Below are 115,343 nucleotides of genomic sequence, written 5' to 3'. Positions count from 1 at the left end.
CTATGTCGAGATCACTCCGCGCGAGCATCAGGCGCTGTGGTACGAATATCAGCAGGTTTGTGATGCGTTTGCTGACACCTTTGCTCAGCAGCAGTTGGTGACTGCCGGTGACATCTACCCGGTATTCCGCGAACTTTTCCAGCGCAGGCTTACAGCATGACAGCTCATGACCAGGCCACATCCGAAAGAAAGCGCCAGCCAATCTCAACCGGCTCAGAGTGGACCTTCGAGCTGATTCGTACCTATGACCGTGAAATCAGCAGGCTTGCCGAGCGCTATGCACTCGACACCTACCCCAACCAGATTGAAGTCATTACCGCCGAGCAAATGATGGACGCCTATGCGTCAGTCGGCATGCCACTGGGTTACCACCACTGGTCTTATGGCAAACAGTTCCTGTCCACCGAAAAAAACTACAGCCGCGGGCAAATGGGGCTTGCCTACGAAATTGTCATCAATTCCGACCCATGCATCGCCTACCTCATGGAAGAAAACACCATGTGCATGCAGGCGCTGGTGATCGCCCATGCATGCTATGGCCATAACAGCTTTTTCAAGGGCAACTACCTGTTCCGCACCTGGACCGATGCCAGTTCGATCATCGACTACCTGGTGTTCGCCAAGCAGTACATCATGCAGTGCGAGGAGCGCCACGGCATTGATGCAGTTGAAGACCTGATGGACTCCTGCCACGCCCTGATGAACTACGGCGTTGACCGCTACAAACGCCCCTACCCCATCTCTGCCGAGGAAGAGCGCCGCCGCCAGAAAGAGCGCGAGGAGCACCTGCAAAAACAGATCAACGACCTCTGGCGCACCATTCCCAAGGGAGCGAGCAAAGACAGCGACAAGGATGACAATCGCTTTCCCTCCGAGCCACAGGAAAACATCCTGTACTTCCTGGAAAAACATGCGCCACTGCTTGAGCCTTGGCAGCGCGAAGTGATTCGCATCGTCCGTAAAATCGCCCAGTATTTTTACCCACAGCGCCAAACCCAGGTCATGAACGAAGGCTGGGCGACCTTCTGGCATTACACGCTGATGAACGACCTCTATGACGAAGGCCTGGTCACAGAGGGCTTCATGCTCGAGTTCCTACAGTCCCACACCAGCGTGATCTACCAACCCGCCTTTGACAGCCCCTACTACAGCGGCATCAACCCTTACACCCTGGGATTCGCCATGTATTGCGACATTCGGCGAATCTGTGAACACCCAACAGAGGAAGATCAACGCTGGTTTCCGGAAATTGCTGGCAGTGACTGGCTGAGCACCCTTAAGTTCGCCATGCACAGCTTCAAGGATGAAAGCTTTATCCTGCAGTACCTATCCCCCAAGGTGATTCGCGATCTAAAGCTATTCAGCGTACTTGACGATGACCAGAAAGATGAATTGCTGGTCCCGGCCATCCATGACGAACATGGCTACCGGATGATTCGCGAAATACTGGCTGCGCAGTACAACCTGGGTAATCGCGAGCCCAACGTACAGATCTGGAGTATCGACCGGCGCGGCGACCGCTCCCTGACCTTGCGCCATCAGCAACACGACCGCAAACCGCTGGGCAGTTCCACTGAAGAAGTGCTCAAGCACCTGCATCGCCTATGGGGCTTCGACATCCATCTCGAGGTCATGCAGGGCGACAAACTCATTAACAGCCAGCATGTGCCTCCAAAGAATGACACTGCGCGAGAGGGTGACTACCCGCGACTCGACCTGATAATCCCACCCATTTGACCGGTTGCGCTTTACCTACTTGCTACAGAGCATCAGGCTGTACTTGTTGAGGTGTCCCTGATGCGTTTATTACTGTTTGTCCTGACCTGCGCAGCCTTGGCTAGCTGCGCAACTCCCCATATCCCCCAGACGCAGGTATCTCATGCGAGCCCGCAAGCGCTTGCGCGTCTACAGCGCTTCAAACTGATCGCACCCGCTTCCATACTCAAGGCTCCAACGGCATTTCCAGGCGCTTATCCGCAGTTGGCTTCACGACTTAGCGAGCAACTCCAGCAGCGTGGCTACCGACAGGCTGAACCCGCCCAAATCAACGTGTATTACTGGCTCGCCGTGCAAGAGCGCCCTGTCGAATTCAAAGTCGACCAGGCGCCTCCCAGCCAGCTTGGCGCCTACCTGGCCATCCACCGACTGCAGGATGAGACCGGAACTCTGCGTTTACGCCTGACCGACCAGGCCAACAATCTGTTGTGGGAAGGCACCAGCAAAACCGGCCTGAGCCCTGCCAGCTACAGTGCTGAATTGCTCAAGCAAGCGACGCAGGCCCTTACTGCACAAATACCCGCCAGCGCCGCACCTTAGCCAATGCCGTGCAAGCCCAGGCAGGCGCTTCGGCAAAGCAAGCATTGCTCAAGCCAAACTCCCCAGCAGCGCTTACAACCGCTATCCTCTGCAACAACGGAGGCAGGCATGCAAATTTACAAAGTTGGCGGTGCGGTACGTGACCGCTTGTTGGGCCGAGAAGTGACAGAAAGTGACTGGGTTGTGGTGGGCGCCACGGCTGAACAGATGGTCGAACTTGGTTATCGCCCGGTTGGAGCTGATTTTCCGGTTTTTCTGCACCCGAAAACCAAAGATGAATACGCACTGGCACGAACTGAGCGCAAAAGTGGCCTGGGTTATGGCGGCTTTACTTTCTTCGCCAGCCCCGACGTCACGCTTGAGCAAGACCTGATCCGTCGTGACCTGACCATCAATGCCATGGCAGAGGACGAGAACGGCAAGCTCTATGACCCATATGGCGGCCAGCGCGACCTTGAAGCAAGGCTGTTGCGCCACGTATCCCCCGCTTTTAGCGAAGACCCGCTGCGCGTACTAAGGGTCGCCAGGTTTGCCGCGCGCTACGCGCCACTGGGCTTTAGCGTTGCAGTTGAAACAATGCAGCTGATGCGTCAATTGAGCGAGTCAGGCGAACTCAGCGCCCTGACGCCGGAGCGAAGCTGGAAAGAAATCTCCCGCGCCCTGATGGAGCCAAGACCCGATGTTTTCATCGAGGTGCTACGTAACTGTGGTGCACTCAAGGCGTTGTTTCCCGAAATCGACGCGCTGTTTGGCGTACCTCAACCTCCCGCCCATCACCCGGAAATAGACACTGGCCGCCATGTCCTGAGCGTACTGCGCCAGTGTGCAGTGCATGACCAGCCACTCAACGTTCGCTGGGCCAGCCTGCTGCACGACGTGGGCAAGGGCTTGACTGCACCAGACCAGTGGCCAAGGCATATCGCCCATGAACAACGTGGCATCAAGCTGATCAAGGCAATCAATACCCGCTGCAAGGCACCCAAGGACTGCCAGGAACTGGCGCTGCTGGTTGGCGAATATCACACCCATGGCCATCGCGCCCTTGAACTCAAGCCCTCAACTCTACTGGAGCTGTTACAGCGCTTTGACGTATACCGCAGGCCCCAGCGCTTCGCGGAGTTCATTGCCGCCTGCGAGATGGACGCTCGCGGCCGTGATGGTTTTAAACAGCGCGACTATCCCCAGGCCGACTACCTGCGCCGCGTGATGCAAGCAGCTTGCGCGGTTAGCGTGCAGCCACTATTGGCCCAGGGGTTCAAGGGGCCGCAGTTGGGTGAGGCATTGCAACGCGAACGACTCCAAGCCATCAGCCAATTCAAAAAAACCTATCAAGCGCATTCTGATTGACCAACCCGGGCGGGCCTAGCCGGAGCGCGCCTCAAGTAGCTCAAGGGGCGTCAATTGCTGCTGCCTCCAGCTGAACGCTGTTGGTTGCAGCACCTGCTCAATCTGCGCACTCAACCAAAGCTCTGCGAAGCTGCGTTGCTCACCTGGATGCAACGCATCAGGCGCCAGCAGCGACAGCGGCCAAAGCACAAAGGCATTCTTCAGGATCTCAGCTCGGGGCAATATCAAACCATCAAAATTGCCGACCAGATCACCATAGAGCAACACATCAATATCCAGCGGCAAACCGACGCGATCAGGTGCGTATCGGCCGTTATCCGCCTCGATAAACTTCAGCTTTCGGTCAAATTCGTGCAATGGCATATCGGTCATACCGACAACCACCAGATTGAAGAAAGGACCACTTTTAATACCCACCGGCGCGCTCTCGAACACCGCTGAACAGCGCATATCTCCAAGCAGCCCCGCCAGCGCATCAAGCCCCGCGCAAAGGTGCGCTTCTCGGTCGATATTACTGCCAAGGCCAAGGTAAACCGGAGTTAGCGACATCCGCGCTCAATCTCCACGCCTACACCGCCCTGCGCGGCCGGAACTGCACCGGGCTTGGTCACCTTCAGACGCAGCCAGGGAATCTGGAATTCACTCATAAGCATCTCGGCCAAACGCTCTGCAAAGGTTTCAACCAGGATAAAGGTCGCCTCACTGGCAAAGGCTTGCACCCGTTCAGACAACTTGGCGTAGTCAAGTGCCTTGTCCAGATCATCGCCCGCTGCCGCTGGCTTATTGTCCCAGCCCAATTGCAAGTCCAGGCGCAAGCACTGGCGAATCGTACGCTCCCAGTCATAGGCGCCAATCACAGTGTCGACTTCCAGACCTTCGATAAAGACCCTGTCCAAACCCTTCTCCAATTCTCGAGTTGCCCAGCAATCGGCATTGCCCGAATCAAAACACAAGCCCGGCACTATAAAGATTCCCGGGCAGATATAAATGCTCAATTGCGACCCGGATAATCATCATCCGCCAACTGCGCGACACTGGCCAGCGTGCCACTGCCCGCTCACCCAATAAACGCGGGCCTTTCGCGCCTTCCTCGTGCCCCTGAGGGGAATACTGAAAAAGGTAGCAAACACCGGGAATAACAACCCGGGCAAAAAAAAGCCATAGCTGTAAAAGAGCAACCGCGACCTGGGTTACTGGCTTAGTCGTTTTCAGTGATTTCCTAGGGCTTGCTCAGCCCTGCTAGAATCAAGGCACACCTTGGGGCGGATCAACTCCATGTTTGCGTTGCTGGTAATTCTTGCCTACTTGCTCGGCTCAGTATCCTTTGCCATCTTGCTCAGCCAACTTGCCGGCAGACCAGACCCGCGCGCCTATGGTTCGGGCAACCCTGGCGCAACCAACATGGTACGCACTGCAGGCAAGCGCCTGGCAATTTTCACCCTGCTCGGCGATTTGCTCAAAGGCCTGGCGCCAATCTTTATCGCCAAAATGCTTGGCCTCAACCTTCAGCAACAGGCCTGGGTTGGACTGGCGGCCGTCGTGGGCCATATGTACCCGCTGTACTTCCGCTTTCACGGAGGCAAAGGGGTTGCAACCGCTGCCGGGGTATTCCTGGGGTTGTATCTTCCCGCTGCACTTCTGGCGACAGCGCTATGGCTGCTCACATTCGCAACAACCCCTACCAGCTCTCTCCCCGCCCTTATCCCAACACCATTGACGCTACCACTACTGGCCTGGCTACAACCAAGCCTGCTGCTGCCCGTAAGCGTACTGACCGCACTTATCGTGTGGCGGCATCGCGGAAATCTACGCGATCTGTTTGCCGGACGTGAGCGACAATTCTGAATCAAGGGCATGAGCCTTTTTCATCCAGCGATTGTCCATCCCGCAGCGCGGCGGCTTCCGTGGCCTCAAGCGCCTTCCACAGCGGCGCAAGCTCTTGCATTGGCCAGCGTGCACGCACGGCGATACTCAGGTCTTCATGCTGCCCAGCCAGCAAGCGCTGGCAACCCGCGTAGGCGATCATCGCGCCATTATCGGTACAGAACTCTGGACGGGCATAGAACACCTGCCCTTTGAACTCGCCAAGCATGCTCTCGAGTGACTGGCGCAAAGCAGTATTGGCGCTCACCCCGCCGGCAATCACCAGGCTGTTCAAACCAGTCAGTTTCAATGCACGGCGGCACTTGATGGTCAGGGTATCAACCACCGCCTGCTGAAATGCCAGGGCGATATCGCAGCGTGTCTGCTCGCTGTCATCCCCTTCAGCCAGACACTGCTGCCAGGTATTAAGGGTGAAGGTCTTCAAACCACTGAAACTCATATCCAGGCCCGGGCGATCAGTCATTGGCCGCGGAAACACAAACCGTCCGGCAGTACCTTGTTTGGCCAGGCGCGCAATCTCCGGGCCGCCGGGATAACGCAAGCCCATCAACTTGGCGGTTTTATCAAATGCCTCGCCGGCTGCGTCATCCAGCGATTCGCCAAGCAATTGATATTGGCCAATGCCATCAACCCTAACCAGTTGGGTATGGCCACCCGACACCAACAAAGCGACGAACGGAAAGCGTGGTGGATTTTGCTCAAGCATAGGCGCAAGCAAGTGCCCTTCCATGTGATGCACACCCAGCGCAGGAACCTCCCAGGCGAACGCCAGGGACTGGGCGCAAGAAGCGCCGACCAACAGCGCCCCGACCAGGCCAGGGCCGGCGGTATAGGCAATTGCGTCGATATCCGCAGGACTGCACTGGCCCTGCTCCAACACCTGCCGGATCAACGGCAGCATGCGTTTCACGTGATCGCGCGAGGCCAGTTCCGGCACAACGCCGCCGTAGACACGGTGCAGATCGATCTGGCTGAACAGCGCGTCAGCCAACAGCCCGCGCTCACTGTCGTAGAGCGCGACCCCGGTTTCATCACAAGAGGTTTCTAAACCCAATACCAGCATTGGCTAAAGCCTTGATTTAAAGAGAGACTTGAACAGGAAGTCAGGCATAATAATGGCCGCACGGGTATGCCGACCAGCGCTTTTCGATCAGAGGCTTTGCATTCTTCGCGATGAGGCGTTAACATCCGCAACCCTTAAAAACCTACGTACTCCGACGCCATCTGTCAGGAGCACGTTAACCACCGAATTAAAGTGAAGGTACGCCCTGGATGCCAGCCGTCAAAGTTAAAGAGAACGAACCCTTCGACGTAGCTCTGCGTCGCTTCAAGCGCTCCTGCGAAAAAGCCGGTGTACTGGCTGAAGTTCGCAGCCGCGAATTCTACGAGAAGCCAACTTCCGAGCGTAAGCGCAAGGCAGCTGCTGCTGTTAAGCGTCACGCGAAGAAAGTACAGCGCGAACAGCGCCGTAGCGTGCGCCTGTACTAATACGTACAGACCGCATAGCTGCAGTCAGCATTGCCCGGCTCAGGCCGGGCTTTGCCGTTTCTGCAAGATAATACCCAGAACTGGGTGCACCACTCCGCTTCGCCCCCGGCGAATGACCGGAGTTTTTTGCTGTGCGCTGACTCAATTTCTCGTGAATACCAGCAACGCACCAAGCAACGCCCAGAGCCACATTGGCTCACGGCCACGCACCCCGGCGACGGCGCAGCAATTTACGATGTAATGTTTAGCGCCCCGCAATAGACTATATATGTACGGTCCCCATGTCCGCCTGCGCAACATCAGGCCATCACACTGAGCGCCTATGGCCGGTTTGATTCCACAGTCTTTTATTGATGACATGCTCAACCGCACCGACATCGTCGAAGTGGTGAGTTCGCGCATCCAGTTAAAAAAGGCCGGCAAAAATTACACCGCCTGCTGCCCGTTCCATAAAGAGAAGACCCCTTCCTTTAGCGTAAGCCCGGACAAGCAATTCTATTACTGCTTCGGCTGTGGCGCTGGCGGCAACGCACTCGGCTTTGTAATGGATCACGACCAGCTTGATTTCCCGCAAGCCGTCGAGGATCTGGCCAAACGCGCCGGCATGGAAGTACCCCGCGAAGAAGGCGGACGCAACCACAAGCCACGCCAGCCAACAGACTCACCGCTGTATCCGCTCTTGACCGCAGCCGCAGAGTTCTACCGCCAGGCACTAAAAAGCCATCCACAGCGCAAAGCCGCCGTCGACTACCTCAAGGGACGCGGCCTGACAGGTGAAATCGCCCGCGACTTTGGCCTGGGCTTTGCCCCACCCGGCTGGGACAACCTGCACAAATACCTGGCCAGCGACAATCTCCAGCAAAAAGCCATGATTGACGCCGGTCTACTGGTGGAAAACGCTGAGAGCGGCAAGCGCTACGACCGCTTTCGCGACCGGGTGATTTTCCCGATTCGCGACAGCCGTGGTCGAGTGATTGCATTTGGCGGGCGGGTATTGGGCGACGACAAGCCCAAATACCTGAACTCTCCAGAAACCCCGGTTTTCCACAAAGGCCAAGAGCTTTACGGGCTATACGAAGCACGCAAAAGCAACCGTGACCTCGATGAAATAATGGTCGTCGAAGGCTACATGGACGTCATTGCACTCGCCCAACAAGGCCTGCGCAATGCAGTCGCGACACTTGGCACCGCGACCAGCGAAGAGCACCTCAAGCGCCTGTTTCGCATAGTGCCAAGCGTATTATTTTGTTTTGACGGCGACCAAGCCGGACGCAATGCGGCATGGCGGGCCCTGGAGGCCACCCTGCCCAACCTGCAGGACGGCAGGCGCGCACGTTTTTTATTTTTACCGGACGGCGAAGACCCGGACACCCTGGTTCGCAGCGAAGGCACAGAGGCCTTTCGCGCACGAATCAACCAGCAAGCCCAACCATTGGCCGATTACTTTTTCGAGCACCTGAGCGAAGAAGCTGATCCACGCTCACTGGAAGGCAAGGCACACCTGGTCACCCTCGCCGCCCCAATGATCGAGAAAGTTCCAGGCAACAACCTGCGCATCCTGATGCGCCAGCGCCTGAGTGAAATTACCGGTCTTAGCGGTGAAACAGTCAATCAAATGGCGCCTGTCCACAGCCATCAAGAGACCGGCGCGACAAATGATTTCGCGGATATTCCGGATAGCGCGTATTTCGATGGGCAACCGGATTACAACGACTACCAACATGCTGAACCAGAGCTAAGCTTTGAGTTCAGCAACCAGGAAAAGAGCAAAGGCAACTGGAAGAAACAGGACGGCAAGTGGAGCAAGAAAGGTCGTGACGATTTCCAACCCCGAAAACCCCGCACGGTTATCAGTGTTGAGTCACCCAACATCAGCGCACTGCGCACACTGCTCCACCATCCTGAACTTGCGCAACAGGTCGAAAATGTCAGCCATTTCGCTGCAGAAGACGACACTTACGCACAACTTCTCGTCGCCTTGGTTGGCGCGCTACAGAAAAACCCGAGCCTACGCTCACTGCAACTGATTGCGCGCTGGCACGGCACCGAACAAGGACGTTTATTACAGGCACTCGCAGAAAAGGAATGGTTAATTGATCACGACAACCTTGAACAACAGTTTATCGACACCATAACTAGACTTGCACACAACCAGTCGCAAAGACGGCGTGAACAGGCCTTGCGCAGTGTCATGCAAAAGCGTCCCAGCGAACTGACCGATGAGGAAAAAGCACTGCTCAGAGAACATTACAGCAGCCCTTCCTCAAAGAGCGAGAAGAGCTCAACTGGCGCTTGAGCCCAATTCCGAGGTATAATCCTCGGCTTGTTTTTAGCCCGCCAAGACCTTCAATGGATAGGGTGTTATGTCCGTAAAAGCTCAACAGCAATCTCGTTTGAAAGAATTGATCAGCCGCGGTCGTGAGCAGGGTTACCTGACTTACGCGGAGGTCAATGACCACTTGCCGGAGGATATTTCCGATCCGGAACAGGTGGAAGACATCATCCGCATGATCAACGACATGGGGATCAACGTATTCGAGAGTGCTCCCGATGCGGACGCTCTGTTGTTGGCTGAAGCCGACACCGACGAAGCTGCCGCTGAAGAAGCCGCAGCCGCACTCGCAGCCGTTGAAACCGATATCGGCCGCACCACTGATCCGGTGCGGATGTACATGCGTGAAATGGGCACCGTGGAACTGCTTACCCGCGAAGGCGAGATCGAAATCGCTAAACGCATAGAGGAAGGCATCCGCGAAGTTATGGGCGCTATTGCCCATTTCCCAGGAACAGTCGACAGCATTCTTGCCGAATACAACCGCGTCACCACCGAAGGTGGTCGTCTGGTTGAAGTCCTCAGTGGTTATATTGACCCGGACGACGGCACCTTGCCTGCCGAAACGGCTGCACCGACGCCTGCAAAGGAAGATAGCGCAGACGACAAAGACGATGACGACGACAGCGATGACGGCGACGACGAGGAAGAAGAAGGCGACGGCGGTCCGGATCCGGAAGAAGCCCTGCGCCGCTTCACCGCAGTAGCTGAACAGCTCGAAATTGCCAACAAGGCACTGAAAAAGCATGGTCGCGGCAGCAAACAGGCCAATGTCGAGCTCAAGGCTCTGGCTGAACTGTTTATGCCCATCAAGCTGGTGCCCAAGCAGTATGAAGCACTGGTTGTGCGTCTGCGTGACGCGCTTGCGCGCCTTCGCGGCCAAGAACGCGCCATCATGCAGATCTGTGTTCGCGATGCGCGCATGCCGCGTGCCGATTTCCTGCGCCAGTTCCCTGGCAATGAAATCGACGAAAGCTGGGCTGAAAACCTGGCTAAAGGCAAGGCCAAGTATGCCGAAGCCATTGGCAACCGCGTTGCCGATATTCAGCGTTGCCAGCAAAAGCTGGTGGCTTTGCAGGCAGAGTGCGACCTGACGCTGGCTGAAATCAAAGACATCAATCGGCGCATGTCGATCGGTGAAGCCAAGGCTCGTCGCGCCAAGAAGGAAATGGTTGAGGCTAACCTGCGCCTGGTTATCTCCATCGCCAAGAAGTACACCAACCGTGGCCTGCAATTCCTCGACTTGATCCAGGAAGGCAACATCGGCTTGATGAAGGCTGTGGACAAGTTCGAATACCGTCGCGGCTACAAGTTCTCGACCTATGCAACCTGGTGGATTCGCCAGGCGATCACTCGTTCCATTGCTGACCAGGCGCGGGCCATCCGTATTCCTGTGCACATGATCGAGACGATCAACAAGCTCAACCGCATCTCCCGCCAAATGCTGCAGGAAATGGGACGCGAGCCGACGCCGGAAGAACTGGGCGAACGCATGGAAATGCCTGAGGAAAAAATCCGCAAGGTATTGAAGATCGCTAAAGAGCCGATCTCCATGGAAACCCCGATCGGCGACGACGAAGATTCGCATTTGGGCGACTTCATTGAAGACTCCACCATGCAATCGCCAATTGATGTGGCGACCGTGGAAAGCCTCAAGGAAGCTACCCGTGAAGTACTCTCCGGCCTAACTGCACGTGAAGCCAAGGTACTGCGCATGCGCTTCGGCATCGACATGAATACCGACCACACCCTTGAAGAGGTAGGTAAACAGTTCGATGTAACGCGTGAACGTATTCGTCAGATCGAGGCCAAGGCGCTGCGCAAGTTGCGCCACCCGACACGAAGCGAGCACCTACGCTCCTTCCTCGACGAGTAAGACTAAAAACCCCGGTAAATTTACCGGGGTTTTTATTTTCTGGTTCCCAGTAAAGTAAGACCCAGACTACACTCAGGCTTATCTACCTACTCGATACGGACTACGCAAGTGATGCGGCAATTGCCAGCCATTATCCTGTTTGGTCTGACGCTCTGGGCATCAGCCGCAGCGGCACTGACATTAACCCCCACTGAAGAAAAATGGCTGCAGCAGCACCCCATACTGCGCCTCAGCATAGACACTTCCTGGCCGCCCTCGAGTTCCGTGATGAGCAAGGCAAGTATCAGGGCCTCGCCGCAAGCTATATCAGCCACATCGAACAAAGCCTCAAGGTAAAAGTCAGGCCCGTCGAACCCCGAGACTGGAGCGCGGTGCTCACGCTCGCCAAGGCCGGCGATATCGACTTGCTCCCAGGCATCATGTCGACACCCGAGCGGCGAAAGTACCTTGCCTTTACCCGCCCCTACCTGGATTTCCCCATTGTCATCCTGGCACGCAATGACGGACCACAGCCAAGCGACCTCAAAGCGCTTTACGGCTTGAAAGTTGCCGTCGTCAAGGACTACGCGCCACACGAACTGCTGCGCGCCAACAACCCGGACCTGAACTTGCTGCCCTTACCTTCTGTGGACGCCGCCCTACAAGCCCTCAGCACCGGTCGCGCGGATGCCCTGGTCGGCGATCTTGCCTCAAGCGTCTGGCGCCTGCGCCAGCTGAAGCTCGAAGGTGTTTCAATCACCGGTGAAACGCCTTACCGCTACCAGTTGGCGATGGCCACCCCAGCAAGCAACCAGGTGCTGGTTGGCATACTCGACAAAGTCTTTGACGAGATGAGCGCTGAACAAGTCGATGAGTTGCAGAAACCCTGGATTGGCGGCGTAATCGATAATCGCAATCACTGGCGGGAAGTACTGATCTACGGCCTGCCCTTTATAGTGGCGCTGCTCGCCATATTGCTGAGCGTTGTAATCAACAACCGTCGTCTGAACACCGAGGCCAGCAAACGCCGCCTGATCGAGCAGGAGCTGCGCGCAAGCGAGCATCACTATCGCAGCCTGGTCGAAAACCTGTCGGCCATCACCTGGGAATCGACGGCAGACTCTCCCTGCTACGCCTACGTTTCCCCCCATGCCGAAGTTCTCCTCGGCTACCCGCTTGAGAACTGGAAGAGGCCGGGCTTTTGGCAAAGTATCTTGCATCCCGAGGACGCAGCCAGAACCGTAGCCTTCACCAGTGCAGAAACCGCCGCTGGCCGTGACCATAGCCTCGACTATCGTTTGCTGGCCAAGGATGGGCACACCGTCTGGGTACGTGACATCGTGACCCTGAGCAGGCAAGAAGACACCCTGACCTTGCGCGGCTTGATGATCGACATCAGCGAAGCCAAGCACACTGAGCAGGCACTGCTTGTCTCCAAGCAGATGTTTATTTCGGTATTCCAGCAGTGCCCGGACATCATGGTTATTGCCGATCGCAAGAGCGGCAAGCTACTTGAAGTCAACCAGGCATTTGAACAACAAACCGGTATCAGCAGCGACCAGGCGATGGGGAAAACCCCATACCAACTCAATATCTGGGGCAGCAAAGGCGCAGATATCGAGTTTAATCAAAAAATGAAAAATGGCTCGCTTCGCTATCTCGAACTGCCATTTCGGCGCAGCAACGGCGAGCTATTTACCGGCCTGATCTCAGCTGAAGCACTCAATCACTCTGACAAGAGTACGCTGGTCGTTGTTATCCGCGACATCAGCCACATACGTCGCACTCAACAAATGCTTGAGCTGTCCGAGGAAAAATTCGCCAAGGCATTCCATGCATCCCCGGACGGCATGCTGATTACCCGCGCCGAAGATGGCGTCTTGCTTGATGCCAATGAAGGATTCGCCCGCATAACCGGCTTCAGTGCAGACCAAGTATTGAATCGCTCAACCCTGGAGCTCGGACTCTGGAACGACCCCGAACAACGCGCCTATATACTGCAGCAACTCAAGAACCACGGCAGTGTGCGCGATTACACCGCGACGATCAGGACAAGCAATGGCGCCATCCGTATTTGCGAGCTTTCAGCCCAGCTTATGACCATCGGCAACCAGGCTTGCCTGCTCACCATCGCCCGCGACGTGACAGAGCGGCAAGTCATGCAGGAAAAACTCCTGCAAGCCGCCACCGTGTTTGAAAATACGGCCGAAGGCGTGATGATTACCGACACCCGCCAATACATCACAGCCATCAACCGCGCCTTTACCCAAATCACCGGGTTCAGCGAACATGAAACCCTGGGCAAGCATGCCAGCATGCTGTCGTCAGGTCGTCATGACCGCAGCTTCTACGCCGGCATGTGGCAACAACTCAACCTCAACGGCCATTGGCAGGGCGAGATCTGGAACAAGCGCAAAACAGGCGAGGTATTCCCGGAATGGCTCACCATAAGCGCGGTGCGCAACAGCCTTGATGAAATCACTCACTATGTGGGCGTATTTGCTGACATCACACCGCTGAAACAGGCGCAAGCCAAACTGGATCACCAGGCCCACCACGACTCATTAACCGGCCTGCCCAATCGCCTGCTATTCGAAACACGGCTCAGAGCCGAACTTGAAGACTGCAATGCAGGTGGACGCCAAGGCGCCGTGTTGTTCATGGACCTGGATCGGTTCAAGCACATCAACGACAGCCTCGGCCACCCCATTGGCGACCAACTGCTTAAAAGCATTGCCGAGCGCCTCAAGTCCCAACTGGGCGAACAGGACACAATTGCCCGGCTTGGTGGTGATGAATTCATCCTTCTTCTACCTGGCTTGAGCACCCATGAACAGGCATCGCAAACCGCCGAAAACCTCCTGGCCTGCTTCAACCAGGCATTTATCGTCAAACAGCATCAGTTCTTTATCAGCGCCAGCATCGGCCTGTGTCTCTACCCAAGTGACGGCCAAGATGTCGCCGCCCTCGTCAAGAACGCCGACACGGCCATGTACCAGTCCAAAGCCAAGGGCCGCAACCGCCTTGAGCTGTACACCCCTGAGCTGTCCTCTATCGCGACCGAGCGCATGAACCTTGAAATTGGTTTGCGCCACGCCTTGGAGCACGGCCAACTGCATGTGGTCTACCAACCCAAGTTCAGCCTCGGTAACAACCAATTGATTGGCGCCGAGGCCTTGGTACGCTGGGCACACCCGAAACTGGGAGAAATCCAGCCGGATCGCTTTATACCGGTGGCCGAGGAATGCGGCTTGATCCTCCCACTTGGCAGCTGGATGCTGGAACAATCCTGCAGGCAGATGGCTGAATGGCAGGCCTCTCATGCCCCGTTCGGTGCCATAGCAGTCAACCTGGCCGGGGAACAGCTACGCCAGCCGGACCTGGTTGAAATGATCGCAGCCATGCTCAAACGCTATGGTTTGGCCGCCAACCTGCTACAACTGGAGATTACCGAAAGCTTCATCATGAACCAGACAGAAGATGCCCTCGAGACACTGCATCGACTCAAGGATCTCGGTCTACAACTGGCAATCGATGACTTTGGCACCGGCTACTCATCACTGAGCTACCTCAAGCGCCTCCCCTTGGACACGCTGAAGATAGACCAGTCGTTTGTCCGCGGACTTCCGCAAAATCCCCACGACGCAGCAATTGCCCGCGCCATCATAGCCTTGGGCCACAGCCTGCAACTCAGCGTAATTGCCGAAGGCGTCGAAACCCAAGCCCAGGCGCAGTTCCTAGCCGACGCAGGCTGTGAACAGATACAGGGTTTTTTCATAAATCGCCCCCTGTCTGCCCAACTTTTTGCAGATAAATTCCTTCAACCGAAGCGATCAGTTGGCATGACACGAAAGGCGCCGGTATAATCCGCCAGCTTCTGAGGGCCTATAGCTCAGTTGGTTAGAGCAGAGGACTCATAATCCTTTGGTCCACGGTTCGAGTCCGTGTGGGCCCACCAACTCCAAAGCCGCGCACTGCGCGGCTTTTTTTTGCGCGCAAGAAAGTCCTGTGAGTCCAAAGGAAGAAATTCGGTACAGCGCCGAACTTCCGCCTCTCGCAGCTGTGATGATGATTGTTAGTAACAAGCGCTGGCGTGGGTCTAGACCGGCAGACCGTCCTAGTTATTCACTTAATCACAGGCGCTAATTTGTAGCCTTTAAGCTACAAACTAAGGCAAATAAATTCGTTTCGTAGCCCGAGAGCTACAAATCAATCCCAGCATTGAGCGAACGGTCGAAGACATCCTCAACGAGCAGCGGTCAGGGAGCGCTTGAGCATAATCCTCGACGCCCACCTCAACTCAAGGCTAGCAGCCAAGCTCTACCGGGAGCGCGATGAGCGCACTCGATTATGGTCAGCGCTATAGGATGCCTTCGTCGACATAGGCGACATCCCGTTAGCACAGACACTTTCGAGTAAGCTCTCCGCAACGAACAATCCAACTACACTGCTCACCCTCTGTATGCGGCAACACCATCGGCACCCAATGCACGGGGCAAGATGTGGAGCGGCTTTATAAACTCGAAGTTAAGTAATAACTGTAGACCTCAAGAGTGAGACAGCAGGTTGAGCTTGATTAGACAGCGAGCCGAATATCCCGCATTATCAGCTCACTAAATGAGCCGAATAGGCTCGCTAATCGGCTCACGACTGAGTAAGCCCATGAATACCCCTTTCTGGATCTGGCAGCAGCCCGACTGGCCACACTTCAACTGGCAAGCAGAGCCCCTTGCTCCGCTGTTGCGCGCCTGCACCCAGACCCAAGGACGTTTGCTTGGCATGCTCGGCGCTGTCGGTAAAGACACCGAAACGCAGAGCAGCCTGGACGCTCTGCTGCAAAATATCGTTACCTCATCAGCCATCGAAGGTGAGCACCTGAATGTTGGCGCGGTGCGCTCATCACTGGCTCGCCGCTTGGGGTTAAATGAAGAAGGCCGCACCACGGCACGCTCGGAAGGCTTGGCAGAGTTACTGCTCGATGCCACAAGCGCACACCAGCAGCCGCTAAACCTGCAACGGCTGTACGGCTGGCATTGTTGGTTATTTCCTAGGGACGATAATCTGTTGGCTCGCCCCATACGTATTGGCGCACTGCGCGGCGAAGAGCCTATGCAGGTTGTCTCCGGTCGCCTTGACCGCCCAACGGTGCACTTCGAAGCCCCGCCACGCCCCGGATTGGAAGAGCAACTAACCGATTTCCTCACCTGGTTCGAAAACAGTCGCAGCGATGCCAGTCTCGACCCATTGCTCCGCGCCGGGATCGCTCACTTCTGGTTCGTGACCTTACACCCCTTCGAAGACGGTAACGGCCGCCTGACTCGGGCCATCTCCGACTTAGCCTTGGCTCAGGGAGAACATCAGGCGATCCGCTTTTACGCTATGTCAGCCAGCATCCTTGACGACCGCGCTGGCTATTATCGAATTCTCGAAACCAGCCAAAAAGGCACGCTGGATATCACGCCCTGGCTGCTGTGGTTTCTCAGCACGCTGCTCAAAAGCTTGGAACAAGCCCTTGCCTGCATCGACCGCGTTTTGGCCAAGGCACGCTTCTGGCAGACACACCGCAGCCAAGCCCTGTCTGCCGAGCAAATAAAAGTACTCAACCGTTTGCTTGATGGTGGTGAACGCGGCTTTGAGGATGGTATCAGCGCCGCGCAATACCAAGCCGTGGCTAAGGTTTCAAAAGCTACCGCGACTCGACACCTGACGGACCTGCTTGCGAAGGGCTGCTTGATACGCCTGCCCAGCGGTGGCCGCAGTACCCGCTATAAAGTGAGGTTTGACGCGGGTGGTAACACTTAGCTTAAGGGTTCAGAGCGCTTAAGCGCGCCCACTCGAAAGACAAACAATACTATAGTGCCATTACGCCAGGTTCCGGTAAGATCAAGATAACCATGGTGTACAGAAGGTCAGGAAATGGACTTCACCCCCATCATCGCGCAAGTCTGGGGCACGCTGAGCTGGCTGATTCCGCTCGCGTTTATCGCAGCACTGCTCAAGTCGCCTTGGTTCAAGGGCTACATCGGTGAGCAACTGGTGCGACTATTCGCTCACCTGCAACTGGACAAGCAAACCTACCGCCGCCTGCACAATGTCACCCTCAACACCCCCGACGGCACCACGCAGATCGACCACGTATTCCTCTCGCCCTACGGCATCTTCGTGCTGGAAACCAAGAACATGAGCGGCTGGATCTTCGGCAGCGAGAAGCAGGCGCAGTGGACGCAGAAGCTTTACAAACGCACCTTCAAATTCCAGAACCCGCTGCGCCAGAACTACAAACACCTCAAAGCCCTGGAAGCCACCCTTGGCGTTAACCCCGAGCATTTGCATTCGGTGATCACCTTTGTCGGCGGCAGCACCTTCAAAACCGAGGTGCCGGCCAACGTGACCCAGGGCATTGGCTTTATCCGCTACATCAAATCATTCCAGCAGGCGGTATTTAGCGAGGCTGAAGTCGACGCCATGCTGCAAGCCCTGCAAACCGGCCGCCGCGCGCCGACCCTCGCTACCCACCGCGAGCATGTGCAAAACCTCAAGCGCCGCAGTGATCCGACAGCCGAACGACTATGCCCGAAATGCGGCAGTGCGCTGCTGATTCGCACCCGAAAAACAGGAGCGAAGGCAGGGGAGCAGTTTTGGGGATGCTCGGGGTTTCCGAAGTGCCGGACGATTCAGAGTCTTTAGAGGATGACCGAAAGAATTAATTGGGGCTGTGCCCTAATGTCTCGTTTCATTGCTCACGACCAATAGGCCAGCTGAAGGCTGGCCTGAAGATCTTTAATTGCTCCGAAGATGCGATTAGCCTTTCACTTCTATGTGTACGTGACGCTTCTTCCCAAGGCTGATATGCCAGCGTGACTGGCTGGCATTCAGTATTTCATCGCCAGACTGTAGCACCTTCCCTTCAAGCCTCAAACCGCCACCTTTGGCCAACCTTCTGACCGCACTTAACGAAGGCTCCAGACCGCATTCCACCAATACAGACGCAACGGTAACGCCTTGGGCAAGCTTTGAGCGCTCGATAAGATGGGCTGGTAGGTCCCTTGCCTCCGGTCCGCCTGCGAACAGCGATAGAGCGGCGGCGTTGGCTTGCACGGCCGCTTCTCGGCCGTGGGCGAGCTCGGTCACATGGTTCGCCAAAACGATCTTCGCCTCGTTTAGCGCGGCGCCTTCAACGTTAGCGATGTGGTCAACCTCTTCGAGTGGTAGCTCTGTGAAAAGTGCAAGGAAGCGGCGGACATCACGATCATCGCAGTTTCGCCAGAACTGCCAGAAATCGAAGGGCGACAGGCGATTGCCATCCAGCCAAACTGCTCCGTTCAAGGACTTTCCCATTTTCTTGCCGTCGGCGGTTGCCAGCAGCGGCATGGTCAGACCGAAGAGCTCACGCCCGTCGCGACGGCGGCCGAGTTCGACGCCGTTAATGATGTTGGCCCATTGATCTGCCCCCCCCAGCTGCACGGTACAGTCGTGACGCTTAGATAGTTCTGTGAAGTCATGCGCCTGAAGCAGGGTGTAGCCGAACTCTAGAAACGACAGGGAGTTCTCTCGATCAAGGCGCTGACGCACGGCATCGAAGGTGAGCAGCCGGTTGATCGAGAAATAACGACCGACTTCGTTGAGGAACTGCAAGTAACCGATCTGATCCAACCATTCGGCGTTGTCCACGACCTGACCCGCATTCTCGCCAAGGGTCAGGTAACGCTCAAAGGTACGGGTGATGCCGGCAATATTCTCCTCGATCTGCTCGCTAGTTAACAGGGGGCGGCTTTCGTCACGAAAGCTTGGATCGCCTATGCGTGTGGTCGCGCCACCGATCAGCAGGATCGGACGGTGCCCGGCCTTTTGCAGCCAACGCATGAGCATCAATCCCTGAAGGTGGCCTACGTGCAGGCTGTCCGCAGTTGCATCGAAGCCTAAGTAGACCGTGCGAGAGCCGCTTGTTAGATGCGCGCGAAGCCCTTCCAAGCCGGTGGACTGGTGAATGAACCCGCGACTGGCGAGCGTCTCGATTAAATCAGTGTTAGAGGTCATCGTGTGTATCCAAAGCTAGATGCAATGCACTAGTGAACTGCAGCAAAAGTTTGTAAAAGCATCCGGGACAAAGGGATCGTCCTGCTCGGCAGGGAGCTACCTGCTTGCGGTGCCTTCGACTAATGTCAGGCCAACGATACTGACCAGTTGGCGTAATGCGTCGAGACGGCGGGCGTAAGCTGCCTCATTTCCATAGATGAGCTCGACGTGAAGGCTGTCGATCAAAGCTAGGTAGGCCTCGGCAATTAAGTTGGCATGCACGGAGCCAATCGCCGGGAATCGGGTTTCAAGAGAAGCCAGGAAACGACCGCGCATGCCGTCCAGATAATGCTCAAAACCGGATTTGACCCTTTGCTCGATAGCTGCTGGCGGGTAGAAGGCTGCCCGCAGCAGAAAGCGCAACGCTCCGCTTTCTGCATATCGGCTCCGAAGGTTCAGCATGTAGAGCTCGCCGGGCGCCTGACCAGCTTTTTCCGATGAAAACTGAGCGTCCACATAATCCCGCTCGCTTTGCAGCGCGATGTTCAAGACAGAGGTGTACAACTCGTCCTTGCCTGTGAAATGGGCATACAGCGAGGCTTTCTTAATACCGGCACTGAGCGCAATGTCGTTCAGCGACGCCGCGTCGTATCCTCGATCGGCAAAGTGCAGCAAGGCCAGTTGAGCGACTCGCTCAGCTGCCGAGGTTAAGTTCGTCGAACTCATAAGTTGCTCCATCTAGTTGTCAGCAAGTCGCAGGGGCTCACGCTTGCCAACTGTCAATGTTTCAGGGATGTTCATCCAGTTGTTGATCAGCGCGGCAACACAAAAAAGCAAGCGTGATCATTACTGCCCGCCAGCCGAGGTACGAATCAATAAAACCACCCAGCGCGGCGCCATTATTGGCGCTACGCCTTGGCTGGCATCCCGAACGGTACTCATTAGCACGACCAGCGTAAGGGCGCTTCCCAAACCTTGCACAAAGCAGAAACTGAGCAGGGTCAGTAGGTTGGGCGCACACGCACAACCCAGCGAGCAGAGGGTAAAGATGATCAGGCCAACCAGGAGTGGCCAACGGCGACCATAGGCATCGACGAACGGCCCAAACAGTAACTGCCCAGCCCCCATGGCCAGCAGGGAAAAGGTCAACGAGAGTTGAACGGTGGCGAAACTCGCGTCGTAATCACTAGCGATTTCGGTCAGGCTCGAAAGGTACATGCCAACAGCAGACGGGCCTAAAGCCCCAATAATGCCTAAGCCGATAGCCAGCTCTAGTGGCAGCCACTCTCGATGCCTGGTATTCATCATACGCCTCCAAAAATACAACCTACCGGTCGGTAGTCTGTATAAATGGCATCTTAGCCTTGGTATCCCAATGCGTCAATTACATTTGAACGTAAGTAGAAGTAGAGGACAGACCACAATTTACTGGGTCATTTAATAGCTTTCGACGATCAAACGCACAGGCTCGATTCATCTTGAGTGCTCAACCTACACCGCATCCTCGGCAAACCCCCACCCATTGATCCAGCGCAAGCCCGGTCGCACTTAGGGTGTGATTTCCGAGGACAGGGGTGGGGGTTGGTAGGTAAAATCGCCGGCTTTGTTAAAAAGCTGGAGATCTACACTTGGCTATTCACTACTCGCCAACCCCTGATGCCGTGGCTTGCGGTCGCACCGGCGCAAACCTTAGCAGCACTGAGGAAAAGGCGCAGGTTTCATGCAAGCTTTGCTTGCGCAGCATCGAGAAAGAAGCCGCGCCAACCGTTGTCAATCGCTCGCCGAGCCTTGCCGAGTTGCGCGCTGCGGCCAAGGCCGCGAAGGCTGCGCCTGTAGCTGCAACGCCTAAAGCCAGCCAGAGTGTGCGCAGCGCATGGCGTCAGAAGCTGGAGCAGATGCCGGGCCGCAACCGCTTGCCGCGTGGCGCCGCCAAACAGGCATTCGTCTAGCTAGTAACACGAAGGCAGGTTTATTAGCGCGCAGCACGTGGGCTCGCGCAATAAATCTGCCGGCCAGCCTCTATTCCCTCCCCGGCAACTGCGCCAACCATCACCCTAATCAAGTCGGAATGATAGTCAACGCCAACGCGCCAGTCGGTGGGTGCAAGGTTGCTATGGCTGCATTGCGAAAACCTGCCGGACGGTTTGAAATAAGGCCTGGTAAAACTTGCTGCGTGACGGGTCCACCAAAGTTCGTTCTGGGAGACCACGGACGTTGAGAGACTTCAGAGCGAAGGCTTGGAATACCGGGAAAGGACAGAGAATGAGCTGCAGAATTATCAGGATCGCGCATGTTTCAGATGCACAAGCCATCCAGGCGATCTACGCGCCGCTGGTGGAGCACAGCGCAATTTCATTCGAGCTGGAACCACCTTCCGTGGCCGAGATGGCCCGCCGCATCGAGACGACAATACAAACTTACCCCTACTTTGTAGCCCAACAGGATGGGCAGGTTATTGGTTATGCATACGCTGGCCAATACAAAGCTAGAGAGGCCTATAAATGGTCGGTTGAAGTGTCGGTATATGAGAGGCCTATAAATGGTCGGTTGAAGTGTCGGGATATTTCGCCGCGCAGGCACGCCGATCAGGCGTTGGCAGGGCGCTTTACCAGGAGTTGCTGGCCAAGCTCAAGCAGCAGGGTTTTCACGCCGCCTATGCAGGTATTGCGCTGCCCAATGAGCGCAGTGTCGGGCTTCACGAGTCCTTGGGATTTGTCCATTTAGGCATCTTTCCCGAGGTAGGATTCAAGCACGGCAAGTGGCACGACCTGGGCTACTGGCGTATTGCACTCGCTGATGCCACCCCACCTGCTCCGATCATTGCATTCGCCGCGTACTGATCAACCAAGAGGCTTGGTGCCAAGCTGATCGGTACGCGGGCTTACAACTCGAAACAGGCGCCTGGTTGCTGGTACCTGCGCTTTGCAATACTGCCGTTACTGGCTGCTGTCGGTGGCATGCAGCAAGGTTGCAATGGCTTGAAGCGCCAATGGATAACCATCGGCACCCAAGCCACAAATAACCGCATTAACGACGCCGGACATGATCGAATGACGATGCAGCTCGTCACGCCCATGAATATTGGACAAGTGCAGCTCAATCAACGGGGCTTCGATCAGTTTCAGGGCATCAAGAACCGGAATGGAATGAAACGAAAACCCGGCTGGATTGATAATCAGGGCCGCGCCCTGCTCAAAGGCTTCCTGAATCCAGTCAACCATCACTCCTTCATGATTGGTTTGGCGAAACTCACACTGCAGGTCAAGTTGCGAAGCTGTGGATTCGCAACGGTCCTGGATTTCGGCAAGGCTGGTGCGACCATAGATATGTGGTTCACGGCGGCCCAGCATATTCAGGTTTGGGCCATTGAGGATAAAGACGGTGCGGTTCATGATCGTTCTGCCGAGTATTGATAAAGGTTATTTGGAGTAAAGAGCTATCGCCACGCTATCGACGGACTCCTCAGGGGTGACGTTGTTGAGATCAACGCCTCGTGTTTCCGGGCCGATGACAATCATTGCCAGGGACACCAGGTTGATCACGGCACAGAGAGAAACCAGTGGCCAGGGTGAGTTGTTGGACTGGCTCATCAACCACACGGCGATCATCGGCATCGGCCCGCCCACCAGTAAATTGGCACCGGTATAAGCCAGGGCCGATCCGGAGAAACGCACTTGGGTCGGGAATGCTTCGGCGAATGCCACCGGTTGAATACCGCTCTGAAACTGGGTGAACCCCAAGAACAAGCCCATGATCGCCATGATTGCAGCGGCGTTCTGGGTGTTGAGGATCGGGAAGTAAACCATGAGGATCACCAGCGTCATGCATGAGCCGAACGCCAGTGCCTTCTTTCGCCCCCAGCGATCAGACAGATAGCCACCGGCAAGCGCGCCGAATATTGCGAAGATGTTCGCCACCATCAGTGACATAAAGCCCATCGACTGGCTCATGCCCAGGTGCTTGGTCAAGTAGCTCAGGGAAAAGATCACAATCAGGTAGAACAATGCCGCCGGCGAGCAAAAGAACAACATCAGCCGCAAGATGGTCTTACGATGATTGCCCAATACTGACTTGAGCGGGCTGTTTGCAGGCTTTTGCGATGTCTTTTTCAGCGCAACGAAGGCTGGCGTTTCGTCAACCTTCAGTCGGATGTAGATTGCCACCAACACCAGTACAAAGCTCATGACAAAGGGAATACGCCAACCAAAGCTCATGAACTGTTCAGTACTCAGCGTAGCCGCCAACCCCATCAATATGGCATTGGCCATGATCTGGCTGAGCGGCGAACACAAACCCAGCAGTCCGGAATAGCGGCCACGCCGGTCAGGTGCCGCATATTCAAGGGCCATAAGCTGCGCCCCGGTAGACTCTCCTCCCAGTGCGAAGCCCTGGATAATGCGCAGTAGCACCAGAAGAATCGGCGCTATGACACCGACTTGATTGTAGGTCGGCAACAGCCCCATCAGCACAGAGGCCAATCCCATCATGGTGACGGTGGCCAGCATCAGGTTGCGGCGCCCAAGCTTGTCGCCAAGGTAACCACAGATGATGGCGCCCAAAGGCCGAGCGGCAAGCCCCACACCGAAGGTCGCCAATGAAGCAAGCAGGCCAGCGGTAGGCTCCATTGCAGGGAAGAAAAGCTTGGGCAGGACAGTGGCTGAAACCGCGCCATACAGGGTGAAGTCGAACCACTCCAGGGCCGTACCTATAGTCGCTGCGGTAACCGCCTTGCGTGACATTTGCGAATCATGAGGGCTGCTGTTTGTACTCATAGAAGGCTCGTCATTGTTGTTATGGTTATGAAGTCATCCCGCGACCCGGTCTCAAGTCCCTTCTTTCAGGTTGCGTGAACTCGGGTAGACGTTAACCCAGTGAACCTGCAAAATAATTATCGAAATCAGCAATAATCAATAAGACGAACTTATGAGTAATTCCCATGGAGCTGCGCCACCTTAAAGCCTTTGTCGTCGCTGCCGAGCTCCAACACTTCAGTCAGGCTGCGGAGCAATTGGGTATCGCTCAACCCGCCTTGAGCCAGTTGATGCGAACCCTGGAAAATGAACTGGGTATACCCTTGTTCAGAAGGGAAAATCGCGGGGTGGTTCTGACCCCTGCCGGCCTGGCATTCCTGCCCCATGCGCAGCAGTCGATCAAATCCAGCGAGCTGGCCAGCGCCGCAGCCAAGCGCGCCCGACGCGGCGAAGTGGGTGCGCTCAACATCGGTTATCACTCGGCATTGCTGGAACACAACCTGCCGCAATTGCTGCGACACTACTTCAGCACATTTCCCGAAGTCAGCGTGACACTGGTGGATGCGGGCATTAGCGCTCAGTTTGAAATGTTGCTCGAACACAAGATCGACCTTGGCTTTGCCCGTGTCTTCAAAGATCACCTGCCGGAGCGTTTACGCACCCATCACTTCAGCCAGTCCAGATTGGTTCTTTTGCTTCCTGACAACCACAAACTTGCCAGCAGCTACAGTGGTGAACTGGCCAGCCTACGGCATGAAAAATTCATTTTCCTGCAAGACCCAAGCGGTATAGGGCTTACCTCCCACTCACTTCAAGCCTGCCGGCAGAACCAGCTGCATCCTGAAAACATTCTCTACGTGCCTTCACTGATGAGCATTCCCGGGCTGGTCGCGGCCGGCATTGGCATCAGTATCGTGCCCGAGCCCATGGCGCGCCTGACCATGCCCGGTGTACAGATTATTCCCCTGGACCAGCCTGAAATGATCAGTGAACTGTCCCTGATATCACGTATTGATGAGCGCTCAAGGGCAGTATTGCACTTCATCGAAGAAGCCCAGGCCTGGGAGTGAGCCACGTTTGATAAGTACCCGGACAGACAGTTTGCGCAGCAAAAGGACAGATCGCGCAGCCATTTGGCGTGGAACAATTTCTGTAACATGGATCAACAACTGAGTGCCGATAGTAGCCGGACAAGCCCATGTCCGAGGAGACTACTCAGTGTTTCACCGTATTCTGTTTTCCCTGTCTGTTCTTAGTTTGTCCATTTCCGCCGCACAGGCGGCGAGCACCAACGCACTCGATACTCCGAGACTGGCAAGCGCTGACAACTTCCGCGATGTCGCTGGCAATAACACGCCTTACAGCACAAGCAACAATGGCGTGATGCGCGGTGGCGTGTTTTACCGGTCAAACCAACTTACGGTTTCGCCGGCTGATCTTGCGACCCTGAACAGCCTGAATATCAGCAACGTTTTCGACCTGCGCACGCCCGGTGAAATTGCAACGGCGCCGGACCTCCTGCCTGAAGGCGCCAGCTACACCAACTTCAATGTCATTGGCCAGGCCATTACCGACATCAACTTCAGCTCGGCGGCCGATAGCATTGCGATGATGGAGGCTGGTGAGCGCGTGTTCGTCACCAACCCCAATGTGCGCACAGAGTTTGGCAAGCTGATGCGCGCCTTAGCCAGCAGCGAGGACGCGGCGGTATTCCACTGCACGGCGGGTAAGGATCGCACCGGCTGCCCAGCCGCGGTTCTGCAAAGCCTGGCCGGGGTTGACGAGCAAACGGTGATGGCCGATTACCTGTCAACCAACGCCTACACGGCTGATCGTGTAGCCGCGACCTTGGCCCAACTGAACGCTATTTCCCCGGAAATGGCGGCCGCCTATGAGCCACTTTTGGGTGTGCAGGCCAGTTTCCTGCAAGCGGGTCTTGATCAGGTTGAGGCCACTTATGGCAGCATGGACAACTATCTCAAGGAAGGCCTTGGCCTGGATCAGGAAACCATTTATGTACTGCGTGGCAAGATGGTTCGCTACACCAGCCTGCCGGGCCAGGAAAACTTCAGCGGCAACGCTGCTGCAGGCGCAGCCCTGCTCAATGACCTGCAAGACACCAGCCTTGCAGGCAGCTACAGCGCCTATAACTTCTATCTGCAGTCGGCTATTGATGCGGGCAGCCTGGGCGGCCTGGAATCTCAGGTCGGTGGCCAGGTGCATGCCGATGCCAGCGCCTACCTGCTGCGTCAGGCGTCGCTGATCGACGATGCCTTGAGCCCTTATGCCGCAGGCAGCAACCTCAAGGCTGGAGAGTCTTCGATATGGATGACGGGCCTGGCCGGTGACCTGGGCACCGACGGTTCCCATAGCAACGCCAGCAGTAACGAACACACCAAGGGCGCAGTGGTCGGTGGTGTTCATCGCTTCAACCAGCGCACCAGCGCCAACCTCGCATTTGGCTACAACAAGGGCACTATCGGCAGTGCCAGTGGCGATGCAAAGACCGACTCGACCTTTATCAGCGCGGGCAGTCGCTATGCCTTCGACAGCCTCGAAAGTGGCGCCTATCTGGATGTCCAACTCGATGCAGGCTACATCGACTACAGCAGCAAGCGCGACCTCAGTGGCGGCCTCGGCACGGCAAAGGGCGACACTCATGGCAGCTTCTATGGCGCCAAGGGTAGCCTGGGTTATCGCATGACGCGCGGGAGCATGCTCATTGAACCGGAAATTGGCTTTCGTACCAGCCATGTACAACTCGACGGTTTCAAGGAAAAAGGCAGTGAACTTGCGCTGGACGTCGACAGCACCAACCGGAGCCTCAACAGCCTGGTTGCCGGGGTGAAACTGGGGTTCGAGTCACGCCTGCTTGCTGATTGGAGTGTGACACCCGGCTTGCAACTGGGCTATGAGCACATGCTCAACGACCCGAAGGTTAAAAGCTCGGCCACAGTACTTGGGCTGGGTATTGACCAGGATTCGGCGTTCGACTCGGACAACATGATCAAAGCCGGGATGAACATTAGCGCGTCGCATCAAGCCCTGACCCTGGGCGCCGATTTCAATGTGCTTTCAGGCGGTGACAGCAGTGGCTTGAGCGGCCAGATCAACGCGAGCATTGCTTTCTAAACGGCTAGATCGCCCCATGCCCTGCCTCGAATACAGGCAAGGCATGCGGCGAAGCTAACGCCTGCGTACAGCGTTTTTCACATCCAGCGGGCTTTGCCCAAAGGCATTCTGAAAATACTGGCTAAAGCGCCCCATATTGGTAAACCCCAAACCCAGGGCTATCTCGGCAATGGAGCGCGAAGGGTCCTGCACAATGGCACCATGGGCACGTTCCAGACGTACTTGCCTCTGGTAGGCCGCAATTGAAGTACCCATGAAACGACGGAAACCATCTTGCAAGGCACGCAGGCTGACATTGCACAGCTCAGCCAGTTGGGCGCTGTTGATCGACGCGTCTGGGTGCTCCTGAATGAACTCAACAGCCAACTTCACATGACGCGGCGCAATAAGCGGGCCCTTGTGCTGCAGCGCGTCAGTGTAATTGTGTGGCCAGCTCTCCAGCACCGCATCCACCAGCATCTCTTGAATACGCATGGGCATCAGGGCACTGGAGTTGATCAACACATCAGCCTCGGCGCCGGTCGCAAACTCCAGCAATGACCTGAGACCCGCGAATGCAGGCTGGCCCAGGTCCACCATGGGTTGGAACCTGACGCTGTTGACAATGGGTTTGCCCAGGAGCGTTGAAAGTCGCTCGGCAAATGATCCCCGGCGTATGGAAAAACCATATTGTTCGTGACTGTCGATAAAGCGTGTGGAACGCAGGTCTGCTTTGTCCATGGCAATGCCGACACTGGGCACCCCGACCAGGTCACTGGCCTGGTTGAACATGATCTTGCCCGCAACAGGCAGTACGAAGGTTATTTCATCGCTGATCGGCGGCAGCTCGATCGTAAAGTCTCCGCTGTAAAGCATGTGGCGGAAACTGACCCCTTCATAACGACAGTACACGCCAGCGATGTTAATGCGCGGGTCCAAGCGCGGTAAGTTGGCATAGACAGCGCCCACCATAATTGAAGTCAGATGCATGAAATCATCCGCCTTCATGTCATCCGACCTGATTATCACTTTTCTGCGGGTCGCACCGGCCGGTATAGTAATTCCTGCATGATTATCGCGTCCAAAAAGAAGCACAGCCGTGGCATCGAGCCCACGGCTATCGGCCTGCAAATTTATGTCGGTCAAGTTACAAACAGATGACATATTTTGAAATAAACCCAACAGCAAGGGTCCGGGGGAAACTTGCCGGTTGATGACGATTCATCCCCGCGCAGCAATTCACACTCAATCTTTCGGCTAGTCGACCGATAAGGTATTCGACGCGCTAGTAATCTGCCCTTTGGCGCTGTACGAGGATTAACCGAATGCTGCTTAAACTGAAAACCAAAGTGGTGCTGCTGGCACTCATACCTGTATTGCTCTTTGCCTTGGTCATTAGTGGCGCGGCAGCATGGGTATTGCAGAACCTCGCGACCCAAGAACTCAAAGAGACGCGCGAGCGCCTGCTACAAGAAAGCCGTAATGAATTACAACATTACGCACAGATCGCATTGGGCTCGGTGCAGAGCCTGTATGACAATGCCGCCCCTGGCGATATGGCCAGCCGTGAGCAAGCCATCGCCATTCTGTCGAAGATCAAGTACGGCAAGGACGGTTATTTCTTCGCTCATGACTCCAATGTAGTTCGCCTGTTTCGCGGCGACAGCCCCGTGGATGTAGGAAAGAATTTAAACGACCGACGTGATTCCAATGGCGTGTATATCAATCGCGAATTGGTCAGAGTCGCCAAGGACAACACCAACTACGTCAACTACAGCTCGCCACTGCCGACTGATGATTCGGTAATGGTGCCGAAAATGGCTTACAGCTATTACCTGCCAAAGTGGGACATGGCCCTGGGTACGGCGATCAACCTGGATGGTGTCGAGGCGCAGATCGCCAAGGTGCAGGTTGCGATTGATCAGCGCATCAGCACCATTATCAGCAGCATTGTGGTGGTCGCGATTGTATTGCTGGTGGTATTCGGTATTGCCGGCGTGGTGCTGAGCAACACCTTCCTGCGTCCACTGCAGCAGATCAAGAACAACCTCGATGACATTGCAGCCGGTGAAGGAGACCTGACCCGCCGCCTGCCCATCAATGGCGACGATGAGCTTGGCCAACTGGCTGGCTCGTTCAACCGCTTTATCGAGAAGATTCACGGCATGGTCAGCCAGATGGTCGATGTAACAAGCCAGTTGACCGAGCTTGTGGGCCAGGTGTCGACGCAGGCACAACGCTCCGAAGACGCCATGGAGCGCCAGCGCCACGAGACCGACCAGGTTGCAACCGCGATCAACGAAATGTCGGCAGCCGCGCAAGAGGTCGCACAAAGCGCCCAGGGTGCGGCAGAGGCAGCACAAAAGAACGACACCCAAGGCCAGGCTGCGAAAAAAGGGGTCGACGGCACCATCGAGCCCATCCACACCCTGGTGCAGGACATTCGCGACAGCGGCTTTTCCCTTTACCCTGGTGCAGGACATTCGCGACAGCGGCTTGTCCCTTGATACCTTGCAAAAGGACGTGACCTCGATTGTCAGCGTGCTTGATGTGATTCGCTCAATCGCCGAGCAGACCAACCTGCTCGCGCTCAATGCCGCGATCGAGGCGGCACGTGCCGGTGAAGCCGGGCGTGGCTTTGCCGTGGTTGCCGATGAGGTGCGCGCACTGGCCAGCCGCACACAGCAGAGCACCCAGGAAATTCAAGGCATGATCGACCGCTTGCAGAAAGGCACCCAGGATGCGGTCACCTCGATGCAGCGCTCCAGTGACGCTGGCGATGTAACCCGCGAGCAAGCCAACCATGCGGGCACCTCGCTGGACGCCATTGCACAGCTGATCGGCACCATCAATGCAATGAACGCGCAGATCGCCAGTGCAGCCGAGGAGCAGACCGCGGTGGCCGAAGAGATCAACCGCAGCGTGCACAAGATTGCGGTGGCGGTGGACAACGTGGCGGATGAAACCCAGCAAGGCGCTCAAACTGCGCGCCACCTGGCCGGGTTGGGTGATCGCCTGGGCTCGCTGGCGCGCCAGTTCCGTATCTGACGCCTTAGCCGCACGGCGGCAAAGCAGCACAAAAATGGCGACGTCTGTCGCCATTTTTATTGCGCGGGCCTTTTGCCGGCTTCAGCGCACAGCAGCGTTTTATTTATCCGAGGCAGCGCCTGGTTCCCGAGCGGGAGCCGCATACCAATTCTCACGGGGCACCAGCTTGGCGTCTTGCGGGTCTGCCAGGTAATGTGGAGACATGATCGCCACGCCGTACTCATTGAATACATCCTGAATATGGGCATGCAACACGCTGAGTAGCTGAGCCCGCGGCCGTGGCTCACTGGGGATGGCTTTCGCAACCAGGCGGTATTCAGGGTAGAAATCTGAAAGCGCGGTCTGGAACACCTGCGGTGCTGGCTCCATGACGATACCATCGGTGCGCTTGGCGGCCTCAAGCAACATGGCTTCGACCTGTCGCCACGGTGTGTCATAACCGATGGTGACGACAGTATCGACCACATACCCACTGCCATCGACAGTGCGTGAATAGTTCTTGGTCACGCCGCTGGTGATCATCGCATTGGGAATCGTCAACACTTCACCCAAACCGGTGCGAATCGTGGTGGTGAACATCCCAAGCTCGGTGACCGTACCTTCGTGCCCGCCTACACTGACGAACTCGCCCGGACGCAAAGTCCGCGAATAGGTGAGGATCAGCCCTGCCGCAGCTTGCCCGACCACGCTCGACGCGCCGGGGGAGATCATCAGACCGACCAACACCGACAATCCCTTGAAGGCGTCGGTTCCGGCACCCGGCAAATAGGGATAAGCCATGGCCAGGGCAAACAGCCAGATCGCAATGGAGGTCAGCCGCATTGTCGGCTGCAAGGTTTCACCGCTCAGCCAGCTGATGGTCCCGGGGCGCGCCATGCGCATCAGCAAACTACGGGTAAAACCGATAATCCCGCGTGCCATGAAGAAGATAGCAACAGCGATGGCCAGCCCCGGCAAGGCATCAATCACACCTTGCAAGACATACTTGGCCAGGTTGTACAGGTAGACGTTGAGGCTCTCTCCCCACGGCCGGGTATAGGGGAAACGCGAAAGCACGAAACTCAGCCACTGATAACTGAACAACAGCACCAGCATCCAGTACAAGAGCCACAAAAGGCGATCGACCAGGTAATAGATATTCTTGATATCGATCAGCGGCGTGTGTCCCACCTTGAGGGCGCTGGTGTGACGTTGCATCAAGCGTGGCAACTGGTTGGCAAGCATGCGCCGGACCCAGCTCACGCCACGCAGCAGGACAAAGTAGATCAATGTAGCGACCAGGCTCAGGCCTGCAGCCATAAGCATGAAATGCACATTGCGCGTTTGCTGCGTCTCGGCCACCACGATGCGCAGTTTTTCGGCGGCTATTTCGGCGGTTTCTCGTGCGGAACTAGCTGCGGTATCAATGTCGCCGGGGGAAATAATAAAGGCTCGCCGCTGCCCGAGCAGGACGACGTAGCTCTTGAGCACCGGCTCAATCCTGACAGCCAGGGCTTCATTGCCGTCCAAGGCCTCATTAATTACCGCGCGTGCACGACCGACACGTTGCTCGGGGGTCTCGCTAAGCAGCGTTGCGCGCAGTACAACGATGCTTCTGTTGGCAATTGTCAACTCGACGGGCACACCTTCGGCAACCATCGGCGAGGCGTCATCCGCCGAGGCTAGCGAAAACCAACTTGACCACAGAACACAAAAGCAAACAGCCATCCAGAAGTTGCCTACAACACGCATTACTGACTCTCCATCATGCGGACTACTCAAGTTTTGTGGGCCCCATCGCGCCAGCGCAAGAGCTTTTCAAGCCTCTGCACAACAGCGAGCGGGAGCATCATCCAACAGCGACAGCGGCAACAATTTCCAAACTAAACTGGCGTTCCTCGGAAAAGGAATAGCCGACGTTCCAGGGGCTCAAGCATTTGGGACAGGCTTGAGTACAACAGCTTGGCGCCACCTTGGCAGTACGCCCAGCGAACTCACCTCAACGGTTAGCGCTTTTGCTGCAAGCGTAGACCAACTCAAGGCCCTATGCGGTGCCATCAGCCAGTTTGCGCATTCAGGACATGGCACTGGATAACCGGCTTGATTGGCTGGCATTGCGCGCGGATTTCGGCGCGCGATAGTACCTGAACCCATCAAGCCTGCAATGAAAATCAGCGCAGGTAGAGCTGGCGTAATTTGTCAAATATATGGCGGATCATGCCAATAATTGCAATTGATTAGGTTCCAGAATCAGGCTTCTGCATACGAAGAGACAGCAATGGCTGGAGGTATCTCGATGCGATTGGCTCAATGCGGCTGACCTGCCTCGCCTTGCCAAACACTCGCAGCCGAAGCTGTTGATAAGCCAAAACAATAACGAGGAACCTGATATGGCCCTGCCCGAAACCTTTACCCATCAAGATGAACTGCTCACCATCTCGAGCAACGCCCACCCCTTCCTTGACGGCCTGCTGCATCCTGGCATCAGCGTAGCGCCCTTGTTTCTCGATACCCATAACGGTGTATGGTGCCTGCGCGTCAAGTTCAAACCTGGCGTAACCCTGCCCATTCACTACCACACCGGTGTGGTGCATCTCTATACCATGTCCGGCTGCTGGTACTACACCGAATACCCGGACCAGAAACAAACCGCTGGCTGCTACCTGTTCGAACCCGGTGGCTCAATCCACCAGTTCAATGTTCCCGCCGACAACACCGAAGACACCGACACCTTCATGATTGTCTCCGGCGCAAACGTCAACTTCACCGAAACCGGCGAGTACATGAACATGATGGATGCCGGTCTGATCAAAACCTGGGTTGACCAGGCGATCAAGCAACAGCCGGGCGCGGAAGATGTCCGCTACATCAGCAGCCCGGTGCCGAGCTTCACCAAGTCCTGAGTTGGGCAGAACGCCACCTCAACACGCCTGCTGAATGCGGTCTCTACCCTTCCAGGCGTTTTAGGGCTTTAACAAAGGTTTGGCGTTGCGCCGACAGCGCTATACGCCAGGGCCAAATTTCATCATGGCAAACCCGTCAGTCTAGCCAGCCGGTCTATGCTTGAATCCGTGTGTCTATAGGTGCATGCACTCATTCAACGGCGTACAGGGAATGCAGTAGATGAACAATAAAATCTCACCGGCAAGCGTCTTGGCAATGTCATCGGTTATGACACTCGGCAGCAGTGCTTACGCGGCGGAAAAAAGCAGTGCAGAACTGGCCAAGCAACTGGCCAACCCTGTCGCGGCGTTGATCAGCGTGCCCTTCCAATATAACTATGATGAGAATATCGGCCCGGATGATAAAGGCAGTCGCCATACCCTGAATATCCAACCGGTCATCCCGATGGATATCAGTGAAGACTGGAACCTTATTTCCCGGACTATCCTACCCATCATCGACCAAACCGATATCGCCCCCGGAACAGGTAATCAAAGCGGTACCGGTGATGTGGTACAGAGCCTGTTTCTCTCACCCAAGGCACAAACATCCAATGGCTGGGTCTGGCGTGTTGGCCCCGCATTTCTCTTGCCAACCGGCTCGGACCACCTGCTGCCGGCTGATAAATGGGGAATCGGCCCAACAGCCGTTGCCCTCAAGCAGTTTGGCCCCTGGACCTACGGCGCCCTGACCAACCATATCTCCAGTGTTGCGGGTAAAGATGACCGCGACGATGTCAGCAGCACCTTGTTGCAACCCTTTCTGGTTTACGGCACCCCAACTGGCGTGAGCTATACCGTCAATACCGAAGCCACCTACGACTGGAAAGGGAATGAAGGCGCCATCCCCATCAATTTTCAAATCAACAAGGTCAGCAAAATTGGAGGGCAAATGATCCAGTACGGCGCGGGCCTGCGTTATTGGGCATTCCACAACCAACCAGACCCCTGATTAAAAGGAATTGTGCGATGAGAATCTGGAATCTGCCTGCCGTGGCTATATTTTTTGCAGCCCCTGTGCTATCGATGGCGGCGGAGGTGGGCGAGTGGCCAGATCGTGGCGTTCTACCCATTTCGCTATCCCCCTTCAAAGGTAAAATTGGCAAGGACTACACCCAAACCAAGGATGACTGGCAACAGGTACCAACAACCCCAGAGGGCGCCCCCAATGTGCTGGTGGTGCTGCTCGACGACGTCGGCTTTGGCCAGACCAGCACCTTTGGCGGCTTGATCCCGACACCGAACCTGGACAAGCTGGCTTCCGAAGGTTTGAAGTTCAACCGCTTCCATACCACGGCTATCTGTGGCCCATCACGCGCAGCCTTGCTTACCGGGCGCAATCATCACGATACAGGCAATGGCTTCTTGATGGAGTGGGCGACAGGCCTGCCTAACTACAACACCATGATCCAGCGTGATACAGCGACCATTGGTGAGATTCTCAAGGACAATGGCTACAGCACCTCTTGGTTTGGCAAAAACCACAACACCCCTGACTGGGAAAGCTCGGTTGCCGGCCCTTTTGACCGTTGGCCAACAGGCTTGGGTTTTGAATACTTCTTCGGCTTCAACGCCGGTGAAACCAACCAGTACTACCCAACCATTTTCGAGAACACCAAAGCTGTAAATCCGGACAAGTCACCTGAAGAGGGCTACCACTTCATGACTGACATAACGGATCGAGCCATTGCCCGTGTGCGCTACTCCAAAAGCGTTGCGCCCAATAAGCCGTTCTTTATGTACTTTGCCCCCGGCGCCATGCATGCCCCACATCAGGTATCCAAAGAGTGGCGCGACAAGTTCAAGGGCAAGTTCGACATGGGTTGGGACAAATACCGCGAGGTGGTTTACCAGCAACAGCTTGATATGGGCATCATCCCTAAAGGCACAAAACTTACGCCACGCCCTGAATGGGTGCCGGCATGGGACTCATTGTCTGCTGATCAGAAAAAACTCTATACCCGCCTGATGGAAAACTACGCTGGCTTCTTTGCCTTCGCCGACCATGAAATTGGCCGTCTGCTGGATTCGATCAAGCAACTGCCTGATGCCGACAACACCATGGTCATTTACATCGCAGGTGATAACGGCGCCTCGGCAGAAGGCGGCCCGGACGGCACAGTAAACGAGATCAAGGCGCTCAATGGACAGCCAACCACCATTGAGGAAACCCTCAAGCGTTACGATGAAATTGGCGGCCCTAATACCGAGCCACATTATCCCGTAGGCTGGGCGTGGGCGGGGAACACCCCGTTTCAGTGGGTTAAACAGGTGGCCTCGCACCTCGGCGGCACACGCAACCCAATGGTGGTTTCATGGCCAGCCAAGATCAAGCCAGATACCCATCCACGCGACCAGTTTCTGCACTTGGTCGATATAGTGCCGACCATTCTTGAAGCAGCCCACCTGCCAATGCCGACCAAAGTAAAGGGTGTGGAGCAAAAGCCTCTGGCCGGTGCATCGTTCCTCAGTGCATTTACCGACGCCGAGGCACCATCGCCTCGTGACGAGCAATACTTCGAAGTCTTGTCCAACCGTTCGGTTTACTCCAATGGCTGGAAAGCTGATGCGCAGCACACTCTGCCTTGGCGCCAAGACCTTGCTCCAGGCAATTGGGACAAGGACAAGTGGGAGCTTTATAACCTCGACGAAGATTTCAGCGAAGCTAACGACTTAGCCGCGCAGATGCCTGAAAAAGTAGAGGAAATGAAGAAGAAGTTTGACGAATTGGCAACCCAATACAACGTCTATCCATTGGACGACCGCGGCGCTGCCCGCCTGGCCGTGCCTAAGCCAGGTGTGCCCGGCTCGGACCCTAAAGCCAAGCAGTACACCTACTATGCTGGGGCAACTCATTTGCCAGAAACCGCAGCACCACAGATGAAAAACCGCTCCTGGACATTAACTGCAGGCATTAAAACCGAAGGTTCGAAAACAAGTGGTGTGATCATGGCCTTCGGTGGTGTCGCGGCAGGTATTTCGATTTATCTCGATAAAGGTGTGCCGGTATTCCATTACAACTGGTTTGAAGAAAATCGCTACATAATCAAGGGCGACAAGCCACTGCCAGCAGGCGAATCCACACTCAAGGTCGACTTTGTCTACGATGGGGGCGGTGCTGGCAAAGGCGGCATGACAACCATCTCGGTTGATGGCAAGAAAGTCGCTGAAGGTCGTGTCGACAAAACCGTGGCAGGTCGCTTTGGGATTGATACGTTCGGCATCGGTGAAGACAGCGCCCAGCCCGTAGTGAACACCTACAAGCCCCCATTCCCGTTCGAAGGTGAAATCGAAAAAGTAGTAATCGATCTCAAATAAGGACGCCTCACCTACTTATACGCTGCGCCCAGCACATAGCCGTGCGGGGTGCAGCTGTGTCTTTTCTGAACCATTCAGGATGGGTTAAGTACAAGATTAATGAAGCACTACAGGAAGTTCACATGAAATGGACCATGTTTGCCGCCACCTTGTTTTCACTGGCGACTCCAGCCTTCGCCCAGATTCCGGACAAGGTTGCGCAAGACGCCTACATCTATGCCTACTCGATTGATGAGGCTTACAAGTTTTTCTATAAAACGGCGGTCAAGACCGATACCCCCCTGAATCGCTTCCAGAACATCAGGCACCTGGCCGATGACACCTACACCGATCACCCGACCATCAACAACGACACCCTGCACCTCATGGGCTGGCTGGATGTGGCCTCTGAACCCGTCATTGTCAGCGTGCCGAACATGGACAAGGGCCGCTACTGGATCTTGCACACCATGGACATGGGTCACTACACAACATCAATGATCGGCTCGCGCACCCGTGGCACCGAAGGCGGCAACTTCATGTTCGCCGCAACCGATTGGAAAGGTGAAGTACCTCCCAGTGTGGACGAGGTGGTACGGGTTGACTCTAATCTGATCAAGCTCATGGGGCGGATCATGGCCACCGGGCCAAAGGATGAAAAGATAGCGCTCAACTATATGGATGGCTGGAACGTGCGTACGCTTTCAGTCTACCTAGGCCTGCCAGGACCGAAGGAAAAACAGCGAACCTACCCCGACCCGGCAAAGACTGACTGGCTACAACGAGTCAACTTCGTGCTCTGCGACGGCAACATGGGCCAGGCTGATAAAATCTGGCTGGATCAGTTCACCTCTGTTGGCCTCAAGCCGTGTAAGGAAGACTTCACCCAGGATCAACTCGCCGCTGCGCAAAAAGGCGAAGAACTGGGCATGAAGCACATCAAGGCACTCGCGCCAAAAATGACCGACTCCACCCGGTTGCTGGGCACCCGTGAACAACTTGGCGATGGCGCACGTGACCTGTTCGCCGAAGGCACTTACCTGGGCCAGTGGGGCCTGCCCCCAGAGGAAAGCACTTACCTCAAATCGGAAACAGGGAGCGACGGCAAGCCAATCAACGGCTCCAATGGCAAGGCGTACCGAATGCACTTCAAGGCTCCGGACGTTAGCCAGTTTTGGTCATACACCGTATATGGGTCCGACAACCGACTCATGGCCCATAACGAACTGAACCGTCATAGCCGTGGCGACCGCACCTTGAAAGCGGACGCTGACGGGATGTACACCATCGAGCTTGCTGCCAAAGGGGACGCTAGCAACCCTAATTACCTGCCGATCCCGGAGAAGGACGCCTACATCATCTTGCGTATGTACGGCCCTAGCAAAGACGTGCAGAAAGGCAGCTATAAATTTCCGCCTCTGCAAGTGGTCAAGCCTTAGCTGCCTCGCGGCCCGGTAGCTCAAACCTGCAGAGCTATCGGGCAATTTCACCAATGGAATTCATTGCCCATAGCAAACGCGCTGATATGGCCCCTGCCAAACTGACCTCGCAGCCCCCATCTGCCTGACCACTCGATAAATCGCCATTGATGGGGTCGATATCCCTCCCCTGCACTAGGTTGTTACGCGCGCCAGCACAGCCTAGCCACAGGTATATGGACCTATCTCATTGTTGCCATAGATGGGCTGTTTCAGGGGCCGGTATGCCAGGTGGTTTATCAATACGGCAGGCTAGAGCGCCGTAGCCTTGTTCGACAGCCCACATTCTTGCACCACCAGACAACAGGCAAAAAAAAGCGGTAGCCAGTTGGGCTACCGCTTTGCTCAATAAACAGGTTAGTGTTTTTTGTGAGCAGTCGGCTTGATTAACCAAGCCGCCAGAGCAGGCAGAAGCAAGATCGCCCCGAACATATTTACCAGGAACATAAACGCCAGCAGGATGCCCATGTCTGCCTGGAACTTCAGGGTTGAGAAGGCCCAGGTGGCAATCGACAAGGTCATGGTCACGGCGGTAAATACCGAAGCGGTACCACGCTGTTTAAGCGACTCAACAAAGGCCTCGCGCAGGTCCATGTTGCGCTCATGCATTTCGTGTTTGATCCGCTCGAACAAGTAGATGCCGTAGTCCACGCCCACACCAACGCCCAAGGCAACGACCGGCAAGGTATTGACCTTGACGCCAATCCCCAGGAAGGCCATCAGCGCGTTGCACAGCACCGTTACCAATGCCAGTGGAATAATGACGCACAGGGTAATGCGCAGTGAGCGGAACATGATCAGGCAAAGAATGCTGACCGAGGCGAACAGTGCAATGTTCACCAGCTTGTCGCCGGCGTGCACCACTTCGTTGGTCGCAGCCATCACTCCGACGTTACCCGAAGCCAGCTGGAACTCAATGTCGTCGCTGTCGTATGCCGCCTTGAAGGCTTTGACCTTGTCCATCAATTTTCTGATGGTGTCGGCTTGGTGATCCTTGGTGTAGATGGACACCGGAATCGCGTTACAGGCCGAGTTCATATACTCGGTGCCGACCCGTGTAGCAAAGCCAACACCCTGGGCGATTTGCGGCGTCGACTCAGGCAGCACGCGCCACTTCAAGTCAGTCTCGGCATAAGCCTGGGTTACGTTGTTGACGAAACCGGACAGGCTGCGCACCGAGGACACACCGTCGTCCTGGCGCAAATAAAGCTCGAACTCGCTGATCGGGTCGAGCACTTCACGCTTGACGCAGGGCGTTTCATCGCCCTGCGCCTTGACGATGATCTGCAATAGATCAACACCAATGGCGAACTCGCTGGTGATCATGGCGACGTCCTGGTTTTAACGCGAATCAGGACGCAACTCAGGTACCCCGGCACCGAGATCACCGACATGCAGCTTGCGCGCTTCATTCAGGCCAAATACCAGCAAGCCGGCAGCAATCAATAACGCCACAGTTGCACCACGACGCGTCGCCAATACCCCAAGCTTTTCCCACAAACCTGCTCCCATGGTTTCCTTGCCGCGCAGGCGCTGGGCGTCATCAGCCGACAAGCGCATGAACGAAAGCAAAATCGGCAGCAGCATTTTGTTGGTTATGATCATCACCGAAACACCGAGGGTGGCGGTGGTTGCCAGCTCGCGAACCATTTCGATATCAACGACCGCAATCACCACAAAACCCAAGGCGTTCGCCAGCAAGGCAACCGCGCCCGGGATAAAGAGTTTCTGGAAGCAATTGCGCGATGCGGTGACACCGTCGGCACCATTCAGCGTTTCAAGCTTCCAGGCATTGGTCATCTGCACCGCATGGGAAACCCCGATCGAGAAGATCAGGAAGGGCACCAGGATCGACATCGGGTCAAGCGTAAGCCCAACCAAGGGCAGCAAGCCAAGCAGCCAAACCACCGGGACCACTGCGCAAATCAACGCCCAACTGGTCAGCATCATTGAGCCGGAGTACCAGAACAGCAGCACCGCCGTGATCAGGAATGCAACGATGAAAAATACCATGACGCCAGAAGCGCCTTCGGCGATATCACCAATCGACTTGGCAAAACCGATGATATGAATGCTGACATCGTCAGTCTGGTTTTCTTGGCGAATGGCCTCGAGCTTTTTGGCGACGGTTTGCAGATCGAGGCGCTTGCCCGTTTCCGGGTCGTTCTCCTGCAGGTTGGCCACCACCATTGCCGAAGACAGGTCATTGGAGACAATCCGCCCAACCCAGTCGGACTTGAGTGTGCGCTCACGCACCTGGGCGATTTGCTCTGGCCGTCCCGCGTAATCGGACTCAACCAGATTACCGCCAGTAAAACCGTCCTCGACAACCTCGGTATAACGCACGTTTGAGGTGAACAGCGAGGTGACTGAGCTGCGCTCAACGCCGTTGATGAAGAACACTTCATCCGAGACTTTGCGCAGGATGCTCATTGCCTCGGGCGTGAAGACTTCGCCCTTGTTTTTCTTCACCGCCACCAGCACTTTGTTCGCGCCACCGAAGTCCTTTTGATACTCCAGGAAGGTCTTCATGTATTCGTGGTGCAGCGGGATCATCTTGAAGAAGCCCGCCTCGATCTTCAGCTGGGTGGCGCTGTAGCCAAGACCAAGCGTGATCAAAACGAATAGCGCCAGCAACGGCTTGCGCTGGTGGAAAATCCAATAGGAAAGCTTGCCAACGATGCCGCGGGAAAAATCCTTGCGATTGAGTTCGTCGGCGCTCTTTACAGTCTCTTCATGCTTTTTCACGTAGTTACTCCTGGCGCCCGACATTGATGGTCATCACGCCACGGTCGCCAACCGCCACGACCTGACCCACGTTTAACTGCAGGGCCTTGGCCAGGCTTGCCTGGGTCGCAGCAAGACGCTGGAACTGCTGGCCCTGATCATCGCTGGCCATAAGCAAACCGCTATTTCCGAACAGCACAATGCGCCCGGACTTGAGTTGCAGCCCGCCATTGAAGGCCATGGTGGTAGCCGTTTCAGTCTTGCTCCAGGTGACGCCCATATCCGATGATCGCCAGACGTTGCCACGCATACCGAACAGCAAGAGGTCGCCCGATGCGGTCTGCAACGCGCCGAAGTAACTGCCCTGGTAAGGACTTTCCAGACGCTGCCATGTCATGCCCCGGTCAGCGGATATCCCCAGGGTTGCGCTTTCCCCAACCAGCAGCCAGCGACCATCCTGGAGGGCAATGACCTGTGAAATATGCCGATCGAAATCAGGATCGATAATGCTGACTCGTTGCCAGCTGGCACCTGCATCATCGGATACCAGGTAAAGCCCGAACGAGCCCCAGGTGACCATGCGTCCCTGGCCCATGGAGATGACGCCCAACAGCGCATCGCCATTGGTGTCGGCCTCAATCGACTTCCAGGATTGACCGCCATCCTCGGTGCGCAAGACAACCCCGCCGTGACCTACGGCCACACCTACTTCCGGGCTGTCAAAGGCGCCCCCGGTCAGGGTGCGGTTGCTCGGCGTGCGAATACTTTTCCAGGTCTTGGCGGAGTCGGCAGACAGCATGACCACGCCGCGCTCACCCACGGCTACAAGCTGCCTGCCGCTATCGACAATATTGAGCAGCAATACGCGACTGGGGTGGATCGGATAATCAAATGGAGCTTTCTCAGCCCAACTCAAGCCGCTGACCAAGGCCAGACAGAGCCCCGCCAGACATGACAAGTGGCGTAAAAACAACATAAAGGTAAACCTGTATAGCTAACGCACAGGCTTCCATGAAGGAAGCCTGTGCTGTGCCGGAAAGACGTAGAAGCTGTTTCTTGCCAAGGCGGCGCAGTGCGTCCGGCTGGAAGTCAACGTAACGACCCTTGATCCCGAATTTCCATGGTGTGGACTCTTCGTTAGCCAGGCCGGCCAAGTAGTAACCACCGTTGCTCAGGTCATGCCAGATGTTGGCGCGATACCAAGGCACCTGGGCATCGTAGAACTGGATCATCGGGTGAACGCCAACGCGCCACAGCGTGCCACGGGTGTCATATGCATCCGAAGCCACGACGGTCCAGGAGTCCTCGTCGAGGTACATGGTCCGCTTGCCGTAGACGTGCTTGGCATCTTTACGCAAGGTGCCTTCAACCACCCATACGCGGTGCAGCTCGTAGCGCATGTAGTCAGGGTTTGGCGTGCTCGGTGTAAGGATGTCCTTGTACTTGACGTCCTTGGAACCGAGCTTGTAGTCGTTGTATGGGATGTACATTTCTTTCTTGCCGACCAGCTTCCAGTCAAAGCGATCAGGCGCGCCGTTGTAACCGTCGAAATCATCAGTTACCCGCAAGCCTTCTGTACCGTCGTTGACGTTATCGTAGGCAAGGTCGGGAGCGCGACGAACGCGGCGCTGGCCGGTGTTGTAGATCCACGCGTTGCGCACTTCCTTGACCTGGTCGATAGGCTCGTGCACCAACTGCACCGTACCTGCCAGGGTCGCAGGCGAGAGAAAGCGTGCGGTGTAGTTAAGCAAGCGGTTGTCCGACTGCTTGTCCCTGTTGGCGTCAAATACGCGATTCTCTTTAATGCGCAGGTTGTAGTAGTCACCACTGCCACGCACCGGGAAAGAGCTGTAGCTACGTTCAAGACCCCCACCCAGATAACGAACGGTGTCTTTCCAGATAGCCTCTAGACCATTATTCGGGATCGGGAACGGCGTCGTCGAACCATTGAGGTTGGCCACGCCAAAGCCGTTAAGCTCTGCATTGACGGCTTCTTGCTTGACCTGGGCGGCAACATCAGCCGGTACCATGGCAGTACGGTGAGTGGTGTCTACCGGCATTTTGAAACTTGGGTACTTGGCCAGCAACGCCTGCATGCCAGGGGTCACTTTGTCCTTGTACTGGGCCAGGTTGGCCGCAGTAATGGTAAACAGCGGTTTCTCGTCAGCGAAGGGATCAACATAACCCTGGCTAGCGCTCCAACCTGCAGGTGGCTGAGCCATACCGCCAGTATAGGCAGGTATGGAACCGTCGGCGTTACCCGCCATTTCGCCACCCAGCGGGGTCAGGTCAGCCCCGAGGCGCGCGGCCTCATCAGCAGTAATTTTAGCCTGGGCCGTACCGCTCAGCGCGAGCAGTACAGCAACAGTGAGCCCACCCATTCGAGCAGAATTTATTTTATTTATCATTTACAGAACCTCTGGTTGTTCTATTTGTTAGAAGCTATAGCTGTAGCTCGCTGCATAGAAATCACGGTCGTGCAGCGGGTCGTACTGAGCGCTGTTATCGAAGCTGACATAGCTCAAATCGATTTTTTGCTGCTTGTTGTAATCCAGGCTCAGGCCAATCGAGGTGGTGAGTCGGCCTTCGTTGAATTGGCCGTCCATCGACACGCCGTCCACGTCCTGGCCGAGGAAAACAAAGGGCGATGCCGTAATGCTGGTGCCAAATACGTTGTTGTAATCCAGCTGTCCGCGCAGGCGATAACCCCAGGCGAAATCGGTTACGTAACCATCGTTCTTGCAACCTTGAGGACTGCTGTTGACCAAACCTGCAACCGGGTTCGAGCAGGTGCTGCCACCAGCAGGAATAGATGGGTCCGAGCCCAGGCCGTAGATAAAGCCACGGCCATAGCGACGATCACCCTCGCTTTGCGGCACGTTATTCCACTGGAAGCCGACCTCACCCACCACGGTCAGGTTTTGTGCGCCCAGCACGTTTGGATAGAGGTTGACACCGTTGATTTGGAACTGGGTCTTTTCATAACGATCCCAGCCTTCGGTCATCGATGCGCCCTCGAGTATTACGGTCTGCTGCAACTCCGCCAGAGGGCCTACACCGCCAATGGCACCGTTAAGCAAGTCAGCACCATTAAGCTGCACAGGCTGTTTTGGCGATTAGCTCAGCTCGCTGCCGATAGACCAGCCACCAATTGCGGTGGTGAAGCTTGCGCCAAACAAACGAATATCTTCTGGATACTCCCAGGCAGGCCCCGGGGTCTGGCCCGTTGCACCAACCACCACTGATTGCGCACCATCAAACTGCTTTGGCGAACCTGGATTACCGTTACGCACGCTCAAGTATGGAGTGCGCGAGTGGTAGTTCATGTAGTAAAGGCCGCCTTCCCCACCCAGGGCATCCACCGGAATACGGAAAGACAAGCCCCACTGGCCGCTGTCGCTCGGCTTTTCCCCCTTGTACTGAGGTACATAACGGCCACTATTTACGCGGTCTGCAGAAGTACCACCACCACCCAGCAAAGCACCCACATCGCAATCGCCAAATGACTGGCCGATGTTGCTTTCGGTCACCGACCAGTAATGGCCGCAGCCTTCAACCTCGGTGCTTTCATACTTGAGCTGGTAAAAGGCCTCCATCGAAATGCCTGCTGGCAAACCGATATTGAGGTAGCCCATCCAAACGGGGATCAGCGCTTCTTTAAGCTCGGTACCCGGGCGGCGAAGGGCTGGAACGTCGAGCGGGTTGATCTGGTTGATGCCTTGGATATAAAGGCTCTCACCCCAGTTAACGACCTGACGACCCAGGCGGGCCTGAACCGGAGTGTCATCAAAATAAAAGGTGTTGTAGACATAGGAGTCGAGCAGGTACAGGCCCTTGTATTTTTGCAGGTCGCTGTAGCCGTCATCGTCCAATGGCTTCTTTTGATAAACGTTGGAGATGTTGGCGTAATTCAAATCCTCATGATCAAGGGTGTAGTCGTACCAACCCTTAACACGGATAAAACCACCCAGGTCGCCATTGCGCATCGACAAGTCAGTCACGAACTTGCCAATGGTTGAGAAGCGATCACCCTTGTCGTAGTTGAGGTTGCCAGCGTCGACTGTGCCACTGGTACCGCCGGACTTACCGACAGAGGCACCGTTGAATGAGTTATACAGGGCGCTGTCCTGGTCTTCGGCCCGCCACTGCGAACCAATGGTAAGCGTGGTGTTCCATTGCCCTTCCCAGCCGTTTTCAGTCTGGAAGGAAATGGCATTTGCAGAGCCAGCGCTGACACAGGCGACCGCGATGGATAGTGGTTTTAGCAAGGCACAGAAATTCGATTTATTGTTATGCATTGGCGACCTCCGGGTGCGCTCTTGCCCTCGGCACTTACTGCGCGCCTAGGATGAGCATTTTTGTTGTGGTCGACATTATGCTTATCAGCCTGCTGAACCTTTTGTCTTTTAATGACACCTTTTTGCCATTAGCTGTCAGCTTTAGCCTGAAATACCCAATACCCGATAAAGCGCGCAGATCTTCTCCCGGCAAACTCCAATTAGAACCAGCGGGTCGATTCCTGACCACCAAGGACGCTTAAATCAGAGCTGCATCATCCCTTCTGAGCGAGCCAACCTGGCTTCATAAACCAATCAGCAATCCCTAGAGGAATATGGGGTTTACCAGCAGGTAGCCTGGAGAGTTCTTAGAAAGAGTGGCGTTAAACAGCAGCAAGGCTCATAGTCTTTGGCATTGATCCACAGCTATTTGCCCTATGACTGCACTTATAAGAATTACATCGCTCACTGGTTTCCCAGAACTTGTTCGCGAGCTGGGTGGCAACCCCGACAAAATGCTCAAGCGCTTAAATATCGAGCCGCAATTGCTCGAGAGCATTTCCGCTGTCATTTCTTATCGTTCAATGATCAACTTGCTGGAATATTCAGCAGAACAACTAAACTGTGCTGACTTTGGCCTCCAGCTTGCCGAGCGACAAAGCATGATGATTCTTGGCCCACTGGCGGTTATTGCCCAGAACTCATCAACCGTGGGCGGGGCCCTGCAAGAAATAGCCAAGTTCATGCATATCTACACCCCTGGCATTTTTCTTGAACTCGACACCAAGACAGAGCATTTTTCTTGAACTCGACACCAAGACAGCCCCGGCACGCCCGCAGCTACTTATAGACGTTCACCTGCCAGGCCTGAAGCGTCTACGACAAATAACCGAGCTTTCCCTCGGTGTCGCCCATAAAACCCTGCAAATGCTGTACGGCAGTGGTTTTAAAGCCGAGTCAATCATGATGCGCACCACCTCAACCTTTCCGCCAATACGTTATCAGCGCTTCTTTGGCACACACGTCTATTTCGGTCAGGCGAGTAATGCATTGGTTATGCGAGCCGAGCATGTGAGCAAGGTTATTGACCAATACAACCAGGAGCTGCATGACACCCTGATCGATTATGTCAGCACCATCAGTGACACCAATCCGCTGGATATCTGCAACCAGGTCGAGCAACTGATACTGCGCCTATTGCCGACCCAGCGCTGCAGCCTGCCCTTGATTGCCGAACGACTGGGCATGCGCGAACGTTCACTGCAACGCCGGCTGGCAGAGCGCGATGTGTTATTCGAAGAACTGGTTGATCGAACTCGTATGGAGCTGGCTGACCGCTACCTGGTGGAAGCCAAAATGCCCATGGCGCAAGTGGCGGGCCTGCTCGGCTATGCCGAGCAAAGTTCGTTTAATCGCGCCTGCCGGCGCTGGCATGCGATCTCGCCCAAGGAGCGGCGCAAGCAACTGCAGGAGACACAACTATGACAAGGGCTACCTTTTTCATCGTGGCAACCGCTGAAAAAGGTAGCAGGCAAAGAAAGGACAAGGCGCAACGATCAAGGGAAGTAGCAACCCAAAGGCTGCGATAAGTTTTTTAACGCAGTCATATCGCCTGCCTGTTCCCCGGGGGCCTTAGTGGCAAGCGTAGCCACCATCGACAACCATTTCCGTACCTGTGACATAGACAGAATCATCACTGGCAAGAAACACCACCGCACCGGCCACTTCGTCAGGCTTTCCAAGACGCTTGAATGGGATCTCTTGCATTAACCGCGCATGGAACTCCCGCCCGGCTTCTTCGCCGATGGCCTGGGTGGCATCTGCCACCAATGGCGTTTCAATGTAGCCAGGGTGCAAGCTGTTGACGCGGATGGGGTAGCCCTTGGCCGCGCAATGCAAAGCAACCGACTTGGACAGGAAACGCACCCCAGCTTTAGAGGTGCTGTAGGAGAGCGCCGCGGGTTCGCCGCAGATTGCCGTAATTGATGACATGTTGATGATTGAGCCGCCATTGTCTTTCATCAATGGCAATGACTGCTTGCAGCCAATAAATACACTGCGCAGGTTCACATCCATGGTGCGATCAAAGTCGCTCAGGGTGCATTCTTCGATGCTGCCAGGGATGACCATGCCCGCGTTATTGACCAGTACATCGAGACGCCGTTCTTTGTCGTGAATCACACCCAACACGCGCGACCAGTCTTCTTCACTGGTGACGTCATGCCTGTCGAAAATCACATCCAGGCCCTGCTCACGCAACTCCACTTCGGCGCGCTTGCCAGCCTCGGCATTGATATCGGTGAAATAAACCTTGGCACCTTCGGCTGCAAGACGGCGAGTAAAAGCCAGGCCCATACCCGAGGCTGCTCCGGTCACCAGAACGATCTTATTTTGTAAACGCATTTGCGACTCCTCACATGCCTCCCGGGGATTAAGGAAGGCAAATTTTTAATCGAACTGCATGGTTGCGCCTGGCAATGCATTTTCGCTGTGCATTTCACGCCCAGTATTTGACATATTGCGCCAGCCTGAAATATCACCATAGCTGACGTCAAATGCCAAAAATCAGGTGCCTAATGACAATTATAGACCCGTTCTTCAGCCCAATATCCGCAGGTAATTGCAGCCGAACCCCATAAGGAACTGCCATGAAAGCCGCAGTAGTTATAGATAAAAAGCTCAGGATCGAGGATGTTGCCGAGCCAATCCCCAAGGCCCACGAGTTGCTTGTCAGCTCATTGGTCTGCGGCATTTGCGGCACGGATTTGCATTGCGTTCATAATGCCAGGGAAATGAGTGACTCCAGCCTGCGCGCCTTGGGCAAGGCCATTGTTGATCCCAGCAGGCCAATTTCCCTGGGCCATGAGTTTTGTGCGGAGGTTCTTGAACCGCTCAAGGGCGACTCACGCTTTAAGAGCGGCGACCGGGTTGTTGCCTTGCCGTTTCTAGCGCGAGAGGACGGCATGGTCTTTATTGGTTCAGCCCCCACCGATATTCCGGGCGGCTTTGCACAACGCATGACCATCGACAGCCGTATGGCCTTTGCTGTCCCCAATGGCTTGAGCAGTGAAATGGCGGCTCTCACCGAACCCATGGCGGTAGCGCTTCATGCCGTTAACCAGGCCAAGATCACGCAGCGCGACGTCCCCCTTGTCGTCGGTTGCGGCCCTATCGGCCTGGCCATTATCGCCGTGCTGAAAATGCGTGGCATCGAACCCATTGTTGCGGCTGACTTCTCTGCCGGACGCCTGGCCCAGGCGAAAAGACTCGGCGCCGATGTGGTGGTTGATCCGCGCCAGCAGTCGCCGTACGAAGCCTGGGAGCAAGCCGCCAAGACCGATAATGCTGAGCTGTTCGGCGCCATATCGCCAATGCTCGGCGGAACAGGGCGTCGTCCTTCGGTGATTTTCGAATGTGTAGGCGTGCCTGGCATGATCCAGCAGGTCATGGCTGGGGCCGTGTATGGCGCACGCATCATGGTTGTCGGGTTGTGCATGCAGGCAGACCAGATTGAACCGGTGTTCCCAGTGATGAAAGAGTTGAACCTGGGCTTTGCCAGCTTCTATTCGGCCGAGGAGTTTGCCCAAACCCTGCACCATTTGGCCGAAGGTGAGCTCGATGCCAGTGCGATGATCACTGACGATGTGCCGCTCTCGCAAATCGCCGATGCTTTCGAGCAACTGGCCACGCCACAAGATCAAATCAAGGTCATGATTCGTCCGAACGCATAACGCTTACCGACCCTGCACGGATACAGGCTGCACCCGATGGTTTATCGCCACCTGTGCAGCCTGTAAGGGACTGTGAGTGAACTTTGACTCAGCATGCGTAGCCATCCAGACGCCGGGTAGGATTGTGAAGCAGCAAAGTTGAAATGGGGATGATGAGGCAGCTCACATCTGCAGCGCGATTGCGCCATGGCGACAAGCGGAAATCACCGCTTATGCTAAGTCGCCTGTGCTGCCTGGAGAGAAAGCGTTATCAGTGGCTGATGAAAACCTGGGCGATGCTAACGCTGGGGCTTACAGGTTTTTTAGCCTGGACATCTGTTTTTATGGCCCAGGCGCTACCCAGGAAAATACTCACAAGCGACAGTGCAATTAGATGATTGCGCATATGTTGAATCTCCCCTCGTAGGGATTTACTTGTTATTTGACCTGAATAATCGCACTCCCCTTTTCGGACTAATTGTCATTTCCTGTCAGCCAGTTGTCATTTAACGACAAGCCTAAGGCGCCTCGACAACCCATGGTTACAGGGCATCACAACTGCGCTTGAAATTTTCCAACCCGATCAGAGACTGGCCATTTAAAATGGCGGGCAACTTTGCAAACGTCGTGATTTATGAATCCTGCAGCCCTGAACACCCTCAGCATCCAGCTGACCGAAGCCCTCAACCATGTTCCTGCTGAAACACGCCGCCTGTTCCATGGTCGCGGTCGCCTCTGGGCGGGGCTTGAGCACGTCACCGCTGACTGGCTGCAAGGCGTGCTATTGGTGTCGCTGTTCCGCGAGCCCGAGGCAGGCGAGCTTACAGCCCTGAAACAGATGCTGATGCAACTGACCCAGTCGACGGCCTGGCAGGCCAGCCAGGCGCAGACGTTGCTGCTGCACCATCGCTACCTGCCGGACAGCAGCATGGAGGTGCTTCATGGCGAGATGGTTAATGAACGCGTGATCAGTGAAGACGGCCTGAACTACCTGCTCGACCTGGGCAAGAAACAAAACAACGGCTTGTTTCTCGACATGCGCCTGGGCCGCCAATGGGTACGCGAACATGCACAAGGCAAGCGGGTGTTGAATCTATTCGCCTACACCTGCGGCTTTTCCCTGGCGGCAATCGCGGGTGGCGCCGAGCATGTGGTCAACCTGGATATGGCGCGTGCTGCCTTGAGTCGTGGCCGCGACAATCACCGCCTTAACCAGCATGACATGAGCCGGGTAAGCTTCCTCGGACACGAGCTGTTCAAGTCCTGGGGCAAGGTCAGCAAGCTCGGCCCCTATGACTTGATCATTATCGATCCGCCGTCCTTCCAGAAAGGCAGCTTTGCCTTGAGCAAGGATTACCAGCGCATCATCCGCCGCCTGCCAACGCTGCTGACCGAGCAGGGCCTGGTGCTGGCCTGCGTCAACGACCCTGATGTCGGTCCGCAGTTCCTGATTGATGGCATGGCCAATGATGCACCGGGCTTGCGGTTCGAGCAGCGCCTGGCCAATCCGCCGGAATTTGCCGACATTGACCCAGACAGTGGTTTGAAGGCACTGGTATTTAGCCAATCGACAGCTACTGGGCAAACAGCTCAATAACCAGTTGCCAGGCAGGCTCTCAACCGACCAGGCTCAGGCGCTGGCACCACCTACCAGATCTGCCTTTACCCCAGCCTCATCCGCCGTCACCAGCTGGTTACGCCCCTGCTGCTTGCCGTAATACAGGCGTCGGTCTGCACAGCGATAGAGTTCGTCGACACTGCGCCCATCGCTTGGCCATTCAGCCACGCCAAAGGTTGCCGAGAGTTGAATCTGCTGCTTGCCGTAGAGCAAGGGCGAGCTGGCCAGTTGTTTGCGCAAGTCTTCGACCAGGGGCTTGGCACCTTTGAGATCGGTATTTCGCAGCAGCAGACCAAACTCTTCGCCCCCCAGCCGGCCCATGCTGTCAGTGGCGCGCAAACGCTTCAAGATTGACGAGCACAGGTGTTTGAGCGCCATGTCACCGGCCACGTGGCCCCACTGATCATTCACTTGCTTGAAATGGTCGACATCGAGGATCACCAGAACCACAGCCAGATTGCTGCGCTCGGCTTCCTGGATACTGCGTTCCAGCGCCTGCTGGAAGCAACCGCGACTGTCGACGCCGGTCAAGGCATCGGTCTGCGCCAGCCGCTCAAGCTGACGATAGGCTTGCGCACGCAGGGTCTCGTAGATGTGCACAAAGGCGATGGTCAACAGGCCGCAAAGGATAGCATTGCCTACATCGATCAAGCCTTCGGCATCCAAATCGTAGCGATGCTGCTGGAAGTACAAGAGCGTCGACACCACCATGAAGGGCACCGCGACCAGAAACCCCCGGGCCCGGCCAAGCAAGAGATAACTGAGCAATGGAATCATGTAGATCCATACGAATGCAGTCGCCGAGGCTTGCGGCATGACGATGATGTAGACCAGAAAACATGCGGTCGGCAGGACGTAGAGGTACACCCAGGGAGTCAGGTGCCGGGTATAGACAATCCGCCAGCCGCCCAACACCAGTAGCACCGAGGCGCAGAGTTCGAACAGGGCGAACAGGTGATTGCCGGAAAGGAACTGCAAGACCGCAAAGCCACTTAGCGTAATGCCAGTCGCGATCAAAATAATCCGCATCAATGTACGCTTGCTGGCGTCTTCGATACCCGAAGCGATTAGCTCGTCATTAATGCGGTGCTGGGGGCGCAACAGTGACATCCTATTATCCTGACCGCGTGGGTAACTTCTTATCCAGTTATAGCACTGCAATAGCACCATAGTGAACAATTGCCACTATACAAGCCCATGGCGTTGATAGCCCTCGCGCAGAGAAATTAATTAAGCAGAGGCTCCAATATCCATGGAGCCTCTCCCTGCATGCAGCCTAATTAAAGAGTATTGAGTGCATCTTGCAAGTAATCGCAGAGGCTTGAGCGGCCCCAGGCCTCGCGCTTCTCAGGGCTGAACGCGCGAGGCCTGGCCGTCAGACCGCATAGCCCAATACCCGCGGTAGCCAGAGTGCAATTTCCGGGAATACAGCGACCAGCACCAGCGCGCTGCCCATCACCAATACGAATAACAGTGCCCAACCCACGGTTTGTTCCAGGCGTATCTTGGCCACCTCAGCCGTCACCATGAGGTTGATCGCAACAGGTGGGGTGAACTGGCCGATAGCAATGTTCATGGCCAGCAGAATACCGAACCACACCGGGTTCCAGCCAAAATGCTGCATGACCGGAATCAGGATTGGCATCAGGATGAGGTAGATCGATATTGCATCAAGCAACATCCCCGCGAGCAATACCGCCACCATCACCAGTATCAGCAACACCGTGCTGTTGTCCGACAGCGAGATCAGCCATTCAGCCAAATGACGGAATGTACCGAGCATGGTTCCTGCCCAGGCGAATATACCGGCCAGGGCAATGATCAGCATCACTACGCCAGAGATCATCGCGGCTTCGCCGCATAGTTTCCACAGGCTGCGCCAGTCGAGATCACGGGTGATAAACAAGCCAATCGCCACGCCATAGGCAACGCCCACCACGGCGGCTTCGGTCGGCGTGAACAGCCCGCTGCGCAGGCCTCCCAGGATGATGACCGGAGCAAATAAGGCAGGCAGGGCCTGTTTAAAACTCATCCATACCGGGGGACGCTCCGCGCTATCCGGTGACTCCCAGCCGTAATGGCGCGACAGCAACCATGCGGGCAGCAGCAACACCAGACCCGCAATGATTCCAGGGAACAGGCCGGCAGCAAACAGCGCACGCAAGTCCACGCCCGGGACCACGATTGAATAGAGTATCAAGGCAATCGAAGGCGGAATTAGAATTGCAGTGGAGGCGGAGGCCGCAATCAGCGTTGCAGAAAAGGGTTTTGGGTATCCGGCCTTGGTCATGCTCGGCAACATCACCATGGCCACGGCCGCGGCATCGGCCGGACCGGAGCCGCTCATGCCGCCCATGATCAGGCAGACCAGGATCGCAACCAGCGCCAGGCCGCCATGACGTGGCCCGATGAGCGCCTGGGCAAAGCGCACCAGGCGCAGGGCCACACCGGCCTTTTCAAACACCAGGCCGGTGAGGATAAACAACGGGATCGCAATCAGCGGGTATTTGGCGACACCGTTATAGGTGTTGGTGCCCAGGGTCGCCAGCATGTCCGGAGAGAGCCCGGCCACTATGCCGATAGCGCCGGACAGGCCCAGGGCAAACGCAACAGGGACGCCAAGAACCAATAAGCCGATAAAGCTGACAATCAACCACAGGTCAGGGCTCATCGCTGAGTCTCCCGCGCAGTCGATCAAGGGTCATCTGGGTCAGTCGGAACAACATCAACAGGGCCAGCAATGGCAACCACACCACGTACCACCAGTTGGGCAAGCCCAAGCCTGGCGATTCAGAATCCCATTGGTATTCCTCAAGCGCGAATTGACCGCCATACCAGACAATCAAGCCCAGTACTGTCACCGCCGCCAGCCACTGCAACACAATCAAAGGTGTGCGCAGTGCCGGAAACATGCGTTCGAGCATGCCAATGCGAATATGCCGATTACGGCGCAATGCAGCTGACGCACCGGCGAAGGTCAGGATAACCAGCAAGAACACCGAAAACTCTTCAGTGAATGCAAAGGATGCATTGGTGAAATAGCGCACCACTACGTTAGCCAGGCTGATCAGGCTGATGATGACCAGCGCCAGCGTCGCCAGCGCACGCTCCAGGCGTGCGTCCGGTTGTTTATTCATATACACCTCAAAACACCCACAAGCCCCGGGCTTGCGGGTCACACAGGATCAGGGTTTGGCGATGGCGTCTTCGGCAGCCTTCATCAACTGCGGGCCAATTTTCGGCGCCCAGCTTTGCTTGACGCTTTGCGTGGCCTCAACGAACGCGCTGCGCTCGGCATCACTAAGCTCCACCACTTCCACACCGCGCGAACGGATATCAGCCAAGCGTTGTGCCTGCTGGCCACGCGACAGCTCGATCTCCCACTTGCCAGCATCCAGAGCAGCTTGGCTCAGCAGTTCGCGATCGGCTTCAGGCAGGCCTTTCCAGACCCGCTGGTTGACCGCAAAGATCAGGGGATCAGCCATGTAGTGCCAAAGCGTCAGGTACTTTTGACCCACCTGATCAACCCGCGCGACGTCGAACACCGAGATCGGGTTTTCCTGGCCATCAACCGCACCAGTGGTCAATGCTGGCTTGGCATCGGACCAGCTCATTTGCGTTGGATTGGCGCCCAGCGCAGTGAAGGTATCCTGGAACAAGGGCGAACCCACTACCCGGATTTTCAAGCCGGCAAGATCAGCCGGCGCACGCAGCGGCTTGACCGAGTTGGACAGTTCACGAAAGCCGTTCTCGCCCCAGGCCAAGGGCATGATGCCGCGCTTCTCGATAGCAGCGAAGGCCAGCTTGCCCGCCTCGCCCTGGGTAATGGCATCCAGGTCGGCGTTATCCTTCATCAGGAAGGGAACCGAGAACAGATTGAGTTCCGGCACCTGTGGCGACCAGTTGATGGTCGAGCCAACCGCCATATCAATCAGCCCGGAGCGCATGGCCGAAAACTCCTTGGTCTGGTCGCCGGCAACCAGTTGAGCGTTCGGATACACCCGCAGGGTGATGCGTCCTTCAGAGCGTTCCTTGACCAGGTCTGCCCATTTCTGCGCAGCCTGTCCCCACGGAAAGGCATCCGAGAGGACGGTTGAAACTGAGTATTCGCGCGCCTGGGCAGTCATGGCTACGGACAAGGCAGCGGCAGTTGCCAGCAGCGTAAAGCAACGGGGAAATTTCATCGGGCATCCTTGATGTGGATCGATATCGTTTTTTTATTTAGTAAGGCTCAAGGCTCGATCACAGCATTCAAAACTGTGTTCGGCAGATCCAGCGGCGAGCGGATGAGTCGCCTGGGTGTGCCGGGTCGGCACCAAATGCACGCATTTATGCGTTGAAACCGCTCGTTTGACCTTGTGAGTCACGAACGGCTCGCCAGCGGCTAGCGCATAGCCTACTAACTATCTCAAATGCCCGCATAAAGTGCCATTATCAAAAGGCATGATGCGCCTGCTTTGGACAACAGGCCTTGGCGCTGGCCATAATCGCCCGATTGCTTTTCAGGATGCTGCCGGCGATGACTATTTCCCGCGAAGACCTCGACCACGATGGCTTGATCGTCGGCGTCTCACCCGAGCGCTTTCGCGCCGTGGCCATGCCGCTATTGTTCGATCACCTCAATGCGCAGTGCGAAGGCACATTTGCGGTTAACCGCCAGGCGCGAATTGTCTGGATAAACGACAAGTACGCCCAAAAGGTAGGCATAAGCGATGTCCGCAGCGTCCTGGGCAAGGACATTGAAGACGTCTTGCCCGCCAGCAAGTTGCGTGAAGTGGTAGAGAGCGGCCAGCCAAGCATGTTGGATCTGATGGCCTTTGGTGATGAGCACTTTGTCGTCACGCGAATTCCGTTACGCGACGAGGACGGCACCATGGTCGGCGCACTTGGCTTCGTGCTGTTTGACCGCGCCCGGCACTTGAAGCCCTTGATGGCCAAATACAACAGCCTGCAAAACCAGTTGCTCGCCACTCAGCATGAGCTGGCCAAGGCCCGGCGTGCGCGCTACACCATCGCCGGTTTTATTGGTGCCAGCCACGCGGCCAGCGAAGTCAAACGTCAGGCCCGGCGTGCCGCGCAACTGGATGCAACTGTATTGCTGCGTGGCGAAACCGGCACCGGCAAGGAATTGCTGGCCCAGGGCATTCACAACCTATCGCCAAGGGCAAACGGTGCCTTTGTTGCAGTCAATGTCGCGGCTATTCCAGAAACGCTGGTCGAAGCCGAGCTATTTGGCACGGCTCCCGGGGCCTACACCGGCGCGGATCGCAAAGCGCGCATTGGCAAGTTCGAACTGGCCGATGGCGGCACCTTGTTTCTCGATGAAATAGGCGATTTGCCCATGCCGCTACAGGCCAAGCTGCTGCGTGTGCTGCAAGAGCAGGAAGTGGAGCCGCTGGGCTCGAACCAGGTAAAGCCCTTGAGCGTAAGGGTGATTGCGGCCACCCATATCGACCTGGAAGCCAAGGTCGCCAATGGGCAGTTCCGTGACGACCTGTATTACCGCCTCAATGTACTGAGCCTGAATGTGCCGGCGCTGCGTGAGCGTCGTGAAGACATTCCTGCGCTGGTCGAACATCTGCTCGATGACATCGCCAATCGTTCGGGGCAGGCACCCATGGAGCTTAGCGATGGCGCCCTGCAACTGCTGACCAGGCAGTTATGGCCGGGCAATGTCCGTGAATTGCGCAACTTGCTGGAACGGGTGCAGCTCGCGGCTGAAGGCACCTTGCTCGATGCGCAGTTGATCCAACCGCTGCTCAGTTCATCCGCTCCGAGCCTCTCTGTGCTGGCCGATGTACCAGCCCAATCGACACCGCCAGCGCACGAGCATCAAGCGCCCCCACTGGCCCACAGCCTTGCACAGGCAGAACGCCAAGCCTTGCAGGTGGCCCTTGCCGCCTGCTCCGGCAACCGCAGGCAAGCGGCCATCCAGCTGGGAATATCCCGTGCCAGCCTCTACAACAAGCTGCAACAGCACGGCCTGGCCGAGCGCTGACTGGGCTGAACGGTGAATGCTTAATGTCTAGAAAACTAGACACCTTAATCGCCAACCGCTCCAAAAATTCATACATGTCCAATTTAATAGACAGTACCGCTCTCGTCTTTAAATCCAATCCTACCGCTCATTGATGCCGGAAAGGCCCGTTCTTCGGGCCTTGCGCCTCAATACAACTAAAGTCTTGAACCACTTGGCACAGCTTTCGCTCTAGTAAACCTAGATGTGCGTATGCCTGTCTGTGACGCACAGCTTTAGCCGGCCCGCCAACTAGAGCGGCGCCTAAAACAACAACAAAAAGGAATGACCTATGGGTACCCTCGGTATTCTGATTTCACTCGCACTGTTGATGTACCTCGCTTATCGCGGCATCAATGTGCTGATTCTCGCCCCGTTGCTTGCCCTGCTGGCGCTGCTGTTTTCCGGCGAAGCCAGCATGCTGCTGCCCACCTACACCCAAGTATTCATGAAGGCCATGGGCGGCTACGTCATCCAGTTCTTCCCGTTATTCCTGCTTGGGGCATTATTCGGCAAGTTAATGGACGACTCGGGATCTGCTCGCGCCATTGCCCATGGCATCGTCGCTAAAGTTGGCAGCGAGCGCGCCATTCTGGCCATTGTGCTGGCCTGCGGCATTCTCACTTACGGCGGCGTCTCATTGTTCGTGGTGGCATTCGCCGTGTATCCAATTGGCGCCGCCCTGTTTCGCGAGGCAGGTATTCCCAAGCGCTTGATCCCGGGCGCGATTGCCCTGGGTTCATTTACCTTTACCATGACCGCGCTGCCCGGCACTCCGGCCATCCAGAATGCGATTCCCAACCCCTTCTTTGGCACCGACGCCTTTGCCGCGCCAGGGCTTGGCATTATTGCCGGCTCCATCATGTTTGGCCTGGGGACCTGGTGGCTGACCTCCCAAGCGCGCAAACTCAAGGCAGCCGGCGAAGGCTATGGCGAACATCAGGATGACCCGGTTCTGGAAACGCACGCCTACACGCCAAGCTTCTGGCTGGCACTGCTGCCCATACTGCTGGTGATTGGCCTGAATTTCCTGATGGCCAAGCAAATCTTGCCAAATATCGATGCCAGCTACCTGGCCAAGCCTGAATTTGGCGGTTTGTCTGACGCTAAATCCCTGATTGGTATCTGGGCGATTATCGTGGCCCTGGCCGTCGCGGTTCTGCTGTTGATTGTGCTGCACTGGAAGCGCTGGATGGACCTCAAGAAAACCGTCAACGAGGGCTCGTTTGGCTCGATGCTGCCGATTTTGAATACTGCTGCCGAAGTCGGTTATGGCACGGTCATCGCTTCCCTGGCAGGCTTCGTGGTGATCCGCGACCTGGTCTTGGGCGTCTCCGATAACCCGCTGATCTCCGAAGCGGTGGCGGTGAATATCCTGGCCGGTATTACTGGCTCGGCATCCGGCGGCATGTCCATCGCCCTTAAAACGCTCGGTGAGCAGTACATGACACTGGCCACTTCAGCGGGTATCAGCCCGGAGCTCTTACACCGCGTCGCGGCAATGGCCTCGGGCTGCATGGATACCTTGCCGCATAACGGTGCGGTCATCTCCTTGCTGGCGATCTGCAAGCTCACTCACCGCGAGTCGTACAAGTTCATCTTCGTCAATACCGTGGCCTTTCCAATGCTTGCATTGGCGGTGGTCATTACCCTCGGCACCCTGTTCGGTAGTTTTTAAACCACAAGCATGCCGGGGTTTTCGACCTCGGCATGCTTGCCTCACGCCAGTCTTGGACTTCCTTAGTTTTCGAGTATTCGCCATGAGTAAAGTCATGAGCGCAGCCGCGGCAGTGGCGCGCATAACCGATAACAGCACTATCGCCACGGGCGGATTCGTCGGCATCGGGTTTGCCGAAGAAATCGCCATCGCCCTGGAACAGCGTTTTCAACAGGAGCAAAGCCCGCGCGACCTGACATTGGTGTACGCCGCAGGTCAAGGTGACGGCAAGCAACGTGGTCTCAACCACCTTGCCCACCAGGGGCTTGTGCGTCGGGTTATCGGAGGCCATTGGGGCCTGGTGCCAGGCTTGCAGAAGCTCGCGGTGGATAACCTCATCGAAGCTTACAACCTGCCGCAAGGAGTAATCTCGCAACTGTTTCGCGACATCGCAGCCGGCAAACCCGGGCAACTGTCCAAGGTCGGCCTGGGCACCTTTGTCGACCCGGACTTTGGCGGCGGCAAACTCAACCAGCGTACCCAGGCCGAGCTGGTGCGCAAGATGCCAATCGATGGCCAGGATTATTTGTTTTACCCGACCTTCCCGATTGATGTCGGCATCGTCCGTGCAACCAGCGCCGACACGGAAGGAAACCTCAGTTTTGAACGCGAAGCCCTGACCATTGAAAGCCTGGCCATCGCCATGGCTGCGCACAACAGCGGCGGCCTGGTCATTGCACAGGTCGAGCGTATGGTTGAAAGCGCCACGCTCAATCCGCGAGATGTGAAGATTCCTGGAATCCTGGTCGATTGCATCGTGGTCGCTCAACCAGAAAACCATCAACAGACCTTTGCCACAGCTTATAACCCGGCATTCTCCGCCGAAACACGCGTCCCCTTCGACAGCCTCGCGCCCATGCCACTTGAGATACGCAAGCTGATTGCCAGGCGCGCGGCCATGGAGTTGTCATCTGGCGCCGTGGTCAATCTCGGTATTGGCATGCCCGAGGGTGTTGCGGCCGTTGCAGCCGAGGAAGGCATGATAGATATGCTCACGCTCACGGCTGAGCCCGGCGTGATTGGTGGCGTCCCTGCATCAGGACTGGATTTTGGCGCCGCGAGCAATCACAGCGCATTGCTCGACCAGCCTTATCAATTCGACTTCTACGATGGCGGCGGGCTTGACCTGGCTGTTCTCGGACTTGCCCAGGCCGATGTTGAAGGCAATCTCAACGTATCCAGGTTTGGCAGTCGCCTGGCGGGTGCTGGCGGTTTTATCAATATCAGCCAGAACGCCAAGCGTGTGGTATTTGTCGGCACCTTTAGTGCGGGCAAGCAGGATATCCAGATTATCGATGGGCAACTGAAAATCAATCAGGACGGCGATATGTGCAAGTTCGTCGAACAGGTCGAGCACCGTACATTCTCCGGGCAGCACGCAACCGAGCGCGGACAACCTGTGCTGTACGTTACCGAGCGCTGCGTGTTCCAACTCACAGCGCAGGGCCTGGAGCTGATAGAAATAGCCCCCGGTGTAGACCTGCAGCGCGATATATTGCAGCGCATGGCATTCGCCCCCATTGTACGCACCCCCAAGCTGATGGACGCCAGACTGTTCGCCGAAGGTGCCATGGGCCTGAAAGCAACGCTGGCTTGAGGATTAGCAGCGCGCCCACCACAGGCCTTGCCAGCCTGGCCTGACCCACTCGCAGAGTGAATGCCCTGATGTGGTTCAGGCCCAGAAATGAAAACACCCTGCGAGAACTTCGTCTTCGCAGGGTGTTGGATGACTCTCCAACGCCGCACATCAAGTGCGGCGTCAGGCGCTGCACTCAACGCTTGGCAATAATCCAGACGGCGTGAACGATACCTGGAATGTAGCCGCACAAGGTCAACAGGATGTTCAGCCAGAAAGCGCCTCCCAGGCCGACTTGCAGGAAAACACCAAGTGGCGGTAACAAAATGGCGATCAAAATTCGGATCAGATCCATTGAAAAGCTCCTTTGTGGATGCCCCGGCATTGGGTACGTAAATTTTGACTCGTCATTGCCCCGACAGTTCAGCCTGTGTGTGTTTTCTCAGCGCCATCCCTGGCAACGGCGTCCAGAAAACAGCGGCTGAAACCGGCGCCGCATATACCTCCGGACCAGGTTAAGGCTGCATGCGATTTCCCGCTTTGGACTGTCTTGCAGTACCGTCCAATTGGCGATTTAGCTGCTCGACCAGGGTAATGACGCCAACAATTTTCTGATGGATACCGGGCCTTTCCACGGCTGCGGTTTCTTGCTTCGCGATTGTGTCAAACGCCAACAATTGGCCCGGGCATTCTTCAGCTTCTAGCTGCAGTGCCGGGTCGAACAAATCAAAGTGGGTGAGCCTGTAGGTATTCATGGTGTTCTCCTTGAAAGCTTCATGGGATAGAGCTCAGGAGGCAGTTCAGCTAAAAAACGTGCAAAGCCCCAGGCTGTATGCCTGGGGCGAAGTTCTTGTAATTTGAATATCCACACAATTAATGACAATTGCACAACAGGTTCCGCCCTTTTCTGCCGAGGTTCAAACCTTTGCGAAATACGACTGTCAAGCTTTTGTAGCTATAGTCTGTTCTACCGCATCAGTAGAGCTGCGTTTCCATTAATCAGCAGAGAGAGCATTTATGAGCAAGCAATACACCGTTGCCGTCTTGGTCGGCAGCCTGCGCAAGGCTTCTATCAATCGCAAACTTGCACTGGCCCTGGCTGATCTGGCTCCACCGTCATTGCAGTTGAAGATCATCGAAATCGGAGCCTTGCCGCTGTACAACGAAGACATCGATGTCGAACCCGCACCGGACGCCTACACCGAGTTTCGCAATCAAGTTAAGGCAACCGACGCACTGCTGTTCGTCACTCCCGAGTACAACCGCTCGGTGCCCGCCCCAATGAAGAACGCTATTGATGTGGGCTCGCGTCCTTACGGCCAGAGTGTATTCAGTGACAAGCCAGGTGCGGTGCTAAGCGCATCGCCGGGCGCCGTTGGCGGCTTTGGCGCCAACCATCACCTGCGCCAGTCAATGGTATTTCTCAATGTGCAAATGATGCAGCAACCAGAAGCCTATCTGGGCGGTGCCGGCAGTTTCTTCGACGACAACGGCCAGCTCAGCGACAGCGTCAAACCTTTCCTGCAAAAGTTTATCGACGCCTATGCAAAGTGGGTCGAACTGCACCACAAGGCCTGAGTAAAGAGGTGCGCCGCTATTGTTGCGGCGCCCCCAGGACAAAGGGGCTGGAGCTTGCAAAAAGCAAACCCCGGAAAAAAGAAAACCCCGCTTTAAAAGCGAGGTTCATGCAGACTGTATCCGATCTTCCTTGACCTGCTTGCCATCCTGGCAGGCATTCCATCGTATCCATGATAGTAATACGTGCTTCCTGCACTACGTCCACGCGATCTAATTTAGGCTATTGCCGTTATAGGCAACAGGGCTAAAACATGACGCTGCTTGTAAGCATTTCGCTATATCAAACCAACCAAGCGTTTGATCGGCTTTTGTTCTTCTGCGATTTTTCTCACATTTACATAAAACAATCAGACTAACGCCAACTGCCATGCCATCTCTAAAACCACTGATCCTGTTCGCGCTTTCCGGCCTGGCCTGCAACACCAGCCTCGCAGGCCCGACCGGGGGACAAACACAAACGGCTGACCACAAGAGCGCCGAACAGCTGCTGTGGAAGACTGTTTACGCAAACGGCGGCGCAACCCTCTATTGCGGCCAGGCATTCGACCAGCAAAGCGGCTTGCTGACGCTTAGCGAGGTCTACAACGGCAAGCAGCTAAAGCGCGCCCTGCTCTGTACCACCGACAACCAATGTGCGGTGGTCAACCCACGCTACCCCTACATGAAGGCCGACTTGCATAACCTCTACCCGGCACTTGCCCGCGCCGAACTGGTTCGACGCAACGCACAGTTCGGGGAGCTGGATAACAACGCGGCGAACAAGCTGGCCGACATTGGCTGCCAGATGCAGGCAACCTTTCAGTTGGTTGAACCTCGCGATGACGCCAAGGGCAACATTGCCCGGGCAATTTTCTATATGGCCAGCGAATACGACTTGCCAATTATTGGCCCGGTGCAAATGTACAAGAAATGGAACCAGATCGACCCGCCCGATACCGCCGAGAAAGCCCGCAACGATAAAATCGCCGAGCTGCAAGGCATCCGCAACCGCTTTATTGACGATCCATCGTTGGCCGAGCGAATCAGCAACAACTGATTTTCCAGCACTAAAAAACCCGCCGAAGCGGGTTTTTTAGTTGCCGAAACGCCTGCTTAGAACTGCGCAGCGTCAAGCAGATACAAGCTTTCGCTACCGGCCTTGACCGTAGCACTCAAGGAATGAATGCGCGGCAAGATACGGGCAAAGTAGAAGCGCGCTGTGCCGAGCTTGCTTGCATAGAAGTCATCTTCACCCTGCTTGGCCAATGCCGTGCGCGCCATCAGCGCCCACATGTAGGCATAGGCGGTGTAGCCAAAGGCATGCAGGTACTCGACCGAAGCCGCACCGATCTCATTCGGATTGCTCTTGGCGCGCTCCAGCAAGTCCGCGGTCATCTGTTCAAGAATGCTGATTGCACCTTTGAGCGGCTCAACAAACTCGGACAGCGAGGAGTCGGCCGAATCGGTGAAGGCTTTGATTTCGTCAGCGAAGTGCTTGTAGAACGCCCCGCCACTGCCGATCACCTTGCGGCCAACCAGGTCAAGCGCCTGGATACCATTGGTGCCTTCGTAGATCTGGGTGATACGGCAGTCACGAACCAACTGCTCCTGGCCCCACTCACGTATAAAACCATGACCACCGAAAATCTGCTGGCCGTGGATTGTAGTCTCCAGCCCGACGTCGGTGAGGAAGGCTTTGGCCACGGGCGTCAGCAGTGCGACCAGCTCTTCGGCACGTTTGCGCGTGGCCGGATCTTCGCTGAACTTGGCGGTATCGAGTTGCATGGCAACATAGCTGGAGAATGCACGACCGACTTCGTTCAGGGACTTCATGGTCAGCAACATGCGCCGAACATCAGGGTGCACGATAATGGGGTCAGCGGCTTTGTCCGTTGCAACCGGGCCAGTCGGCGCACGGCTCTGGATACGCTCGCGCGCATATTCGATCGCGCTTTGGTAAGAACGCTCACCGGTCGACAAGCCCTGGATACCCACTCCCAGACGTTCGTAGTTCATCATGGTGAACATTGCCGCCAGGCCACGGTTCGGTGCATCAATGATGTAGCCGGTCGCGCCGTCGAAGTTCATCACGCAGGTTGCCGAAGCCTTGATCCCCATCTTGTGCTCGATAGAACCGCAGGACAGGCTGTTAGGCTCGCCCAGGGAGCCATCGGCGTTGACCATGAACTTGGGTACCAGGAACAGCGAGATGCCTTTCGGGCCCGCTGGCGCATCTGGCAGCTTGGCCAATACCAGGTGAATGATGTTTTCGGTCAGGTCGTGTTCACCGCCGGTGATAAAGATCTTGGTACCGCTGACTTTGTAGCTGCCATCTGCCTGCGGCTCAGCCTTGGTGCGGATAATGCCCAGGTCAGTACCGGCATGCGGCTCGGTCAGGCACATGGAGCCCGCCCAAGTGCCGGCATACATGTTTGGCAGGTACTTTTCCTTGAGCTCTTCGCTGGCGTGGGCGTTGATCGACAGGCAAGCGCCTGCGGTCAACATAGGGTACAGGCCAAACGACAGGTTGGCCGAGTTGACCATTTCCTCGACCTGGGCCGAGATCACCTTGGGCATGCCCATGCCGCCGAACATGGCATCGCCACCAACACCCACCCAACCGCCTTCGGCGTAGGTCTTATAGGCCTGCGGGAAGCCATCCGGGGTTTTCACCGCACCGTTGCTCCAGCTGCAGCCTTCTTCATCGCCGCTACGGTTGAGCGGGGCAATAATACCGGCAGTGACCTTGCCTGCTTCTTCGAGGATTGCATTGGCGGTTTCTTCATCAACCACTTCAGCCAAAGCCGGCAACTGAGCCCAAAGCTTTGATACTTCAAAAACTTCGTTAAGTACAAAACGCATATCGCGCAGGGGAGCTTTGTAGTCCGCCATGGTCATTCCTCAAAACTTGAATACAGATTCGCAACAGTCTTTGGAGTGTACCCGAACAACATTGGTGACACATAGGGTCGAGTTGTGACCAGTAATTCACAAACCGTTTGCATATTATTGAAATAAAAAGACCTGCCAAATGGCAGGGCTTTGTCAGCCGGCCGCTGGTCAGAATGCGAGGCTTTCAGCACTCATGCTCATCATGCAATCACTGCCTGCCTGGGCAGCAGCAAGGTGCGTGGCGGTACGTGGCAACAAGCGCTTGAAGTAAAACTCACAGGTTGCCAGCTTGGCTTGGTAGAACTCGGTATCGCCACTGCCTGCGGCCAGCTTATCCGAGGCGACCAGCGCCATGCGCAGCCAGAGGTACGCCAGGATGACGTAGCCTGAGAACATCAGGTAATCCATGGAAGCAGCGCCGACTTCATCCGGATTCTTCATCGCGGCCATGCCAATCTGCTGGGTCAACTCACCCCATTGCTTGTTCAGGCCAGACAATTGGCTGACATAGGCACTGAACTGCGGGTTGGCGGCTTGCGCGTCGCAGAACTTGTGCACGATCCTGGTAAAGCCGCGCAACAGCTTGCCCTGGCTGCCCAGGACCTTGCGCCCAAGCAGGTCCAGCGCCTGGATGCCGTTGGTGCCTTCATAGATAGGCGCGATGCGGCAGTCACGTACCAGTTGCTCCATGCCCCACTCGCGAATAAACCCATGGCCGCCGAACACCTGCATGCCGTGGTTAGTCACCTCAAGACCCGTCTCGGTCATAAAGGCCTTACAAATAGGTGTCAGTAAAGCCAGCAGGTTCTCCGCTTCTTCACGGGCCTCGGCACTGTCCGCACGGTGCGCTTGGTCGAGCAACTGTGCAGTGAAGTAGGCCAGGGCGCGATTACCCTGATTGAAGGCCTTCATGGTCAGCAGCATGCGGCGTACATCGGGATGGACGATGATCGGGTCAGCGGCCTTTTCCGGCGCCTTGGGTCCGGTGAGCGAACGCATTTGCAGCCGCTCGTTGGCGTATTTGATCGCACCCTGGAAACTGGCTTCCCCCAGGCACAGGCCCTGCATGCCCGTGCCCAAACGTGCATGGTTCATCATGGTGAACATGCAGTTCAGGCCCTTGTTCAGCTCTCCGATCAAGAAGCCACGAGCACCGTCAAAGTTGATCACGCAAGTCGCCGAGGCCTTGATGCCCATCTTGTGTTCAATGGAGCCGCACGACACACCGTTGCGCTCGCCCGCCTCGCCCGTTGCCGGATCGGGGAGGAATTTCGGCACAATAAACAGTGAAATCCCTTTAGTGCCTGCGGGTGCATCCGGCAGCTTGGCCAGCACCAGATGGACAATGTTCTGGCTCATGTCGTGCTCACCGGCCGAGATGAAGATCTTGCTGCCGGTAAGCGAATAGCTGCCATCTGCCTGGGGCACAGCGCGGGTCTTGATGATGCCCAGATCCGTGCCGCAATGGGCTTCGGTCAGGCACATGGTACCGGTCCAGGTGCCTTCGGTAAGCTTGGTCAGGTAGGTCTGCTTTTGCGCTTCACTGCCGTGAGCATGAATGGCCGACATCGCGCCATGGGTCAGCCCCGGGTACATGCCCCACGAGGTGTTGCTGGCACCAACCATCTCACTGATCATCAACCCCAGTGAATGCGGCAAGCCCTGCCCGCCGTACGCCGGGTCCGCGGCCAAGCCATTCCAGCCCCCCTCTACATAAAGGGCGAAGGCTTCTTTGAACCCCTCGGGCGTGGTCACTACGCCGTTGTCGAACTGGCATTCTTGCTCGTCACCAGAACGGTTGATCGGCGCCAGCACTTGCTCGCAAAATTTTGCACCTTCCTCAAGAATGGCGCTGACCATATCCGGCGAGGCATCGGTCGCGCCAAGCGCTGCGTAGCTTGTATGGAAATCAAAAACTTCATCGACCAAAAAACGCATATCGCGCATTGGCGCTTTGTAATCAGGCATGTTCGCTCTCCATCAGCAGGCGCGCGGGGCGCGTAATGACTTCAAACTACTTCGACAGCCTGCACCGGGCAATCAAGCTCACCTCGATGAATGCGCTGCCATAAACTGGCCAGTCGCATGCAAGCACCATTACCTGAAAACAAAACACCCCGCGCTAGGCTGGCTAGCGCGGGGTGTTTGGCCATACGGCAGTTGCAGCCTAAGGTCGCTTAGAGCTGCGGACCTGCGTTGCGGATTTCATCCGACACATCGAACTTGGCGAAGTTGTCGATAAACAGCTTGGCCAGGCCTTTTGCGGCTTCATCGTAGGCGTTCTTGTCGGCCCAGGTATTGCGCGGGCTGAGCAAGTTGGTTTCAACGCCCGGTACCGACTTGGGCACGCTCAGGTTGATGATTGGCAAGTGCTCGGTTTCAGTGCCGATCAGCGCGCCGCTCTGGATCGCAGCGATAACACCACGGGTTGTCGGGATGTTGAAACGCTTGCCAACACCATAACCGCCACCGGTCCAGCCGGTGTTGACCAGGTACACCTTGGAGCCAAAGCCACGGATGCGCTTGATCAGCAACTCGGCATACTCACCTGCCGGACGCGGGAAGAACGGCGCACCGAAGCAGGTCGAGAATGTCGACTTGATGCCGCCGCCAGAACCCATTTCGGTCGAGCCCACCAAGGCAGTGTAGCCAGACAGGAAGTGATAGGCCGCTTGCTCTTCGTTCAAGATCGACACCGGCGGCAATACACCCGTCAGGTCGCAAGTCAGGAAGATCACGGCATTGGGTTCGCCACCGAGGTTTTTCTCGGAGCGCTTCTCGATCAGCTCTAGCGGATAGGCCGCACGGCTGTTCTGCGTCAGGCTGTCATCGGCGTAGTTGGGAGTGCGGTTTTCGTCGAGTACGACGTTTTCCAGCACGGCACCAAACTGAATGGCTTTCCAGATGACCGGCTCGTTCTTCTCGGAAAGGTCGATGCACTTGGCGTAGCAACCACCTTCGATGTTGAACACAACGCCCTTGCCCCAACCGTGCTCGTCGTCACCAATCAGGTAGCGGCTTTCGTCAGCCGACAAGGTGGTTTTGCCAGTACCGGACAAACCGAAGAACAAGGTTACATCGCCTTCTTCGCCGATGTTTGCCGCGCAATGCATTGGCAGCACGTCAGCTTCCGGAAGCAGGAAGTTCTGCACCGAGAACATGGCTTTCTTCATTTCGCCAGCGTAACGCATGCCGGCGATCAGGACTTTCTTGGCAGCGAAGTTCAGAATCACGCAGCCGTCGGAGTTGGTGCCGTCACGCTCTGGCACGCACTCGAAGTTGGCTACGTTGAGTACTTGCCACTCATCACGACCAGCCGGGTTGTACTGCTCAGGATTGATGAACAGGCAGCGGCCAAACAGATTTTGCCAAGCCGTCTGGGTAGTCATCTTGACCGGCAGGTAGTGGGCTTCGGCCGAACCGACATGGACGTGCGAGACAAAGCTGTCCTGAGCGTCGGAGAAGGCCTGCACGCGATCCCACAGCGCATCGAACTTGTCGGCAGGGAACGGACGGTTGATGGCGCCCCAGGCGATTTTCGACTCGGTGCTTGGCTCTTGAACGATATAACGATCAGCAGGCGAACGACCGGTACGGTGACCAGTGCGAACGACCAGTGAACCGTTATCGGCTAATTCGCCTTCACTGCGACGCAGGGCCTCTTCAACCAGTTGGGCGGCGCTGATGTCGGTGTACACGGCGTTATTGGCTTGCGTCATGTGAGTCCCCGTCGGCCGGCTGGCCGATTCCTTCGTGCGTGTTGTAGTAGGCCTTACACGCTACTACATAGAAAAAAGTGCGCCGGATTATGCCAGAAAAGAAACTGAAAAGTGCAGCCTCTGATCAGACCAAACAGTCGCATTATTGATGTTTGGCACTGTCGAGGCCCAGCATTGACGGCCTCGAACAGCCCAACACACTAAGTTTTCAGCATGGCCTTCAATGGCGGGTGCTGGATGGCGACTGACTGCCGCCGCCTGCAAAGAGCTGGGCAACATCTGCAGCGTCAAACGAGTAACGCTGATTACAGAACTGACAGTCGATCACCACATTGCCCTCATGCTCATCGAGCAATTGAACGGCATCTTCCTGACCTAGACTGACCAGCGCATTGGCTGAGCGTTCACGCGAGCAGCTGCAACGGAACTGCAAGGCGCGTGGCTCAAACACACGCAAAGGCTCCTCGTGATACAGCCTGTGCAACACAGTTTCATTGTCCAGGCCCAGCAATTCCTCGGTCTTCAGGGTATTGGCCAGGGTCGAGATGTGCTGCCAGCTGGCTTCACGGCCTTCGGCGTCCTTGATCCGGTCGGCGGGCAATTGCTGCAGCAGCAAGCCACGTGCGCGTTGCCCATCGGCGCTCAGCCAGAAACGGGTCGGCAACTGCTCGGATGTCGCAAAATAGCTGGAGAAGCACTCGGCCAGGTTATCCCCTTCCAGGCCGACAATACCCTGGTAGCGTTGGCCCTTGGCCGGATCGATGGTCATTGCCAGCATGCCTTCGGGCATCAGTTCGCGCAAACCGGCATCAGCCGTGATTTGCGCTTCGTCATAGCGAGCAATGCCACGCAGCTCGCCGGCACTGGAACACTCGACCATCAACAGAGGCACTGCGCCGGAAGAGCGCGCCTGCAGGATAAGCAGGCCATCGAACTTCAGGGTACCAATGAGCAGCGAGGCAGCCGCCAGCAACTCGCCCAACAGCTGGGCGACAGGTCGCGGATACGGGTGCTTGGCCAGGACATGGCTGTAGGTGTCAGTCAGGCTGACCATTTCACCGCGAATATCGGTGTCGTCGAACAAAAAACGTTGAGTAGAATCGGACATGCCTAATTCACAATAAGTGACCGGGCCGTGGATTTTAGGCGCAAATGCCGAGCTGACCAAGCGCCTCTTATCTATCATTGCCGACAAAAAAGTCTATCGGCCACTGCAAAGCGAGCTGTTTTGCAGCTTCAGCCATCCTGATTGTCGCGAAACTGATGAATCTGGCGGCGCTGTTTCTTGCTCGGCCGGCCATCGGTCTGCATGCCCAAGGCTCCGGCTTTTCGTTGCGCGGCGGCCTGCTCGCGGCGTTCAATACTCTCTGGCGTCTCACGGTACAGGGTTTGCGCCTCGGGTGCCCCACGACGCACGCCGGACAATAGCTCGACTATAATCGTACGCTCGTCAAAGCCGCTGCGAATAACCAGTTCATCGCCAACCTTGGGCTCCTTGGAGGGTTTGCAGCGCTCACCGCGATGATGGACCTTGCCACCTTCAATCGCCGCTTTGGCCAGGGCCCTGGTCTTGAAAAAACGTGCAGCCCAGAGCCATTTGTCCAGGCGAACCTTGTCGTCATCTTTATCGTTCATTATTTCAGCCATATTTTGTGAATATTGCCTGCTGCAGTTGTCTAGAATGCCGGGAATTAAGGTGGGTGTACCCTATTGAAGACATTTGACCATTTAAACGTGATCGGTTTACGCGAGTGGATCAACCTCCCGGACCTGGGAATGGTCGGCATCCGCGCTAAAATCGATACCGGCGCCAGCACCTCGACCCTGCATGCCTCGGACATCCAGCCCTTTGAACGTGACGGCGAGCAATGGGTACGTTTTACCGCGCACATCGGCACACTGGTGCAAAGCCGGCATCGCTGCGAAGCGCCGCTGGTGACAGTTAAACGGATTAAAAGCTCCAATGGCCAGACGCAAAATCGCTATGTGATCCGGACCAACCTGTCACTTGGCGACCGGTTGTGGCCAATAGAATTTACCCTCGCATGCCGCAAGACCATGCGCTACAGGGTTCTACTCGGCTCGAAGGCGCTGATTGCCGGCCAGCTGGTGGTCAACCCGGCGCTCACCTACGTACAAGACAAACCTTCGCTTATCGACCTCTCGGGTGCTCAATGAAAATCGCTGTGCTGTCGCGTAACCCGCGACTTTACTCAACCCGTCGCCTGGTCGAAGCCGGCCAGCAGCGAGGGCATGAAATGATGGTTATCGACACCCTGCGCGCCTATATGAATATCGCCAGCCATAAACCGCAGATCCACTATCGGGGCGCACCACTTGAAGGTTTTGATGCGGTGATCCCGCGGATAGGCGCCTCGGTGACTTTCTACGGCTGCGCGGTACTGCGCCAGTTCGAAATGATGGGCGTGGTGCCCCTCAATGAGTCCGTGGCGATTGCCCGCTCGCGCGACAAGCTGCGCTCGCTGCAACTGCTCTCGCGGCGCGGCATTGGCCTGCCTGTGACAGGTTTTTCCCCCTCCCCCGATGACATCCCGTACCTGATCCACATGGTCAACGGCGCGCCGCTGGTAATCAAGGTACTGGAAGGCACCCAGGGCATCGGCGTGGTGCTGTGCGAGACGGAGAAAGCCGCCGAGTCGGTGATCGAGGCCTTCATGAGCCTCAAGCAAGACATCATGGTGCAGGAATATATCAAGGAGGCAGGCGGTGCCGACATTCGCTGCTTTGTGGTCGGTAACAAGTTCATTCCCGCCATGAAACGCCAGGCCAAGCCCGGTGACTTTCGCTCCAACCTGCATCGCGGCGGCTCTGCCAGCCTGATCAAGATCACCCCGGAAGAGCGCATGACCGCGATTCGCGCCGCAAAGGTCATGGGCCTCAGCGTTGCCGGGGTGGATATCCTGCGCTCCAATCACGGTCCGCTGGTGATGGAGGTCAATTCTTCGCCTGGTCTTGAAGGCATTGAATCAACCACAGGCAAGGATGTCGCCGGGATCATCATTCAATACCTCGAAAAGAACAGCAGCCCACGCCTGACTCGCACCAAAGGCAAAGGCTGACCGCCGCTGCGCTGGAGGTCAGGCCCAGTCTTGACCCCTAACGCTTACATCCTGCCTTGGCTGGTTCAGACCGCATCGCGCGGCAGCAACAGGCCTAGCGGCAGGCAGATACGCGCCTCAAGCCCGCCGCCGGAACGGTTGCGCAACTCAACACTGCCGCCGTGCAAGGCGGCAATACGCTTGACGATCGCAAGACCCAGCCCTGCCCCCTGGCCACCGCGCGCCCGATCGCCACGAATAAAGGGATTGGTGATGCTGTTGAGCTCGGACGGATCGATCCCAACGCCGCGATCAAGCACGCTCAACACCACATAAGGCGCGCTGCTGTCGCCCGACATCGACACCGCAACCTCTGCGGTATCGCCACCGTAACGCAGCGCATTTTCGATCAGATTGGCCAGCAGGCGCTTGATCGAAATACGCCGCAACGGGAACACCGGCACCGGCTCAAGGCACAGCCGGACCTTCTCTTGCTGCTGGTTGTAGGGCGCCACCACCCCACGCACCAGCGCCAGCAGATCAAGCTCTTCGACAGGCTCGTCACGGCCATCGCGGATAAAGGCCAGGAACTGGTCGAGAATTGCATCCATGTCCTCGATATCCCGGACCATGTCATCGGTCAGTTCCGAGTCGTTCTGCAGGAACTCCAATGACAAACGCAGGCGCGTCAAGGGCGTGCGCAAATCATGGGAAACCCCGGCGAGCATCAGCTCACGTTCGCGGGCCGCCTGCTCGACATCCTCGGCCATCTGATTGAAGGCGCGATACACCTCCATCATCTCGTTGGGCGTATCACTTACCGGCAAGCGCACGCTGCGACCTTTACCCAATTGCCGCGCGGCAAACACCAGGCCCTTGAGCGGCGCACTCAACTGGCGAACGAAAATCCACGCCGCCGCAGTCGAAAGCAAGCCGATACCCAGGAACCAGCCGAGCACGCTCCAGATCTGCTGGCTACGCAATGGATGTGGATACAGGGGCACGCGAATCCAGCCCTCGCCCAAGGTCGGCGCATGCACCCACAAAGCGGGCGGGCTCTTGGCGCGGACCCGCACTTCAGTCTCCGGGCCGAGCTCCGACTGCATCTGGCGCTGGAAAATCTCGCTGTAGGGCCAGTGCTGCTCGCTGGCCGGCACCACCTTACGGGGCACTTGCTTGAGGTCAGCGGCCTGGGCAATGCGATCACGGTCTTCCGGGTCGGCAGCCCAATAGGCCCGAAGCGTCAGCGCGGCGCCATGGCTGTATTGACGATCAACCAGCATGTCCTCGTTCATCAACAGATAAACCAGGGTCAAGGCTTTGGAGAACAGTACGACGATCAACACCAGCCACAAGGTGCGTGCGAAGAAACTTTGTGGGAACCACAGGGGTGCTTTCATCAGTCACTTTCAAGCCAGGGAAATGACAACCGGGCGCCGAAGCGCCCAGCCTATGCGGTCTCAATCAAGCAGCGTCGCCTGCCAATCAGGACTTGTTGCCGTCCGGCACGAAGACATAGCCAACGCCCCAGACGGTCTGGATATAGCGTGGCTTGGAGGGGTCAGGCTCGATCAAGCGGCGCAGGCTGGAAATCTGTACGTCAATCGAACGTTCCAGCGCATCCCACTCACGGCCACGGGCCAGGTTCATCAGCTTGTCACGAGTCAACGGCTCGCGGGCGTGCTGTACCAGGGCCTTGAGCACAGCAAACTCACCGGTGGTCAGCATGTGTACTTCTTCGCCTTTTTTCAGCTCGCGAGTGGCCAAGGATAACTCGTAGTCACCAAAGGTCACATTGGCTTCTTCGCTACCTGGCGCACCCGGCACCACTGGTGCCTGGCGACGCAGCACGGCCTTGACCCGCGCCAGCAGTTCGCGCGGATTGAATGGCTTGGCAAGGTAATCGTCCCCACCCCACTCCAGGGCTTGAATCCGGCTGGCTTCGTCACCCTTGGCGGGAAGCAAGATGATTGGGATTTGATTATTCGATTCGCGCAAGCGGCGGCAGGCAGAAAGGCCATCCTCGCCCGGCAGCATCAGGTCAAGCACCAGCAGGCTGAACAACTCGCGCGCCAGGACACGGTCCATTTGCTCAACATTCTCTACCGCACGCACGCGATAGCCTTGTTCTTCAAAGAAACGCTCAAGCAAGCGCCGAAGACGGGCATCGTCATCGACAATCAGAATTTTTTCGCCTTCAACCACAGGTGCAGTGCCACTCATGTATAACTCCTAGACCGAGACGCTGTTCCAGTCATTTATAGCCCCCTGCAGCCACGGGCGCAGCCGTTATTTGCAGGCGTAATAACCACTGGATAGTCTCCAATGCAAGCATTATGGCTCAAGCGCCAGATTATCTGTTGCGACCCATTGTTAGCAGATTTTTCCCCGAACGGTCTCAGTTCACTCCATTACGGTGTTTATAATGCGCCGCTTTAGTGTCTAGCCCGCAAGGTGCATTTGAAAATTTATGGCCGCAAACAAGCGGTTTTTTTCGGATGATCGCTCGTTTGCGAGGCTGTTTTTTCGTTCCAGTGTGGGTAGTTTTTTATATATGGATAGCATCAACAACCGCATCGCCGAAGAACTGGGCGTACGCCCGCAACAGGTTGCCGCCGCCGTGGCGCTGCTGGATGAAGGTTCGACCGTACCCTTTATTGCGCGCTACCGTAAAGAATTGACCGGCAGCCTGGATGACACCCAGCTGCGTAACCTGGAAGAGCGCCTGCGCTACCTGCGCGAGTTGGATGATCGCCGTGCCAGCATCCTTGCCAGCATCGAAGAGCAAGGCAAGCTAACCCCCGAGTTGCAGCGTGAAATCAGCCTGGCCGACACCAAGACCCGTCTTGAAGACCTGTACTTGCCATACAAGCAAAAACGCCGCACCAAAGGCCAGATTGCCCTGGAAGCTGGCATTGGTGAACTGGCCGACGCGCTCTTTAACGACCCAGGCCTGACACCCGAAAACGAAGCTGCGCGTTTTATCGATGCTGAAAAAGGCTTTGCCGACACCAAGGCCGTGCTCGAAGGCGCCAAGTACATCCTCATGGAACGCTTCGCCGAAGACGCGACCCTGCTCGCCAGCCTGCGTGGCTTCATGAGCGACAACGCGACCATCAGTGCCCGCCTGATTGCAGGCAAGGAAGCCGAGGGCGCCAAGTTCCGCGATTACTTCGAGCACGATGAAAAGCTCAAGGGCATGCCTTCGCACCGGGCCTTGGCCATTTTCCGTGGCCGCAATGAAGGCATTCTCAGTACCAGCCTGAAAGTAGGCGACGAACTTCCGGGCACCATGCACCCGTGCGAAGGCATGATTGCCGAGCGCTTTGGCATCAGCAATCAAGCACGCCCCGCGGACAAATGGCTGGCCGAAGTGGTGCGCTGGACCTGGAAGGTCAAGCTTTACACCCACCTTGAAACCGACTTGCTCAGCGACCTGCGCGAACAGGCCGAAAACGAAGCCATCTCGGTATTCGCCCGCAATCTCAACGATCTGCTGCTCGCCGCCCCGGCTGGACCAAGGGCCACACTGGGCCTGGACCCTGGCTTGCGCACCGGCTGCAAAATCGCCGTGGTCGACGCCACCGGCAAGCTGCTCGACAGCGCCACGGTTTACCCACACGCACCGAAGAACCAGTGGGATCAAACCATCTCGATCCTGGCGGCAATGTGCGCCAAGCACTCGGTTGACCTGATTGCCATCGGCAACGGCACCGCGAGCCGCGAGAGCGACAAGCTGGCGATTGAGCTGATCAAGAAGTACCCAGCGCTCAAGGCCACCAAGGTCATGGTCTCCGAAGCTGGCGCCTCGGTGTACTCGGCATCCGAGTTGGCGGCCAAGGAATTCCCGGACCTGGACGTGACCATTCGCGGCGCGGTATCCATTGCCCGTCGCCTGCAGGACCCGCTGGCGGAGCTTGTAAAGATCGCTCCGAAATCAATTGGTGTTGGCCAATACCAGCACGACGTGTCCCAGCTGAAACTGGCCCGTGGCCTGGACGCCGTGGTTGAAGATTGCGTAAACGCCGTGGGGGTTGTTGTAAATACCGCCTCCAGCGCCCTGCTCGCACGTATCTCCGGCCTCAACAGCACCCTGGCGCAGAATATCGTTGCCCACCGTGATGCCAACGGCGCATTCAAATCCCGTGACGAGCTGAAAAAAGTCCCGCGCCTGGGCGACAAGACCTTCGAGCAAGCAGCAGGCTTCTTGCGCATCATGAATGGCGACAACCCGCTGGACGCCTCGGCCGTTCACCCGGAAACCTATCCATTGGTGCAACGCATTGCCAAGGACACCAACCGCGATATCCGCTCACTGATTGGCGACAGCAGCTTCCTCAAGCGGCTTGATCCAAAACAGTACACCGATGAAACCTTTGGCTTGGTCACCATTGGCGACATTCTTCAGGAACTGGAAAAACCGGGGCGCGACCCACGTCCGGAGTTCAAGACTGCCGAGTTCCAGGAAGGTGTTGAAACCCTCAATGACTTGCAGTTGGGGATGATTCTCGAAGGTGTAGTCACCAACGTCACCAACTTCGGTGCCTTTGTCGATATCGGCGTGCATCAGGATGGCCTAGTGCATATCTCCGCACTGTCCGAGAAATTCATCAAGGACCCGCACGAGGCGGTCAAGGCCGGGGAAGTGGTCAAGGTCAAGGTCATGGAAGTCGACATCCCGCGCAACCGGATAGCCCTGAGCATGCGTATGAGCGACACCCCTGGCGAGAAGGTCGAAGGCCCTCGCGGTGGCGGTAATCGCGGTAATAACTCGCGCAGCAACACGCCCGCCCCGCGCCCGGAAAACAAACCAGCACCAGTCAACAATGCAATGGCCTCGTTGTTCGCCAACGCCAAACAGTTGAAGAAAAAATGACCGATCTGCCAGAGGAATTAACCTCTAGCGCATTCAGCCAACTGCTCGGCGTAGAACCGCTGAGCGTGGCTGATGGTGAGGCCCGGGTGCGCCTGGAACTCACCGACCCACTGCGCAATCGACACAAAAAACTGCATGGCGGCGCACTGTTTTCATTGATCGACATTGCCATGGGACTGGCCTGCTCCAGCGCCCACGGCTTCGATCAGGGCAGCGTCACGCTCGAATGCAAGGTCAACTATATCCGCGCAATCGACCAGGGCGCAGTTATCTGCGTCGCCAAAGTATTGCACTCAGGCCGCCGAACTTTAGTAGTGGAAGCCCAGGTGCATCAGGACGACAAACTTGTCGCTACAGCGCAAGGCACCTTCGCTCGCGTGTAACTGGCCTGAGCTATGCTGCTGTATAAACAGCCTGGTTGGCAGTTGTCGCAGTCCCTTTACTTGTGGTGCTGCGACAACCAGCTGCCATTAACTTAAACGGCCAGGCAAATTGCTGCCCCCCCTTGCAGACTGTTCAATGTGCCCCCATATTGGCCCGACTGATGGGTGAAGGAATTCAACTTTGAGCAATTTGTTATCCCGCCGCGTGGCACTGCTTGGCGAGCCAAACCACCTCTCGCTGCTGACTCAGTGCCTGCATGGCATCGAGCGCGAGTGCCTGCGGGTTGATAGCGATGGCCAGCTTGCACTGACGCCCCACCCCAAGGCGCTTGGCTCGGCATTGACCCATCCGCAGATCACCACCGACTATTCCGAAGCGCTGCTGGAGTTCATCACCCCGGCGCTGGCCGATCCGGCGTCGACACTGGCCAGCCTCGAGCAAACCCACCGCTATACCTACAGCAAGCTTGGGGGCGAGTACCTGTGGAGCCAGTCAATGCCCTGCGCATTGCCAGCCGAAGAGGTTATCCCGATCGCTCGATATGGCGATTCGCACATTGGCAAGCTGAAGTACGTGTAACGCCAGGGTTTGGCCTTGCGCTATGGCAAGACCAGGCAATGCATGGCGGGCATCCACTACAATTTTTCCTTGCCGGACCAGCTCTGGCCGCTGCTGCAAAGCCTCGATAGCTGCAACCAATGTGCGCAGGATTATCAATCCATAAGCTACATTGCGATGATCCGTAACTTTCGCCGCTACAGCTGGCTGCTGATGTACCTCTTTGGTGCCTCGCCGGCGCTTGATGTCGGCTTTATGCGCGGTCGCCCACACTCATTGCAGCAGCTTGATGCAGATACCCTGTACCTGCCTTATGCAACCAGCCTGCGCATGAGCGACCTGGGCTATCAAAGCCATGCCCAGGCGGAGTTGACACCCTGCTACAACGACCTTGCCAGCTACACCGATAGCCTGCGCCAAGCGGTCGGTACACCTTACCTGCCCTATGTTGAAATCGGTACGCGCAACGCCAATGGCGACTGGTTGCAGCTCAATACCAATATTTTGCAGATCGAAAACGAATACTACTCAAGCATTCGCCCCAAGCGCGTTACCTACAGCGGTGAACGCCCTATCCAGGCGCTGGTTGCCCGCGGCGTGCAGTACATTGAAGTGCGCTGCCTCGATATCAACCCGTTCTTGCCCATGGGCATCAACCTTGAGCAAGCACAGTTCCTCGATGCCTTCCTGCTCTACTGCGCACTTCAGGAAAGCCCGGCGCTCGAGCACGACGAGTGCATGGCCTGCACCGAAAACTTCCTCAAGGTGGTCAAGGAAGGTCGACGTCCTGGCCTGCATTTGCAGCGTAAGGGCGCACAGGTCGAACTCAAGGCCTGGGCCAATCAATTGCTCGACGAAATCCAGCAAATGGCCGATTTGCTCGACCGCAGCCATGGTGGCGTAAGCCATAGCCAGGCGCTGCAAGCTCAACGTGAGAAAGTCGCTGACGTCAGGCTGACGCCATCCGCGCAGGTGCTGGAGCAACTACAGGGCGAAAGCTTTGCCCAGTTTGCGCTGCGCCAGAGCAAGCTGCATGCCGACTACTTCAATCGCCAACCGTTGAGCCCCGAGCAAAACGCAGAACTTGAGCAAACCAGTGCAGACTCACTGCGTGAGCAGGCTGAAATCGAAGCCAATCAAGAGGGCGACTTCGACACCTTTGTCGCCGCTTACCAAGCCAGCATACTTGGCCACGACGAGCCTCTATCAAGCTAGGCACGCCCCTGAATTTCTGCCGCGCAGCGACTGTTGCCGGCAGATAGAGGCACAGGTCACAAATATAACCAGGGAAGAAAAAGCCGAGACCAGCGGCCCAGTTATAGCGCCTCAACACAGCTAGCATAAGCACTAGTTGAATTAACTGGGTACTCCCATGGCGTCAGAGTCGCAGAGCGAACAAAACCAGGATTGGAGCCTTGAAAACCTAAACAAGGCGTACCAACAAGGTTATATGGCCGGTCTAACCGGACAACCCAAGACCCCTGCCAGGCAAACAGCCGAAGTGCTCAGTGCTGCCTGGGAAGCGGGCTGGGATGACGGGCACGAACAATATGACTTGGTCAAACGAGAGTCGGCCTAGCTGTTTGCGCAATTTCTTGCACAGGTAACGCCTGCCCGCCGCCCCATACCCGCAGCAATCCCCCGCCAACATTGGCCTTGCTCAAGTTGCGCAACAATCTGCACAGCGCTGCGCAACAACTTGCACAAAAAATAGCCAGACACTGGGCATAATCCCTCGGCCCAAGCCCAAAGCAACCCTAACCGGTTGATTTGCATAAGCTATTGAAAGAGTGGCACGGGAATCGCTCTACCTTGTTGAGTGAGTCAATCCTGATTCACCCATTTCAGCAAGGAACGCTCTCATGCCAACACCTGCATATCTGACCCTCGAAGGGACCAAGCAAGGCCTGATGACGGCCAACACATTCACCGAAGATTCAGTGGGCAACATCTACCAGGAAGGCCACGAAGACCAGATACTCGTACAGGGTTTCAATCATCAGGTAATCATCCCCCGTGACCCGCAATCCGGCCAGCCAACCGGCCAGCGCGTGCAAAAGCCACTGATGATCACCAAGGTTTTCGACAAGGCATCACCCCTGATTTTCAACGCACTGACCTCCGGTGAACGCCTGACCAAATGCCGCCTTGAGTGGTACCGCACCTCAGCGACCGGCACCCAGGAACACTACTTCACCATCGAGCTCGAAGATGCAATTGTGGTTGATGTGCAATCCCACATGCCCAACTGCCAGGACCCGAACATGAGTCACTTTACCCATCTGGAAGATGTGTACCTGACTTACCGTAAAATTATCTGGACCCATGAAGTCTCCGGGACTTCGGGCTCTGACGACTGGCGCACCCCGGTCGCATGATTGCTTGATGCAATGGCTGCAACCAGGGGCTGGCACGAACGGCCCCGAGTTTCGCCAATAGTTGCTGTAAAACAAAACAACCCGCACAAACCAAGCCTGTGCGGGGTGTTGAGTGGTCATCGGATCAGCCGTTGCGTTTAACCGCCGCGGCCAACCAAATGCCATGTCGAGCGCTTTGGCTCGGGCTACTTAGTAACCCAGGGCGAAGTTCTCTTCATCCATGTCCATCAGGTTGTCAGCGCCCGACAACATGGCTTCTACGTGGGTACGGGTGCGCGGCAGAATACGTGCGAAGTAGAAGCGCGCAGTCTGCAGCTTGGCCTTGTAGAAGGCTTCTTCGCTGGTACCGGCAGCCAGCTTTTCAGCAGCCAGGCGAGCAATGTCGGCCCAGAAGTAAGCCAGGCAGGCATAACCGCTGTACATCAGGTAATCAACCGATGCCGCGCCGACTTCTTCGCGATCTTTCATCGCAGCCATGCCGACCTTCATGGTCACATCAGCCCACTCTTTATTCAGCTTGGCCAGCGGCGCAACGAACTCGTTGATCGCTTCGTTACCTTCGTTAGCCTGGCAGAACTTGTGCACGATCTTGGTAAAGCCCTTCAGTGCTTCGCCCTGGGTCATCAGCACCTTGCGGCCCAGAAGGTCGAGAGCCTGAATACCGGTGGTGCCTTCGTACAGCATCGAAATGCGGCTGTCGCGAACGTTCTGCTCCATGCCCCACTCGGCGATAAAACCGTGGCCGCCATAGATCTGAACGCCGTGGTTGGCCGCTTCGAAACCGACTTCGGTCATAAAGGCCTTGGCAATCGGCGTCAGGAAGGCCAGCAGCGCATCGGCTTGCTTTTTCTCTTCGGCGTCCTGGCTGTACTCGACGATATCCACCTGCTTGGCCGTGAAGTAAACCATTGCACGGTTGCCTTCAGCGAACGCCTTCATGGTCAACAGCATGCGGCGTACATCAGGGTGAACGATGATTGGGTCAGCTGCTTTGTCCGGCGCTTTCGGGCCAGTCAATGCGCGCATTTGCAGACGCTCGCGAGCGTACTTCAGACCACCCTGAAAACCTGCTTCAGCGTGGGCCAGACCCTGCAGGGCAGTACCCAGACGCGCAGTATTCATAAAGGTGAACATGCAGTTCAGGCCTTTGTTGGCCGGGCCAATCAGGTAGCCAGTGGCGCCATCGAAGTTCATTACACAGGTCGCATTACCGTGAATGCCCATCTTGTGTTCCAGCGAGCCACAGCTCACTGCGTTGCGCTCACCAACGCCGCCGTCTGCGTTAGGCATGAACTTAGGCACGATGAACAGCGAGATACCTTTGGTGCCCGCTGGAGCATCCGGCAGACGTGCAAGCACGATGTGGACGATGTTATCGGCCATGTCGTGTTCACCAGCCGAGATGAAGATCTTGGTACCGGAAACCTTGTACGAACCGTCAGCCTGTGGCTCAGCCTTGGTGCGCAGCATGCCAAGGTCGGTGCCGCAATGCGGCTCGGTCAAGCACATGGTGCCAGTCCACTCGCCGCTGACCAGCTTGGTCAGGTAAGTGTGCTGTTGTTCTTCGGTGCCGTGCTCGGAGATGGTGTTCATTGCGCCGTGCGACAGACCTGGGTACATGCCCCACGACCAGTTGGAAGTGCCGATCATTTCGCTCATGGCCAGGCCCAGCGACTCAGGCAGGCCCTGGCCGCCGTGGTCGACATCATGGGACAGGCTTGGCCAGCCACCTTCAACATACTGCTTGTAGGCTTCCTTGAAGCCAGTCGGCGTCTTAACGCCGTCTTCGCTCCAGGTACAGCCTTCGATGTCACCCACACGGTTCAGCGGAGACAGCACCTGCTCACAAAACTTGGCGCCTTCTTCAAGAATGGCACTGACCATGTCTGGCGTTGCATCTTCGCAGCCAGGCAGGCTTTGATAATGCGCTTCATAGCCAAGCAGCTCGTCGCGTACGAATCGGATATCACGCAAGGGGGCCTTGTAATCAGGCATAGCTAATAACCTCTGCGGTGGTCGGTATGGGTGACCGAATAGTTGTTTGAACGGGATTTCCCGAATGCTTGAAGGCTGCAACAAGGCAACAATCAAACAGGTGTTTGAAACATACGTTTACGCCTAGCCATTGTCAAGCGTGGTTTAAGACGAAGACAAAGGATAATTGCCCCACTGCCTACGGCTCAGAAGCCCGCGCTTGAGCCCTGCCACTATTATTAGCGGTCAACAGAAACACTTTGAAATCAGACAGGGCCATACCGCTGGTCTAAATTACAGGCCACCACAAAGGGCGCCAGGCAAGCGTCAGGCATCCACCAAGAACGCTACTTGGCAGTAGTAAGGCCTATAAATATTGCAGGCAATAGCTCAGGGACGAGCGATAAAGCGAAGAGAGCTGGCGGGGTCAGGCGCGGGTATCAATCAAGGTGCCAAGTACTTCATCAGCTGTTTCCAGCAGGCGCGCACCCGCTTGGGCGTGATACTGGCCAACACGCAGCTCGATCAACTGGTCAGTGATTTCAGGCGACCCGGCTTGCGCGGCATCTGGCGCCGCGCCACTGGCGATCGTCTGTGCAGCCCGCTCGAGACGTTGCTGGCCCGACTGGACTGTGGCAAGACCGGCGTTAAAGGCGCTGCCCGTTATGGCATTCATCTATTTCACTCCGCTCAAGGCTGCAGACAAGCTGCATTAAAGCAGAACCCGGAGCTTTGCGATAATAGCTTTTTGCCATAACACTTAAATCCCAAGCAGGCTCAGGTCCAGGCAAGCGGCGACGGCCGCCGGATTGGCCGATTTCAGGCGCGGTACATAGCCCAAGCATGGTGCGGGTAATCGCTCGGCCAGGGTGGCAAGGTTCTCTTCCAGCCGCGAGGTGCCTGGATCAACGACGTTGGCCACCCAACCCGCCAACTCCAAGCCATCAGCGGCAATGGCTTCAGCGGTGAGCACCGCATGATTGATACAACCCAGGCGCACCCCAACGACCATGATCACCGGTAGTTTCAGGCTCACCACCAAGTCCGACAGGGACGCCTGCCCCGAGAGCGGCACGCGCCAGCCGCCTGCGCCTTCGACCACTGTGAAGTCAGCGGCCTTATCCAGAACCCGCTGTACTGGATTGCACAGGCTAGCGACGCTCAACACCATGCCAGCTTCGCGAGCCGCCAGATGCGGGGCAATCGCAGGGGCAAACGCCAAGGGATTAACCTGCTCATAAGTCAGCTCGACGGAACACTGTTCCAGCAGTGCCAGCGCGTCTTCATTACGCAGCCCCTGCTCGGTCTGCTCGCAGCCGGATGCAACCGGCTTGGCTGCAGCGGTCGACATCCCCGCCTCTTTGGCCGCGTAGAGCAGGCCAGCGGCAATGGTGGTCTTGCCGATCTCGGTATCGGTACCGGTGACGAAAAAAGCGCTGCTCATGGTCTTATCCCTTTTTGTAAAACCCCGTATACGACCTGATAGGTTGCAGGCAGCCCCAGCACTTGGCGCTCGCGCTCATAGGCTTGCACCAAGGCACGCATGCGCGCACGCCCGGTCAAACCGCTGGGCCTTCCGGAATTGAGGTTGTGTGCTCCCAGCGCCTTGAGCTCATGGGTCAGGCTGCGCAAATCCGGGTAGTGCAATACTTCGGGCTGGGTATCCAGTGACAGGACCGTTAGGCCACTGGCCGCGCATAGTCCCTGGTAGTCGTCAAAATGACGGAAACGATTAACGTGAACAAAACCGTCCACCGCACGCCAGCTGTCACGCAACTCGCGCAAGGTGCCAACACACAAACTGCTGAACGCAAAGGTGCCACCCGGGCGCAGCACGCGTTGCGCCTCGGCCAATACCGAATCGAATGAATCACACCATTGCAGGGCAAGGCTGGAAAAAATCAGCCCGCAGGATTCCGCCTGCAATGGCAAATGCTCGGCATCACCGGCAATAAACTGCTCGGCGCCGCCCAGCGGGCGGGCGTGTTGCAACATGCCTTCGGCGATATCCAGCGCAATGCCTTGCCCCTCGGGAACCCGCTCGACCAAGGCCCGGCTGAAGTAGCCAGTTCCACTGCCCAAATCCAGCCAGCGCTGGGGGGAAACTGTTGCTGGCAGACGCTGCAATAGCTGGCTGCCAACCGCGCGCTGCAACGCCGCAACGCTGTCGTAACTGGCTGCAGCGCGGGAAAAGGATGCGGCGACCTGTCGTTTATCCGGCAAGCCGGAATGGGCATCCCGGGCCAAATCAATCATCGCCGGCCTCATGCAAAAAGCCTTGAATCGCCGCGCCAAGCTCATGGGGGCACTCAAGCGAAAAGGCATGGCTGACATGATCAATCAAACCCACTTCCACATCGCCCAACAAAGCCAGGATATCGCCAGCCACTTCAGCGGGCACCAAGGAGTCCTGTCCGGCATAGAGGTGCAATTGCGGGCCTACAAAACCTTGCAATGCCGCGCGGGTATCCAGGCTCGCGAGCAAATCAAGACTGGCCAGCAGCAGTTCACCGCTTTCGTGGGGGGCACCGCCCAGCATCAGGCGCGCCATGCCACGCTGATCGGCGGCACCTTGCGCGCACAAGGCGGCAAAGCGTTTAAGCGTGATCACCGGGTTTTGAGCACAGCCCTGGCGAAACAGGTCAAAGGCTTCCTCAGCCATGGCGTGGGGCCAATCTGTGCTGGCAACAAAGCTGGCGTTGCTGGCCAGCGTGATCAGCCCAGGGCATTGCTCGGCACGTCGGGCGGCCAGCTCTGCAGCAAGCATTCCACCCAGGGACCAGCCCCCGAGCCAGGCACCTTCAGGCAGGTTGGCGTCGAGTTCATCGAGCCACTCATCGAGTTCACTGCTGACCAATAAAGGCAACGGCTCGACCTGCACATGCAAGTGCGGATCAAGCCCGCGCAATGCTTCGGCCAGCGGTTCAAGAGGCGCAGTACCCAAGCCCCACCCCGGCAATAAAACCAAGCGATTACGCATCCAGTTGCTCCTCACCCGCGCCACACTCAGCCAGCGCAGAAAGTAATAAATCCACCTGAGCGGTGCTGTGCGCCGCCGACAAGGTCACCCGCAAGCGGGCACTGCCTGCAGGCACCGTCGGCGGGCGAATCGCGGTAACCAGAATGCCGCGCTCACGCAACCGCTCCGACAAACGCATGGCGCGGCCACTGTCACCAATAACAATAGGTTGAATTGGCGTTGCGCTGTCCATCAACTGCAAGCCCAGCGCTTGTGCGCCATCGCGGAATTGCTTGATCAGCGTATTGAGATGCTCTCGGCGCCAATGTTCGTTGCGCAGCAGCTCAAGGCTTTTCAGGGTGGCGCAAGCCAGGGCGGGTGGTTGGCTGGTGGTGTAGATGTACGGACGGGCAAACTGCACCAGTGCCTCGATCAATTCTTCGCTACCGGCTACAAATGCCCCGGACGTGCCAAACGCCTTTCCCAGGGTGCCGACCAGCACCTGCACATCATCAACACCCAGCCCCTGCTGTTCGACGATACCGCCACCGGTAGCCCCCAAAGGCCCAAAACCGTGGGCATCATCAACCATGACCCAGGCATTGCGTTTTTTGGCCTCGGCGCACAATGCCGGCAAATCAGCCTGGTCGCCATCCATGCTGAATACGCCGTCCGTCACCACCAGGGTATTACCCACGGCTTTGCCCAGGCGGCTGGCGAGGCTGCTGGCATCGTTATGCAGATACCGCGAAAAGCGTGCATTACTGAGCAAGCCGGCATCGAGCAAGGAAGCATGATTGAGACGGTCTTCGAGCACCGTATCGCCCTGCCCGACCAAAGCGGTAACCGCGCCAAGGTTAGCCATGTAGCCGGTGGTGAACAGCAGCGCGCGCGACCGTCCAGTAAACTCGGCCAGCGCCTCCTCCAACTGATGATGTGGCGTGCTGTGGCCGACAACCAAGTGCGAAGCCCCGCCACCGACACCCCAACGTGCAGCCCCGGCCTGCCAGGCTTCAATCACCTGCGGATGGTTAGCCAAACCAAGATAATCGTTTGAGCAAAACGCCAATAACTCGCGTCCATCCACCACGACCTGCGGGCCTTGCGGCGACTCAAGCAACGGACGCTGCCGATATAGCTGTGCGGCGCGGCGCTCAGCCAGGCGGCTGGCGAGGTCAAAAGACATGGTATTTACCTGTTTACGCAGCCGCTTGAACCTCGCAGGCTGCAAGGTTCAAGGAGCCAGATCAAGACAAGTGCCAGACGCTTGGTTAAACAGCCGCGTTGTAGAACTGCTCGCTGCTTTTCTGTTCAACCAAGGCCTGCTCGATGGCTGCCTGATGAACTTCATCGGCATGTTCTTCACGGGCCTCCGGCTTGATGCCCAGGCGTGCGAACAACTCCATGTCCTTGTTCGCTTGCGGGTTGACCGTGGTCAGCAGTTTCTCGCCATAGAAAATCGAGTTGGCACCGGCAAAGAAAGCCAGCGCCTGCATTTGATCATTCATCGCCTCGCGGCCAGCGGACAGGCGCACGTGGGATTTAGGCATCATGATCCGCGCAACGGCGAGGGTGCGGATAAAGTCGAACGGATCGACATCCTTTTCATTCTCCAGCGGCGTGCCTTTAACCTTGACCAACATGTTGATGGGCACTGACTCGGGATGCTCCGGCAAATTCGCCAGCTGGATCAACAGGCCAGCACGGTCGTCCAGCGACTCACCCAGACCGAGAATACCGCCCGAACAGATCTTCATGCCGGCATCACGCACGTGCGCCAGTGTCTCCAGACGGTCGGCGTAGGTACGGGTGGTGATGATATTGCCGTAGAACTCCGGCGAGGTGTCGAGGTTGTGGTTGTAGTAATCCAACCCGGCTTCGGCCAACGACTTGGTTTGCTCCTTGTCCAGCTTGCCCAGGGTCATGCAGGTTTCCAGGCCCAGCGCCTTCACCCCTTTGACCATCTCCAGCACATAGGGCATGTCTTTGGCCGAGGGGTGCTTCCAGGCGGCGCCCATGCAGAAACGAGTTGAGCCAATGGCCTTGGCATCAGCGGCCGCTTGCAGGACTTTCTGAACTTCCAGCAGTTTCTCTTTCTCAAGCCCGGTGTTGTAGTGACCGGACTGTGGGCAATATTTGCAATCTTCCGGGCACGCGCCGGTTTTGATCGACAGCAAGGTTGAGACCTGCACCCGATTCTGATCGAAATGCGCGCGGTGTACGGTCTGCGCATTGAACAGCAAGTCGTTGAACGGCTGCTCGAACAATGCCTTAACTTCGGCTAGCGACCAGTCGTGGCGAGTTGCGATGGATGCGGTGGCATTCATTGGGGTTCCTTCGACGCTCAACTGCGTCTGTTGTCAGGGTGCGGGCCAAGCGCCGCGAATCAGGCTTCAAGGCATCATAAGTTGTGTTTCGACGCTGTCAACCCAAGACAAGACACAGGTTTACATCTGATCAAAAAACAAACACACCTAGCCCGCTTCAAGGAAGAACACTATGACTATCTGGCAAAGGCTCAAGCATCAGCTCGAAACACTTCAACCCTGCTTGAAGTGCCTGCTCTGTGATGAAACCACCGAAAGCAAGCGACTGCCGATCTGCACCGACTGCGAAAGGGAGTTGCCCTGGTTGCGCGCGCATTGCAGTGTCTGTGCCCTGCCCATGCACGGCGCTGAATGGATTTGTGGCGAGTGCCAGAAAAATCCGCCCTCATTCGACAAAGTCGTGGCGCCCTGGAGCTACAGCTTTCCAGTCCAGGGCATGATCAATCGCTTCAAGCATCAGGCTCAATGGCCATTGGGACGTTTGCTAGGCGACTTGCTGAGCGATCATATGCAGCACAGCTTTGCTGACGGTTTGGTTCGCCCCGACCTGCTTTTACCCGTGCCACTGACTAAACAACGCCAGCGTGAACGCGGTTTCAACCAGGCACAAATGCTTGCCAATAGCCTGGGCAAGGCGCTGCATATTCCGCTGCTGAGTCACGGCTTGAGTCGCATTATCGATACTCCGGCCCAGCAAGGTCTCGATGCCCTCACCCGGAAAAAGAACCTGCGCAACGCATTTTTCGTAGCACCAGAAGTTGAACTTCAAGGGCGGCACCTGGCATTGGTGGATGACGTATTGACCACTGGCGCCACGGCGCAAACCCTGAGCAAGTTGCTATTGAAAGCAGGCGCTGCCCGGGTGGATGTTTATTGCCTGGCCCGGACACCAAAACCCGGAACCCTGCTTGACTTGTAATCAGCAAATCGCCACCGTTGGAAATCTCTTCCATACACATCCAGCCCTTATGTCGCTTACCTCCGTGCTCGCCCAGTACATTGTTCGTCGCCCGCAGCGCATCGCCCTGCTCCAGCATATTTGCGAACAAGGCTCGATCACCCGCGCCGCCAAAAGCGCCGGCCTGAGCTACAAGTCAGCCTGGGATGCGATTGATGAACTGAACAACCTGGCGCAAAAGCCATTGGTTGAACGCAGTGTTGGCGGCAAGGGTGGCGGCGGCGCGCGGTTATCGCTGGAAGGCGAGCGCGTTCTGCGCCTGTACCAACGTTTGCAAGCCCTGCAAGCCCAAGTGCTGGAAGCCGCTGAAGACATCAGTGACCTGGATTTACTCAGCCGCCTGATGTTGCGCACCAGCGCACGCAACCAACTGCATGGCCAGGTCATTGCAATCGACAGCCACGGGCGCAATGACCTGATACGCCTCGAACTGGCGGGCGGACAATATCTGACAGCGCAGATCACCCACGACAGCACGCAAAACCTTGAGCTGGAAATCGGTAGCCAGGTTATTGCCCTGATCAAGGCTGGCTGGCTGGAACTGCAAACCCTGCAACAGCCCGTAACGCCGGGTTATAACTGCATGCAAGGCCGGATAGAGGAGCTGTTGGACGCGCCCGACAGCCCGACGGAAGTCAAAATCACTCTGCCAAGCGGCCAGACCTTGTGCACCCTGGCCCAGCCAGCGCAGCTCGATGCCTTGCAGCTGACAATTGGTAGCGCAGTTCGCGTGCAGTGCTCCCCAACCCAAGTACTGCTGGGCACGCCAATTTAAGGCAATCACCGAACCTGCAACAATTTCGTCATGGACGCTGATTAAGGTACTGCCATTCTTGGCACGGAGCCTTACCTGATGAAGCGTTTAGAAGACAACCAATTAACCGATCTAGAACAAATGAGTGGTATCACCCGCCGCCGCTTTATAAGCGCAGGCGCCTTGTGCGTTGCAGCCATGTTCCTGGGCGGCAACCTCCTCAGCCGTAGCGCACTGGCCGTCGGCAGTGCCAACAGCACGCTCCTTGGCTTTGACAGCATTGCAAGTGCGACCACAGACACCATTACCCTGCCTGCAGGATACAAATCCTCGGTGCTGATCAGTTGGGGCCAACCCTTGGCAGCCAACGGCCCGGCCTTCGACCCAACCAGCAAAGACTCGGCTGCCGCTCACGAAGGGCAATTTGGCGACAACAACGACGGCATGAGCTTCTTCCCCTTCGCCGACGATGAAAATCGCGCGCTGATGGCGATCAAAAATGAATACACCAACTACCAGTATCTACTCGACCACGCAGGCCTGCCGCAATCAGCCGAGGAAGTTCACAAGGCCCTGGCCAGTGAAGGTGTCTCGGTAATCGAAGTGCAAAGGCTCGATGGTAAATGGCAGTTTGTGCAGGGTTCAAAATACAACCGCCGGATTCATGGCAACACGCCAATCAGCGTCAGTGGGCCAGCCGCAGGCCATGACTGGCTGAAAACCGCAGATGACCGAACAGGCAAGCATGTTCTCGGCACCTTCCAGAACTGCTCCAACGGTAAAACCCCTTGGGGCACCTACCTGACCTGCGAAGAAAATTTCGACGATTGCTTTGGCAGCACAGATCCGGCGCAGCAGTTTGACGCGGCCCAGGTGCGTTACGGTGCGTCCATCACTGGTGACGGCAACGACTGGCACCTGCACAACCCGCGTTTCGACATGGCCAAGAATCCAAACGAATTCAACCGCCACGGCTGGATAGTCGAAATCGACCCATTCGACCCGCAATCAACCCCGATCAAACGCACAGCACTGGGTCGCTTCAAGCACGAGAACGCCGCTTTTACCGAAACCAAGGACGGTCGTGCCGTGGTGTACATGGGTGACGATGAACGCGGCGAGTTTATCTACAAGTTCATCAGCAAAGACAAAATCAAGCGCGGCCAGGGCCCGGATGCGATCAAGCACAACCGGCACATCCTGGATCAGGGCACGCTCTATGTTGCCCGTTTCGATGCCGGCGACAAGAACCCGAACCTGCCCAAGGGTCACGGTCGCTGGGTCGAGCTGAGCTTTGGTAAAAACGGCCTGGATGCCAGCAACGGCTTCAACAGCCAGGCCGAGGTGCTGATCCACGCGCGCCTGGCCGCCAGCATTGTGGCGGCAACCCGGATGGACCGTCCTGAGTGGCTGGTGGTCAGCCCTAAAGATGGCAAGGTCTATTGCACCCTGACCAACAACGTCAAGCGAGGGCAGGCCGACCAACCGGTCAATGGTCCAAACCCGCGTGCGAACAAAATTTACGGGCAAATCCTGCGCGGGCGCGAAGCCAATGACGATCACGCCTCGACCGCCTTCACCTGGGATCTGTTTGTAGTCGCTGGCAATCCCGTGGTGCACGCAGGCCAACCTGCTGCGGGCTCGACAAACATCACCCCGCAAAATATGTTCAACAGCCCGGATGGCCTGAGCTTCGATGACGCAGGGCGCCTGTGGATCCAGACTGACGGCGACAGCAGCAACGCCGGCGATTTTGCAGGCATGGGCAATAACCAGATGCTCTGCGCCGACCCGGACACCGGAGAAATTCGGCGTTTCATGGTCGGCCCAGTGGGTTGCGAGGTGACCGGCATCGCCTTCGCGCCTGATCAGCGCACGATGTTCGTGGGCATCCAACACCCGGGCGAAAAAGGCGGCTCCAGCTTTCCGGAACACCTGCCCAACGGCAAGCCGCGCTCTTCGGTGATGGTCATCACCCGCGAAGATGGCGGCATCATCGGCGCCTAGAACCTAGGCAATTGGCAAAGGTGTGCTGGCGATAAACAACGGGTTATCCGCCAGCACACGAACAAAACGCCAAGCTGCATTGGTCCTTCTGGTCACTTGGCCCAGGCAACACGGATTCAACAGCCCAAAGCGCTAAACCTGCGTTACCATGCTCGGTCGAACGTGGCGACCTGCCGCGCGCAGGAGATTTCATGTCCCATCCCTTTGCAGCACTGACTCCAGATTTGGTTCTCGACGCCGTCGAAAGCATCGGCTTTCTCAGCGATGCGCGGGTATTGGCCCTCAACAGCTACGAAAACCGGGTATATCAAGTCGGCATCGAGGATGAAACGCCGATCATCGCCAAGTTCTACCGCCCAGATCGCTGGACTGACGCCGCAATCCGTGAAGAACACAGCTTCACCTTTGAGTTGGCCGATTGCGATGTTCCAGTGGTTGCACCCATGCAACGTGACGGCGAGACCCTATTCGAGCACGCAGGTTTTCGCTTCACCTTGTTCCCACGTCGCGGCGGCCGGGCGCCAGAACCGGGTAATCTTGACCAGCTATATCGGCTCGGCCAGTTACTGGGGCGCATGCATGCGGTTGGCGCGACCAAGCCCTTCACTCACCGTGAGAGTCTAAAGGTCGAGAACTACGGCCATGCCTCACTGAAAACCCTGCTCGATGGCAACTTTATCCCCAAGAGCCTGCTACCTGCATACGAATCGGTTGCCCGTGACTTGCTCAAGCGGCTCGACAGCCTGTTCAACAATCACCCCGTCACCGCCATTCGCCTGCACGGCGACTGCCACCCCGGCAATCTGCTGTGCCGTGATGAAAGCTTCCACATGGTTGACCTGGATGATTGCCGCATGGGGCCCGCCGTGCAGGATCTCTGGATGATGCTGGCCGGTGAGCGCCACGAGCGCCTTGGCCAACTTTCCGAACTCATGGATGGCTACCAGGAATTTCATGATTTCAATCCCCGCGAGCTGCCCTTGATCGAGGGGCTGCGCTCCTTGCGCCTGATGCATTACAGCGCATGGCTGGCACGGCGCTGGGACGATCCGGCCTTCCCGCACAGTTTCCCCTGGTTCGGCTCCGAACGTTATTGGGGCGAGCAAATTCTGATGCTGCGCGAACAGTTGTCGGCCCTGGATGAAGAGCCGCTCAAACTGTTTTAGGCGCCTGACCCACTCAACACACCGTGGGGTTTACTCCTGCCCGCCGATGTAACAAAAGCCTTACGCTTATCCATCGGCGGGCAGACAATAAAAAATTTGGCAAACAGACAAAAAGCGTTGCACAGGACTAGAATTAGGCACCCATAGTTAGCACCCTAAGCAAGGATCTCCATGTCCACCGCAAATCCACAGCGCGGCTATATTCTGGGCCTTAGCGCCTACATCATCTGGGGCTTGTTCCCGCTGTATTTCAAAGCCATTGCCGAAGTACCTGCGCTGGAAATCGTCGTCCATCGTGCCGTCTGGTCGGCAATCTTTGGCGCGCTGCTGTTACTGGTCTGGAAGCATCCAGGCTGGTTGCGCGAACTGCGCGAAAACCCCAAGCAATTTGCCGTGTTGGGTTTTAGCGGTGTATTGATCGCCAGCAACTGGCTGGTTTACGTCTGGGCGGTTAATCATGGACGCATGCTTGAGGCCAGCCTGGGTTACTACATCAACCCTCTGATTAACGTCTTGCTGGGCTTGCTGATACTGGGTGAACGACTGCGCCGCCTGCAATGGATTGCCGTGGGCTTGGCCGCGCTGGGAGTGCTCCAGCAATTATGGCAAGTCGGCAGCATTCCCTGGGTGTCGCTGGTTCTGGCCCTGACATTCGGCTTTTACGGCTTGATCCGCAAACAAGCGCCAGTCAAGGCCTTGCCGGGGCTGGTGATCGAAACCTGGATTTTATTGCCGCTGGCGATTGCCTGGATTGTCCTCAACCCAAATGCGGTGAGCAGTCATGCTGGGTTCTGGACCACCTCCGAGGCGTTCTGGCTGATCGTTGCCGGACCTATCACCCTCGTACCCCTGGTGTGCTTCAACGCCGCGGCACGGCACCTGCCATACACCACCCTGGGCTTTCTGCAGTACCTGGCGCCTACCTTGGTGTTGCTGCAAGCGATCTTCTTGTTCGACGAGCACTTCGACTCAAGCAAGCTGCTGGCCTTTATCTGCATCTGGGCTGGCTTGGTGATTTACAGCGTCGATGCATGGCTGAGCATTCGTCGAGGCAAAATCCACAATTAGCTATCGTTCGGGTGGCAGCCTGCTATCTGCCACCCGAACAGCGGTGGACCAATCAGCCACAAAGCAGCTGTTCAAAAAATGATCAACCCGCGCAACACCTAGTCAACCCTGGGCTGCAGCTGATCATCCCAACCTTATCCACAGATCCATCCCCGCCCTTTGTGCACAAGCCATTGAAACTGTTGCTTTTTTAACCAGATCATGGAGAACAGCGGGCCACTAGCTGGCCCTTCAAGTACCCTCAAGTTATCCACAGCCCTACGCACACAGGCCGTGGATATGTTGCAAGCCCAAATTCTGAAAAAGGTCGCGAGCGAAGGGAGTACAAGGCGAACAGATGCGAAAAAGCGACTGGGGTCGCGCTCGACTTTAGTTGTCCTAACTGAGCATTTGATTCGCGTTGCTCACCCCTTCGGGGCCGCAGCAGGGGCTGCGCCAGTAATACCTAGCGCAGTATTTTTTCAGAGACTCCTTAGCTGTCTGTGCGGATATTCAGCTCCACCATCAAATCATCCGCCAGGGTCTCCAACTGGGTCTTGAGCTCATCCAGCGACAGCCCCAGCGGTACAGCAAGCATGGACTCGGCATGAAATAACGGCTCGCTGCTCATAGGTGCAGGCATCACCTCGGTCTGCAGGCTTTCGACGTTGACCCCCAGTTCGGTCAGCAAGCGGGTAATGTCGCGGACAATGCCTGGGCGATCATTGCCAACCAGGTCGAGCATGATCGGTTTCCAGGTACAGGACGGCTCGGCACCACTTTCAGCCAGGAGCACACGAATGCCATGGGCGTTGAGTTCTTGTAACGCAGTGACCAGTTCGGCGTGCGACTCGGCAGGTACGGCCACGCGCAGTATCCCGGCGAACTGCCCAGCCATGCGCGACATGCGGCTCTCAAGCCAGTTGCCACCATGGTTGGCCACACATTGGGCAACGCGCTCGACCAATCCGGGTTGATCCTGAGCGATAACGGTTAATACCAGATGATCCATGGCAGGCCTCACTTTGTTGTGACATCTATAAAAGGCGATCAAAGCGGCGTATTCAGGCAGGCCGCTGCTTCGCCTACTGACCGGGTAATGCCAGCCAATAGGTATAAAAGGCTTGATCCCGAACATACCCGAGTCGCTCATAAAGCGCTTGTCCGGGGTGGTTATTCTTCGCTGTCTCCAGCTGCAGGCCGCAAGCGCCAGCAGCCTGCGCATGATCACGCGCAGTGTTCATCAGTGCCTCGGCAATGCCCTGGCGGCGCCCCTGCGGCTTCACATACAAACCACGGAGCAACCACATCGGCGCCAATGCCAGTGAAGCGTACAGCGGATATAACTGCACAAAACCCTGTGCGCTCCCGGCATCGTCACGGGCGATGAAGATTGTCGAGCTGCCCTGCTCTATCCGTGCAGCCAAAAATGCCTGCACCGCACTGAGCGGCTTATCGACCTGATAAAAAGTTAGGTAATCGACGAATAAGTGGCTGAGCGGGTCAAGATCATCTGACGTGGCCTGAATAATATGCATGCTTAAGTCTTCCTGGAGCCTGCCAGCAGTATAGGTCGACTGCCATTGAGGCGCGGAAGAAATAGCCAATAAGATAGATACAACAAATCGTGTACCGTTTTATCTGTTTTATGAAACAATATCAGCTGTTTCTGCATGCACAACGTTCCAGCCGTGACTGCTAAGCGCATTTTGGTCGCATAACGACGCGACCCACTGATTTTCCATGGATCTTGATGTAGTATGCCGCGGCCTGGACTACAAGACTGAGTCCTGAGCCCGTAGGAGCTTCTGAAAAAGGTAGCCAGCGCAGTAGTTTTTCAGAGATGCCTAAGCGGCTAATAAGTAAAGCTGAGCAGAGTGAGGCAAGTGATGACTGAACGCGTTCAAGTCGGTGGCCTGCAGGTCACCAAAGTGCTGTTCGACTTCGTTAACAACGAAGCCATTGGTGGAACCGGTATTTCCAGCGAAAAATTCTGGACGGGGCCAGAAGCCGTAATTAACGAGCTCGCACCGAAAAACCGTGCCTTGCTGGCCAAGCGCGACGATATCCAGGCACAGGTTGACAGCTGGCACCAGGCTCGCGCCGGCCAGGCTCATGATGCCGTTGCTTACAAAGCATTCCTTCAAGAAATTGGCTACCTGCTCCCTGAGCCAGCTGACTTCCAGGCCACTACCACCAATGTCGATGAAGAGATCGCCCATCTGGCTGGCCCGCAGCTCGTGGTACCGGTGATGAACGCACGCTTCGCCCTGAACGCATCCAACGCCCGCTGGGGTTCGTTGTACGACGCGCTCTACGGCACAGACGTGATCAGCGAAGAAGGCGGTGCCGAAAAAGGCAAAGGCTACAACAAGGTTCGCGGCGACAAGGTAATCGCCTTCGCGCGTGCCTTCCTCGATGAAGCAGCCCCTCTGGCCGCCGCATCGCACACCGATGCCACGGGCTACAAAATTGTCGACGGCAAGCTGCTCGTCAACCTCAAGGGCGGCAGCAATACCGGCCTGCAGGATGATGCCCAACTGGTGGGTTTCCAGGGCGACGCCAATGCACCTATCGCCGTATTGCTAAAACACAACGGCCTGCACTTTGAAATCCAGATCGACGCCAATACCCCAGTCGGCAGCACTGATGCCGCTGGCGTCAAAGACATCCTGATGGAAGCGGCACTGACCACCATCATGGACTGCGAAGATTCCGTCGCTGCGGTTGATGCCGACGACAAGGTGGTGATCTACCGCAACTGGCTCGGCCTGATGAAGGGCGACCTGGCGGAAGAAGTCGCCAAGGGTGGCACCACCTTCACCCGCACCATGAACCCGGATCGCGTCTACACCAAGCCCGATGGCACCGAGTTGAGCCTGCACGGCCGTTCACTGCTGTTCGTGCGTAACGTCGGTCACCTGATGACCATGGACGCAATCATCGACAAAGAAGGTTTTGAAGTGCCGGAAGGCATCATGGATGGCCTGCTGACCAGCCTGATCGCCATGCACAACCTCAACGGCAACACCAGCCGCAAGAACACCCGTACCGGCTCGGTCTATATCGTAAAACCCAAGATGCACGGCCCCGAAGAAGTCGCCTTCACCAGCGAGCTGTTCAGCCGTGTAGAAGATGCCCTCGGCTTGACGCGCAACACCTTGAAGGGTGGCATCATGGACGAGGGACGTCGCACCACGGTCAACCTCAAGGCCTGTATCAAAGCCGCCAGCGAACGCGTGGTGTTTATCAACACTGGCTTCCTCGACCGCACCGGCGACGAAATCCACACCTCGAGGGGGGCGGGTCCTTTTGTGCGCAAGGCCGCCATGAAGGCCGAGAAGTGGATTGGCGCCTACGAAAACAACAACGTTGACGTTGGCCTGGCGACCGGCCTGCAAGGTCGTGCGCAAATCGGCAAGGGCATGTGGGCCATGCCTGACCTGATGGCCGCAATGCTTGAGCAGAAAATTGGCCACCCGATGTCGGGCGCAAACACCGCCTGGGTTCCATCGCCTACCGCTGCAACACTGCACGCCTTGCACTATCACAAGGTTGACGTGTTCGCCCGCCAGGAAGAGCTCAAGAACCGCACCGCGGCCTCGGTCGATGACATCCTGACCATTCCCCTGGCCAGCAACACCAACTGGTCGGCTGAAGAAATCCAGAATGAACTCGACAACAACTCCCAAGGCATCCTGGGCTATGTCGTGCGCTGGATCGACTCGGGCGTAGGCTGCTCGAAAGTGCCAGACATCAGCGACGTTGGCCTGATGGAAGACCGCGCCACCTTGCGTATTTCCAGCCAACTGCTGGCCAACTGGCTGCGTCACGGCATCGCCACCGAAGAGCAGATTGTCACAAGCCTCAAGCGCATGGCGCCGGTGGTTGACCGCCAGAACGCCAACGATCCGGCGTATCGCCCATTGGCCCCAGACTTCGACAGCAACATTGCCTTCCAAGCGGCATTGGAGTTGGTGGTCGAAGGTGCCAAACAGCCAAACGGCTACACCGAACCAGTCCTGCACCGTCGTCGTCGCGAATTCAAGGCCAAGAATGGCCTCTGAGCTTAGTGACGCATAAAACCGCCCAACCCAGGCTAACTTAGCCTGATTGATGCAGAAAATGCCCGTATCGAGAGATGCGGGCATTTTTTATGTATCCAGGAAAGGCGTGCCGCTGACGGAAACCGAGACAAGTGGTTTCGTCGAGATCAGGTCCCAAGCCCTGCCTCGCTACAGGCGCAAGACCGCACACACGGCCAAACCTCCTCCACCCCAGGCCTGACAGCCGATCCAACAGCCTTACGGCTTTCCAGACATCATTCCGCCCACCTCTATTAGACACAAGCCCTGCGGGCTTGCTTGCGCTTACTGGCGCACTCGCCATCGGCGAAAGTCGCCTGCTTCAGTACAAGCCAATCGATGGAGGTCAGGGGCCCGGTCAAGCGTCCGGACGTATTCCTCAGCCGCCTTAAACGCCTCTGGTTATGCGAATGGCCGCCGTCATACCGCAACTTATAACAGCACACTCTAATTAGCGACAGGCTAATAAAAAAAAAACGATTCTATTTCAACATCCGCAGAAAACACCGAACGCAACCCGACACTTTTAAATCAATCACATGCAAATCTGAACAATTCTGTCAGATTCAACACAACACATCTTTTATCTGATAATGCGACGAACTTAAATACGACCTCGCAATTAAAAACAAACTCAAACATGAGAATCATTTCATAATTACTGCAAGCAAACTTCTTTCAATGCTTCGGTCAACGCCTTGCTAGCCCCCGGAAAAAAATAAATCCACGGCAACATTGCGCCCCCAAAAGCGTGGGTGATCAGACAAGTCAACGGCGCCGGTAGCTTCTGGACAGCAAGCTGCGACTAGACGGTTAGTGAAGCCGTCACCATGACACCCTGCGAGGCGCTGGCTTCGCAGGGTGTTTTAGTTTGCGCAGACGCTTGGTGCGGGAGGCGTCCGATCGGCCTTCTTTACCAGGCGGTCAGCAGCAAATCTGAAAAATTCTTTCCCATTCCCCTTCAACCGGGGCCGCGCTGAAATAATCGACCTATAGCGAAATGTTTGTGACTCACAAGCACTTCCCTCTTGAGCTGAGGATTCAATACCGGCCTAACCCCGGCTATTCAATGCTCAGCAACAACAGAACCGTACAAACCAACTCAGACTGGTTAAACCTGGCATCAGTATTCGGCCGCGACCATAAGTGGGCAATTGCAGCCAATGCCATCGTACGGGCTCCCTGAGCAACGCCTGCCAATGGTTTTTAACTCACAGGCCGCTCGCCCATTTAAAAGATGGCTAACGTGATAGTAAATCCTAATTCACCCTTGCTGCGTTTGCGCAGAAAGGCTCATGCCCTTGTGCTCACCGCTCACCCTCTCTGCCTCTGCATGGCGTTGGCGTGTTCGAGCACAGTAGCAGCACAAACTTCAGGCTATGACCAACTTGTGATTGGTGCGCGTGATGGCGACTTTACGCCCGCACTCAACTTCCTGCGTGATGCCAATAAGACCCAGCGCTCACAGCTATATGCCAGCGACCACATACTCATCGCTGGCTGGGCCGGGCTGGACAAGGAAGTTGTCAGCCAGTATGAAGACAGCCGCACCTTTCTAAAGCCCAACGCAGATGTATTAGCCACTGTTGCCCGGGCGTATCGCAATTTGCAGCAATGGCCGCAGGCACTGGCCACTTACACTCAGGTGCTGCGGCTAAGACCGTCTGACAAAGGCGCTCTTGTTGGTCGGGTCATGACCCTGGCCGACTCAGGCAAGCAAGCTGAAGCAGCACGCCAGGCACAATCCCTGGTGGCCAAACAACCCAAAAATGTAGAACGTCGCTTGGCCCTCGCTTATGCCTACACGCGCAACCAGCAGCCATATAGCGCACTGCAGGAAATGGCCGAAGCTCGCAGATTGGCGCCTGAAAACAACAGCGTAAAACGCGAATACCTCTTGGCTCTGCAGCGTGCGGGCCTGAACTCCAAAGCGCTCAAGCTTGCCGAGCAAACGCCAGGCCTGATCAATGACCATGAGTTACGCACCTTGCAAAGATCAAGAGTGGCGGACTACGTGCGCATGTCTGACCTGCCAACAGCCAAAGAAAACGAGCGTTTCAAGCTGGCTGACAAAGCCCTGTCCGAAGCTGACAAACTGCTGGCTGCCTGGGCGCCCATTGCCCAGGCGAAAGAGGATGCAAAAGCGCTGCGGATTGACCGTATTGGCGCACTTTACAGCCGCAGCTATATGCAACAGGTGCTGGATGAATATGCGTACTTCAACGCCCAGGGCGTGCAGCTGCCGAACTATGCATTGCGCTGGGTTGCAGGTGCTCAACTCTATTTGCGCCAACCCGAGAAGGCTGCATCTTTATACCGGCAGATAGTGGACGCAGGCGATAGAAAAGCCCCCGCCCACCTGTCTGACTTGCAAGCGCTGTATTACGCCCTTGAAGAAAGCCAGCAAGATGCTGAAGCCGCCCAGCTTATCCCCATAATTGCCGAGCAGCCGAAGCGGCTCTATCAAAAAGGCTTGCCCGGCGGGAAGAATAATCCCGACTGGTTGTCCGGCAAGGTCATGGAGGTCAATGCGACTCAATCGAGTAACGACTTGGCTGGCGCTGAAGCAAAAGCCCAAGACCTGGCCAACAGCGCACCAGGCAATACTGAACTACGAACCCTTCGTGCTGGCATCTACTCCGTGCGTGGCTGGCCACGTCGCTCCGAAGCAGAGCTGAAGGAAGCGGAGAATATCTCGCCGCGCTCTCTCGATGTCGAGCTTAGTCAAGGCTATACAGCCCAAGCGCTTCAAGAGTGGCGACAGTTTGAGTTGTATGCAGACGATGTGATTTCGCGCAACCCGCAGGGGCTCGCCGCGCAACGTCTTGATCGCGTCCGCCAACTACACAATATGGCGGAGTTGAGGGTTTCCAGTAATGGTGGTGTCAGCCCCGACAACACAGCCACAGGCACTGGTGACTTTGGAATCGATACCGTCCTGTACAGCTCACCGATTGACTACAACTGGCGGGTATTTGGCGGCCTTGGTTACAGCCAGGGTGAGTTCCAGGAGGGCAAGGGTCGCAACCGTTACCAGCGTGCAGGTGTCGAGTGGCGCAGCCGCAATCACAGTGTTGAAGCTGAGATTAACAATCAGAATTACGGCCATGGCAACAAACAGGGCTTGCGGCTCAGCGCCAGCCATGACCTCAACGACTACTGGCAATATGGCTGGTCGATGGACTGGCTGTCTCGCGAAACACCCCTGCGCGCGCTAAACAGCGACGTTACCTCCGACAGTTTCTCGGGTTACCTGATGTGGCGCCAGAACGAGAGCCGCATGTGGCGCGTATCGCTTTCGCCTCAGCGCTTTGATGATGGCAACAACCGCATAAGCGGCTCTATTTCAGGTCAGGAGCGAGTTTATACATCGCCCAAACTGATTGCCGACGCCCTGCTTGATATCAGTGCAAGCCATAACAGCCAACCCGGCGAAGGCCCGTACTTCAGCCCTGACAATGACTTTAGCTTCATGCCTGGCGTACGCCTTTCGCACTCGCTGTATGAACGCTACGAGCGGACCTGGAGCCAACAGGCTCAGTTCGGCCTGGGCAGCTACAACCAGCGCGATTATGGCACCGACCCCATTGGCTTTATCAGCTACGGCCAACGCGTAAGTCTGGATGACCAGCTCAACTTCGGTGCAACCGTCTCTGCACTTAGTCGCCCCTACGACGGTGAACGCGAGACTGAATACCGGCTTGTGTTCGACCTTTCGTACCGTTTTTGATGAGTACCGCCATGCGCTTTCTTTATAAAGTCATCTTTTGGGCATTGAGCCTCACACTCCTCACGGCCTGCGCCTCTGAAGGGCCGCCCTTTGTGCCACCACTTGCCCGCGCCTTGCCCGCTAGCGAAGCCCCCTGGCTAGAAGGTCAGGTCTTGGCTATTTGCTATCACGATATTGAAGACCAGGAAGCAGACCAGAACTATGTGTCGGTGCGCACGGCCAACCTGATCGCCCAGCTTAACTGGTTGCATGACAGCGGTTACCAAGCCGTTTCAGTCGACCAGGTCCTGGCAGCGCGAGCAGGTAAAAAACCGCTGCCTGAAAAAGCGATCTTGCTGACCTTCGATGACGGTTACAGCAGTTTCTATGACCGCGTACTGCCCCTGCTCGAAGCTTACAACTGGCCAGCCGTTTTTGCCCCTGTGGGCGCCTGGGTCAGCACGCCCCAGAGCAGCCCTGTCGACTTCGCCGGCATGCCCACCGAACGCAAGAAGTTCGCGACCTGGGATCAAATCAAGCGCATGGCCAACAATCCCCTGATCGAGATTGCGGCACACACCGACAACATGCACACCGGGGCCCTGGCAAACCCGCAGGGCAACTTGGAGCCATCGGCAGCCAACCGTCACTACGACCCTGTGCAAAAGCGCTATGAGACTGATGCCGAAGCCAAGGCACGCTGGAGCAATGATATTGCCCGGATCAGCACAAAAATACAGCAAGCGACCGGCCGTAAACCACGGGTTTGGGTATGGCCATATGGTCAGCAAAACGGCGAGGTTCTGAGCATTGCGGCCGAGAACGGCTACAGCATCGCACTCACCCTGGATGATGGCATGAGCCGCATTTCTAGCATCAAGGAAGGGCCTCGTCACTTGGTCAGTGGTGACCCTGAAATCGACCAGTTTGCCTCTGCCATCGTGAACATTCGTGAAACCAGTTCGATGCGCGTTGCCCATGTAGACCTCGACTACGTCTACGACCCTGATCCGCAACAGATGGACAGGAACATTGGCAGCTTGGTCCAACGCATCTATGACCTGGGAATCAACACGGTCTTCCTGCAAGCATATGCCGACCCCAAAGGTGATGGCACCGTCAGCGAAACCTACTTTCCCAATAGCGTCCTGCCAATGCGCGCCGACCTGTTCAACCGTGCCTCATGGCAGTTGCAGACCCGCGCTCATGTGCAGGTCTACGCATGGATGCCGGTGTTGAGCTTCGACCTGGACAAAAAACTGCCTCGCGTACAACGCTGGGACCCTGAAACCGGCAACCTATCGGTTGACCCCAAGCAATACCAGCGGCTTTCGCCCTTCAATACCGAAGTGCGCAAGCAAATCACCAAGCTCTACCAGGACCTTGCCCGCTACAGCAATTTCAATGGTGTGCTCTTCCATGATGATGCGCTGCTATCCGACTTCGAGGACGCCGGCCCGGACGCCTTGGCCACATACCGCAAAGCAGGTTTGCCGGGTGACATATCCCAACTGCGAGGCAACAGCGCAACCCTGCAGAAATGGACGGTGTTCAAGACTGCGTACCTGACTGACTTCACCCTTGAACTGGCAGATAAAGTAAAAGCCATTCGCGGCCCGCAGGTACAGACTGCCCGCAACATCTACGCCGAACCCATCATGAACCCTGAGAGTGAAACCTGGTTCGCGCAAAACCTCGACAACTTCCTCGCCAGCTATGACTGGACGGCGCCAATGGCGATGCCGCTGATGGAAGGGGTCAAGCTGGAGGACTCCAACGCCTGGCTGGAAAAAATGGTGGCCATTATTGGCAAGCGTCCAGGCGCGCTGAAACGCACAGTTTTCGAGTTGCAGGCCCGGGACTGGAGCAAGCCCAACGCACCGGCAATCGATGCCGGGCAACTTGCCCAATGGATGCAGCGCCTGCAATGGCAAGGCGTCGTCAACTACGGCTATTACCCAGACAATTTCGTCCGCAACGAGCCGGCGCTGGAAGGGATTCGCCCGGTATTCTCCAACGCCTGGACGCCGCAACCATGATAGACCGACTGATAGCACTAATAGTCCTGGCCATCGTTATTGGCCTCCCACTTGGCTTGGCTGAAGGCATCAGCAGTGCAGGGATGCTGAATTTTATCTTTATCTACCCACTGCTGATGTCGTTGCTTTGGATTGTCGGTGGGCTGTACTTCTGGCTTCACTGGGAGCGCCATTGGAAATGGTCGCATGATGGCGACAACCCAGCCCCCGTCCTGGATGGCGAACCGTTAATTTCAATCATCATCCCCTGCTATGACGAGGGCGATAATGCCCATGAGACCATTCGTGCTGCCCTGAGCCAACGCTACCCGAATATCGAAGTCATAGCGGTAAACGATGGCTCAAAGGACAACACCGGCGAGGTCCTCGATCAAATTGCTGCGCGCGAACCACGCTTGCGTGTGCTCCACCTGGCGCAGAACCAGGGCAAGGCCGTGGCCCTGCGCATGGGCGCGCTTGCCGCTAACAGCGAATACCTGGTCTGCATTGATGGTGATGCACTGCTGAGCCGTGACACTGCAGCATTTCTGGTCAAGCCATTGATCGAAAACCCTCGTGTCGGCGCCGTCACCGGCAACCCGAGGATTCGTACGCGCTCAACCCTGGTGGGGCGTATTCAGGTGGGTGAATTCTCTTCGATTATCGGCTTGATCAAGCGCGCGCAAACGGTCTACGGCCGTGTATTTACAATTTCGGGGGTGGTCGCGAGTTTTCGCCGCAGTGCGTTGGACCGCATTGACTACTGGAGCCCGGACATGATCACCGAAGACATCGACGTCAGTTGGAAACTACAACTCGACAGTTGGACGATCTTCTATGAGCCGCGTGCCTTGTGCTGGATCCTGATGCCTGAAACCCTGGCCGGGCTCTGGAAACAACGCAAGCGCTGGGCGCAAGGCGGCGCCGAAGTCCTGTTGAAAAACATACGCACCATCTGGTCCTGGCGCTATCGCTACATGTGGCCATTGCTACTGGAGTTCGCCATGTCGGCGACCTGGGCATTTGCGCTGGCACTGTCACTGGTGCTGTGGCTTATCGGCCAGTTTTTCGAGGTAGCGCCTAACTACCGTGTCAACGATATGTTGCCGCCCGGATTTACCGGCGTACTGCTCGCGTCAGTCTGCCTCGCACAATTCGGACTCAGCCTGATGATTGAGCGCAAGTATGAAAAAGGCCTGGGCCAAGCCCTGTTCTGGACAATCTGGTACCCCCTGGCCTTCTGGCTACTGACGTTTTTCACGACGTTGGTGAGCTTCCCGAAAGTAATGATTAGCGCTCGAGGAAAACGAGCACGCTGGACCAGCCCTGATCGTGGCATCAAACGGAGTGAACCATGAGCATCATCAGAACTGAACAAAACTGGCTGCCGAAAAGCATCGACACCCTGCTGACCCTGGCTGCATGGGCAGGCTTTATCTACCTCACGACCAACGGCGCGGTGCCCTTTATCAAACAGGTGATTGCCAACCCCGAGCAATACCAGAATTTGTTTGTCCAATCGTTCATGCCGCTGATCGAGCAAATCTCGTTCTACCTGCTCGAAGGCGCATTGCTTGGCGCAATACTGATCACATGGGCCAAGTACAATCAACTGCGCGCACCGCGTCGCTCACGCCGCGAGTACAGCCCTAGCCTGTGCGACCGGGGCCTGTCGAAAAGCTTCTCGGTCTCCAGCGACGATATCGATACCTTGCGCAGCATCCAGGTGCTTATCTTGCACAACACTGAGCATGGCGACCTGGCTTGGATCGAAACCCCTGGATTACAGCAACCCAAGGTCCTCAGCATCAACAGGCCCAAGTCACGCACAGCGGTATAAACCCCAGCCCTGCAGCCATCGACAGCCTGGCTCTACCAGCACCGAAACCGGGCGCAATACCTGCAACGACTAGACTTACGTCGAATGGGCGCATTGCAGCAAGCAAAGCACCATGGTCAAAACAGGAACGCTGGCATGGCTGAGAACGAGTTCGAACGTGCAGGTAAAACCGCGGTGTCGAAGAACATCCACGGCACCGTTGAATTCCTGCAAAAGTTCCCACCTTTCAACCAAATGGACTTGACCCACCTGGTCTATCTGGTTGAGCACTGCCAACTGCGTTTCTACAGCCAGGGCGAGAGCATACTCAAGCCCAGCGACGGCCCGGTCGATTACTTTTATATCGTCAAGCAAGGGCTTATCCGTGGCGCCCGCCCCCATGCGGCAAAAGCGAACGGTGAAACCACCTTTGAGATCACCACAGGTGAGTGCTTTCCTCTTTCCGCGCTGATCGGCGAACGCGCTACGCGAACCGAACATATCGCCGCCCAGGACAGTTTTTGCCTGTTATTGCGCAAGGCGATATTCATCAAGCTGTTTGAGCTTTCCGCTCCCTTGCGCGATTTCGCCTTGCGTGGCGTCAGTAGCCTGCTCGACCAGGTCAATCAACAGGTACAGCTACGCGCAACCGAAAGCCTTGGCTCGCAGTACTCGCTGGACAGCAAGCTGAGTGAGCGGCTGATGCGCAAACCGGTCAGCTGCGCGCCGGATACGACTGTGCGCGAAGCCGTCAAAATAATGCATGAGCAACATGTCGGCAGCATCGTGATTGTCAGCCAACGCCTGCAACCGCTGGGCATATTTACCCTGCGTGACTTGCGCCGGGTCATTGCCGATGGCAGTTCACTCGAGTTGCCCATCGAACAATTAATGACCGCCAAGCCCTTTCGCCTGCCCGCCAGCGCCAGCACCTTCGATGCCGCCATTGCCATGACCGAGCGCAATATCGCCCACGTCTGCGTAGTCGAACATGGCCAGCTCAGTGGCGTGGTTTCTGAGCGCGACCTGTTCTCGTTGCAGCGGGTTGACCTGGTCTACCTGGCGCGCAGCATCCGCAATGCAAGCAAGCTGGAAACCCTGATCAACTTGCGCAGCAACATCCAACAGTTGGTTGACCGAATGCTGGCACATGGCGCCAGCTCCACACAGATCACCCAACTGATCACCCAACTCAACGATCACACGGTATGCCGGGTGATTGAACTGACCATCGAGGAACTCGGTGATCCTGGCTTCGCATTTACCTGGCTATGTTTTGGCAGCGAGGGTCGACGCGAACAAACGCTGCTGACCGACCAGGACAACGGCATCATGTTTGCGGCTGAAAACACCGCCTACGCAGCCGCCCAGCGCGAGCGACTGCTACCCTTGGCCCATGCAATCAACCTGCACCTTGCCCAATGCGGCTTCACCTTGTGCAAAGGCAACATCATGGCGGGCAACCCCGAATTGTGTTTGTCGCAACAGGAGTGGTCGCAACGCTTCGACGACTTTATTTCCAATGCCACCCCCGAGAACCTGCTTGGCTCCTGCATCTACTTTGATCTGCGGGTGGTCTGGGGCGAACCGCAAGGCTGCGCGCAGTTACGCACCGAGTTGCTGGATAAGTTTGCCAAGAACACCCTGAGCCAGCGCATGCTTGCCGAGAACGCCCTGCGCCAACGCCCACCGGTCGGGCGATTTAGAGACTTCGTAGTGGCGCGCAAAGGCGTGGAAAAAGACACCCTCGACCTCAAGGTTCAGGGCCTGACACCCTTTGTGGACGGTGCTCGCCTGCTGGCGCTGGCCAACGGAATCGAAAGCAGTAACACCCTTGAGCGCTTGCAGGGCCTGATCGACAAAGGCGTGATTGATGCCCAGGATGGCGCCGCTTATGAGGAGGCCTATCACTTCATTCAGCAAACCCGCATGCAACATCATCAACAACAAGCCAAACAAGGGCTGGAATACTCCAACCGGATTGATCCAGACAGGCTCAACCATCTTGACCGGCGTATCCTACGTGAATCATTTCGTCAGGCCAAACGCCTGCAGTCCAGCCTGGCGCTACGTTATCAACTATGAATGCACTGAACTGGCTTACCGGCCGCCCAACACAGTTAAGCGACGAACAACAACATCGACTGGAGCAGTTGGCGGCACCCGCAGCGCTCGACACAGCCGTACTCGACCAGCAGCGCATGGTGGTCGTGGATGTGGAGACCAGTGGCCTGAATGTCAAGCGCGACCAATTGCTGGCGATTGGTGCGGTGGTCATCGAAAACGGCGCCATCGACCTTGCCCAGCAGTTCGAATGCACCCTGTCGTGCGAAAACCATAAAGTCAGCGCCAGCGTACTGATCCACGGCCTGGCGCCCAGCATGATCGCCGCCGGAACCGAACCGGCCGAGGCGTTATTGGACTTCATGACATTTGTCGGTAGCAGCCCACTGTTGGCGTTTCATGCCGCCTTCGACCAACGCATGCTCAGCCGGGCACTCAAGCAAAGCCTGGGTTATCGCCTGCAACACGATTTTTTCGACGTTGCCCAACTCGCTCCGATGTTATGTCCAGATGCCGCGCTGGAACACGCTGGACTGGATAGCTGGACCCAGCATTTTGGCTTGCAGGTGCAGCAGCGTCACAACGCCAGCGCCGATGCACTGGCCACAGCCGAGCTGAGCCTGATCCTGCTCTGCAAGGCGCGCCAGCAAAAGCTCGACAGCCTGCAAGCGCTGCAACAACGGCTTAACCTGTGGCTTCGCCGACCGGGTAGGCACTCGCTTTGACTTGATTTGGAGCGGCGGCAACAGCGTCCAGGTCACGCAGTAACAAGGCGTAATCGAGTTCAAGATCATCCGGCACGGCCAGGTAAACGACATGGCCGTCTCCGGGCGCAACGAGCAGGTCTTGTCCACAATTCCCATAGAGTTCGGTCAGGGTGAACCGCAGGTTACCCTTGGGCGTCATCAACTCAAGTCCGTCGCCAACTGCAAAGCGATTTTTCACCTGAACCTCCGCCCTGCCTGAAATACGCTTGCCGGTGAACTCACCCACAAATTGCTGTTGCTCCGAAACAGACGAGCCGCGCTCATAATTCTGGTACTGGTCATGCACATGCCGGCGTAAAAAACCTTCGGTGTAGCCACGGTTGGCCAGCGACTCCAGGGTATCCATCAGCTCCATGGAAAACGGCTTGCCCGCCACGGCATCATCAATCGCCCGGCGATAGGCTTGGGCAGTGCGGGCGCAATAGAAGTGCGACTTGGTCCGTCCTTCAATTTTCAGCGAGTGCACGCCCAGATTTACCAGTTGAGCGACGTGCTGGATCGCGCGCAGATCCTTCGAGTTCATGATGTAGGTGCCGTGCTCGTCCTCAAACGCTGGCATGGCCTCGCCCGGCCGAGTGCTTTGCTCCAGTACAAAAACCTTGTCGGTTGGCGCGCCCTGTCCAAGGGTTGGCTCTACCTGTTCAGCGCCTGTGCAATCGGTGCAGCCCTGCTTTGTGGACGCGACAATATTGCCCAGTTCGTTCTCACGCCCCTCCTGCGCCTTGTATTCCCAGCGGCAGGCATTGGTGCAGGCGCCTTGGTTGGGATCGCGCTTGTTCATGTAGCCAGAGAGCAGGCAACGCCCTGAATACGCCATGCACAATGCGCCATGGACAAAAACCTCAAGCTCCATATCCGGGACCTGTTGCCGAATTTCGGCGATTTCCTCCAGCGACAACTCGCGTGACAGGATCACCCGGCTCAAGCCCATTTGCTGCCAGAACCTGACGCTGGCCCAGTTAACCGCATTGGCCTGGACCGACAGGTGTACAGGCATCTGTGGAAAGGCCTCCCGCACCAGCATAATCAGCCCCGGATCTGACATGATCAAGGCATCCGGGCCCATCTCGACCACAGGCTTCAAGTCCTTGATAAAGGTCTTCAGCTTGGCGTTATGGGCAGCAATATTGACCACCACATAAAACTGCTTGCCCAGCGCATGCGCCTCGTTGATGCCCAGCGCCAGGTGCTCGTGGTCGAACTCGTTATTGCGCACACGCAAGCTATAACGCGGCTGCCCTGCATACACGGCATCGGCGCCATAAGCGAAGGCATAACGCATGTTTTTCAGGCTGCCGGCAGGTGAGAGCAACTCGGTTTTGCGGGGTAAGGTCATGGAATGGCACACAACAAAAGGCGAAAGCTTGAGGTTAAGGCATGCCCATGCAGGACTTATTGATCTGCATCTATGGACAGGGTGATGCCAGACTCATTCGTCAGCCAGCATTTGCAGGCGGCGCACGACCATTGATCCAGCATTTGCCTGAAGTAGATTGCGGTCGACACTGCATTCCTGCGAATATATGCGAATAGTTCTCGATGTATTTTCTATTTAGATAACAGAGCCATTCGCGTGACCTCGGCAAACTCCATTAACCATCAGCAGGTGGGCATGCTTTATCGTGACCACCGGGATTGGTTATTCGGCTGGTTACGCAAAAGCCTCAACTGCAGCCAACGCGCTGAAGACATCAGCCAAGACACTTTTGTGCGCCTGCTCGGGCGCTCAGACCTGCTCGCACCTAACGAGCCGCGTGCGTTGCTGACCACCATCGCCAAAGGCCTGCTGATCGATCTGCACCGGCGCAACCGCCTCGAACAGGCGTACCTGGCTGAACTGGCCCAGTTGCCAGAACCCTTGCAGCCAGATCCGGAACAACAACAGATAGCGCTCCAGGCCCTGCTTCGGATCGACCAGTTGCTTGGCGAGCTGTCAGCCAACGCCCGTGCGGCGTTTCTGTATAGCCAGATCGACGGCCTCAAACATATGGAAATCGCCGAGAAACTGGGCGTCTCGGTTTCGCGGGTACGCCAATACCTGGCCCAGGCCCTGCGCCAATGCTACATCGCTCGCTACGGCGCGCCGCAATGAATGACATCAGCCGCGCCATACTCGATAGAGCAATCCACTGGCGCCTCAAGCTCAGTTCGGAAGATCACGACCCGGCTCAACACCGGGCGTTTCAAGCATGGCTAAACGCCGCGCCTGAACATGCCCAGGCCTGGGAACGCCTGGAACTGATAAAACAGGATATCAGCCGTGATGCCTCACCACTGGTGCGGGCGGCACTGATCAAAGACAAGCCTTCGGCCAAAACCGGCACGCTCAAGAAGTCGCTGCTCAGTGTGGCGCTGCTCGCGGTGTTGAGTGCTGGCTGGGCCAATCATCAGCGCCCATTGCGCGACTGGCTTGCGGACCAGGTAACGGCAAGCGGTGAACAGCTGCAAGTTCAGCTGGACGACAACAGCATGCTGCGCCTCAACAGTCGCACCTCGGTCGATATCGAGTTCAATGCCAGGGAGCGCCGCCTGGTACTGCACGGCGGTGAGATCCTGGTGGAAACCGCCCATGGCGATACCCGCCCCTTTATTGTCGAGACCGAGCAAGGTCGCCTGCAAGCGCTCGGTACGCGTTTTCTGGTGCGTGAGTCGAACCAAACCACGCGCTTGGTCGTGCTCAAGTCGGCGGTCGCTGCAGAGCCGGCAAAAGGACCGGATCGGCGCGTCATCAGTGCCGGCCAGCAAGTACTGATCACCGAGCAGGGCCTGAGCCAGCCCAGTCCTGCGCCCATGGCTGCAGATGCCTGGGTTCACGGCATGCTGGTGGTTGAGAAACAGCGCCTGGCCGATCTGGTGGCAACCCTCACCCAATATCGCAGCGGCTATTTGAGCGTAGACCCACAGGTTGCCGACCTGCGCATCAGCGGCAGCTTCCCGTTGAACAACAGCGACCTTGCACTTGCGACCCTGCTGCCGAGCTTGCCGGTTCGCCTCGAACAACACAGTAAATGGTGGGTACGCGTAGTGCCTGCCGAGCCAATGCCAGCAACGGCTGAATAAGGCCCTGGAAAAATATTTCACTCAGGCCCTGACACTTTTCGATTCTGCTTCGGCAATTAAGGTAATGAGACATATTACCCTTTGAGAGCAGTTCACAATGCCATTATTCAACGCACGTTTTCGCCCAAGCCTGCTGCTGGCTGCGATCACCTTGAGCAGCGCCGCAACAGTTGCCAAGGCTGAGACCTACCAACTGCCCGCAGCACCGCTGGCCAGCACACTCAACAACATTGCTGCCCAAGCCGGAATCGCCCTGAGCATCGACCCCAAGCTGACGGCAAACAAAATGTCGCAACCGGTACAGGGTGAATACGACGCAACCCAGGCACTTGAAACGGCCTTGCAAGGCAGTGGTTTGCAGCTTGAGCGCAACAGCGCCGGCAGTTACAGCCTCAAAGCAGTTTCAGGCGATCTATCCGCCGCGGCACTGCCCGACGCAACGGTCATTGGCACCCAGTTGACCACGGGCAGCGAAGCCGATGGCTACCGCAGTGAGTCCGTGCAAAACGTTGGTGCGCTCGGTGGCATACCTTTGCGTGACGCGCCTTACTCGATCAACGTGATCAGCAGCGACCTGTTGGAAAATATCCAGGCCACTTCGATGGATGACGTCTACAAGCTCAACCCATCGACGCAGTTCACCTCGCCAAACTCGGCAGGTTACGCCAGTTCTGTAAGCATGCGTGGCTTCAGTAGCTCGGGTAACTTGAGCCTGGCCAGCGACGGCCTGCGTTTCAGCAACGGCTATGACAGCGGCAACTTTGTCGAGGAAATGGAACAGCTGGAAATCCTCACCGGCCTCAGCGGTTTCCTCTATGGCCCAGCCAGCCCTGGCGGTTTGGTCAACTACGTACTCAAGCGCCCGACTTACCAGCGCTACAACAGCGTCACCCTCGGCAACGCTGGCGGCGAAAACTATTACCTGCACGGCGATTTCGGTGGCACCATCGATGAAGCCGGAGTGTTTGCATATCGCCTGAATGTCTTGGCCCAAGACGGCGAGACGGCGATAGATATGCAAAAAGACCGCCGTGAGATGGTTTCCCTGGCACTTGACTGGAATGTCAGCGACGACCTGCTTATCCAGTTTGACGCCTCGCACAAGAAAAGCGAAACCCGCGGCCTGACCAGCTACTGGTACTTTGGCGACCAAGCCCTGCGTCCCGATGCCGACAAACTGGACAATGACAAACTCTACAGCCAGCGCTGGGCGTTCTCCGACAGCGAGCACGGCCGCATTGGCAGCCGATTTAACTGGCGGCTCAACGACACCTTCACCGTGCGTGGCGCCCTGGGTTACACCCAGTATGAGAACGAATACACCTACACCGGCCCAACGGTCTACAGTGCCAATGTCTACAGCCAGCCGCTGTATGCCTTTGCCCCGGTTGAAACCGAAGAAACCTCGGGCTACCTGTACCTCGACTCGGTATTTAACACCGGCAGCATTGGCCACAAGGTAACCATGGGTTATCAGGGCAATGTGTCCCGTGAGCGCAACTACGAAGACTACATTCCATACCCTGGCCCACAGTACGTCTCGGTGACTCCAGACCTGCCATTCAACCAGCAACCACAGGTCGACAAGCCCAGCTACAGCGTCGGCCATGGCGACCAACGCCTGTCCAGCCGTACCCAGGCTGACAACTGGCTGATTGGTGACATCATCACCTTCAACGAGCAGTGGTCGACCATTCTTGGCTTGACCCACAGCACCATCGAGACCTACAGCAACGACTTCGTTTTTGCTGGCCCTTTTGGCTATGACGAAAAAGCCACCACCTACAAAGAAAGCGAAAACACGCCCAATATCTCGCTGATCTACAAGCCCCTGCCTTGGCTGACTACCTATGCCAGCTACATCGAAGGCCTGGAGGCAGGTGGAATTGCGCCCAACACGGCACTCAACGCTGGCCAGGCATTGGCCCCACAAGTCAGTGAGCAATACGAGCTGGGAGTCAAGGCGACCGTAGGCGAAACCCTGCTGACCATGGCCTTGTTCAATATCGAGAAACCCAACAGCTACACCAATAGCCAGGGTATTTACAGTGACGACGGCCAGCAGGAAAACCGTGGGGTTGAATTCGGTATAACCGGCAAGGTTATTCCGCAGTGGACAGTGGTCGGTGGCTTGACCCTGCTTGATCCAAAGGTCAAAGACTCAAGCAATGCCGCCAGCGAAGGCCAGAAACCGACCAACGTCGCCAGCCAGTTCGCCAAGCTCTACAACGAATACGAGCTCAGTGCCCTGCCGGGCGTAGCCTTGACTGGAGGCGCCTACTACACAGGCAAGATCTACACCGATGAAGCCAACAATCACAGCTTGCCCTCGGTGACGACCTTCGATGCAGGTATGCGTTATCGCACGGCAGTGTCCAACGACAGCAACCTGACCCTGCGTGCCAATGTCAGTAACCTGGCAGACAAGGAATACTGGTTGAGCAGCTATTACCTTGGCGCGCCCCGCACCTTGACCTTCTCGGCTCAACTCGAATTCTAAGTCGAGTAGCGGCCAGGCCACTGGCCGCTCATTTTGATGGACCCCGTCATGCGCAGCAACACCATTAAACGCTGGTCACAAATTCACACCTGGACCAGCCTGATCTGCACACTCTTCCTGCTGATGCTGGCCCTTACTGGCCTGCCGTTGATTTTTCACCATGAACTGGAACATTTGCTCGGCGAGGCGCCCGAATTGCGCCAGATGCCCGTGGACACGCCTCGGCTCAGCTTGCAACAGCTTGTGGATAAAGCAGAAAGCAGCCGCCCCGGCGAAGTAATCCAGTACATTGGCTACGAAGAAGATGACACCAATGGTGTGATCGCCATTACCGCAGCCACGGCGGGCACCGAACCCAATTCCTCGCACACCTTTATGCTCGACGCCCGCACCGGCGAAGCTGTCGCGATGCCTGCGGCCAATGGCGGCGTACTGATGTTTATCCTGCGTCTGCATGTGGACATGTTTGCCGGTTTGCCCGGCAAGCTGTTATTGGCGTTCATGGGCCTGTTGTTTGTCGTCGCCTGCGTTTCCGGCGCAGTACTGTACGCACCGTTTATGCGCCGGCTCGATTTCGCCACTGTGCGTCATCAAAAGTCCGCCCGCACTCGCTGGCTCGACTTGCACAACCTGATTGGGATAGTGACCCTGACCTGGGCCATTGTGGTCGGCACCACAGGCGTGATCAGCGCTTGCGCCGACATATTGATCAGTGCCTGGCGCAATGATGCATTGAGCGCATTGGTCGAGCCTTATCGTGACGCGCCGCCGCTGACCGAGCGCGCATCCGCCAATAACTTGATAGATATCGCCCAACAAGCCACACCGGGCATGAAACCGGATTTCATCGCCTTTCCCGGTACTCGCTTCTCCAGCGAGCATCATTACAGCGTGTTTATGAAGGGGGCAACGCACCTCACTGCGCACCTGTGGACACCCGTGTTGATTGATGCACGCACCCTTGAAGTGACCGCAGTCGCTGAGCGGCCGTGGTACATGGACGCATTGTCGATGTCGCAACCGCTGCACTTTGGTGATTACGGCGGACGCCCCATGCAGATTCTATGGGCGGTGCTTGATTTGCTGACCATTATCGTACTGATCAGCGGCTTGTATTTGTGGTGGGTACGGCGCTACGGCGCTGCTGCTCGGTCAAATAGCAAGGAGGCCAATGCATGAGCTGGAAGCAATCAACCTTCGCCCTGCCATTGGTCATTGGCTTGCTCAGCCTGCTCGGCTTGTTCTGCGCCCTGCTCGGGGATGGCATGTGGGACTGGGTTGCCTGGCTCGGATTGGGCATCCCGGCGCTGCTCGGCTGCTGGCCATTGCTGTTCCGTCCGCGCAAACCGACAACCCGATAGGCATTGGCCAGCCCCAGCTGTCGCCAATACTTCAATTGAACACTGGCAAGCAGAAGCCCAGCCATAAAAAAATCCGACCTCCTTGCAGAGGTCGGATTTTTGTTTCAGTGCACCCGCGCTAACGGGCACCTATAGCTTAGTGATCGATTGCAGCACCCGCACCGCGAGGGATACGGATATCTTCGATCAAGTGCTGGATGCGCTCTGGCGGCGCGCTGGTAACAGAAGCCACAGCTACCGCAACTATGAAGTTGAAGATCATGCCCAGGGTACCGATGCCTTCAGGCGAGATACCGAACCACCAGTCAGCAGCGCCAGCAGTCGGGTTGATGAACTTGTAGTAGACGATGTAGCTGAAGGTGAATGCCAGGCCCACAACCATGCCGGCAATCGCACCTTCCTTGTTCATCTTCTTGGAGAAAATCCCCATGACGATGGCCGGGAAGAAGGATGCTGCGGCAAGACCGAAGGCAAATGCCACCACCTGTGCCACAAAGGCTGGCGGATAAATCCCGAACAAGCCTGCCACAACAACCGCAACCCCCGCTGCGATACGAGCAGCAAGCAGCTCTTGCTTCTCGGAGATGCTCGGCATGATGTTGCTCTTGAGCAAGTCATGGGAGATCGAGGTCGAGATAACCAGCAGCAAACCAGCGGCAGTCGACAAGGCAGCAGCCAAACCACCGGCTGCAATCAGGGCGATTACCCAACCTGGCAGGTTGGCGATTTCCGGGTTGGCCAGAACCATGATGTCGCGGTCGACGTAAAACTCGTTAGCCGCATCAGTCGGGGCATTGGTCACCTGGCGCTCGCCATGGGCACCGGTTTCAGCCGAAAAGGTTGGCGCGCCGGCAAATGGAGCACCTGGACCGTACTGAATCTTGCCGTCGCCATTCTTGTCGAGCCAGGCGATCAGACCGGATTTCTCCCAGTTTTTAACCCACTGTGGTGCATTGCTGTATTCAACACCTGGAATGGTCGTCAGCAGGTTGGTACGCGCAAACGCGGCAACAGCTGGAGCCGTGGTGTACAGAATGGCAATGAACAGCAGAGCATAACCGGCCGACTGGCGAGCAGCGCGTACGGTTGGCGTGGTGAAGAAACGTACAATTACGTGCGGCAGGCCCGCAGTACCAACCATCAGCGCCATGGTGATGAAGAACACGTCGATAGTCGACTTGCTTCCATCGGTGTAAACGCCAAAGCCCAGCTCAGTACCCAGACCGTTAAGACGCTCCAGAACCGACTGGCCAGTGCCCGTCACTTCGCTACCAAAACCCAGTTGTGGGATTGGGTTACCGGTGATCAGCATCGAAATGTAGATCGCTGGCACCATGTAGGCGAAGATCATCACGCAGTATTGCGCCACCTGGGTGTAGGTGATGCCCTTCATGCCGCCAAGAACGGAGTAGAAGAACACGATGCACATGCCGATGATTACACCGGTGTTGATGTCTACTTCCAGATAACGCGAGAAGACGATACCAACGCCGCGCATTTGCCCGGCCACATAGGTGAAGGAAATGAAGATCACGCAGATTACCGCGACCACGCGAGCCGTCTGCGAGTAGTAACGCTCGCCGATAAACTCAGGCACGGTGAATTTGCCGAACTTGCGCAGGTACGGTGCCAGACACATGGCCAGGAGCACGTAGCCGCCGGTCCAGCCCATCAGGTAAACGCTGCCGTCAAAGCCGGTGAAGGAAATAATCCCCGCCATTGAGATAAACGAAGCCGCGGACATCCAGTCGGCGCCCGTAGCCATACCGTTGAGAACTGGATGAACGCCTTTACTAGCAACGTAGTATTCACTGGTAGACCCGGCACGGGTCCAGATGGCGATGCCGATGTACAGTGCAA

Annotated in this window: 88 protein-coding genes, 1 tRNA gene and 5 pseudogenes (2 of these 94 cut by a window edge); 54 read left to right on the top strand and 40 right to left on the bottom strand. The window is 56.6% G+C overall.

Annotated elements, in window-relative coordinates:
• The 4 genes from PSES9_RS0108775 to PSES9_RS0108760 all read left to right on the top strand — a co-directional run.
• Positions 1–160, top strand: the 3' portion of a protein-coding gene (locus PSES9_RS0108775; protein ID WP_010486108.1) for a YeaH/YhbH family protein. The gene continues 1,112 nt to the left of window position 1, outside the view; the window shows 160 of its 1,272 coding nt (coding positions 1,113–1,272); the start codon falls outside the window, past its left edge; the stop codon is at positions 158–160.
• Positions 157–1,737: a SpoVR family protein gene (locus PSES9_RS0108770; protein WP_010486107.1), complete on the top strand. Its 1,581-nt coding sequence runs from the start codon at positions 157–159 to the stop codon at positions 1,735–1,737. The genes PSES9_RS0108775 and PSES9_RS0108770 overlap by 4 nt, the downstream gene beginning before the upstream one ends.
• Before the next feature lie 60 nt (positions 1,738–1,797).
• Positions 1,798–2,316, top strand: coding sequence for a DUF4136 domain-containing protein (locus PSES9_RS0108765; RefSeq protein ID WP_010486105.1), 519 nt, complete (start codon positions 1,798–1,800; stop codon positions 2,314–2,316).
• Positions 2,317–2,424: 108 nt separating this feature from the next.
• Positions 2,425–3,663: a multifunctional CCA addition/repair protein gene (locus PSES9_RS0108760; protein WP_010486104.1), complete on the top strand. Its 1,239-nt coding sequence runs from the start codon at positions 2,425–2,427 to the stop codon at positions 3,661–3,663.
• A gap of 15 nt (positions 3,664–3,678) precedes the next feature.
• Here the strand turns inward: PSES9_RS0108760 and folK are convergent, their stop codons facing one another.
• Positions 3,679–4,212 carry a 2-amino-4-hydroxy-6-hydroxymethyldihydropteridine diphosphokinase gene (gene folK, locus PSES9_RS0108755; protein WP_010486103.1) on the bottom strand — a complete coding sequence of 178 codons (534 nt, stop codon included), beginning with the start codon at positions 4,210–4,212 and terminating at the stop codon, positions 3,679–3,681.
• Positions 4,203–4,559: a dihydroneopterin aldolase gene (folB, locus tag PSES9_RS0108750; RefSeq protein ID WP_010486102.1), complete on the bottom strand. Its 357-nt coding sequence runs from the start codon at positions 4,557–4,559 to the stop codon at positions 4,203–4,205. Before folB ends, folK begins: the two co-directional genes overlap by 10 nt.
• 379 nt (positions 4,560–4,938) lie before the next feature.
• Between folB and plsY the strand changes: the two genes are divergently transcribed.
• Positions 4,939–5,508, top strand: a complete 570-nt coding sequence (gene plsY / locus PSES9_RS0108745; protein ID WP_010486101.1) for a glycerol-3-phosphate 1-O-acyltransferase PlsY — start codon at positions 4,939–4,941, stop codon at positions 5,506–5,508.
• A 1-nt stretch (position 5,509) separates the two neighbouring features.
• Here the strand turns inward: plsY and tsaD are convergent, their stop codons facing one another.
• Entirely contained in the window at positions 5,510–6,610 is a 1,101-nt protein-coding gene (gene tsaD / locus PSES9_RS0108740; RefSeq protein WP_010486089.1) for a tRNA (adenosine(37)-N6)-threonylcarbamoyltransferase complex transferase subunit TsaD, read from the bottom strand.
• A 209-nt stretch (positions 6,611–6,819) separates the two neighbouring features.
• On the opposite strand from tsaD, the gene rpsU reads away from it, so the two are divergent.
• The 7 genes and pseudogenes from rpsU to PSES9_RS0108705 all read left to right on the top strand — a co-directional run bounded on the left by rpsU (position 6,820) and on the right by PSES9_RS0108705 (position 17,909).
• Positions 6,820–7,035, top strand: a complete 216-nt coding sequence (gene rpsU, locus PSES9_RS0108735) for a 30S ribosomal protein S21 (RefSeq protein WP_003296736.1) — start codon at positions 6,820–6,822, stop codon at positions 7,033–7,035.
• Between the two features lie 322 nt (positions 7,036–7,357).
• A complete protein-coding gene (gene dnaG, locus PSES9_RS0108730) occupies positions 7,358–9,331 on the top strand; it encodes a DNA primase (protein ID WP_010486069.1) in 1,974 nt (657 codons plus the stop codon).
• A gap of 67 nt (positions 9,332–9,398) precedes the next feature.
• Positions 9,399–11,243 (top strand): RNA polymerase sigma factor RpoD, encoded by a 1,845-nt coding sequence (gene rpoD / locus PSES9_RS0108725; protein WP_010486068.1) that lies wholly within the window; start codon positions 9,399–9,401, stop codon positions 11,241–11,243.
• Positions 11,244–11,354: 111 nt separating this feature from the next.
• Positions 11,355–15,088, top strand: a pseudogene (locus PSES9_RS23250) (EAL domain-containing protein).
• Positions 15,089–15,103: 15 nt separating this feature from the next.
• Positions 15,104–15,180, top strand: a tRNA-Ile gene (locus PSES9_RS0108715).
• A gap of 704 nt (positions 15,181–15,884) precedes the next feature.
• On the top strand, positions 15,885–17,024 hold the full coding sequence (locus tag PSES9_RS0108710) for a Fic family protein (RefSeq protein ID WP_010486066.1): 1,140 nt from the start codon (positions 15,885–15,887) through the stop codon (positions 17,022–17,024).
• A gap of 114 nt (positions 17,025–17,138) precedes the next feature.
• On the top strand, positions 17,139–17,909 hold the full coding sequence (locus PSES9_RS0108705; protein WP_010486065.1) for a nuclease-related domain-containing protein: 771 nt from the start codon (positions 17,139–17,141) through the stop codon (positions 17,907–17,909).
• 114 nt (positions 17,910–18,023) lie between these two features.
• Here PSES9_RS0108705 and tyrS read toward each other — a convergent pair whose 3' ends face one another.
• The 3 genes from tyrS to PSES9_RS0108685 form a co-directional block, all read right to left on the bottom strand.
• Positions 18,024–19,268, bottom strand: coding sequence for a tyrosine--tRNA ligase (gene tyrS, locus PSES9_RS0108700; protein ID WP_443216053.1), 1,245 nt, complete (start codon positions 19,266–19,268; stop codon positions 18,024–18,026).
• An 87-nt stretch (positions 19,269–19,355) separates the two neighbouring features.
• The gene (locus PSES9_RS0108695; RefSeq protein WP_010486047.1) at positions 19,356–19,964 is read right to left on the bottom strand and encodes a TetR/AcrR family transcriptional regulator; all 609 of its coding nucleotides are present in this window, start codon (positions 19,962–19,964) and stop codon (positions 19,356–19,358) included.
• A gap of 120 nt (positions 19,965–20,084) precedes the next feature.
• Positions 20,085–20,543, bottom strand: coding sequence for an MFS transporter (locus PSES9_RS0108685; RefSeq protein ID WP_010486046.1), 459 nt, complete (start codon positions 20,541–20,543; stop codon positions 20,085–20,087).
• Between the two features lie 323 nt (positions 20,544–20,866).
• Between PSES9_RS0108685 and PSES9_RS0108680 the strand changes: the two genes are divergently transcribed.
• Positions 20,867–21,187 carry a hypothetical protein gene (locus PSES9_RS0108680; protein WP_010486045.1) on the top strand — a complete coding sequence of 107 codons (321 nt, stop codon included), beginning with the start codon at positions 20,867–20,869 and terminating at the stop codon, positions 21,185–21,187.
• A 313-nt stretch (positions 21,188–21,500) separates the two neighbouring features.
• Positions 21,501–22,078: pseudogene (locus tag PSES9_RS25685) on the top strand (arsinothricin resistance N-acetyltransferase ArsN1 family B).
• A 96-nt stretch (positions 22,079–22,174) separates the two neighbouring features.
• Here PSES9_RS25685 and PSES9_RS0108670 read toward each other — a convergent pair.
• Together PSES9_RS0108670 and PSES9_RS0108665 are read right to left on the bottom strand one after the other, a co-directional pair.
• Positions 22,175–22,630, bottom strand: a complete 456-nt coding sequence (locus tag PSES9_RS0108670) for a type II 3-dehydroquinate dehydratase (RefSeq protein ID WP_010486044.1) — start codon at positions 22,628–22,630, stop codon at positions 22,175–22,177.
• A gap of 27 nt (positions 22,631–22,657) precedes the next feature.
• Positions 22,658–24,010, bottom strand: coding sequence for an MFS transporter (locus PSES9_RS0108665; RefSeq protein ID WP_010486036.1), 1,353 nt, complete (start codon positions 24,008–24,010; stop codon positions 22,658–22,660).
• Between the two features lie 164 nt (positions 24,011–24,174).
• On the opposite strand from PSES9_RS0108665, the gene PSES9_RS0108660 reads away from it, so the two are divergent.
• On the top strand, positions 24,175–25,059 hold the full coding sequence (locus PSES9_RS0108660) for a LysR family transcriptional regulator (RefSeq protein ID WP_010486034.1): 885 nt from the start codon (positions 24,175–24,177) through the stop codon (positions 25,057–25,059).
• 148 nt (positions 25,060–25,207) lie between these two features.
• The gene (locus PSES9_RS0108655) at positions 25,208–27,121 is read left to right on the top strand and encodes a tyrosine-protein phosphatase (protein ID WP_010486033.1); all 1,914 of its coding nucleotides are present in this window, start codon (positions 25,208–25,210) and stop codon (positions 27,119–27,121) included.
• A gap of 54 nt (positions 27,122–27,175) precedes the next feature.
• On the opposite strand, the gene PSES9_RS0108650 is transcribed toward PSES9_RS0108655, so the two are convergent.
• Positions 27,176–28,108 carry an AraC family transcriptional regulator gene (locus PSES9_RS0108650; protein ID WP_010486031.1) on the bottom strand — a complete coding sequence of 311 codons (933 nt, stop codon included), beginning with the start codon at positions 28,106–28,108 and terminating at the stop codon, positions 27,176–27,178.
• A 317-nt stretch (positions 28,109–28,425) separates the two neighbouring features.
• On the opposite strand from PSES9_RS0108650, the pseudogene PSES9_RS23240 reads away from it, so the two are divergent.
• Positions 28,426–30,148 (top strand): annotated as a pseudogene (locus tag PSES9_RS23240) (methyl-accepting chemotaxis protein).
• 99 nt (positions 30,149–30,247) lie between these two features.
• On the opposite strand, the gene PSES9_RS0108640 reads toward PSES9_RS23240, so the two are convergent.
• Positions 30,248–31,879, bottom strand: coding sequence for a mechanosensitive ion channel domain-containing protein (locus PSES9_RS0108640; RefSeq protein ID WP_010486028.1), 1,632 nt, complete (start codon positions 31,877–31,879; stop codon positions 30,248–30,250).
• Between the two features lie 638 nt (positions 31,880–32,517).
• Between PSES9_RS0108640 and PSES9_RS0108635 the strand changes: the two genes are divergently transcribed.
• The 4 genes from PSES9_RS0108635 to PSES9_RS0108620 all read left to right on the top strand — a co-directional run bounded on the left by PSES9_RS0108635 (position 32,518) and on the right by PSES9_RS0108620 (position 37,805).
• Positions 32,518–33,030: a 2,4'-dihydroxyacetophenone dioxygenase family protein gene (locus tag PSES9_RS0108635; protein ID WP_010486026.1), complete on the top strand. Its 513-nt coding sequence runs from the start codon at positions 32,518–32,520 to the stop codon at positions 33,028–33,030.
• Between the two features lie 220 nt (positions 33,031–33,250).
• On the top strand, positions 33,251–34,021 hold the full coding sequence (locus PSES9_RS23235) for a hypothetical protein (protein ID WP_010486024.1): 771 nt from the start codon (positions 33,251–33,253) through the stop codon (positions 34,019–34,021).
• Positions 34,022–34,038: 17 nt separating this feature from the next.
• Positions 34,039–36,387 (top strand): sulfatase-like hydrolase/transferase, encoded by a 2,349-nt coding sequence (locus PSES9_RS0108625; protein WP_010486023.1) that lies wholly within the window; start codon positions 34,039–34,041, stop codon positions 36,385–36,387.
• A gap of 122 nt (positions 36,388–36,509) precedes the next feature.
• The gene (locus tag PSES9_RS0108620; RefSeq protein WP_010486022.1) at positions 36,510–37,805 is read left to right on the top strand and encodes a DUF1254 domain-containing protein; all 1,296 of its coding nucleotides are present in this window, start codon (positions 36,510–36,512) and stop codon (positions 37,803–37,805) included.
• A 396-nt stretch (positions 37,806–38,201) separates the two neighbouring features.
• Here PSES9_RS0108620 and PSES9_RS25265 read toward each other — a convergent pair whose 3' ends face one another.
• From PSES9_RS25265 to PSES9_RS25255, 5 genes and pseudogenes are all read right to left on the bottom strand, one after another.
• Entirely contained in the window at positions 38,202–39,170 is a 969-nt protein-coding gene (locus PSES9_RS25265; RefSeq protein ID WP_238530375.1) for an efflux RND transporter permease subunit, read from the bottom strand.
• Positions 39,171–39,185: 15 nt separating this feature from the next.
• Positions 39,186–40,592, bottom strand: coding sequence for an efflux RND transporter permease subunit (locus PSES9_RS25260; RefSeq protein WP_238530374.1), 1,407 nt, complete (start codon positions 40,590–40,592; stop codon positions 39,186–39,188).
• 4 nt (positions 40,593–40,596) lie between these two features.
• Positions 40,597–41,547 carry a WD40/YVTN/BNR-like repeat-containing protein gene (locus PSES9_RS0108610; RefSeq protein WP_083840255.1) on the bottom strand — a complete coding sequence of 317 codons (951 nt, stop codon included), beginning with the start codon at positions 41,545–41,547 and terminating at the stop codon, positions 40,597–40,599.
• Entirely contained in the window at positions 41,474–42,979 is a 1,506-nt protein-coding gene (locus PSES9_RS23225; protein WP_138943051.1) for a DUF1329 domain-containing protein, read from the bottom strand. The genes PSES9_RS0108610 and PSES9_RS23225 overlap by 74 nt, the downstream gene beginning before the upstream one ends.
• Before the next feature lie 27 nt (positions 42,980–43,006).
• A pseudogene (locus tag PSES9_RS25255) lies at positions 43,007–44,869 on the bottom strand (DUF1302 domain-containing protein).
• 416 nt (positions 44,870–45,285) lie between these two features.
• Between PSES9_RS25255 and PSES9_RS25510 the strand changes: the two are divergent.
• Entirely contained in the window at positions 45,286–45,654 is a 369-nt protein-coding gene (locus PSES9_RS25510) for an AraC family transcriptional regulator ligand-binding domain-containing protein (protein ID WP_010486011.1), read from the top strand.
• Positions 45,620–46,333: a helix-turn-helix transcriptional regulator gene (locus tag PSES9_RS25505; protein ID WP_138943048.1), complete on the top strand. Its 714-nt coding sequence runs from the start codon at positions 45,620–45,622 to the stop codon at positions 46,331–46,333. Before PSES9_RS25510 ends, PSES9_RS25505 begins: the two co-directional genes overlap by 35 nt.
• A gap of 147 nt (positions 46,334–46,480) precedes the next feature.
• Here the strand turns inward: PSES9_RS25505 and PSES9_RS0108585 are convergent, their stop codons facing one another.
• Positions 46,481–47,251 (bottom strand): glucose 1-dehydrogenase, encoded by a 771-nt coding sequence (locus PSES9_RS0108585; protein ID WP_010486007.1) that lies wholly within the window; start codon positions 47,249–47,251, stop codon positions 46,481–46,483.
• 245 nt (positions 47,252–47,496) lie between these two features.
• Here PSES9_RS0108585 and PSES9_RS0108575 point away from each other — a divergent pair, with 245 nt between their 5' ends.
• Together PSES9_RS0108575 and PSES9_RS0108565 are read left to right on the top strand one after the other, a co-directional pair.
• Entirely contained in the window at positions 47,497–48,579 is a 1,083-nt protein-coding gene (locus tag PSES9_RS0108575) for a zinc-binding dehydrogenase (RefSeq protein ID WP_010486006.1), read from the top strand.
• Positions 48,580–49,192: 613 nt separating this feature from the next.
• On the top strand, positions 49,193–50,155 hold the full coding sequence (locus PSES9_RS0108565) for a class I SAM-dependent methyltransferase (RefSeq protein WP_010486001.1): 963 nt from the start codon (positions 49,193–49,195) through the stop codon (positions 50,153–50,155).
• Between the two features lie 33 nt (positions 50,156–50,188).
• Here PSES9_RS0108565 and PSES9_RS0108560 read toward each other — a convergent pair whose 3' ends face one another.
• From PSES9_RS0108560 to PSES9_RS0108545, 4 genes are all read right to left on the bottom strand, one after another.
• On the bottom strand, positions 50,189–51,286 hold the full coding sequence (locus tag PSES9_RS0108560; protein ID WP_010485999.1) for a GGDEF domain-containing protein: 1,098 nt from the start codon (positions 51,284–51,286) through the stop codon (positions 50,189–50,191).
• A gap of 265 nt (positions 51,287–51,551) precedes the next feature.
• Positions 51,552–52,847 (bottom strand): TRAP transporter large permease, encoded by a 1,296-nt coding sequence (locus tag PSES9_RS0108555; protein ID WP_010485997.1) that lies wholly within the window; start codon positions 52,845–52,847, stop codon positions 51,552–51,554.
• On the bottom strand, positions 52,837–53,313 hold the full coding sequence (locus tag PSES9_RS0108550) for a TRAP transporter small permease (RefSeq protein WP_010485994.1): 477 nt from the start codon (positions 53,311–53,313) through the stop codon (positions 52,837–52,839). Before PSES9_RS0108550 ends, PSES9_RS0108555 begins: the two co-directional genes overlap by 11 nt.
• Positions 53,314–53,361: 48 nt before the next feature.
• A complete protein-coding gene (locus PSES9_RS0108545; protein WP_010485992.1) occupies positions 53,362–54,360 on the bottom strand; it encodes a DctP family TRAP transporter solute-binding subunit in 999 nt (332 codons plus the stop codon).
• Positions 54,361–54,695: 335 nt separating this feature from the next.
• Between PSES9_RS0108545 and PSES9_RS0108540 the strand changes: the two genes are divergently transcribed.
• The 3 genes from PSES9_RS0108540 to PSES9_RS0108530 all read left to right on the top strand — a co-directional run bounded on the left by PSES9_RS0108540 (position 54,696) and on the right by PSES9_RS0108530 (position 59,506).
• Entirely contained in the window at positions 54,696–56,174 is a 1,479-nt protein-coding gene (locus tag PSES9_RS0108540) for a sigma-54 interaction domain-containing protein (protein ID WP_029529446.1), read from the top strand.
• A gap of 310 nt (positions 56,175–56,484) precedes the next feature.
• On the top strand, positions 56,485–57,870 hold the full coding sequence (locus tag PSES9_RS0108535) for a GntP family permease (protein ID WP_010485988.1): 1,386 nt from the start codon (positions 56,485–56,487) through the stop codon (positions 57,868–57,870).
• A gap of 82 nt (positions 57,871–57,952) precedes the next feature.
• Positions 57,953–59,506 (top strand): acyl CoA:acetate/3-ketoacid CoA transferase, encoded by a 1,554-nt coding sequence (locus tag PSES9_RS0108530; protein ID WP_029529445.1) that lies wholly within the window; start codon positions 57,953–57,955, stop codon positions 59,504–59,506.
• 175 nt (positions 59,507–59,681) lie between these two features.
• Here the strand turns inward: PSES9_RS0108530 and PSES9_RS24490 are convergent, their stop codons facing one another.
• Both PSES9_RS24490 and PSES9_RS0108520 read right to left on the bottom strand, forming a co-directional pair.
• Positions 59,682–59,840 carry a YqaE/Pmp3 family membrane protein gene (locus tag PSES9_RS24490; protein WP_010485985.1) on the bottom strand — a complete coding sequence of 53 codons (159 nt, stop codon included), beginning with the start codon at positions 59,838–59,840 and terminating at the stop codon, positions 59,682–59,684.
• 160 nt (positions 59,841–60,000) lie between these two features.
• Positions 60,001–60,240: a hypothetical protein gene (locus tag PSES9_RS0108520; protein ID WP_010485983.1), complete on the bottom strand. Its 240-nt coding sequence runs from the start codon at positions 60,238–60,240 to the stop codon at positions 60,001–60,003.
• A gap of 262 nt (positions 60,241–60,502) precedes the next feature.
• Between PSES9_RS0108520 and PSES9_RS0108515 the strand changes: the two genes are divergently transcribed.
• Positions 60,503–61,063: an NADPH-dependent FMN reductase gene (locus PSES9_RS0108515; protein ID WP_010485981.1), complete on the top strand. Its 561-nt coding sequence runs from the start codon at positions 60,503–60,505 to the stop codon at positions 61,061–61,063.
• A 367-nt stretch (positions 61,064–61,430) separates the two neighbouring features.
• Positions 61,431–62,099 (top strand): endonuclease, encoded by a 669-nt coding sequence (locus tag PSES9_RS0108510; protein ID WP_010485978.1) that lies wholly within the window; start codon positions 61,431–61,433, stop codon positions 62,097–62,099.
• Positions 62,100–62,155: 56 nt separating this feature from the next.
• Here PSES9_RS0108510 and PSES9_RS0108505 read toward each other — a convergent pair whose 3' ends face one another.
• From PSES9_RS0108505 to PSES9_RS0108485, 5 genes are all read right to left on the bottom strand, one after another.
• Positions 62,156–63,934, bottom strand: coding sequence for an acyl-CoA dehydrogenase C-terminal domain-containing protein (locus tag PSES9_RS0108505; RefSeq protein WP_010485976.1), 1,779 nt, complete (start codon positions 63,932–63,934; stop codon positions 62,156–62,158).
• 168 nt (positions 63,935–64,102) lie between these two features.
• On the bottom strand, positions 64,103–65,902 hold the full coding sequence (locus PSES9_RS0108500; RefSeq protein ID WP_010485974.1) for an acyl-CoA dehydrogenase C-terminal domain-containing protein: 1,800 nt from the start codon (positions 65,900–65,902) through the stop codon (positions 64,103–64,105).
• A 209-nt stretch (positions 65,903–66,111) separates the two neighbouring features.
• Entirely contained in the window at positions 66,112–67,653 is a 1,542-nt protein-coding gene (locus PSES9_RS0108495) for a phosphoenolpyruvate carboxykinase (RefSeq protein ID WP_010485972.1), read from the bottom strand.
• Positions 67,654–67,873: 220 nt separating this feature from the next.
• Positions 67,874–68,761: an Hsp33 family molecular chaperone HslO gene (gene hslO, locus PSES9_RS0108490; protein ID WP_010485971.1), complete on the bottom strand. Its 888-nt coding sequence runs from the start codon at positions 68,759–68,761 to the stop codon at positions 67,874–67,876.
• 128 nt (positions 68,762–68,889) lie between these two features.
• Positions 68,890–69,288, bottom strand: coding sequence for an RNA-binding S4 domain-containing protein (locus PSES9_RS0108485; protein ID WP_010485969.1), 399 nt, complete (start codon positions 69,286–69,288; stop codon positions 68,890–68,892).
• 75 nt (positions 69,289–69,363) lie between these two features.
• On the opposite strand from PSES9_RS0108485, the gene rimB reads away from it, so the two are divergent.
• Positions 69,364–69,831: a retropepsin-like aspartic endopeptidase RimB gene (gene rimB, locus PSES9_RS0108480; RefSeq protein WP_029529444.1), complete on the top strand. Its 468-nt coding sequence runs from the start codon at positions 69,364–69,366 to the stop codon at positions 69,829–69,831.
• A complete protein-coding gene (rimK, locus tag PSES9_RS0108475) occupies positions 69,828–70,733 on the top strand; it encodes a 30S ribosomal protein S6--L-glutamate ligase (protein ID WP_010485967.1) in 906 nt (301 codons plus the stop codon). The genes rimB and rimK overlap by 4 nt, the downstream gene beginning before the upstream one ends.
• Before the next feature lie 65 nt (positions 70,734–70,798).
• Here the strand turns inward: rimK and PSES9_RS0108470 are convergent, their stop codons facing one another.
• Together PSES9_RS0108470 and ompR are read right to left on the bottom strand one after the other, a co-directional pair.
• Complete coding sequence (locus PSES9_RS0108470; protein ID WP_010485965.1) at positions 70,799–72,112, bottom strand: ATP-binding protein; 1,314 nt, start codon at positions 72,110–72,112, stop codon at positions 70,799–70,801.
• Between the two features lie 85 nt (positions 72,113–72,197).
• Positions 72,198–72,935, bottom strand: coding sequence for an osmolarity response regulator transcription factor OmpR (gene ompR, locus PSES9_RS0108465; protein WP_010485964.1), 738 nt, complete (start codon positions 72,933–72,935; stop codon positions 72,198–72,200).
• A 331-nt stretch (positions 72,936–73,266) separates the two neighbouring features.
• On the opposite strand from ompR, the gene PSES9_RS0108460 reads away from it, so the two are divergent.
• The 5 genes and pseudogenes from PSES9_RS0108460 (at position 73,267) to PSES9_RS0108440 (ending at position 78,908) form a co-directional block, all read left to right on the top strand.
• Positions 73,267–75,588 (top strand): Tex family protein, encoded by a 2,322-nt coding sequence (locus tag PSES9_RS0108460; RefSeq protein WP_010485962.1) that lies wholly within the window; start codon positions 73,267–73,269, stop codon positions 75,586–75,588.
• Positions 75,585–75,971, top strand: a complete 387-nt coding sequence (locus PSES9_RS0108455) for a PaaI family thioesterase (RefSeq protein WP_010485961.1) — start codon at positions 75,585–75,587, stop codon at positions 75,969–75,971. The genes PSES9_RS0108460 and PSES9_RS0108455 overlap by 4 nt, the downstream gene beginning before the upstream one ends.
• 181 nt (positions 75,972–76,152) lie before the next feature.
• Positions 76,153–77,745: pseudogene (gene gshA / locus PSES9_RS23205) on the top strand (glutamate--cysteine ligase).
• Positions 77,746–77,902: 157 nt separating this feature from the next.
• Complete coding sequence (gene rmf / locus PSES9_RS0108445) at positions 77,903–78,109, top strand: ribosome modulation factor (RefSeq protein WP_010485960.1); 207 nt, start codon at positions 77,903–77,905, stop codon at positions 78,107–78,109.
• Positions 78,110–78,392: 283 nt separating this feature from the next.
• Positions 78,393–78,908 carry an Hcp family type VI secretion system effector gene (locus tag PSES9_RS0108440; RefSeq protein ID WP_010485959.1) on the top strand — a complete coding sequence of 172 codons (516 nt, stop codon included), beginning with the start codon at positions 78,393–78,395 and terminating at the stop codon, positions 78,906–78,908.
• A 189-nt stretch (positions 78,909–79,097) separates the two neighbouring features.
• Here the strand turns inward: PSES9_RS0108440 and PSES9_RS0108435 are convergent, their stop codons facing one another.
• The 7 genes from PSES9_RS0108435 to bioB form a co-directional block, all read right to left on the bottom strand.
• The gene (locus tag PSES9_RS0108435; protein WP_010485958.1) at positions 79,098–80,903 is read right to left on the bottom strand and encodes a phenylacyl-CoA dehydrogenase; all 1,806 of its coding nucleotides are present in this window, start codon (positions 80,901–80,903) and stop codon (positions 79,098–79,100) included.
• 406 nt (positions 80,904–81,309) lie between these two features.
• The gene (locus PSES9_RS0108430; protein WP_010485957.1) at positions 81,310–81,558 is read right to left on the bottom strand and encodes a hypothetical protein; all 249 of its coding nucleotides are present in this window, start codon (positions 81,556–81,558) and stop codon (positions 81,310–81,312) included.
• 84 nt (positions 81,559–81,642) lie between these two features.
• Positions 81,643–82,326, bottom strand: a complete 684-nt coding sequence (bioD, locus tag PSES9_RS0108425; protein ID WP_010485956.1) for a dethiobiotin synthase — start codon at positions 82,324–82,326, stop codon at positions 81,643–81,645.
• Positions 82,323–83,138, bottom strand: a complete 816-nt coding sequence (gene bioC, locus PSES9_RS0108420) for a malonyl-ACP O-methyltransferase BioC (RefSeq protein WP_010485954.1) — start codon at positions 83,136–83,138, stop codon at positions 82,323–82,325. Before bioC ends, bioD begins: the two co-directional genes overlap by 4 nt.
• Positions 83,131–83,862 carry an alpha/beta fold hydrolase gene (locus tag PSES9_RS0108415; RefSeq protein ID WP_010485951.1) on the bottom strand — a complete coding sequence of 244 codons (732 nt, stop codon included), beginning with the start codon at positions 83,860–83,862 and terminating at the stop codon, positions 83,131–83,133. The genes bioC and PSES9_RS0108415 overlap by 8 nt, the downstream gene beginning before the upstream one ends.
• Entirely contained in the window at positions 83,855–85,027 is a 1,173-nt protein-coding gene (gene bioF / locus PSES9_RS0108410) for an 8-amino-7-oxononanoate synthase (protein ID WP_010485950.1), read from the bottom strand. The genes PSES9_RS0108415 and bioF overlap by 8 nt, the downstream gene beginning before the upstream one ends.
• Before the next feature lie 85 nt (positions 85,028–85,112).
• Entirely contained in the window at positions 85,113–86,168 is a 1,056-nt protein-coding gene (gene bioB / locus PSES9_RS0108405) for a biotin synthase BioB (RefSeq protein WP_010485949.1), read from the bottom strand.
• Between the two features lie 172 nt (positions 86,169–86,340).
• On the opposite strand from bioB, the gene PSES9_RS0108400 reads away from it, so the two are divergent.
• From PSES9_RS0108400 to rarD, 5 genes are all read left to right on the top strand, one after another.
• Complete coding sequence (locus PSES9_RS0108400) at positions 86,341–87,087, top strand: ComF family protein (RefSeq protein WP_010485948.1); 747 nt, start codon at positions 86,341–86,343, stop codon at positions 87,085–87,087.
• Positions 87,088–87,136: 49 nt separating this feature from the next.
• Positions 87,137–87,901: a TOBE domain-containing protein gene (locus tag PSES9_RS0108395; RefSeq protein WP_010485947.1), complete on the top strand. Its 765-nt coding sequence runs from the start codon at positions 87,137–87,139 to the stop codon at positions 87,899–87,901.
• A 78-nt stretch (positions 87,902–87,979) separates the two neighbouring features.
• The gene (locus tag PSES9_RS0108390; RefSeq protein WP_010485946.1) at positions 87,980–89,887 is read left to right on the top strand and encodes a PhoX family protein; all 1,908 of its coding nucleotides are present in this window, start codon (positions 87,980–87,982) and stop codon (positions 89,885–89,887) included.
• A 191-nt stretch (positions 89,888–90,078) separates the two neighbouring features.
• A complete protein-coding gene (locus PSES9_RS0108385; RefSeq protein WP_010485945.1) occupies positions 90,079–91,053 on the top strand; it encodes a serine/threonine protein kinase in 975 nt (324 codons plus the stop codon).
• Positions 91,054–91,224: 171 nt separating this feature from the next.
• Complete coding sequence (rarD, locus tag PSES9_RS0108380) at positions 91,225–92,121, top strand: EamA family transporter RarD (protein ID WP_010485944.1); 897 nt, start codon at positions 91,225–91,227, stop codon at positions 92,119–92,121.
• 472 nt (positions 92,122–92,593) lie between these two features.
• Here rarD and PSES9_RS0108375 read toward each other — a convergent pair whose 3' ends face one another.
• Both PSES9_RS0108375 and PSES9_RS0108370 read right to left on the bottom strand, forming a co-directional pair.
• Positions 92,594–93,112, bottom strand: a complete 519-nt coding sequence (locus tag PSES9_RS0108375) for a glycine cleavage system protein R (RefSeq protein WP_010485943.1) — start codon at positions 93,110–93,112, stop codon at positions 92,594–92,596.
• Between the two features lie 73 nt (positions 93,113–93,185).
• Complete coding sequence (locus PSES9_RS0108370) at positions 93,186–93,638, bottom strand: GNAT family N-acetyltransferase (RefSeq protein ID WP_010485942.1); 453 nt, start codon at positions 93,636–93,638, stop codon at positions 93,186–93,188.
• 351 nt (positions 93,639–93,989) lie between these two features.
• On the opposite strand from PSES9_RS0108370, the gene PSES9_RS0108365 reads away from it, so the two are divergent.
• The 7 genes from PSES9_RS0108365 to PSES9_RS0108335 all read left to right on the top strand — a co-directional run bounded on the left by PSES9_RS0108365 (position 93,990) and on the right by PSES9_RS0108335 (position 106,520).
• Positions 93,990–96,167 (top strand): malate synthase G, encoded by a 2,178-nt coding sequence (locus tag PSES9_RS0108365; RefSeq protein ID WP_010485941.1) that lies wholly within the window; start codon positions 93,990–93,992, stop codon positions 96,165–96,167.
• 1,255 nt (positions 96,168–97,422) lie between these two features.
• Complete coding sequence (pgaA, locus tag PSES9_RS23200; protein ID WP_083840254.1) at positions 97,423–99,915, top strand: poly-beta-1,6 N-acetyl-D-glucosamine export porin PgaA; 2,493 nt, start codon at positions 97,423–97,425, stop codon at positions 99,913–99,915.
• 11 nt (positions 99,916–99,926) lie between these two features.
• The gene (pgaB, locus tag PSES9_RS0108355) at positions 99,927–101,933 is read left to right on the top strand and encodes a poly-beta-1,6-N-acetyl-D-glucosamine N-deacetylase PgaB (RefSeq protein ID WP_010485939.1); all 2,007 of its coding nucleotides are present in this window, start codon (positions 99,927–99,929) and stop codon (positions 101,931–101,933) included.
• Positions 101,930–103,270 (top strand): poly-beta-1,6-N-acetyl-D-glucosamine synthase, encoded by a 1,341-nt coding sequence (pgaC, locus tag PSES9_RS0108350; protein ID WP_010485938.1) that lies wholly within the window; start codon positions 101,930–101,932, stop codon positions 103,268–103,270. The genes pgaB and pgaC overlap by 4 nt, the downstream gene beginning before the upstream one ends.
• The gene (pgaD, locus tag PSES9_RS0108345; RefSeq protein ID WP_010485937.1) at positions 103,267–103,752 is read left to right on the top strand and encodes a poly-beta-1,6-N-acetyl-D-glucosamine biosynthesis protein PgaD; all 486 of its coding nucleotides are present in this window, start codon (positions 103,267–103,269) and stop codon (positions 103,750–103,752) included. Before pgaC ends, pgaD begins: the two co-directional genes overlap by 4 nt.
• A 135-nt stretch (positions 103,753–103,887) precedes the next feature.
• The gene (locus PSES9_RS0108340) at positions 103,888–105,816 is read left to right on the top strand and encodes a putative nucleotidyltransferase substrate binding domain-containing protein (RefSeq protein ID WP_029529442.1); all 1,929 of its coding nucleotides are present in this window, start codon (positions 103,888–103,890) and stop codon (positions 105,814–105,816) included.
• A complete protein-coding gene (locus PSES9_RS0108335; protein ID WP_010485932.1) occupies positions 105,813–106,520 on the top strand; it encodes a 3'-5' exonuclease in 708 nt (235 codons plus the stop codon). Before PSES9_RS0108340 ends, PSES9_RS0108335 begins: the two co-directional genes overlap by 4 nt.
• Here PSES9_RS0108335 and trhP read toward each other — a convergent pair.
• The gene (gene trhP / locus PSES9_RS0108330; RefSeq protein ID WP_010485930.1) at positions 106,480–107,898 is read right to left on the bottom strand and encodes a prephenate-dependent tRNA uridine(34) hydroxylase TrhP; all 1,419 of its coding nucleotides are present in this window, start codon (positions 107,896–107,898) and stop codon (positions 106,480–106,482) included. The two genes, PSES9_RS0108335 and trhP, sit on opposite strands and share 41 nt — an antisense overlap.
• A gap of 276 nt (positions 107,899–108,174) precedes the next feature.
• Between trhP and PSES9_RS0108325 the strand changes: the two genes are divergently transcribed.
• From PSES9_RS0108325 to PSES9_RS0108305, 5 genes are all read left to right on the top strand, one after another.
• Positions 108,175–108,654: a sigma-70 family RNA polymerase sigma factor gene (locus tag PSES9_RS0108325; RefSeq protein WP_443216051.1), complete on the top strand. Its 480-nt coding sequence runs from the start codon at positions 108,175–108,177 to the stop codon at positions 108,652–108,654.
• Positions 108,651–109,622: a FecR domain-containing protein gene (locus PSES9_RS0108320; RefSeq protein WP_010485927.1), complete on the top strand. Its 972-nt coding sequence runs from the start codon at positions 108,651–108,653 to the stop codon at positions 109,620–109,622. The genes PSES9_RS0108325 and PSES9_RS0108320 overlap by 4 nt, the downstream gene beginning before the upstream one ends.
• A gap of 97 nt (positions 109,623–109,719) precedes the next feature.
• A complete protein-coding gene (locus tag PSES9_RS0108315; protein ID WP_010485925.1) occupies positions 109,720–112,122 on the top strand; it encodes a TonB-dependent receptor in 2,403 nt (800 codons plus the stop codon).
• A 48-nt stretch (positions 112,123–112,170) separates the two neighbouring features.
• On the top strand, positions 112,171–113,301 hold the full coding sequence (locus tag PSES9_RS0108310) for a PepSY-associated TM helix domain-containing protein (protein WP_010485923.1): 1,131 nt from the start codon (positions 112,171–112,173) through the stop codon (positions 113,299–113,301).
• Complete coding sequence (locus PSES9_RS0108305) at positions 113,298–113,483, top strand: hypothetical protein (RefSeq protein ID WP_010485921.1); 186 nt, start codon at positions 113,298–113,300, stop codon at positions 113,481–113,483. The genes PSES9_RS0108310 and PSES9_RS0108305 overlap by 4 nt, the downstream gene beginning before the upstream one ends.
• 136 nt (positions 113,484–113,619) lie before the next feature.
• Here PSES9_RS0108305 and PSES9_RS0108300 read toward each other — a convergent pair whose 3' ends face one another.
• Positions 113,620–115,343, bottom strand: the 3' portion of a protein-coding gene (locus PSES9_RS0108300; protein ID WP_010485919.1) for a sodium:solute symporter family protein. Its footprint extends 43 nt past the window's final position; 1,724 of the gene's 1,767 nt are visible here — the last part of the coding sequence; its start codon lies off the right edge, out of view; it ends in the stop codon at positions 113,620–113,622.

The sequence above is a fragment of the Pseudomonas sp. S9 genome (assembly GCF_000222125.1).
Taxonomy (GTDB): domain Bacteria; phylum Pseudomonadota; class Gammaproteobacteria; order Pseudomonadales; family Pseudomonadaceae; genus Aquipseudomonas; species Aquipseudomonas segetis.
Note: the sequence above shows the minus strand (reverse complement) of the source record. Positions and strands in the feature narration are given on the sequence as shown.

Bases quoted from the DNA above. Each gene is read 5' to 3' on its own strand.
- PSES9_RS0108575 (WP_010486006.1), top strand. From the start codon at position 47,497: ATGAAAGCCGCAGTAGTTATAGATAAAAAGCTCAGGATCGAGGATGTT.
- PSES9_RS24490 (WP_010485985.1), bottom strand. From the start codon at position 59,840: ATGGATCTGATCCGAATTTTGATCGCCATTTTGTTACCGCCACTTGGT.
- PSES9_RS0108520 (WP_010485983.1), bottom strand. From the start codon at position 60,240: ATGAATACCTACAGGCTCACCCACTTTGATTTGTTCGACCCGGCACTG.
- pgaD (WP_010485937.1), top strand. From the start codon at position 103,267: ATGAGCATCATCAGAACTGAACAAAACTGGCTGCCGAAAAGCATCGAC.
- PSES9_RS0108610 (WP_083840255.1), bottom strand. From the start codon at position 41,547: ATGTTGTTTTTACGCCACTTGTCATGTCTGGCGGGGCTCTGTCTGGCC.
- PSES9_RS0108375 (WP_010485943.1), bottom strand. From the start codon at position 93,112: ATGGATCATCTGGTATTAACCGTTATCGCTCAGGATCAACCCGGATTG.
- bioD (WP_010485956.1), bottom strand. From the start codon at position 82,326: ATGAGCAGCGCTTTTTTCGTCACCGGTACCGATACCGAGATCGGCAAG.
- PSES9_RS0108635 (WP_010486026.1), top strand. From the start codon at position 32,518: ATGGCCCTGCCCGAAACCTTTACCCATCAAGATGAACTGCTCACCATC.
- PSES9_RS0108510 (WP_010485978.1), top strand. From the start codon at position 61,431: ATGCCATCTCTAAAACCACTGATCCTGTTCGCGCTTTCCGGCCTGGCC.
- PSES9_RS0108660 (WP_010486034.1), top strand. From the start codon at position 24,175: ATGGAGCTGCGCCACCTTAAAGCCTTTGTCGTCGCTGCCGAGCTCCAA.
- bioC (WP_010485954.1), bottom strand. From the start codon at position 83,138: ATGATTGATTTGGCCCGGGATGCCCATTCCGGCTTGCCGGATAAACGA.
- pgaC (WP_010485938.1), top strand. From the start codon at position 101,930: ATGATAGACCGACTGATAGCACTAATAGTCCTGGCCATCGTTATTGGC.
- PSES9_RS0108530 (WP_029529445.1), top strand. From the start codon at position 57,953: ATGAGTAAAGTCATGAGCGCAGCCGCGGCAGTGGCGCGCATAACCGAT.
- ompR (WP_010485964.1), bottom strand. From the start codon at position 72,935: ATGAGTGGCACTGCACCTGTGGTTGAAGGCGAAAAAATTCTGATTGTC.
- rmf (WP_010485960.1), top strand. From the start codon at position 77,903: ATGGCGTCAGAGTCGCAGAGCGAACAAAACCAGGATTGGAGCCTTGAA.
- PSES9_RS25265 (WP_238530375.1), bottom strand. From the start codon at position 39,170: ATGATCACCAGCGAGTTCGCCATTGGTGTTGATCTATTGCAGATCATC.
- PSES9_RS0108710 (WP_010486066.1), top strand. From the start codon at position 15,885: ATGAATACCCCTTTCTGGATCTGGCAGCAGCCCGACTGGCCACACTTC.
- PSES9_RS0108435 (WP_010485958.1), bottom strand. From the start codon at position 80,903: ATGCCTGATTACAAGGCCCCCTTGCGTGATATCCGATTCGTACGCGAC.
- bioF (WP_010485950.1), bottom strand. From the start codon at position 85,027: ATGTCTTTTGACCTCGCCAGCCGCCTGGCTGAGCGCCGCGCCGCACAG.
- PSES9_RS0108640 (WP_010486028.1), bottom strand. From the start codon at position 31,879: ATGCGTGTTGTAGGCAACTTCTGGATGGCTGTTTGCTTTTGTGTTCTG.
- PSES9_RS0108320 (WP_010485927.1), top strand. From the start codon at position 108,651: ATGAATGACATCAGCCGCGCCATACTCGATAGAGCAATCCACTGGCGC.
- PSES9_RS23225 (WP_138943051.1), bottom strand. From the start codon at position 42,979: ATGATAAATAAAATAAATTCTGCTCGAATGGGTGGGCTCACTGTTGCT.
- PSES9_RS0108555 (WP_010485997.1), bottom strand. From the start codon at position 52,847: ATGAGCCCTGACCTGTGGTTGATTGTCAGCTTTATCGGCTTATTGGTT.
- PSES9_RS0108670 (WP_010486044.1), bottom strand. From the start codon at position 22,630: ATGAACCGCACCGTCTTTATCCTCAATGGCCCAAACCTGAATATGCTG.
- bioB (WP_010485949.1), bottom strand. From the start codon at position 86,168: ATGAATGCCACCGCATCCATCGCAACTCGCCACGACTGGTCGCTAGCC.
- PSES9_RS0108625 (WP_010486023.1), top strand. From the start codon at position 34,039: ATGAGAATCTGGAATCTGCCTGCCGTGGCTATATTTTTTGCAGCCCCT.
- PSES9_RS0108550 (WP_010485994.1), bottom strand. From the start codon at position 53,313: ATGAATAAACAACCGGACGCACGCCTGGAGCGTGCGCTGGCGACGCTG.
- PSES9_RS0108365 (WP_010485941.1), top strand. From the start codon at position 93,990: ATGACTGAACGCGTTCAAGTCGGTGGCCTGCAGGTCACCAAAGTGCTG.
- PSES9_RS0108500 (WP_010485974.1), bottom strand. From the start codon at position 65,902: ATGCCTGATTACAAAGCGCCAATGCGCGATATGCGTTTTTTGGTCGAT.
- dnaG (WP_010486069.1), top strand. From the start codon at position 7,358: ATGGCCGGTTTGATTCCACAGTCTTTTATTGATGACATGCTCAACCGC.
- PSES9_RS0108305 (WP_010485921.1), top strand. From the start codon at position 113,298: ATGAGCTGGAAGCAATCAACCTTCGCCCTGCCATTGGTCATTGGCTTG.
- PSES9_RS25510 (WP_010486011.1), top strand. From the start codon at position 45,286: ATGACTGCACTTATAAGAATTACATCGCTCACTGGTTTCCCAGAACTT.
- rarD (WP_010485944.1), top strand. From the start codon at position 91,225: ATGTCCACCGCAAATCCACAGCGCGGCTATATTCTGGGCCTTAGCGCC.
- PSES9_RS0108770 (WP_010486107.1), top strand. From the start codon at position 157: ATGACAGCTCATGACCAGGCCACATCCGAAAGAAAGCGCCAGCCAATC.
- PSES9_RS0108400 (WP_010485948.1), top strand. From the start codon at position 86,341: ATGACTATCTGGCAAAGGCTCAAGCATCAGCTCGAAACACTTCAACCC.
- rimK (WP_010485967.1), top strand. From the start codon at position 69,828: ATGAAAATCGCTGTGCTGTCGCGTAACCCGCGACTTTACTCAACCCGT.
- PSES9_RS0108560 (WP_010485999.1), bottom strand. From the start codon at position 51,286: ATGTCACTGTTGCGCCCCCAGCACCGCATTAATGACGAGCTAATCGCT.
- PSES9_RS0108515 (WP_010485981.1), top strand. From the start codon at position 60,503: ATGAGCAAGCAATACACCGTTGCCGTCTTGGTCGGCAGCCTGCGCAAG.
- PSES9_RS0108390 (WP_010485946.1), top strand. From the start codon at position 87,980: ATGAAGCGTTTAGAAGACAACCAATTAACCGATCTAGAACAAATGAGT.
- PSES9_RS0108585 (WP_010486007.1), bottom strand. From the start codon at position 47,251: ATGCGTTTACAAAATAAGATCGTTCTGGTGACCGGAGCAGCCTCGGGT.
- PSES9_RS0108370 (WP_010485942.1), bottom strand. From the start codon at position 93,638: ATGCATATTATTCAGGCCACGTCAGATGATCTTGACCCGCTCAGCCAC.
- PSES9_RS0108620 (WP_010486022.1), top strand. From the start codon at position 36,510: ATGAAATGGACCATGTTTGCCGCCACCTTGTTTTCACTGGCGACTCCA.
- pgaA (WP_083840254.1), top strand. From the start codon at position 97,423: ATGGCTAACGTGATAGTAAATCCTAATTCACCCTTGCTGCGTTTGCGC.
- PSES9_RS0108685 (WP_010486046.1), bottom strand. From the start codon at position 20,543: ATGAATACCAGGCATCGAGAGTGGCTGCCACTAGAGCTGGCTATCGGC.
- PSES9_RS23235 (WP_010486024.1), top strand. From the start codon at position 33,251: ATGAACAATAAAATCTCACCGGCAAGCGTCTTGGCAATGTCATCGGTT.
- PSES9_RS0108565 (WP_010486001.1), top strand. From the start codon at position 49,193: ATGAATCCTGCAGCCCTGAACACCCTCAGCATCCAGCTGACCGAAGCC.
- PSES9_RS0108335 (WP_010485932.1), top strand. From the start codon at position 105,813: ATGAATGCACTGAACTGGCTTACCGGCCGCCCAACACAGTTAAGCGAC.
- PSES9_RS0108310 (WP_010485923.1), top strand. From the start codon at position 112,171: ATGCGCAGCAACACCATTAAACGCTGGTCACAAATTCACACCTGGACC.
- pgaB (WP_010485939.1), top strand. From the start codon at position 99,927: ATGCGCTTTCTTTATAAAGTCATCTTTTGGGCATTGAGCCTCACACTC.
- PSES9_RS0108395 (WP_010485947.1), top strand. From the start codon at position 87,137: ATGTCGCTTACCTCCGTGCTCGCCCAGTACATTGTTCGTCGCCCGCAG.
- PSES9_RS0108665 (WP_010486036.1), bottom strand. From the start codon at position 24,010: ATGAGTACAAACAGCAGCCCTCATGATTCGCAAATGTCACGCAAGGCG.
- PSES9_RS0108495 (WP_010485972.1), bottom strand. From the start codon at position 67,653: ATGACGCAAGCCAATAACGCCGTGTACACCGACATCAGCGCCGCCCAA.
- PSES9_RS0108540 (WP_029529446.1), top strand. From the start codon at position 54,696: ATGACTATTTCCCGCGAAGACCTCGACCACGATGGCTTGATCGTCGGC.
- rpsU (WP_003296736.1), top strand. From the start codon at position 6,820: ATGCCAGCCGTCAAAGTTAAAGAGAACGAACCCTTCGACGTAGCTCTG.
- PSES9_RS0108460 (WP_010485962.1), top strand. From the start codon at position 73,267: ATGGATAGCATCAACAACCGCATCGCCGAAGAACTGGGCGTACGCCCG.
- plsY (WP_010486101.1), top strand. From the start codon at position 4,939: ATGTTTGCGTTGCTGGTAATTCTTGCCTACTTGCTCGGCTCAGTATCC.
- PSES9_RS0108485 (WP_010485969.1), bottom strand. From the start codon at position 69,288: ATGAACGATAAAGATGACGACAAGGTTCGCCTGGACAAATGGCTCTGG.
- PSES9_RS0108340 (WP_029529442.1), top strand. From the start codon at position 103,888: ATGGCTGAGAACGAGTTCGAACGTGCAGGTAAAACCGCGGTGTCGAAG.
- PSES9_RS0108760 (WP_010486104.1), top strand. From the start codon at position 2,425: ATGCAAATTTACAAAGTTGGCGGTGCGGTACGTGACCGCTTGTTGGGC.
- rpoD (WP_010486068.1), top strand. From the start codon at position 9,399: ATGTCCGTAAAAGCTCAACAGCAATCTCGTTTGAAAGAATTGATCAGC.
- PSES9_RS0108535 (WP_010485988.1), top strand. From the start codon at position 56,485: ATGGGTACCCTCGGTATTCTGATTTCACTCGCACTGTTGATGTACCTC.
- PSES9_RS0108315 (WP_010485925.1), top strand. From the start codon at position 109,720: ATGCCATTATTCAACGCACGTTTTCGCCCAAGCCTGCTGCTGGCTGCG.
- PSES9_RS0108545 (WP_010485992.1), bottom strand. From the start codon at position 54,360: ATGAAATTTCCCCGTTGCTTTACGCTGCTGGCAACTGCCGCTGCCTTG.
- PSES9_RS0108505 (WP_010485976.1), bottom strand. From the start codon at position 63,934: ATGGCGGACTACAAAGCTCCCCTGCGCGATATGCGTTTTGTACTTAAC.
- PSES9_RS0108650 (WP_010486031.1), bottom strand. From the start codon at position 28,108: ATGAAGGCGGATGATTTCATGCATCTGACTTCAATTATGGTGGGCGCT.
- PSES9_RS0108430 (WP_010485957.1), bottom strand. From the start codon at position 81,558: ATGAATGCCATAACGGGCAGCGCCTTTAACGCCGGTCTTGCCACAGTC.
- PSES9_RS0108325 (WP_443216051.1), top strand. From the start codon at position 108,175: ATGCTTTATCGTGACCACCGGGATTGGTTATTCGGCTGGTTACGCAAA.
- PSES9_RS0108385 (WP_010485945.1), top strand. From the start codon at position 90,079: ATGTCCCATCCCTTTGCAGCACTGACTCCAGATTTGGTTCTCGACGCC.
- PSES9_RS0108415 (WP_010485951.1), bottom strand. From the start codon at position 83,862: ATGCGTAATCGCTTGGTTTTATTGCCGGGGTGGGGCTTGGGTACTGCG.
- PSES9_RS0108695 (WP_010486047.1), bottom strand. From the start codon at position 19,964: ATGAGTTCGACGAACTTAACCTCGGCAGCTGAGCGAGTCGCTCAACTG.
- PSES9_RS0108455 (WP_010485961.1), top strand. From the start codon at position 75,585: ATGACCGATCTGCCAGAGGAATTAACCTCTAGCGCATTCAGCCAACTG.
- trhP (WP_010485930.1), bottom strand. From the start codon at position 107,898: ATGACCTTACCCCGCAAAACCGAGTTGCTCTCACCTGCCGGCAGCCTG.
- PSES9_RS0108765 (WP_010486105.1), top strand. From the start codon at position 1,798: ATGCGTTTATTACTGTTTGTCCTGACCTGCGCAGCCTTGGCTAGCTGC.
- PSES9_RS0108440 (WP_010485959.1), top strand. From the start codon at position 78,393: ATGCCAACACCTGCATATCTGACCCTCGAAGGGACCAAGCAAGGCCTG.
- folK (WP_010486103.1), bottom strand. From the start codon at position 4,212: ATGTCGCTAACTCCGGTTTACCTTGGCCTTGGCAGTAATATCGACCGA.
- PSES9_RS0108470 (WP_010485965.1), bottom strand. From the start codon at position 72,112: ATGAAAGCACCCCTGTGGTTCCCACAAAGTTTCTTCGCACGCACCTTG.
- tsaD (WP_010486089.1), bottom strand. From the start codon at position 6,610: ATGCTGGTATTGGGTTTAGAAACCTCTTGTGATGAAACCGGGGTCGCG.
- PSES9_RS0108705 (WP_010486065.1), top strand. From the start codon at position 17,139: ATGGACTTCACCCCCATCATCGCGCAAGTCTGGGGCACGCTGAGCTGG.
- hslO (WP_010485971.1), bottom strand. From the start codon at position 68,761: ATGTCCGATTCTACTCAACGTTTTTTGTTCGACGACACCGATATTCGC.